This window comes from Streptomyces caeni (assembly GCF_042678285.1).
In the GTDB taxonomy this organism is placed as follows: Bacteria; Actinomycetota; Actinomycetes; order Streptomycetales; family Streptomycetaceae; genus Streptomyces; species Streptomyces caeni.
Genome location: NZ_JBHUDX010000084.1, coordinates 1 through 112447, shown reverse-complemented (window position 1 = coordinate 112447; position 112447 = coordinate 1). Strand labels below are relative to the sequence as shown.

Below are 112447 nucleotides of genomic sequence, written 5' to 3'. Positions count from 1 at the left end.
ACCGCCCAAGAGGCCAGCGCCACGGCTCCGGCCACCCCGAACACCGCGGGCCAGGCGCCCACCTTCTTGGCCAGCGGATGCGAGCCGGCGAAGGCGGCGACGTAGGCGGCGCTCAGTGCCCCGGCCGCCGTGCCCCCGGCCTGCCGCCGCCACCGCTGGGCGGCCGCGGCCCCCGCGACGGCCAGCACGGCCCCGCCGAGCTGCCGCTTCCTGGTCCAGCGGGCGACCGCGTACCCGCCGACGAGCCCGCTCGCGGCCACCACTGCCGTAGGAACCTTCGCCATCGCTGCCTGCCTCCCGCTCGTGGGTCTTCTGATCATTCCGCCGAAACGAGGCTAGCCGACACCACCTGCCACCTGGGAGGACACGCACAAGACCCGACAACCTTGAGTCCGGGCTTGTCAACTTTCTGTCTTCGCGCTATATAAGAAGTGTCAGGGCATCGCAACCAGCCACCTCACGAAGGGAAGTGACCCGTGATGCTCATGCGTACCGACCCGTTCCGCGAATTCGACCGCCTCGCGCAGCAGGTCTTCGGCTCCACCACGCGTCCCGCCGCGATGCAGATGGACGCCTACCGGTCCGGGGACGAACTCGTCGTCCACTTCGACCTCCCCGGCATCGACCCCGAGACGATCGAACTGGATGTCGAACGCCATGTGCTGAACGTCCGCGCCGAACGCCGCTCGCAGGCCCCCCACGACGCCGAGATGATCGCGGCCGAGCGTCCCACCGGAACCTTTACCCGACAGCTGTTCCTGGGTGACACCCTGGACACGGAGCGCATCGACGCCTCGTACGACGCGGGTGTCCTGACCCTCCGCATCCCCGTCGCCGAGGAGGCCAAGCCGCGCCGTATCCAGATCACGGGCGGCAAGAAGCAGCTCGGCAGCTGACCACTGCAGAGGCCCGGTCCGCCCCGCGTGCGCACACGCGGGGCGGACCTCGTGACCGGGGTACCCGGGAGGGGACCGGGTGGGGAAGGACAACGGAGGAGTACCCGCAGGATGAGTACGACCATGACGAACGCGGCGGCGAGCGTGCGCGGCAGAACCGCCGCGGCCACGACGAGCCCGACGACGGCCACGGCGAACACGACCACCGGGACGGACACGGCGCAGGCCCGCCCGCCCTGGTCCCGGCTGATCGAGGCGGTGAGGGAATCCGGCCAGTACACCACCACCGCCGAAGCGGAGCACATCACCCGCATCGTGCTCTCCGCCCTCGGCGGCCACGTCATCGGCGACGAGCGCGTGGAACTCGCCCGCCGGCTCCCCGAGGAGGCGGCACGCCTGATCGCGTCCCAGATCCCGGTGACGCGCCCGCTGACCGCGCCCGAGTTCGTGGACGCGGCCGCCACCCGCATCGAGGGCTCCACACCGGCGACGGCACGCTGGGACGTCAGTGCGGTCCTCGGCGCGCTGCCCGACTTCGCGGGCGACGACCTGACCGACCGCATCCTGCGACAACTCCCCTCCGGCTACGCGCTGTTGTTCGGAAAGGCGGAGCTGGCACCGGTGGCCTGACACCATGGGCCCACCCCGCGGGCCGACTCCGGTGCGGCCGTGGTGTCAGCCGTCCCGGCGGCCCGCGTCGGCACAGCGGGCGCCCGCGCGGGGAATGCGGGCGCCCGCGCGGGGAATGCGCCGCGCCACCAGGAACCCGGCGAGGACCGGTACGGCACCGGGAGCTGCACCGGTACGGCGGGCCCCAGGCTGCCGAGATGCGTCCCCGGTCGGGATGTGCTGCTCTGAGAAGAGCGTCACGACGCGTGAGCGGGATTCTTCGGCCACACCCGTCGCGGGTGCCCGGCCGCTCCCCCGAAGGGCATCGCGCCATGCCGAAAGCAGGCACCTTCCCGTCCCCCGCGTCCCCGGGCGGAACGGGGACGCCGCGTGCCCGTGCGGAGCCCGGCAGGATCCCGTCCGACGACCACGCGCTGCTGATGAGCCTTCTGCAGGAGGTCACCGGCGTCGAGTTCCTGCACGGCCTGGACATCCGTCGATCGTGGATCCGCAACGGCAAGGTGTACTGCGACGAGGTCTGCCTCAACGACCTCGACCTCTACATCTGGTACGCGGGGATGGCCCGGGACCCCGGCAGCTATGCCCTGGAGGCCCTGCGCACGCTCAGCCAGGACATACCGGTCGTCCCCGCCCCGGGGCGCTGCGTGACCGGCCTCGACATGTACCGGGCACACCTGTGCCCGTCGCGGGCCGGCCTTCCCGTCCCCGACACGGTTCTGCTCGACCGCCGCGACACGGCCGCCGCACCCGTGATCGCACAGTGGGGCCGCGCCCCGTTGAAACCCCGGCGCGGCTCCTTCGGGCACGGGGTGCTGCTGATCGAGGACTTCGCCACCCTGCGGGACCTGGCGGGCTACCTCGACAGCACACTCGCGGCCACCGCGGAGGGCACCTTCCTCCTCACCGACGGGGAGGACCCCGAAAGGCCGATCGGTGCTCGGCGGCATGCGTAGTCGCGTACCGCGGGCGTGCGCGGGCACCCTGCGGCACCCCGCTGATCACGCCCATCGGCATCCCGCGGAACGAGCGACGCACATCACACCCCCCCGCCCGTCCGGCTGTCACGTCTCCCCGAGTTGATCCGTCAGAGCTGTGTAACCGTCGGCGCACAGCAAGGAGATCATCATGGACGCCCGTCTCAACTACTACGGCAACTCCGTCGCAGCCAAGTTCGCGAAGTACATCAACTCGGCGGGCAAGGTCGTCTCGGACTCGCCGCTTCCTGCCGCGACACAGGAACTGGTGAAGATCCGCGCCAGCCAGATCAACGGCTGCGGCTTCTGCACCGACATGCACACCAAGGACGCCGCGCATGCCGGGGAGACCTCGTTGCGCCTCAACCTGGTGGCGGCCTGGCGGGAGGCGACGGTCTTCACCGAGGCCGAGCGGGCCGCCCTGGAGCTGACCGAGCAGGGCACCCGCATCGCCGACGCCGCGGGCGGCGTCACCGACGAGGCGTGGGCGAACGCCGCCAAGCACTACGACGAGGACCAGCTCGCCGCCCTGGTATCGCTCATCGCCCTCATCAACACCTACAACCGCATGAACGTCATCATCCGGCAGCCCGCGGGCGACTACCAGCCGGGCCAGTTCGGCTGACCACACCCGGCCGCCGCCGGCCGGCGGATCCCACGAACCGATGACGACCGGCCGACCACCGCCACCGACCCCGGGGGGCCGGTCCGTACCGCCCGCGAGGGTACGGACCGGTCCCCGGGCACCGCCGCTCCCGGAGCGACGACGGCCGGACGGCTGCCGCCCACCACGACCTCGGCGACACCTGGCACGAGGCATCGGCCCTCGATGGCCTGGGCTCGGCCCTGCTCGACGCGACCCCGGAGGCCGCCCGCCGCTGGACCGAGGCGCTGAGTCTCCTGGCCGACCACGACGGCCCACGAGCGGTGGCCGGGCGCACCAGCCTGAACGCCGTCCGGCGGAGGCCGGCTGAGCGACCTCGGCGCCAGTCAGCCGGTGCCCGACCGGCCGAGCACCGCCGACACCCGGCCTCAGACCCGTTGCGGGGCGACGAACAAAGCACCGGAGGATGTCGCTGTCCCCAACTTCTGCCGCTAGGTTGCCTCTTGACCGTTCACGGCCGTCTGAACTGGAGGACATCCCGTGACTGAGATTCCCGCCGCGTCGATCGAGGCGCGCAGGCGAATCAAGACCGACCAGCCGCACACGGCCCGGATCTGGAACTACTGGCTGGGCGGCAAGGACAACTACGAGGTCGACCAGGCGGCCGGGAACCAGATCCGCACGCTGCACCCAGGCATCGGCGATTACGCCCGCGCCGACCGGCTGTTCCTCGGGCGCGCCGTGCGGCACCTCGCGGGCGAGTGCGGGATACGGCAGTTCCTCGACATCGGCACCGGCCTGCCCACGGCCGACAACACGCACGAGGTCGCCCAGCGCGTCGCGCCGGAGTCCCGCATCGTCTACGTCGACAACGACCCCATCGTGCTGGCCCACGCCGAGGCCCTGCTGACCAGCACGCCGGAAGGGCGCACCGACTACCTCGACGAGGACCTGCGCAACGTCGAGGCGATCCTGGAACAGGCCGCGAAAACCCTGGACCTCAGCCGACCCGTGGCGCTGATGCTGCTCGGCGTCGTCATCTTCATCGAGGACAACGAGGAGGCGTACGGCATCGTGCGGCGCCTCATGGACGCGCTGCCCACGGGCAGCCACCTTGTCCTCTCGCACACCATCACCCGGCCGGACATGCCGGACGTGGACGCCGCGGTGGCCTTCTGGAACGAGCACGGCACGCCGAAGCTGACCCAGCGCACCCCCGCCGCCGTCACCCGCTTCTTCGACGGGCTGCAACTCCTCGAACCCGGCGTGGTGTCCTGCAACCGGTGGCGCCCGGACAACGGCGAGGCCGACCTGCCCGCCGAGGTCGCCATGTTCGGTGGCGTGGGACGCAAGGCCTGATCGCTTCGGCCGAGCAGGGGCGGGATGCCTGGCTCCGCCCTCCGTGGAGGACGCGGCCCGTCCCGCCACAGGAGAAGCCTGCTATCACGCGGACGATCACGACAGCCCCGGGCGTGTCCGCGCCCGGGCATCCGGGCGAGCTGACCCGGATCGCGACCCGGCAACCCGGCGACCCGCCTCGCCCACGGCCGTGGACCCTACGAAGTCACGCCACGCCTGCGCCCCCACGGCGACGACGGGCCCGCCCCTGTACTTGGAGTCGCGTACCAGAGCGCCTTCGCCCGTAACCGCGCACTCGACGCATTCACCGCCCGCGCCGTTGCTGTACGACGACGTGGACCATATCGGGCGGTCGCCCCCCTGGGTCTCTGCCATGCTCAGTTCGCGTATTCCTTCAGGATGGACTTGATTAGTCGGCTGGAGCGCTGAGGACTCAGGGCCGCGGCTCGGAGACCGTCGAAGGCTCTGGTGTATTCACGCACATGATGCTCGCCCTCCAGATAGATCGCATCCGTGATGCCGTCGCGGTACACGATGTCCGGATCTCCTTGATCGGGGAAGCCGAGCATGGTGAAGGAGCCTGTGGCCGGATAGGTACCCGAGTCGAAGGGGAGGAGTTGCAGTGTCACGCTGGGCAACTCGGCCGATTCTAGGACACGTTCGAGCTGCTCCCGCATCAGCGGCCGGTCCCCGATGACATTGCGGACAGCGCCCTCGTTGACGATGAACCAGGCGTCCGGGGCCGAGGGGCGAGTCAGCATGGTCTGGCGCTCCATGCGCACACGAACCGCACGGTCGATGTCCTCGGGAGACATGTGCGCACCCGTCCTGTGGAGTTCGGTGGCGTATGCGGCCGTCTGCATGAGCCCGGGGAGTAGCTCGCACTGATACTGGCGAAGCGTGGAAGCATCCTGCTCCAGGCCGATGTAGATGTTGAACCATTCGGGCACACCCGCGCCGTGGACTTGCCACCAGCCCCGCGTCTTCGCTTGCCGAGCCAGGGACTTCAAAAACTCACGCATCTCGTCGCCGGTGCCGTAGAACCGGCACAGGGCGTCGACGTCGGAGGGCTGGACCCTGCCGCTGCCCGTCTCCATCCTGTTGACCTTGGAACCGCTCCAGTCCAGCGCTTCACCAACCTGCGCGCAGGTCAACGCGCTCCTCTCGCGGAGCTTCTTCAGCTCAATGGAGAGACGGCGACGGCGCGCCGTCGGGGAACCTGCCATCTCAACTCACCTTCACTCAGCGAGCATTCAGTCTCGCGCCAGAGCTTGTTCCTGCCAATCACTCGGAAGTGGGAATCTCGTGCTGCACATTGCATGAAGGGATGTGCGCACCTCACTCTGATAGCAACACAACTCGCCGTGAGTACTCGTAACGCTTCGTGTCTCTGCCCGACCATCTGCGACGAGAGAGGTCTTCGTGAGCCAGGAACCCTGCATGCTACGAAAGCCGTGGGACGTGGCCTTTACTGCTGAGCCCGTGGAGGTGGCCGCCTTGCGCCGCATCATGCGGCTGCACCTGGGGACGTGGGGATTGCACGACCTCACCGACCCGGCCCAACTCTGCGTGAGCGAGCTGGTGTCCAACGTCATCACGCACGTCGGTCATGGCACGCCGGCCACCCTGGCGGTCTCCATGAACGGCAACCATCTGCGCATCGAGGTCCACGACCCGGACACACGTGCCCTCCCTACTCTCATCGACGCGGGCTCCGACGCCGAGGTAGGACGCGGCATGGCCCTCGTGGATACGGTCGCCGACCGCTGGGGTGTCCAGCTCCACCCTGACCGGAAAGTCACATGGTGCGAGCTGGCCACAGGGCTCACCTCGCCGAACGGCCATGTGGGAACCGCAGGTGTCACCCGTGCCGAGGCCCTTCTCGGTCTGTATGCGGCGACAAGGCTGCCGAGTAAGCCGATGTCGAGCAGGTTGAGCGCGGCGATGGCCCAAGAAGCGGTGATCGATGTTGTGACGGACTTTCTCCACTGGCTCCGGGCCCATGGCTGTGACGCGGACGAGGCCCTGGACCGTGCGCAAACGCGCTTCGAGGCGCAGATCGAGGAATCGAGGGCCTATCGTGTCGAACCATGCGGTAAGTAAGCAGTCGGGCAGCAGGGACCAGTACGGGTCCCTCGCCTCTCGTGGCGAGGGCCGAGTACGTCCATACATCGGTCGAAAGCTCGTGCTGGAGCTCCCGCGTGATCGTCCTTCTCGGCGTGACGCTGTGCACGACGGGCCTACCACCCTGGCCAACCGCGCATTCGCCTCCCTACTCTTGATCACTGCGTCCGGCGAGGCCCGATCGAGCCACCTCCAGCATTGCCACGGTGTTGACTAGGTCCCGGCTGAGCCGCGTCAGCCCTGTCGGACGGAAGCCGGCCCGGCAGACGAGCCGCCGCCTGCCGCCGTCCGGGAGCTTGATCTCGCTGCTTCTGCACTCGGTATGAGACAAAGCTCCGCGACAGAACCTAGCTTCCCTCCATGAAGGCTCGGTGGCGGTCGCGAGCTTCATCGAGGAGCCTCTGTTGCAATGGCCGCCGGTTCCTGCCTCGCGTCTTGAGTGCGTGGCAGTTCGGGCAAAGCGCGATCATGACTTCAGGGGTGTCCTGTCCCGTCTTGGCTAGGCCATTGACGTGGTCGACCTCGAGAATCGGTTCATCAGCGTCTGTGTGCTCGAGTGGGTGCCCCAGGCAGGAGGGGTTTTCGCAGCGGCCTCCGCTGCGGAGTACCACTGCTTCCCGGGCAGCGGGCGAGCGCAGGTATCGCTCCACTTGCGCGAGCTTGGATTGTCGGGTTCGGCCGACTGCTGTGCGATGGGCGGCTGCTGATAGCCGCTTGTACTTCTCGCGGGCACTGGTCGGCTGCCGCTCCGCGCTTGAGTTTAGTTCCAGGGGGATGACATCGAGTGAGTCGTCGTGAAGCTGCCCGTCATCCTGTTCGAGGGCTTCGAGCACTTCCGGAGACCACGTCTCTCTTAGCGGCGAGGGGACAGGGGCGAGGATCCAAACGAACTCTCTGCGCTGCTGACCGTCTTGTCCACGACCCCAACGTCTCCGACGCTGGACGATGACAGTCCAGGTCTCGAACGTCCAGTGGCCCTTGTAAGGCTTGTGCCAGTAGCGCAAAGCTTTCTGCTGCTCCTGGTACTCCGCCATCCTGCGGTTGCCCGCAGTCAAGGTTTGGTCGCCCGACAAACCATCGCCAGTGTAGGCAATCCAGTCCATCGCTGGGAGGCGTTGGTCAGCGTAAGGGCCCTTGTCGTCCGAGTAGACGGTGAGGATGCCATCTGCGAGAGGAGTGATTCCCAGGACGCGATTGCCGCCGTAGACATCGGCGATTGCATTGCGGTGTGCATACGGCTCTCCAGGAACTGGGCGCAAGGAGGTGGCAATCTGGCCGGCCACCAACTCCTTCACCCCCAATGCTTCTAGCATCATGGGGGGAGTGGGGGAGAAAAACCGTAGGAGCAACGTACTGACGGCCCATGCCGCCAACTCCGGGTCCTCTGACAGCCGGGTGTAGTCCTCCTCGCGCAGCCCAGCGAGAGGGTTCGCCTCATCCAGGGCCGACAGTTGTGGGGGCCGTCGCCCTTGACCTGTCAGAGCGAGGTCCTCGGACTCCGCTATCTCCCAGAGCTTGTCTCGTTGCAGCGCCCAGAAGGGATACAGCACATCCAGTTGGCCATCGGACGAGCCGGCGAACGCGACGAGCAGCGGCCCCACTGCCTCCTTGACCACCGACCAGGAGTGCTGCCGCGGACGCCCATGTACGGCTTGGGCGATGGCCCAGAGGAGCAGGAGCGCGCGGTGGACTGGTTGACCTGGTCGACGGTGGGCTGGTTGCAGCTTCCCCAGTCGCTCGATCAAGTCCCGTCTGTCGGCCACTTCCCCGCTCCAGTCAGATAGTCCTATTGATAGGACTATCTGACCAGACGGCACTGGCGTTGTGCGACATCGATGGGCTCTTCGCGGACGCACCTCGGTAGTGGAAGCCGCGGTGTCCGAACGAGGAGGACGCGAGGCCGTGAATCAGCCCCCGTGACACCCCTCATACGCCCGCCCCGACCCGCACCAGCAAGCCGCTCCCCGCTCCGGCGGCCAGGTCACCGCCCGCCCCCGGGCCGCCAGTGTCGTCGCGTACTGGGGCAGGAGCGCCACGTCCGCCGGTGACGTGCCCTCCGACGCCGCGAACGCCTCGTACGACGGGACCGTGCCCGTCACGATGCCCAGGTTCCACGTGCCCGAGGCGGACAGTTCCCGAAGTGAGGCCTCTATCGTCGCCAGGTGCTCCTCGTGTGAGGAGTACTCGGCGGCCAGCGTCGGGTACGCCGACACCAGCTCGTCCAGTTCGGGTGCCGGCCAGTGCAGGACCGCCACCGGGAACGGGCGGGACAGGGCCTCGCGGTAGGCGCCCAGCTCCGCGCGCAGGCGGCTGATCTCGGCCTCCAGTTCCGCCGGGTTGTCCGAGCCGAGGGACCAGATCCGTTTCGGGTCGTGGAGCTCGTCCAGCGAGACCCGGGAGGAGTGGAGGGAGTCGGCCACGGCGTCCCACTCGTCGTGGGGCGCACCCAGCATGCGGCGGACCCGGTGGCGGCCGTACAGGAGCGGGTGGGTGGACTGCGGGGGGTTCGCCGCGTCGGCGACCAGGAGCCGCAGGCCCGCCGTGAACGTCTCCTCCGCCGCCTCCAGCTCGTCGTGCGACTCCAGCGACTCCGCGACGATCACCCAGGGGGCCGGATGCCGGGGAGCGGCCGCGCGGACGCCTTCGATGATCGCCCGTGCCTCGGCCTCGTGGTCGTACTCCCACAGGTTCGACGCCTTCAGCGCGCGTACCAGGTGGGGGTCCTCCAGCGGGTCGGGAGAGGACAGCAGGCGGTCGTACAGCGCGGTCGCGGCCGGGCGGTCGCCGGCCAGCTCCCGGTGGGCCGCGGCCTGCAGCAGCAGGTGTTCCGCGTCCTCGGGATACAGGCCGGCGGCCCGCTCCAGGCGCGCTGCTTCGGCGTTGTGGTCGACGTTCTCGGCAGGCGTGTCGGGGCGCATGAGGGACACCGTACTGCCGCCGGCCGACACAGGAGAGAGATTCGCAGGCCAGGGGGCGGAGGGGCGGTGCGTACGGCACCCGCGCGCCGGGGCCGGTGCGGCCGCGGCGCGCGACGCGGCTACGCCGTCACACCGTCCACCTGCAGCGTCTGGACCGCCCCCGCCGCGAACGGCACGCTGACCGTCCTGCCGTCCAGGTAGGTGTCCGTGTGGGGCGTGTACAGGTCGCCGCCACCGCCCGTCAGCGTGTTCCAGCGCGGGACCACACCGCCCGTGCCGCCGGTGACCGTGGTGAAGCGGGAGAGGTCGAAGGTCAGGGTCTGGGCGGAGGACGCCTTGTTCGCCGCCACGATCACCAGGCGTTTCGCCGACCTGTCCAGGGCGGCGACCGCGTAGTCCACACCCGTGTCGACGATCGTCATACCGGGACGGATGTGGCGGCTGAACTGGGCCATCACGTAGTACTTCGTCTGCACCGAGCCCGGTTGCAGCGTGCCGGCGTCGTAGGCGATCATCGCCCAGCCCGCGCTCGGGTCCATCACCTGCCAGTAGACCCATGCCGTCGGGTGCAGCCACCGGAAGTCGAGGAGCAGGTTGGCCGCCAGGGTCAGCCCGGTGGCGTCGCCGTCGCCCGTCTCCGAGTTCCACAGGCCCTTGCCCGCCGTCGTCACCACGTCCGTGTACAGGAGGTCCCTGCGGCCGCCGGACCCCTGGTAGCCGTGGACGTTCACCCGGTCGACGCAGGACTTCGCCGTCGGGCTGAAGGAGTTCCAGGTGGTGCGCGCCAGGTCGTAGCTCGTCTCGTCCGATGCCGAGATGTGCGTGCCTTGCATGCCGCGCTTGTCCAACTCGCTGCGCAGGTACGGCAGTACGGCCGACTGCACGGACGCGTCGAGGTGGCAGCCCTCCTGGGTGCCGGTCGCGGTCCACCAACTGGAGGACGGCTCGTTGAACGCCTCGACCGTCGTGAAGGTCACGCCCCAGGTGTTCTCGGCGTAGAGGGCCACCGACGCCAGGTGCGAGGCGTGCTGGCGGTGGTTCCAGGACTGGAGGTTGTTGCCGCCGTCGGAGGCGCCGGACGGGTTGTGGTTGTTGCACATCCACCACATCGGGGAGTTGGCGAACAGCTCGCTGACCGCGCCTCGTCGCGTCGCCTTGACGAGCATCGCGCGCTGGGTCGCGTCCGCCGTCCAGTTCCAGGTCGAGGCGGTGGGGTCCTCGTTCGTCCAGTCCTGCCAGTAGCCCTCGATCTGCTTGAAGGACGGGATGTTGGGGGAGGCGACCATGCTCTCGCCGCCCACGCTGTTCCAGCTGCACGCGCCGAGGTTGTAGCGGGCGATGTTCAGGCCGAGGCCGGGGAGGGTCCGGCCGCCGTACGCCACCGACTTGGTGGTGAAGAAGATGTCGGCGAAGTCGTCCCGGGTCCCGAAGACGTTGGCCCACCAGGCGAGGGATGTACCCCAGCCCTCCCAGCTCCCGAATGTGGAGGCCGGGTTGACGGTGATGGCCGTAGCGGCCCGGGCGGTGCCGGTCGCCAGGGCGCTCGAGAGGAGCGTGCCGCCCGCGGCGGCCAGCAGAGTCCTGCGTCGGATCATGGCTTCTCCGCCTCTTCGTGCCGTAAGCGCCGGTCGTCCCCCCGGCGTCGACCGGCTCCGCTGATGCCATCACGAAGGATCGGGTGGGGCGCACGGGTTGTCGAGGGTTCTGACGGCCCTTTCTAAAACGGCTGTGTGAAGTGCCTCCAAGGGCCTCGAAGCACCCCGTCCCGTACCAGGCGGTGCATGGGGGTGGTGACTTGGACGGGTACCCCCTATCGTGCGGGCGGCCCCGGTGAAGGAGGCGTACGCATGCGGGCTCGCGTGGTCGCGCACACCGACCGGCGTCGTCGCGCCCTTCTCCGGCGTGGGCTGTGGAGCGGTGGTGAACTGCTCGTCACCGTCGGCGTCGTGCTGATGCTGCTCGTCGTCCATCAGCTGTGGTGGACCAACCGGGAGGCGCGGCAGGGAGCCGAGCGCAAGGTGCAGGCGCTGGAGCGGGAGTGGGGCGAGCCCGCCGGCCCCTCGGCCGCCGGCTCCTCCGGTGCGCAGGCCGCCGGTTCCTCCGGTGCGCAGGCTGCCGGCAGCCCTGCCAAGGGCACCGGGCGGGGGGAGTCGCGGGCGGTCGCCGTCGTCCGTCCCGCTCTCTCCCGTGCCTACGCCGTCCTCACCATTCCCCGGCTCTCCGTCCGTGTCCCCGTCGCCGAAGGCGTCAGCAAGTCCCGTGTGCTCAACCTGGGGTACGTCGGCCACTACCCGGGCACCGCCCAGCCCGGCGGGGCGGGCAACTTCGCGCTCGCGGGGCACCGCAACACGCACGGCGAGCCCTTCCGGCACCTCGACCGACTGCGTCACGGGGACACCGTCACCGTCGAGACGAAGGCCGCCGTCTACACGTACGTCGTCGACAGGACGCTCCCGCAGACCTCAGCCCGGGACGGGGGAGTCATCGCACCCGTCCCGCGCAGCACCGTGAGGCCGTCGTACGGGTACGACCGTCCCGGCTACTACCTCACGCTCACCACCTGCACCCCGGAGTTCACCTCGCGGTACCGGCTCGTGGTGTGGGGCAAGCTCGCCTCCATGCGGCCCCGGGCGTGAGCCTCAGGCCCGTTCGCGGGGCGCCAGCACCCCGAGCGCGCCCATGAGGGCCAGCCCCGCCGAGACGACCGCGGCGATGTCCGCGCCGTGGGCGAGCGAGCCGCCGCCCGAGGTGACCACGGCGATCGTGAGGGCCACGCCCGCGCAGGAGCCGATGTAGCGGAACGTCTGCTGGGCGCCCGAGCCCATCGCCGCGCGCTCGGCGGGCACCGACTCCACGGCGACCAGCGGGAGCGCGGCGTTCAGCAGGCCGCTGCCGATCCCCCCGATCACCAGTCCGGGCAGCAGCCGGGCCCAGGAGTGCGCGCCGATCGCACCCAGCATGGTCAGCACGCCGGCGGCGTGGAGCGCGAAGCCGAGGGCAAGCTGGTGGCGCGGCGAGACCCGGCCCGCGAGCCGCTTCGCCTGGAGCGCGACCGTGAAGGAGAGCCCGGACCACAGCAGGAGCAGCCATGCGGTGTCCATCGCCGTGAGACCCAGTGCCCGCTGGAGCAGCGCCGGAAGGAAGCTGAACAGGCCGATCACCGCGAGGCCCGTGAACAGTCCGCCCGCGGCCGAGCCGAGGAAGCGGGGCCGGCGCAGCAGGGCGAGGTCGATCATCGGTATGCGGGTGCGGCGCTCGATGACGGCGAAGGCGGCGAGCAGGAGCACGGCCGCCGAGAGGAGCAGGGCCACCGGCGTCCGCAGCCAGCCGTCGCGGCCCAGCGTCAGCGCGGCCACCAGGGACACGAGGGCGAGGCCGAACACGAATGCTCCGGCGAGGTCCGGACGGCCGCCCCGGGGCGCGCGGGACTCGGTCAGCGCCCGGACCGACAGGGCCGCCACGATCAGTGCCGCGGCGCCCAGGACCCCGTAGGCCACGCGCCATGTGGGCATCGCCCCCGCGATCAGCGGGCCCACCGCGATGCCGCCGCTGACGAACGCGCCCCACACGCCGGTGGCGTGCAGCCGGCCCCGCGGGGTCGGGAAGGCGTGCACCAGCAGGCCGAGGCTGCTCGCGAGGATCGCCGCGCTCGCTGCGCCCTGTGCGATACGGGCCAGGGTGAACAGCCAGGTCGACGTCGCGAACGCGCCGAGTGCGGTGGTGAGGCCGAGGGCGAGCGTCCCGGCCAGGAAGATCCGGCGGCGGCCGTAGTCGTCGGCGAGGCTGCCCGCCACCAGGAGCAGCGCGGCCAGCCCCAGCGGGGTGCCGTTGAGCAGCCACGCCTGCGCGGAGACGGAGGTGTGCAGGGCGGCGGCCGTGTCGGGGAGCGTGACCATCGGCGCGGTGTACGCCATCAGTGCCACGGCGGTGGCCGCGCTGGTCAGGGCGAGGGTGGGGGTTGCCCGGGGAGTGTCGTGGGGGGCATGGAGGGTGTGGGGTGCGTGGGTGACCTGAGCGGCTTCGGTGACGGAGGCGGCGACGGTGTGCTCGCCGTGTTCCGTGCGTTCCAGTGGTGACATGGCCTGCGCTTCCGGAGGCGGTTCGGGGGGCGAGTCCCAGGTTCGTTCTCGCAGGTTCGGTCATTGAACCTCGGGCGCGTACGACCGTAGCAGGAAAGGTTCGGTCATTGAACCAAGAGTCAGGAAAGTGGATTCGGTCACCGAACCCGTGTGCCGGAACCTGGCTACAGTGGACGCCATGGCTCTCGGCAAGGACTATGCGACGCAGGAGTGCGCCGTCGCTCGCGCGCTGGAGGTCATCGGCGAGCGCTGGACGCTGCTCATCGTGCGCGACGCCCTGTACGGCGTACGGCGCTACAACGACTTCCTCGTCCACCTCGGCATCCCGCGCGCCGTCCTCGCGGCCCGCCTCCAGAACCTGATCGCCGCGGGGATCCTGGAGAAGCGCCGCTACCAGGAGTCGCCCCCGCGGGACGAGTACGTCCTCACCGAGCGCGGCACGGCCCTGTGGCCCAGCCTGCGGGCGCTCGGCATGTGGGGGCGTGAGCACCTCAGCGGTGCCCGGCTGCGCGTCTTCCGGCACGCGACCTGCGGGACGGACCGGGAACTGGGGCCGTACGGCGAATGCCCCGCCTGCGGAACCGTCGTCCCCGTCCAGGACGTTCAGATGCTGCCGGGACCCGGCCTCGGCCGGAACCCGGCCGACCCGGTCAGCCGGGCACTGCTGCGGCCGAAGCGGCTGCTGCAGCCGATCGAGACCGATCCTGTATAAAGACTGCACGGGCCGCGGGAGTTCCACGGCCACGGTGGTCGCCACAGCGACAGCAGCCGACACCGGCAAGGGTGTTGCGCGAGGGGAGGGAGTCGCCGATGACCCGCTTCCGGGTGGATCTGCGCCCCGCCGCCGTGCTGCTGCTCCTGCTCGTCGAGGTCGCCGTCCTCGACGCCGGCAGCCTCTCGGCCGCCGCCGTCGCACTCGCCGCGACCGCCGCGGCTGGCTCCGCGTTCGCCGTCTGCGCGCTGATCGCCGCGCGCAGCGTGCCCGCCGTGCCGCCGGCCCGGGTGCGCACCGCCATCCGCGACCGCGAGCACCGCACCGCGTTCCTGCCGCAACGGGACCCCGATGCCCGGGGCCGCGCCCGGCCGCGGGCACCGGGGCGGGCCCTTCCGGCGACCGCCGCGTAGGGCACGTCCGCGTCGTGCGCGCGTGACCCCGCGCGGGTCGTCCTGCCGACACCTTCTCCACCCGGCACGACGAGACCCCGGAGGGCTCACCCATGTCCGCGTTCATATCCGTGTTCGGCGGCCTGGTCGAACGGCTGGCCGATCTGCTCCAGCCGCTCTTCCACGCCTCCGCGGCGGCCGCCGCGATCGTCCTGTTCACCGCGCTCGTACGACTCCTGCTCCACCCGCTGTCCCGGGCCGCCGCGCGCGGACAGCGGGCGCGCGCCCGACTGCAGCCGCAGATCGCCGAGTTGCGCACCCGGTACGCCAGGGATCCCGAGAGGTTGCAGCAGGCGGTCCTCGCCCTGCACGCGGAGGAGAAGGTCTCCCCGCTGTCCGGCTGCCTGCCCGGGCTCCTGCAACTGCCCGCGTTCTTCCTCCTCTACCACCTGTTCTCCGACACGACGGCCGGCGGCCGGAGCAACGGTCTGCTCAGCCACGCGTTGTTCACCGCGCCCCTCGGCGACCGGTGGGCCGACGCGCTCGGCCACGGCGGACCCTTCGGGGCGGCCGGGCTCGTCTACCTCGCGCTGTTCGCGCTCGTCGCGGCCGTCGCCACGGTCAACTACCGGCGTACGAAGCGGACGACGGCCGCCGGCCCGGTTCCGAAGCCGGTCCCGAAGCCGGTCCCGACGGTCCCGAAGCCGGTTCCGGCCGGTGGCGGCGAGCAGGTGCCCGGTCTGGGCGCGATCACCAGGGCCATGCCGTTCCTGTCCTTCTTCACGCTGGTCACCGTGGCGGTGGTGCCGCTCGCCGCCGCGCTGTACGTGGTGACCAGTACGACGTGGAGCGCGGTGGAGCGGGCCGTGCTGTACCGCTGAGCACGGTCCGGCGGTCCAGTCCGTGAACGGGGTGTTGCGGACCGGACGTCGGGCCCGGAGGATCGACCGGTCCTCCGACGGCGGCGCCCGGTCCGTGCTCCGGCCCCCGTCGGCAGGCCGTCCGCGACGACCGAGGGAGACTGTGACCTTGACATCCTCCCCCTCGTGAACGAGGGGGATTCCTACGGCTCGCGCCGTGGGGTTTTCTGCTTCGTCGCCGACTGCCCGCCCGGAGTTCTCCGTTGAGGTCTTACACCGGCTCCACAGACAGACACCGCCAGCCCGGCGGCCAGAAGATTCTTCGCTGCGTTCACGTCCCGGTCGTGGGTCGTCCCGCAGTCGCACGTCCAGGTGCGGACGTGCAGCGGCATCTTCTCCTGGAGGGTGCCGCAGGTGGAGCACAGCTTGGAGGAGGGGAAGAAGCGGTCGACCGCGATCACTTCCCGCCCGTACCAGGCCGCCTTGTACTCCAGCATGCTCCGCAACTCCGACCACGCCGCATCGCTGACGGCGCGGGCCAGACTCCGGTTCCTGACCATGTTCCGCACGGCCAGATCCTCGATCACGATCGTTTGGTTCTCACGAACGAGCCGAGTGGTCAGCTTGTGCAGGGCATCGCGCCTGCGGTCGGCGATCCGGGCGTGGACCTTGGCAACCCTCCGCCGGGCCTTGCGCCGGTTGGCTCCCTCGCCCCTGGCCTTCTTCGCCAGACGACGTTGGGCCAAGGCCAGGCGGGCGCGGTCACGCCGCTCGTGCCTCGGGTTGGCGATCTTCTCCCCGGTGGAGAGCGTCAGCAGGTGGTCCAGGCCGGCATCCACGCCCACGGCGTTGCCGTTGGCCGGCATCGGCCTGACGGTGGGGTCCTCGCACAGCAGGGAGACGAACCAGCGGCCGGCCGCGTCCTGGGACACGGTCACCGTGGACGGGTTCGCCCCCTCCGGGAGCGGGCGCGACCAGACGATGTCCAGCGGTGCGGACATCTTGGCGAGCGTCAGCTTCCCCTCACGAAAGCGGAAGCCGGAGGTGGTGTACTCGGCACTCTTGCGGGACTTCTTCTTCGACTTGAAGCGCGGGTACTTCGCCCGCTTGGCGAAGAAGTTGGTGAACGCCGTCTGCAGGTGCCGCAGACACTGCTGGAGCGGAACCGAGGACACGTCGTTGAGGAACGCCAGTTCCTCGGTCTGCTTCCATGCCGTCAGCATGGCCGATGTCTGGTTGTAGTTGACCCGCTCCTGACGCGCCTACGCCTCGGTCCGGGCGGCGAGCGCCATGTTGTAGACCTTCCGCACGCAGCCGAACGTGCGCGACAGCTCCGCTGCCTGCGCATCCGTCGGACAGAAGCGGTACTTGAACGCCCGCTTCACGTGGTTCGCGGTCACCCTTACAAACTAGTACGTCTACTGTTCAAGAACAAAACTGCGGGTCAGAGCACTGCGATCCGCCCTGGCGGCGAATCGCAGCTCCTTGCCCTGCTCCGCAGGAGTCCGTTTCCTCCCCCACCTGAAGGTGGGGGTACCCACGGAGGAATCCTGATGAAGCTGCTGCGAGTCGGTGCGGCGGGGGCGGAGCGGCCCGCGCTGCTCGACGCCGAGGGAACGCTGCGCGACCTGTCGGGTCTCGTCCCGGACATCGACGGAGCGCTGCTCGCCGACGACGCGGCGCTCGGCAGCATCCGCACCGCCGCCGAGTCGGGCGAACTGCCGCGGCTCGACGCCTCCAGGCTGCGCGTCGGTCCGCCGCTCGCCCGCATCGGCAAGATCGTCTGCATTGGCCTGAACTACCACGACCACGCCCGTGAGACCGGCGCCGAGCCGCCCGCCGAGCCGGTCGTCTTCTTCAAGGCGCCGGACACGGTGGTCGGGCCCGACGACACGGTCCTCGTGCCGCGCGGATCCACGAAGACCGACTGGGAGGTCGAGCTGGCGGTCGTCATCGGCCGTACCGCCCGCTACCTGGAGTCGCACGAGGAGGCGCTCGCACACGTCGCCGGGTACGCGGTGGCGCACGACGTCTCGGAGCGGGAGTTCCAGATGGAGCGGGGCGGCACCTGGGACAAGGGCAAGAACTGCGAGACGTTCAACCCGCTCGGGCCGTGGCTGGTGACCGCGGACGAGGTGCCCGACCCGCAGAACCTGTCCCTGAAGCTCTGGGTGAACGGCGAGCTGAAGCAGGACGGCACGACCGCCGAGCAGATCTTCCCGGTCGCCGAAGTCGTGCGGTACGTCAGCCGGTTCATGACCCTGTACCCGGGTGACGTCATCAACACCGGTACGCCGGCGGGGGTCGCGCTCGGGCGGCCCGAGCCGAAGCCGTTCCTCCGGGCCGGTGATGTGGTCGAGCTGGAGGTCGAGGGGCTGGGCCGGCAGCGGCAGGAGCTCAAGGACGCGTAGCGCCTCGGGCGCGCGGTGCGGTCGACGGTGCTCGGCGTTCCCGTCGTGACCGGAACGCCGAGCGACACGCAGGCGACCGAGGCACCTACAGCCTCACGGTGACACCCTCGCGGGCCGAGCGCCGGGCCGCCTCCAGGACGTCCAGGGCCGCGGCCGCCTCCAGTGCCGTCACCGGGGCCGGGCCGTCCTCGCGCAGGGCCTCCGCGATCGCCGCGTAGTACGCCGGGTAGTCGCCGCGGAGCGTCGGTTCGGGGCGGCCGCCGCCGGTCGGCGGGGACTCGCCGGAGCCCACGCGCCCCCACATGGACTCGGGTTCGACGCCCCAGCAGGGGCCCGGGCGCCTGCCCTCGCGCAGCGCCGCCTCCTGCGGGTCCAAGCCGTACTTCACATAGCCCGCGCGGGAGCCCAGCACCCGGAAACGGGGGCCGAGCTGGGCCGCCGTCGCGGAGACGTACAGGTGGGAGCGGACGCCGCCGGCGTGCGTGAGCGCGATGAACGTGTCGTCGTCCGCCTCCGCGCCCGGCCGGCGCACGTTCGACTCGGCGTACACGGAGGCGGCGGGGCCGAACAGGACGAGCGCCTGGTCGACGACATGGCTGCCGAGGTCGTAGAGCAGACCTCCGATCTCCGCCGGGTCGCCGGACTCGCGCCATCCGCCCTTGGGCTGCGGGCGCCATCGCTCGAAACGGGACTCGAAGCGCTGGATGTCGCCCAGCTCGCCCTCGGCCAGCAGTTTGCGGACGGTCAGGAAGTCGTTGTCCCAGCGGCGGTTCTGGAAGACGGACAGCAGCAGGCCCTGCTCCTCGGCCAGCGCCGCCAGCTCGCGCGCCTCGGCCGCCGTCCCCGCGATCGGCTTGTCGACCACGACCGGCAGGCCCGCCTTGAGGGCGGCCGTCGCGATCGGGACGTGCGTCCGGTTCGGGGAGGCGATCACGATCAGGTCCAGCTCACCGGCGCGGGGCCACAGTTCGTCGGACGCGGCGGCCAGACGCACGTCCGGGAACGCGGCGCGGGCCTGCTCCCGCCGCCGCGGGTCCGAGGTGACGACCGTGTCGAGGACGAGGCCGGCGGCGGCGTCGATCAGCGGGGCGTGGAAGACGGAGCCCGCGAGGCCGAAGCCGACGAGGCCCACGCGGAGAGGGGCGGCGGGACCACCCGGGGCTGTGCGCGTCATGGCCCCACTTTCGCAACGCTGTTGCTAAAGTGCAAGGGCAGGCCAGAATGGAGGGCGTGAACAGGATGTATACGGGTCGGCGGAAGGCCGGTGCCGGTTCGGGGGAACCGTGGCGAGCGGAGTGAACCTGCCGGCGCTGCGCAGCCACAACGCGGCCCTCGTGCTGGACCTGCTGCGCACGGCGGGGGAGACGGGGATCAGCCGCCTGGAGCTGGCCGAGCGGACCGGCCTGACCCCGCAGGCCGTCAGCAAGATCACGGCCCGGCTGCGCGCGGACGGCCTCGCGACGGAGGCGGGCCGCCGCGCCTCCACCGGCGGCAAGCCGCGGACGCTGCTGCGGCTGGTGCCCGCGGCCGGGCACGCGGTGGGGCTGCACCTGGACCGGGACGAGGTGCGGGCCGTGCTGTGCGACCTCACGGGCACCGTGGTCGCCGAACGCCGCTCCCCGCTCGACCTGGGCGCGGGCGCACGGAGCGTGGTGGAACGGGCGGCCCTGGAGGTCGAGGGGCTGCCGGGGCACGGGGGTGCGCCGGTGCTCGGCGTGGGTGTCGCTCTTCCGGGGCCGCTCGACCACCGGCACGGGGTGCTGCACCGCGTCACCGGGTTCCCCGAGTGGGACGGCTTTCCGTTGCGGGACGCGCTGGCGCGGCGGCTCGCGGCGCACGTGGTGGTCGACAAGGACACCAACGCCGCCGCGCTGGGACTCGCGCTGGGCGGGGCCGCCGAGGCCGCGGACGGGTCGTTCGCCTATCTGCACCTCGGGACCGGGCTCGGCGCCGGGCTCGTCCTCGGCGGGACCCTGCACCGGGGGCCGCGGACCGGAGCGGGGGAGTTCGGGCACCAGGTGATCCAGCTCGACGGGCCCCCCTGCGGCTGCGGCGACCGGGGCTGCATCGAGGCCCTGTGCCTTGCCGCCGTCGTGCGCGGTGACATGGACGGGGCGGCGCGCGTCCTGGGCACGGGCGCCGCGAACCTGGCGCAGCTGCTCGACATCGACCTGGTGCTGCTCGGCGGCCGTACCGTCGCCGCGCACCCGGAGCCCTTCGTACGGGGAGTGGGCGCCGTCCTCGACGAACGCGCCCGGCGCGAGGGTTCGGGCACCGCCGTCCCGGTGCGGATCGCGCCGGGCGGGGAGCGCGGGGTCGCGGAGGGCGCGGCGCAGCTGCTGCTCGCACCGCTGTTCGGGCGGGCAGGGGGGTGACTCCCGGCGGGCGGCGGTCGGCGCCGGGGACGTCCCCGCCCCGCCGCGGCGCGGCGGGGCGGGCGCGGCCACTGCGCTGATCGAGGGGACTTGGACCGTCGGCTCCGGCTCTCCGGGCGTGGCGTGCCCCGGAGGCCCGCGCTGATGGCCGGTCATAATGTCATGCGACTGTTTCGACTGTTCCTGGTCCTGCCCTTCGCACTCGCCGCCACCGCCCTCCTTCCACAGACCGTCGCCGGTGCGGCCCCGCCCGGTGCGGCCCTCGCCGGTCGGCAGCCCGCCTGCGTCACGCCAACAAACCGTGCCTTCCCCCTGACCACCCGCATCCACGGCGGTCCCGACACCTATGAGCCCGGCGGCGCCGGCCAGACGTGGTTCATCGACCTCAAGAACACGACCGCGCAATCCTGTGGGGGCATCCATCCGGTGGTCGTCCTCGTCGACTTCAAGCGCACGCTGACGGTCGCCCAGCCCAAGCTCGAGTTCTTCGACGGGGGCCGCTCGCACCCGGTCACCTTCGAACACACCGCCCGGGACGAACTGGTCGGCGCGTTCGACGACGGCTTCCCCGGGTTCACGGTCGCGCCGGGGCAGACGCTCGCCGTGAAGGTGCGGCTGGCGCTCGCGCCCGGCACCAAGCCGAACGAGGTCATGGCGAAGGCCGCGATCGTGCAGCGCCAGGGCGGCGACGGGGACTGGGTCGGCGAGTCGAACTACTACCGGTTCCGGATCGGAAGCGGGGACGGCCATGCCGGCGTCCGAGGGGAGACGCCACCGGCGTCCGGCTCGCCGTCACCCTCACACGCGCCCTCGTCCCCCTCGTCCCCCTCATCCCCCTCGTCCCCTTCATCCCCCTCGTCCTCCTCCTCATCCCCCCTCTCGGCCCCACCCCCGTCCTCACTCGCGCCCACCGCCCTGCACAGCCCCGTGGGCAAGGAACTGGCCAACACCGGGCCGCAGCCGCCGCACGGCATCAGTCCGACGACCGTCGGCCTGCTCCTGGTGGCGGGCGGTGGCCTCGTCGCGGCCTGCCCCTTCCTGCTGCGCCGTCGCTGAGACCGCCCGCCGGCCCGGTGTGTGCCGGCGAAGCCGGGGCAGGCCCGCAAACCGGTGCCTGCCCGTCGGGATCGCGGCGGACCGGCCCTGATTACGCTGGGGTCCTGGGCACCCGCCGCCATGCGGGCGTCCCCGGTTCCCCGTTGCGTACGGCAGGAGATCGCGCATGGCAGAGCGCAGGCCCATCGCCTCATGGCTCACTGACATGGACGGTGTGCTCATCCACGAGGGCGTCCCGATCCCCGGTGCCGACTCCTTCCTCAAGAAGCTGCGCGAATCCGGCAAGCCGTTCCTGGTGCTCACCAACAATTCCATCTACACCCCGCGCGACCTGCACGCCCGGCTGCGCCGCATGGGGCTGGACGTGCCGGCCGAGAGCATCTGGACCTCGGCGCTGGCCACCGCCCAGTTCCTGGACGACCAGCGGCCCGGCGGCACGGCGTACGTCATCGGCGAGGCCGGCCTGACCACGGCGCTGCACGACATCGGCTACGTCCTGACCGACTACGAGCCCGACTACGTGGTCCTCGGCGAGACCCGCACCTACTCCTTCGAGGCCATGACCAAGGCGGTCCGGCTGATCAAGGCAGGGGCCCGCTTCATCTGCACCAACCCCGACGAGACCGGCCCGTCCACCGAGGGTCCGCTGCCCGCCGCCGGCGCGGTCGCGGCGCTGATCACCAAGGCGACCGGCAAGCAGCCGTACTTCGCGGGCAAGCCGAACCCGTTGATGATGCGGACCGGGCTGAACACGATCGGGGCGCACTCCGAGAGCAGTGCGATGATCGGTGACCGGATGGACACCGACGTCCTGGCCGGAATGGAGGCCGGGATGCAGACGTTCCTGGTGCTCACCGGGCTGACCACGCCGGAGGAGATCGACCGGTACCCCTACCGCCCCTCCCACGTCGTGTCCTCGATCGCGGACCTCGTCGACCTCGTCTGACGGCTCCCGGCGGCCACCCGCCCGGTGAGGACCGCACGGCGCACAGGGCGGACGCCATCCGGCGCAGCGTGCGGTCCCGTACGGAGTAGCCGAGGGTTCCGTCCGGATGCGCCGGAGTGTCCGGAGGGGGAGTCTCCTGGTATCGGGAGGTTCACGATGCGTTCAGTACGTCTCACTCTGTGTGCGGGGGTCGTCATCGCGGTCGCCCTCGCGCCCGCCGCGTACGCGGTCGGTGCGCGGGGCGTCTTCCTGACCCCGGCGGCCCCCGCACCCGCCACCGATGCCCGGCCGGCCGTGCGCGGGTGCTCCGGCACGACGGGCACGACGGGCACGACGGGCACGACAGCTACGACGGGCACGACAGCTACGACGGGCACGACAGCTACGACGGGCACGACGGCTACGACGGGCAGGGTCCCGTCGGCGGCGTTCGAGTACGCTCTCGCGGCCGGCTGCGACGGTCGGCAGGTGAGGGGCCTGCTCACCGTCAGCGGGGCCGAGGCCGCCGCCCCGACCGGCCCGGTCCTCCCGCCCGCCCCGGCGTCCCCGACGCCCCAGACGTCGCGGACCCCTCCGAGGCCCCCGCTGGCCCCGCCGACCCCGCCCCCCGCCGGCCGGGAGTCGGGCAGTGTGCCGCGCTCGCCGTCCGCCCTCTCCTCACCGGTCGCGCCGGTGCCCGCGGGCGGTGGCGGTACGGCGCGCGTCACGTCCTCGGGGGCCCGGGACAGCGGGCCCGGTGTCCGGCAGGCGGTCTTCGGCCTTGTGCTGGTGGGCGCCGCCGCGGTCGCGGTCGCAGTCCGGGGGACCCGCCGGGACCCCCGCGCGGAGTGAACCGTGTCCGAGCACGAGAGTTCCTCCGGTACCGGGCGGCTGCTCATGGGCGTCGCCTGGGTGGTCCTGCTGCTCGGGCTGTGGATGTGGGGCCGGGAGGTGACCGACGTACGCCAGGGGATCTCCGCGCCGACGACCGGTGACATGGCCGCCGCCGGCCGGCCGCCCGACGCCGGACTGCCGCCCGCGGCCGAGCCGTTGGGGCGGGCCGTGCCGCTGCGGGTCGACATCCCCGCGATACGGGTGCAGGCGCCCGTCGTGGCGCGCGGCCTGGACCGGAACGGCGCGATCGAGCCGCCGCCCTTCGACCAGCCCGGCGTGGTCGGGTGGTACGCGGGCGGAGTGAAACCCGGGGCCGCCGGGACCGCGCTGTTCGTCGGGCACGTCGACACCGAGACCAAGCCCGCCGTCTTCTACAAGCTGAGCACGCTGCGTTCCGGGGCGAAGGTGCGGGTGGTCCGCGACGACGGCCGCGTCGCCGAGTTCACGGTGGAGGACGTCAAGGTCCTCGACCGCGAGCGCTTCGATGCCCGTCAGGCGTACGGGACGCGGCAGCCGGGCCGGGCCGAGCTGCGGCTCATCACCTGCGGCGGCAGGTTCGACCGGGTGAGCCGTTCGTACACCGCGAACGTGGTGGTGTCCGCGTATCTGACGGGCGGTGGGCGCTGACGTCTCCGACGGGCGACGGGCGACGGGCGACGGGCGACGGGCGACGGGCGACGGGCGGCGGACGGCGGACGGCGGGCGGCGGGGCGGCGGGGAGGCGGCGACCGGGAGGCCGGCTGCAACTAACAGGTCCCCGACAAGGCCCCGACGACGTCGTGAGGACGCGGAGGTATGTCACGATTGGGGGTAAGACGGTACACCCAAGGGGGAGTTGGATGTACGGGACGAAGGGTGCGGGGGTATGGGCCGCGGCGGCGGTGGGGGCCGCCGTGCTGCTGGCCGGGTGTTCATCCGGGGGCGGGGACACGAAGGACGACGGGGGCGCCGGGATCAGCCAGCGGCCGAAGTCCGTGGACCCGTTCTGGGTCAACCCGGACGGGAACGCGGCCCGGCAGGTCGCCGCGTACGAGAAGGCCGGTAGGACGGCCGAGGCGGACCGGATCAGGAGGATCGCCGAGCAGCCGACGGGGGAGTGGATCGGGCCGGAGAACCCCGCGGCGGAGGCACGGGGGTTCACCGAGGCCGCGGAGAAGGCGGACCGGACCGCGATCCTGGTCCTCTACAACGTCCCGCACCGCGACTGCGGGCAGTTCTCGCAGGGCGGCGCGGCGGACGGCGACGCGTACCGGACGTGGATCGACGGTGTGGCCCGGGGGATCGGCGACCGGAACGCCACGGTGATCCTCGAGCCGGACGCGGTGCTGCACATGGTGGACGGCTGCACGCCGGGCCAGTTCCACGAGGAGCGCTACGACCTGCTCAAGGGCGCGATCACCACCCTCAAGGCGCTGAAGAACACGTCGGTGTACCTGGACGCGGGCAACGCGGGCTGGCAGCACCCCGACCAGATCTTCCAGCCGCTCCAGCGGGCCGGCGTCGACCGGGCCGACGGCTTCGCGGTGAACGTCTCCAACTTCTACTCGACCGGGGACTCGATCGCGTACGGCGAGCAGCTGTCGGCGAAGACCGGCGGCAAGCACTTCGTGATCGACACGAGCCGCAACGGCAACGGGCCCTACACACAAGGCGATCCGCGGCAGCGCTGGTGCAATCCGCCGGGCCGGGCCCTGGGCGAGGCCCCGACGACCAGGACGGCGGACCCGCTGGTGGACGCGTACCTGTGGGTCAAGCGCCCCGGGGAGTCGGACGGCACCTGCAAGGGGGGACCGAAGGCCGGGGACTGGTGGGCGGACTACGCGCTCGCTCTGGCCGGGGACGGCACCTGGTCTCCCCCGGCGTGACAGGGGGCGCCCTCCGCCGCGGAGGGCGTCCACCGTGTGCCGGCGTCCGGTGCCCCGGCAGGCGGTGTTTACCCGTCGAGGAGCGGCGTCGTGGGGGGCACCGCCCGCGCGAGCGGAGCCGGGAGCGGGGGAGCGTGCTCCCGGCGTGCCGGACACCGCGGGCACCGCACCGGACTTTCGAAACACCCCCTAGGGAACCCTGACCCACTGCGCCGTGCTGGGCGTTCCCTGGTCGTCGTCCACGAACAGCATGTACCAGCCCGACGGGACCAGATTGCGGTTCTTCGGGACGGTCACCGTGATCCTGGTCCCCGACGTCGTGAAGTCCAGCGCGATCGAGCGCTGGTCGACGTCCGTGACGTGTGTCGACACGCTCGGGCGGATCAGCCGGGCCTTCTTGATCGTCGCCGCGTGCCGGGAGGTGAACGTGCCCGACGCGCCGCGCGCGATGGTCCGCGGGCCGCCCGACAGGGAGGGCCGCGCGTCCCGGTACAGATACGGCGGCGTGTAGATCTCGATGCGCTGCTCGAACGTGCCCGGCCTGGTGTTGGCCTTGTCGCCGTACAGCGAGTCGGAGCCGAAGAACATCACGCGGCCGTCGGGCAGCAGGATCGAGCCCGAGTGGTAGTTGCGGCCGACCAGGGGGTCGGCGACCCGCTGGAACGTGCTGGTGTCGGGGTGGTAGATGCGCGCCTGGCGGATGTTGGAGTCGCTTCGCCCGCGGTAGTCCTCGGAGCCGCCGGAGACCAGCACCGTGTCGTCGGGCAGGACCGAGGACTGCGGGTAGCGGGTGCCCTTCTCCAGGGAGGGCCCGTCGACGAAGCGCGGGTTCTTCGCCTTGAGGTCGATCAGCCGCGTCCTCTTGCTGGACAGCTTCGACTCGCCCACCCCGCCGCCGCCGATCACCAGGAACCTCTCGTCCTGCGCGGGCGGCAGCAGCACGGTGCCGGAGGTCTCCATCATGGTGGGGTCGCCGAGCCCGGGCACCTTGGTGAACGTGTTGGTGTCCACGTTCCAGACGCCGGGGTCGCGGCCCACGTCGTCCGGTCCGTAGCCCGCGTTGGAACCCGAGTAGAAGATCTTGCCGTTCTGCATGAGGAACAGCGCCGGGTACGTCGGGAACTGCCGGATCTTCTTGGTGTACGTCCACGTGCGGGTCTCGGGGTCGAAGACCTCGTTCTTTCCCGGGACCAGCTGCCCGATGTCGTCGAGCCCGGAGACGCTGAGGATCCTGCCGTCGCCGAGGGTGGTGAGCGTCGGGTACCAGCGGGCCTCGTGCATCGGGTCGACCTTGACGTACCTCTCGGCGACCGGGTCGAACTCGTAGGAGTCGCGGATGCCCTGGAAGTCCTTCTTGTCGAGCGCGAGCTTCTGTGCGATGCCGTAGGTGTTGCGGGCGTCGACGCCGGTCAGGCCCTGGATGCGGTAGTTGTCCTGTGTGCCGGTCTCGTACCGGGAGCCGCTCTTCTGCGCCTCGACGTAGATGCGGCCGAGACCGGGGTCGTTGCGCAGGAACCTGCCGGTCCTGTCGAAGACCTTTTTCGCACGCGGCACCAGGACGGGGTCCTTGGAGACGAAGGTCCTGTGGTTCGCCCTGCCGGTGAACCGGGTGCCCGCGGGCAGCGTGACCGGCTTGTCGGGGTTCTCGTTGTGGACGATCATCAGGCCGCCGGCCTTGGTGACGTCACCCTTCAGCTTCTCGTACCGCTTGGTGCCGCCCGCGATCAGCAGCTTGCCGTCGGCCAGTTGGGTGTGACCCGTGCAGAACAGGTCCTTGGGCGTGGGGATCTTCTCGATCGTGTTCTTGACGGGATCCCAGACGCGGGTGTCGAACTTCTTCTTGTCGAAGTTCTCCTGGTTGTTGCCCGAGCCCGCGATCAGCAGCACCTTGCCGGTGTGCAGGAGCGCCGCGTGAATGGTGTCCTGCCGGTACTGCTCCGGGAACTCGACGATCTGCCAGTGACCGTTCTCGGCCTTGTACTCGGGCTTGTTGATCGTGTACTCGTGGTAGCGCTCCGTCCCGAAGCGGTACAGCCACGGCCCGTTCATCCCGGCCAGTGCGAGGACGACAGCCGTGCCGATCACAAGACGACGTGCACGGCGACGGCCGGCCTGGTCTGTCATTTCTCGCGCCCCCCGAGAGCGAACCGCACGGTCTGCTCAGGGCCCTCGCGTCCGGCCCACGCCGGTCGCTGCCCCGGTGCGTGCGCGCCGGTGGCCCGCTGCGCCGTCACCGCCGCGTCCCCGGGTTCGTCCGCGACGGCCGCGTTCCTCCTGTCCTGCCGCAGCGCCCAGCGCCATACGGCGATGGGCGAAGCCGTGATCAGCAGGGCGATCGAGGCCCAGGTGATCATCGCGGGGTGGGCGTGGCCGAAGAGGAAGCCCGCGACGATGGAGCCGCCGAAGACCAGAAGGAAGAACAGGTGGATCCGGAAGGTCCCCAGCAGCGTGTCGGGGCTCGCCGAATCGCCCTTGGGCGTGACCACGAACCTGCTCTTGCGGCGCAGTACGGCGTCCATGAGCGAGCGGGCGTAGACCGGTGCGGACAGCGCCGACATCACCATGCCGGCCACACCGCCGGAGCCCTCCGGCTCGTGCGGCGAGACGTTGTGCCGGCGGTTCCAGACGTACAGGCCGATCTGCAGCGCCGAGGCGTTGCCGTACAGCATCAGCCAGACCGTGGGGTCGATGTTCACGCCCGAGGCGCCCAGGCCGAGGAACAGCGCACAACTCAACGCCGCGAGGATCCAGTTGACCGCCGACATCGGATAGAAGACGATCATCATGGTGTAGTTGAAGAGCTTGCCCGGCGGCAGCGAGAAGAAGCCCTTCCAGTACTGCTTGAGGATCGTCTCGTAGGTGCCCCGGGACCAGCGCAGCTGCTGGGTGAAGAAGTCCGTCCAGGCGCCGGGGCCCTCGCCTACCGCCAGCACGTCCGGGGTGTAGACCGACTTCCACTTCTTCCCGGTGGCCGGATTGCGGTGGCGATGCATCTCGAAGCCGGTCGCCATGTCCTCGGTGATCGAGTCGTACAGACCGCCGATCTGCTGGAGCGCCGATATCCGTACGGCGTTGGAGGTGCCGACGAACATCGGCGCGCCGTAGCGGTTGCCGGCGCGCTGGACCAGCGCGTGGAAGAGGAACTGCTGCGACTCGGCGGCCTTGGTGACGAAGGCGTCGTAGTTGCCGTACACCTGCGGGCCGATGACGAAGCCGATGTCCGGGTCGCGGAAGAAGCCCAGCATCCGTTCCAGGTAGTTGGGCAGCGGCACGTGGTCGGTGTCCACGGAGGCGAAGTAGTCGTAGGCGTCGCCGTGCGCCTCCAGCCAGGCGTTGTAGTTGCCGTGCTTGGTCCTGGCGCGGTGCGGGCCCTTGGGCCGGTTCCAGCGTTCGACGCCTTTGCGGGTGAAGTGGTGCACGCCCAGGCGCTCGCAGACCGCCTTGGCCTCCGGGGCGTCGCCCTCGTCGAGGAGCCAGACGTGCAGCAGGCCCCGGTGCCGCAGCCGTACGGCCGCCTCCAGGGTCCTGGTCACCATCGACAGCGGTTCCTTGCCGGGGACGTACGTGGTGAGGAAGGCCACTCTCGTACCGGTCTCGGGTACCACCGGGACCGGGTCGCGGGCGACCAGCGTCGCGTGCGCGTTCGAGAGCACGTTCATACAGCGGAAGAACTCGATCAGACCGATCGAGACGAGCATGGCGATGTCGAGGGCCGGCAGGAAGGCGTACTGGGGATAGGCGCGTGCGGTCCAGTGCTCCGGCTGGAGCAGCCAGCCGAGCAGGACCAGCGACAGCAGCGGCGCGGCGCCCAGCATGAGGGCGGCGCGGATGCGATGCGGCTCCTGCGAGAGCAGTGAGCGGTACCGGACCCGGTACGGCCTGTCCGGATCCGGCTGGGTGAGCGGTCCCGCCAGCCGGCTGTAGTGCTCGTAGTCGTATCTCGGCAGGGTCTTCCTGATCCGGCGGAAGCTGCCGGTGTGGCCGGTCCGATACGACGGCACCCTGAGCTGGGTGGTCTGTGACGGGTCGACGTTCTGCCGGGCACTCGTGGACGTCATGAGTCATCCCCCCCCGCACGCACCCCGTGCGTGTGTTCCTCGTTCGTGTCGTCCGGGTGGCCCCCCACGGCCGTGACGGACGGATCAGTGACAGGTCGGCGCCATACCGTCACTCACAGTCATCGAGACGTGGATGCGCCACCTCCCGGTTGCAGGGACGCCCCCCTCGGCATCCGTCCAGGCGAGGCCCCCATCCCCGCGCAGGCAACCGGTCCAGCCCCCGACTGCCGTCGTGCGGCAGCCCTGACACCTCAGGGTTCTACGGCGTCCGGCGTGATCGCAAGACAGGAAACGCGGTGTTTACCGGTCATACCCGCCCATTCGGACGCTTGTCGGAGCCTTCTGGGGTAGTTGATGTCGGTCGGGTACGGATGTTGAGGAAGTGCCCCCTCGCGGCCTCCTCCGCTCGAACGGAGTCCCCGGGCCGCACCGCGTGGAGGATCTCCCGGTGCTGCCGGCGGGCGACCTTCGGGTCCTGTGACGCATCGGCCGGATGGAGGGTGGCGTGAAAGGCGTGGCCGGTCTCGGCGGGGCCGGGTTTCCGGCCGATCGTGTGACCCTCCGGTGTGCGGACACGAAAAGGCCCCCCGCTCGCGCGAGGGGTCTTTCGGTGGTGCGCCGCCAGGGACTCGAACCCCGGACCCGCTGATTAAGAGTCAGCTGCTCTAACCAACTGAGCTAGCGGCGCCCGCTGACCCGCGGAACTCTACCCGACGCCGACGGGTGCCCCCGAACCGCGGGGGCGGCGGCGTCCGGCCGGGGGGTCGGAGGGCCGGGCGGCGGGGCCGATGGGGTGGGTGTGGTGTACATCGTTCGGCCCGTCAGTATGCGGTTCGGGTGGACAGTTGGAAAACTGACGGACATACAGAATTGAGGACATATCATCCGAATGTGGACAGAATGTGTAAGGGGTATCGCATGGAGACTCCGGTGTTCGAGGAATCCGATCCCACGAGCGGCCGCGGTCGAGGGGGCCATGGCCCCTGGCGGCCCGTCAGCCCTTCGCGCTCCCGGGCCGACGGGCGCTGGGGCCCGCGCGGTCGCCCGGCGGTCCGCAAGGCCGCTCTGCTGGCCGCCGCGGCGGGCACGGTCCTCGGCGTGAGCCCCGTCATGCCTGCCCTCGCCGCCGCCTACGCGCCGCTGAAGCCGGGCGTGCCCGCGGACGGCGGGCTGCCCGACACCCCGCAGGGCCAGGCCGCACCGCTGCGAGGCCCGAGCGGGGCGCCGGCCTCGGCCGCCCTGCCCAGCACCACCCGGGCGCAGATCATCAGGCGGGCCAAGGCGTGGGTCGCGGCCGCGGTTCCGTACGACATGAACAAGTACTGGTCGGACGGTTACCGGCAGGACTGCTCGGGCTTCGTCTCGATGGCCTGGAACCTCGGCAGCAACGAATGGACGGGCAGCCTCAACAAGTTCGGTGTCCGGATCTCCAAGGAGGAACTGCAGCCCGGCGACATCCTCCTCTTCCACAACAAGAGCAACCCCGAGAAGGGGTCACACGTCGTCATCTTCGGCGGCTGGACGGACTACACCCACACGTCCTACATCGCCTACGAGGAGACCCCGCCGGTGGCCCGGCGGCAGGCCACCCCGTACGCCTACTGGTCCAATTCCAGCCGCTATGTGCCCTACCGCTACAAGGGTGTCAGCGACAGTGTGACCGGTGCCAAGGGCGCCCTGGCCACGGTCGCCGCCGCCACGTCCCCCGTCCTGCCGGTCCCCTTCCCGTCCGCCGCCTTCGGCCCGGGCGCCGACAACGGGAACGTCACCCGGCTCGGCAGTCTCCTCGTCGCGCGTGGCGGCGCCCGGTTCTACCTTGAGGGCCCCGGCTCGCGCTGGTCCGAGGCGGACCGTCGCGCCGTCGCGGCGTTCCAGCGGGCCCAGGGCTGGACGGGAGCGGCCGCGGACGGGCTGCCGGGGCCGGTGACCTGGAGATATCTGCTGCAGAGGGTGGGCGTCGACATTCCCGCGACGAGCGCCCCCGGGACCTCCGTCGTGCACCCACCGGGCGTGAACCCGGCCGGGACTCCTGCGGGGGCACCCGCCGGGACTCCTGCGGCGGCGCCCGCTGGAACCCCTGCGGGGGCGTCCGCCGGGACTCCCGCGGGGGCGTCCGCCGGGCCCCCCGCCGCCGCGTCCGTGGTGCCCGGCTATCCGGGCCCGGACATGTTCCGGCCCGGTGCGAACAACCAGTACGTCACCCGGCTGGGCCAGCAGCTGATCAAGAAGGGGTTCGGCTCCTACTACCCGCAGGGGCCGGGGCCGGGCTGGGGCGAGGCGGACCGGCGTGCCGTCGAGGCGTTCCAGCGGGTCCAGGGCTTCGACGGAGACTCGGCCGACGGCTATCCGGGACCGGAGACCTGGCGCCGGCTGTTCTCCTGATCCGGAGGCACAGGTGAACACGACGGCATCGCACACGCCGGAGTCCGAGGGGGCACCGGACGGCGCCGACACCCGGCCCGCCCGGCTCATCCAGAGCGAGGCGACCACTGAGATCCCGGTGCACCTGCTGTTCCGGGACGACCCCGAGTCGGTCGCCGTGCCGCTCGCTCCGGCCGTCGTGGGGCGGCGGCTGGGCACCGGCGAGCAGCCGCGGGTGCGTCGGCCCGGCCCGCCGCCGGCGCGCCGGGCGCCCGTCGTCGACCCCGACCTGGCCGAGCAGCCCGCGCGGGTGCTGCCCGGGGCGGCGGGGGTGATCGCGGGTCTGTGCGGACTGGGCGGCTGCGCGGCCGTCTCGTGGTGGGCGGGCCTGCTGTCGCCGGCCGCCGTGTACACCCTGGAGCTTCCGGCGGGCGCCGGGGCGGGGCTCGGCCCCGCACAACTGGCCGCGTACGCGGGGGCGGGCGCGCTCGGCCTCCTCGGGTTCGGCGGGCTCGCGCGCGGGCGCACGGGCCGTGCCTGGGTGCTCGATCTGTTCGGGCGCTACCGCGGCACGGTCCGCCGTACCGGGCTGATGTGGATCAACCCGCTGGTGCTGCGCCGCCGGGTCGACGTGCGGCTGCGGCACTGGCACAGCGAGCCGATGGCCGCGGTCGACGCCAACGGTGTCGCGCTGCGCGTGACCGTGCTGGTGACCTGGCGGGTCAAGGACAGCGCGCGAGCCGTGCTCGGGGTCGAGGACCACCCGGCCTATCTGCGGGACTGCGTCGCGTCGGCGCTCGCGCGCATGCTGCCGCAGGTACCGGTGGAGCCGTTCGTGATACGGGAGGTGCCGAGCCTGGGCAACGCCGAGGCGGTCGGCGACCTGCTGACCCGGAAAGTGGTGGCGGATGTGGCGCCGGCCGGCCTGGAGGTGTTCGCGGTGCAGCCGACCCGGATCGAGTACGGGCCCGAGGCCGCCGCGCGGATACAGCACCGCAGCCTCGCCGCGCTCGACGCGCGCCACCGCGACGCCGTGCTCGGCTCGGTGGCCGACGCGGTCGAGGACATGGTGGCCCTGCTGACCGTGCGTGGTCTGATCGACGTCGGCGACCCCGAACGCAAGGCGCTGGTGAAGGACCTGACGGTGGCGCTCTGTGCCCGGCACACGGCCGACGGGGCCTGAAGACCGTGCGCGATTGGTATGGACATGTTCAATACACGGCAATAATCTGACACTTGGTCTAGACCTGCACGGCTCAGGAATCTCCCCCACGTTCTCCAGGAGCGGCAGCATGCGCACAAGGACCAAGTTGTACGCCGCCGTGCTGGGCCTCACGACCGCCGGGGCCTTCGTGCTCTCCACCGGCGGCGCCGACGCCCACGGCTACACCGACCAGCCCCTCAGCCGGCAGAAGATGTGCGCGGCCAACGGCGGCATCGTCTCGGGGTGCGGTGACATCCAGTGGGAGCCGCAGAGCGTCGAGGGCCCCAAGGGCTTCCCGGCGGCCGGCCCGGACGACGGTCGGATCTGCTCGGCGAACCACACCAACTTCGGCGCACTCGACCAGCCGAAGACGCCCTCGGGTGCGGACTGGCCGACGACCAGGGTGACCGGCGGACAGAGCTACACCTTCCGCTGGCAGTTCACCGCCATGCACGCCACGACCGACTTCACGTACTACGTCACAAAGCAGGGCTGGAACCAGAACCACGCCCTGACCAGGGCGGACCTCAACACCACCCCGTTCCTGACGGTGCCCTACAACGGCCAGCGCCCGCCGTCGACGCTCACCCACACCGGTGTCCTGCCGACCGGGCTGAGCGGGCACCACATCATCCTCGGGGTGTGGACGATCGCGGACACGGGCAACGCGTTCTACTCGTGCGCGGACGTCACCTTCTGAGCGGCGTCCCGTCCCGCTTCCGTCCCGCGGCTGCTCTCCGAGCCTCCCTTGGGGGGGCGGCACCCGGGGCGGGTACGTCCACGCACGCCGACATCGCCGACACGACCATGACGGCGTGCGTGGAGTCGTGCCGGCAACGGGCGGAACCGTGGACCTTATCTTCTGCGCGGTGCCCGGCGTCATCATCGCCGGGGCACCGGCCATGGCGGCCGTGACGGTCCGCCGCACCCGGTTTCCACCGCGTGGGGCTCCGGGGGAGGGTTTCCGCTGCCCGGACCCGGCGTGGTGGTGTCTCCCGGGGGGCAGGGATACCACCGCCTGACGGAGACGGACGTCGTGCACTCGGTCGCGCAGTACCGGGCCCGGGGCCCCGCGAGAACCTGCCCGAGCGCCGGCCGCCGGACGGCACCGGTGGGCCGACGCGTACGGGGTGTGGGCGGCCAAGCGCCCACAACGCGCGGCGAAGCCGTGCGAGAACGACGATGGCGACCCCGTTCGCGCTGTCCGCGAACATGGGTCGCCATCGTCACCGTGCGCCGCCAGGGACTCGAACCCCGGACCCGCTGATTAAGAGTCAGCTGCTCTAACCAACTGAGCTAGCGGCGCAGACTCCGTCGCTGTTCGCTCTCGCGTCCGGCGACAAAAGAAATACTACCTGGTCCGGAGGTGTGCTCCGGACCGCCTCAGATCGCCAGGGAGAGCAGGACGGGGGCCGCCCCCCGGTTCAGCCGCTCCGCCGCCTGCCGCAGGCGGTGCGCGTGCTCCACCGGCAGGGACAGCGCGAGGCAGCCGACCGAGGAACCGGCCGTGATCGGGACGGCCGCGCAGACCGTGCCCACCGCGTACTCCTGCAGGTCGAGCACCGGGACCGTCGGGGGATGCGCGTCGAGGCGGGACAGCAGCACCTTCTCGCTGGTGATCGTCCGCGAGGTGAGCCGGGCCATCTTGTGACGGGCCAGGTGGTCCCGGCGGCCGTTGAGGTCGAGCTGGCCGAGCAGGCTCTTGCCGACCGCGCTGGCGTGGGCCGAGGAGCGGAAGTCCACCCATTCGTGCACGGCGGGGGCCGCCGGGCTCTCGGCGTGCCGGGTGACCTGGACCTCGCCGTCGATGTAGCGGCTCATGTAGATCGCGGCACCCACCGAGTCCCGCAGCCGGTCGAGGGACTGCTGGAGCTTCTCGCCCAGCGCCTGCTCGCGGCCGTGGGCGGAGCCGAGGCGGCCGAGGGCCGCCCCGGCGACATACGCGCCGTCGCCGGCCTGCTCGACATAGCCCTCCCTGCGCAGCATCCGCAGGAGCGAGGTCAGCCGCTGGGTGCCCAAGCCGGTCTCGCGGGCGAGCTCGGCGTCGGTGACGCCGGCGGGGCGCCCGGCCACCGTCTCCAGGAGGCGCAGGGCGTCTTGGGCCGAGTGATACGGGGCGGTCGGCTCATGGGTCAGCGCCACGGTCTCCCCCTGTGCTTTTCGGACCATTCACGGGACAGCTCGGCTCCCCCCACGATACGGCCCGAGCGGCTTCCCGGGAGGGGGTGTTGACGAAGTCCGCGGCGGCTTCCGGCCTTCTCAGCAGGACCGCGCCACTCTGGAAAATGCCAGAGTCATGACCCGTCGAGTGGCTCCAGACCGGACCGCCGCGTTCACCCCTCGTAGTCAGAGCACTGCGCTGAGGAATTCCCGCGTGCGTGCGTGCTCGGGGGAACCGAAGATCTTCTCCGCGGTTCCCGACTCGACGACATGGCCGGAATCGAACATGAGGATCTGGTCCGAGATGTCCCGGGCGAAGCCCATCTCGTGCGTCACGGTCAGCATGGTGATGTCCGTGGTGCGGGCGATGTCACGGAGGACGTCGAGGACACCGGCGACCAGCTCCGGGTCGAGCGCGGACGTCACCTCGTCCAGCAGCAGGACCTGCGGGCGCATCGCCAGTGCCCGGGCGATCGCGACGCGCTGCTGCTGGCCGCCGGAGAGCTGGCTCGGATACTTGTCGAGGTGGTCGCTGAGCCCCACCAGTTCGAGCAGCTCGCGTGCCCGCTGCTCCGCCTCGTCCGCGGACAGGCCGAGGACGGCGACCGGCGCCTCGGTGATGTTCCGCAGCACCTTCATGTTGGGGAACAGATTGAACTGCTGGAAGACCATGCCGATGTTCTTCCGGATCTCCCGGACCTGCTTCTCGGCGGCCGGGAAGAGCCGCTGCCCGCCCACCGTGATCGTGCCCTCGTCGGGCTTGTCCAGCGTCATCAGCAGCCGCAGGATCGTCGTCTTGCCGGATCCCGACGGGCCGATCAGCGTGACATGTCTGCCGGCCTCGACCGAGAAGTCGAGCCGGTCGAGGACCGTGTGGTCGCCGAAGCGCTTGGTGACCTTCTCGAAGCGGATCAGCTCGCCGGCGGCCGCCGACGGGTTGGCATGGCCGTCGGGTTCCTTCATCAGAGGGGTGTCAGCGGACAAGACGTCGCTCCAGGGCTCGCAGGAGGAGGGAGGCGGGGTAGGAGATCAGGACGAAGGCCACTCCGATGACGGTGAGCGGCTCGGTGAACTGGAAGTGCTGCTGGGCGAACAGCCGCGCCTCGCCGAGCATGTCGAGGACGGTGATCACCATCAGCATCGGCGTGTCCTTCAGCATCGCGATCACGTAGTTGCCGAGTGCGGGGACGACCCGGCGCAGTGCCTGCGGAAGGATCACCGCGCTCCAGGTGCGCAGCGGCGGCAGGCTCAGCGCGGTGGCCGCCTCCCACTGTCCGGCGGGCACGGCCTCGATCCCGGCGCGGTAGACCTGCATCGTGTACGTCGAGTAGTGCAGGCCGATCGCGACGACGCCGGTGGTCAGCGCGGAGAAGGCGAGCCCCCACTCGGGCAGCACGTAGAAGAGGAAGAACAGCTGCACCAGCAGCGGGGTGTCGCGGATGAACTCGGTCACGATCCCCACCGGCCAGCGCACCCACCGCGTCGGCGCACGCATCAGCAGCGCCCACACCAGCCCCACGGCGAACGAGATCAGCGAGCCGAGGGCCAGCGCCTGGAGGGTGACGAGCAGGCCGTCCCAGAAGTGCGGCATGAAGTCGCGGACGGCACCCCAGTCCCAGGTCATGACAGACCACCTCCGACCGTGGTGGTGCCGGTTCGGCGCAGGGAGAGGGCGGCGGGCCCGGACGCCGCCCTCCCGGCCCCGGCCTTGAGGCGGTGTTCGAGACCTCGCATCAGCCGGGTCAGGAGGAAGGCGATCACAAAGTAGATGAGCAGGACGTACGTGTAGATCCGCGCGCTCTCCTGCAGCGCGAGCCGCACCAGGTTGCCGCTGAACGCCAGGTCGCCCATGCCCATGACGGAGACCAGCGCGGTGCCCTTGAGCAGTTCGACCAGCAGGTTGGAGAACGGGGGGATCATCTCCGGCACCGCCTGCGGCAGCAGGATCTTCCGCATCCGCTGCCACGGCGTGAAGCTCAGCGCGATGCCGCCCTCGCGCTGCGCCGGATCGACGGCGTTCAGGGCGCCGCGAACGATCTCGGCGCCGTACGCGCCGTAGGTCAGGCCCAGCGCGAGCGTGCCCGCCCACATCGGCACCAGCTGCCAGCCGAAGGCGAGCGGCAGCACGAAGAACACCCAGAAGATCATGATCAGGGCCGAGGTGCCGCGGAACACCTCCGTGTAGAAACCGGCGAGGAAGCGCACGATCCACAGCCGGTGGGTGCGCGCCATGCCGACGGCGAAGGAGACGGCCGTCGCGAGCAGCGCGCTGAGCACGAGGAGCTGGACGGTGGTCCAGATCCCCGTCAGTACGAGTTCCCACAGTCCCGAGGTCATCCGCGGCACAGCTCCTTCGCGGTCATGTCGGTCATCTCGGCCTCGGTGAAGCCGAACGGACGCAGGATGCGGAAGAGTTCGCCGCTCGCCTTCATCTTCTTCAGCTCGGCGTTGAAGGCGTCCCGCAGCCTCGTCTCGGCGGACCGGAAGGCGAAGCCGCCGCCGTCGACGTGGGGCCGGCCCTTCACGAGGGGTGTGAAGGGTTTCGTCGCCTCCGCCTTGCGGGACTTCTTGACGACTTCGCGGGTGGTGAGCGCGGTCCCGGCGAACACGTCCGCGCGTCCGGCCTCGACCGCGTTCAGCCCGGCGACCTGGTCGGGGACGATCAGGATGTCGTGCTCCTTGTAGCCGGCGTCGACGGCGTACTGGATCTCGGCGTATCCGGTGCCGGTGGCGAATTTCGCCTTCTTCTCGACGACGTCCCGGTAGTCGTGCAGGCCCTTCGGATTGCCCTTGCGCACGATGAAGGAGTCGAGCATCTGGTAGTCGGGGTCGGCGAAGATGACCTGCTGGCAGCGCTCCGGGTTGATGTACATCCCGGCGGAGACGACGTCGAACTGCTGTGAGTTCAGCCCGGGGATGAGCGAGCCGAACTCGGTCGGCACGGGCTGGACGCGGTCGACGCCGAGGCGTTTGAAGACCACCTTCGCCAACTCCGGGGCCTCGCCGGTGAGCTTGCCGTTCTTGTCGATGTAGCCGAAGGGGATCTCGCCGGCGATGCCGAGCCGGACGACGCCCTGGGCCTTGAGCCGGCTGAGCAGATCGCCGCCGGGCGTGTTCGACGCCGTGGCGACGCGGCTGCAGCCGGCGGCACCCAGCGTGCCGAGGGCGGCGACGCCGGCGAGCAGTTTTCGACGGGTGGTTCCGGGTATTCCTGAGTCCTTCGTCCGTGGTGGAGCCATGGGCGCGCGTCTACCCGGGAGCATGCGATGTATTCCGGCCGGTTCCGGCCCCGTCGCAACCGGTGCGGCCCGGCTCCGGTCACCCCCCGGCCACCCCCGGCGCGCGCGGCGGGCCGGGCCTCTCGGCCGGCCAGGTGACACGAGGCGCGGCATCGTCCCGGCTGGGTACCCGGGCGACGGGGCCCCCTTCGGGCTCTGCCGGAGAAGGCGGCAGAGCGGGGACCCGCACCGCCGGAACGACGGAAAGGCTGGGCATGACGGCACTCGGATTCCTCTACCCGGGTCACTTCGCCGAGGACGACTATCCGCGCATCGAGCAGTTGCTGGGCAGCGACATCCGGTTGGACCTCGTCCACACCGAGACCCGGGAGGACGCCTGCCGCGCCGACATCCTTCGGGAGAGGGGCGCGCCGCAGCGGCTGGCGGCGGGCGTCGAGGGCCTGCGGCTCACGGGCGCCGAGGCGGTGCTGTGGGCGTCCACGGGCGGCAGCTTCGCGTACGGCTGGGAGGGCGCCCACGCGCAGGTGCGCGCCCTCGCCCGCACGGCCGGGACGCCGGCCTCCTCCACCTCCTTCGCCTTCGTCCACGCGGTACGGGAGATCGGCGCCCGGCGGCCGGCGGTCGCGGCGTTCTACCCGGACGACATCGCCGGTCTGTTCGCCGGATTCCTGCGGTCGGCGGGCGCGGACGTGGTCTCGGTCCACGGCGCGGGCGTCACCACGGCGGCGGAGGCCGGCGGCTGGGGCGCGGACGAGGTGCTGGCGCTGGCACGCGAGGGCGACCGCGCCGACGCCGACGCCGTGCTGCTGCCCGGTACCGCGCTCCACACGGCCGCGCACCTGATCGCCCTGGAGCAGGAGCTGGCCAAGCCGGTCCTCACGGCGAACCAGGTCACGGTGTGGGAGGCGCTGCGCCTGGTGGACCGCCGGGTGAACGCGCCGGCCCTGGGGACCCTCTTCCGCAGGGAGCCCATCGTCCAGGTGTGACCGACCGGTGCGGCGTCCGGCCCGGGAATAACCGGGGACTGCCTCCTGTTTGGGCGCCAGGAGACGCGACGCACACAGGAGGCAACCCGGTGGACGAGATCCGAGGCACGGCACAGGGCACCGCCCCCGTCCCCCTGTCCGTACTTGACCTGGTCACCGTCGGCGCCGGGCGCACCGCCACCGACGCCCTGCGCACCAGCGTCGCCCTCGCCCGCCTGGCTCAGGCGCGCGGCTACCACCGCTACTGGGTCGCCGAGCACCACTCCATGCCGGGCGTGGCCTCCTCCTCACCCGCCGTGATCCTCGCCCATCTCGCCGCCCACACGGACCGCATCCGTCTCGGCTCGGGCGGAGTGATGCTCCCCAACCACGCCCCGCTGGTCATCGCGGAGCAGTTCGGCACGCTGGAGGCCATGGCCCCGGGGCGCATCGACCTGGGCCTGGGCCGCGCCCCCGGCACCGACGGCGCCACGGCCGCCGCCCTGCGCCGCACGGACGGGCTGAACGAGGGCGCCGACGACTTCCCCCAGCAACTGGCCGAACTGACCCGTTTCCTCGACGACGACTTCCCGGCCGGCCATCCGTACTCCCGTATCCACGCGGTCCCCGGCCCCGTCCAGGCCACCTCCCCGGGCGGCGTCCAGTCCCCGCACCGCCCCCCGATCTGGCTGCTGGGCTCCTCCGGCTTCAGCGCCCGCCTGGCCGCCATGCTCGGCCTGCCCTTCGCCTTCGCCCACCACTTCTCGGCGCAGAACACCATTCCGGCGCTCGACCTCTACCGCGAGTCCTTCCGCCCGTCCGAGGTCCTCGACGCCCCGTACGCCCTCATCGGTGTCGCCGCGCTCGCCACCGACGACGAGAAGGAGGCCCGCCGCCAAGTGCGGGCCGCCGCCCTGAACATGATCCGGCTGCGCATGGGCCGCCCCGGCCTCGTCCCCACCCCCGAGGAGGCGGAGGCGCACGAGTTCAGCCCCCTGGAGGAGGAGTTCGCCGAGTCCTGGACCGCCAACGTGGTGCACGGCACGCCGGACGAGGTCCGCTCCGGCCTCGACGCCCTCCACAAGCGCACCGGCGCGGACGAGTTGATGCTCACCTCCAACGCCCACAGCGGCGAGGTGCGGCTGCGCTCCTACGAACTGGTCGCGGACGCCTACGGGTTGCCGGCCATGTGACTCCGGGAGGGTGCCGTCGCACGGGGGGACGGCACCCTCCCGGCCCTTCCGGCCCTTCCGGCCCTTCCGGCCCTTCCGGCCCTCCTCGTCACCGGCCTCCCCGTCATCGTGCTTCCGTCACCGGCCTTCCCGTCACCGGCCTTCCGGTCAGGAGCGCGGGCAGGTCTCCGACCCCACCAGCTCGGAGATGCGGTCCGGCGGCACCGGCCGTGAGTACAGCCACCCCTGGCCCGTGTCGCAGCCGATCCGGCGCAGACGGGTGGCCTGCGCGGAGGTCTCCACGCACTCCGCGGTGACCGTCAGGCCGAGCCGGTGGGCGAGCTGGATCATCGCCTCCACGATGACCTCGTCCGCGGGGTTCGGCCGGCCGTCCGTGCCCTCGTACTGGAAGCCGCGGACGAACGAGCCGTCCAGCTTCAGCGCCGACACCGGCAGCCGGCTGAGATAGGCGAGGTTCGAGTAACCGGTGCCGAAGTCGTCGATGGCGATGCGCACCCCCATGTCGCTGAGGGCCTGGAGCGCCTGGATCGGCCGCCCGGCCGATCCCATGACCGCCGACTCGGTCAGCTCCAACTGCAGTAGGTGCGGGGCCAGTCCGGTGCGCGCGAGGGTCTCCGCCACGTCCGCCACCAGGTCGGAGTCCCAGACCTGGCGCACCGCCACGTTCACGCTGACGAAGATCGGCGGATCGTCCGGGCGTTCCAGCTGCCAGCGGCGCGCCTGACGGCAGGCGCTCGCCAGCGCCCAGCGCCCCAGCTGCACGATCGAACCGTCCTCCTCGGCCAGTCCGATGAACCGATTCGGCGTCAGCGTGCCGAACTGGGGGTGGTGCCAGCGCACCAGCGCCTCCACCCCCCGTACCCGCCCGTCCTCCAGCCCCACCAACGGCTGGTACTCCAGGGCGAACTCGCCGCGCTCGACGGCCGGGCGCAGAGCGGAGGACAGAGCCTGGCGGGTCATACGGTGGGCGTTGCGCTCCGGATCGAAGAGGGTCCAGCGCGCTTTGCCGTCGGCCTTCGCCCAGTACAGCGTCGTATCGGCCGCCTGCATCAGCCCTGTCGCCGTCGTCCCCGCCGCGTGCCGTTCCACGACGCCGATGGACGCCGAGAGGGACAGCCGCTGCCCGGACAGGTCGAAGGGTTCCTGGAGCGCCTTGAGTACCGACTCGGCCAGGTCGGCGAGTTGCTCGGTGCCCGTGGAGTCCTCGACGAGCAGGGCGAACTCGTCGCCGCCGAGTCTCGCCACCAGGGGAGTGGACGCCCGTGCGTGTCCCGCCTCGTCCGCACAGCGCGTCAGGCGTTGCGCGACGGCCGCGAGCAGCCGGTCGCCGATGCAGTGGCCCAGCGTGTCGTTGACCGCCTTGAAGCCGTCGAGGTCCAGGTAGCACAGTCCGATCCGGCCGGTGCCGCTCTCCTCGTACGCCTCCGCCTCCAGCGCGGCCGACAGCCGTTCGAAGAACAGCGTGCGGTTGGGCAGCCGGGTCACCGGGTCGTGCATCTGCAAGTGCCTCAGCCGTGCCTGGAGTTCACGGCGGGCGCTGATGTCGGCGACCGACAGGAGGACGGCCTCCTCCGCCTCCGGCAGCGGTGCGACGGTCACCTGGACCCAGAGCGAGCGCCCGTCGGGGTGCTTGAGGCGTCGTGTGCAGCGCAGCCGCGCCTGACGGCCGCGCAGCACTTCCCGGTAGGCGTGCCAGGTGCGGGTGTCCGAGGACAGGTCCACCACATCGGCGGCGGCCTTCCCGTCCAGTGCGTCCGTACCGGTGCCGAGCAGTGAGCCCATCATCTCGTTGGCGGTGACGATCAGGCCCTCCCGGTCGACGAGTGCCATGCCGAGCGGGGCGACGGAGAACGCGGCGCCGAAGGAGGCGGGCCGCAGCCCGGCGGCGCCGGAGCGCGGCGGCGCGTCGGTGGGTGGTGCGTCGGTGGGTGGTGCGAGCGCGTGCTCCCCGGTCGGGGGCGGGGGGCCGGTCGTACCGGTCGAGGCATTAGCCTTACTCTGCGTGACGGCCGGACCGAGGAGGTCTGCCGCGGGCGCCGGCCCTTCGGACGTTCCGCTCACCGCTCGCTCCCGCAGTGCACTCGTTCGTCGTACAGATCTCGTGGGTCTTGTCGGGGTCGACGGCCGCGCTCCGGGCGACCGTACAAGCCGTGTCCGTGCAGGAAAGTGTGCCGATCATAGAGGCTGTCCCAGGGGCCTTCCAGCCGCCGGGCGGTCGCCCGGAGCGCGCTGATGCCCTGACAGATCGTTTCTGCTGGCTCCCGGCCTTGCTCTATCAGGCCTCCAGCGGTTGTGACGTTCCGTGAGTATTCGAGGTGTCGGCCCATGCCGGCCGCCCCCTCGGTGCTTGTGCGCCGTCCTGCGCTCCTGTCCCGCACCGCCCCTCCCCTCGGCTGTCACGGTTCCCAACTGGCCTTTCCCCCGACTGGTGGTGTCTCACCCTTCCGGTGCAGACAAACAGGGCGCAGTCATACAAGTAAGACAAGGCTGGATGCGGAATCACGGAACCGCATCCGGAGGTCGACGTGCCGCGTCCGCTCTTTGGCAACGGGCTCGCCCGCAGGGTCCTGAAGGGCTTCCTGCGGGGCGGGGCGCCCGTCCTGCGCAGCACGGCGGCCGTGGTCACGACGATGACGGCGCTGATCGCGACCTCGCTGGGCGCGGGCCCCGCCCTCGCCGGACCCCAGGCGGTGGCCTGCCGGCTGACCCGTGGCCAGGCCCACCACTCGGAGGGCGACGACACCTGGAACTCCGCCTACGTACGCCCCACTCATCCGCTCGACGCGGTCATGGTCTTCCTGTCCTTCCCGGACGCGACGCCCGTGACCACGCCGGCCGAGCTGACCGCGGACTACTTCCCGGCCACCAGCCGCTTCTTCGAACGCGCCTCCTACGGCAGGTTCACACTGCGTCCGCATCCGGTGGGTCACTGGATCCGGATGCCGCACCCGTCCACCTCGTACGCCATACAGCGCGACTGGAAGGCCGAGCGCCGGACCGCGTACCTGCGCGACGCGGTCGCCGCGGCGGACAAGGACGTCGACTTCTCGCGCTACGACATCGTGTACCTCGTGGCCGACCCCAACGCGCCCGGCGTCGACTCGGACGCCACGAAGGTGGTCAACCTCGACACCCCGCTGCGGGCCGACGGGAAGGATCTGCGCCGGGTGGTCACGGTCTTCGAGAAGCATCCGCCGGACCGTCTCGTCCTCGCGCACGAGACGGGACACGTCTTCGACCTGCCCGATCTCTACCACCGCCCCGTCGACGGCAAGGGCGACTGGGACACGTACGTCGGTGACTGGGATCTCATGGGCAGCCAGTTCGGGCTGGCGCCGGACCTGTTCGCCTGGCACAAGTGGAAGCTGGGGTGGCTGGACACCCGCCAGATGGTGTGCGTACGGGGAACCGGGAGCACGCGGCTGACGCTGGAAGCGGTGGAGGCGGGCCCGACCGGGGCGCCGCAGGTGCCGGTGAACGCGCGCGGGCTTTGGGGATCCGGGGTGACGGGCGCGGCGGGTATGGGCGCGGCGGGCCTCCGGCGCGGTGTGCAGGCGTTCGGTTCGGGGCGCGGCACCAAGCTGGCGGTGGTGCGGACGGGGCCGGACAAGGTGCTCGTCATGGAGGCGCGCGGGGCGGTCGGGAACGACGGCTCGGTCTGCACGCAGGGTGTTCTCGTCTACCGCGTCCGCAGCGAGACGGCGTCCGGCGGCGGCCCGATCGAGGTCCTTGACGCCCACCCGCACTCCACGGCGTGCCGCGACAACTCTGTCTACCCGCCCCTCGCGGACGCCCCGGTGGGTGTGGGGGAGAGCTTCACCGCACCGGGGGACGGGGTCAGGGTGGCAGTGGAGGACCGAACGGCCACGGGCGCATGGACGGTACGCATCACCCGGACCTGACCCCACCCCGAGTGCCTGCCGCACGGGCGGCACCCTGCCCCGGGGCTCGGACCGCACGGCTGGGCGGGAGGCTCACTCCCGGCTACCTCGTACCGGGCGGCGTCCCCGGTTGAGGGGGTGTGGGTGGCGAAGCCCCCGCGCGGCGAAGCCGTGCGGGAACGACGATGGCGACCCCGTTCGCGCTGTCCGCGAACATGGATCGCCATCGTCATCGTGCGCCGCCAGGGACTCGAACCCCGGACCCGCTGATTAAGAGTCAGCTGCTCTAACCAACTGAGCTAGCGGCGCCTGCTGACGTCGTAGACCTTAGCACCCTGGTCGGCGGGAGGAAAAATCGATATCCGTACGGCGGCGGAGGCCGCGGCACGGGCAGCCCGCACGGCCGCCCAGAGCAGGACCTCGGGGCCCGGCAGCCAGGGGTGGCGGGTGTCCGGTGCCACGAGCCACCGGGATGCGCGCCGGGTGGCGGGGGTGCCGGTGGGCACGGACACGGCGTCCCCGGGACCGTGGCACAGCAGCGGTGGAACGGTGCGGGCGCGGCCGCCCCACTCCTCCCAGGCGAGCAGCGCCGGAAGCCGCGGGGCCGTGCCGGGCGCCGCGAACAGCAGCATCCGGCCGCGGTGCACGGCGACGGGCCCGGAGCCCGGCCCCTCGTCCCAGAGCCGGTCGAGCATGTGCCGCCCGAAGATCGCGGGGGCGTTGACGACGTCGAACGCGGTGCCGCAGCGCAGGACCACCGGGGCGTCGGGGTGCCGGGCCGAGGAGGCGAGGGCGCCTTGCGGATACGTTCCTGCGGAGGCGAGCCAGTCCGCGCCCTCCGCGGTGACGCCCGAGACGTCGCACCGGTCGGGGAGCGGGGCGTGGAAAGGGTCGGCGAACGGTGCTCGACTGCTCATAACCGCCAGATCTACCGGCCGTGAGCGAGTGGTCGCCGAGGGTCGCGGAAAACGGGGACAGGAGGGGGAGCGGCGGAGTATCGTGCCGCCCGGCATATGCCCGAAGATCATTTGCCCGGGGCAAAGGCCCGGCGTGGGCACGGGAGCCGCCGGGTCCGCCGGCTCAGCCCAGATTCTCCGGCCCGCTCGCGTCGGCGCCGCGCAGCAGGTCCCGCCCGAACTCCACCATCTTCTTCGTGTAGTCCTCGGTCCACTCCGCCTGCTCGGCGATCGCCGCCGGCGTCAGCCGGTCGAAGCGGCGCGGATCGGCGAGCTGGGCCGCGGCGATGGCCTGGAACTCCACCGCCCGGTCCGCCGCCGCGCGAAACGCCTGGGTCAGCTCGGTCGCCCGCGCCAGCAGCTCCCGCGGGTCGTCGATCGACTCCAGGTCGAAGAAGTGCTCCGGGTCGGAGGCCGCATCCGCGGGCTCGAAGAGCAGGGGCGCGGGGCGTAGCCGCGGCTCGTTCCGACGCGGCGTGGGCTCCGCCATGTCTTCTCCTCCTCGTACGGTCCGGGTGGCGCCGCCCTTCGGGTGGGCCACCGTCCATTGTCGCGCGCCTGGGCAAGAGGGCCGGAGCGGGCGGTGCGGACCGGCCCCGGAAGTTTGTCCCGGGCCTGCGGCACCCGGCTCCCGCGGTCTCCGGGCCGCCGGCCCGTGCGCTGTTCCCGGAGCACGGGCCGGGACGCCGCCGGTCAGGGCCGCCACGGCACGCGGTGCTCCGCCAGGTGTGCCAGCACCGCGTGGTTGGCTTCCCACCCGTCGGGGAACTTCACCGTCACCCCCAGCTGCACCGGATCCGTCGACGGATGGTCGTCCAGCAGCTCCGTCACGCCCGCCCGGCACACCACGATGCACGCGTGCCGGTGCCGGGACGCCAGCACGCACAGCCGTCCGGTCTCAAGGTGGAAGGCCGTCGCGTCCGGGCGCCCGGACAGCGGATGCAGCACCACCGTCACATCGAACTCGCGGCCCTGGAGCCGGTTCGCCGTGTCCACCGTCACATCGGGCACCCCGAGGTCCGCCAGCGCGGAGCGCACCGCCGCCGCCTGGTCCCGGTGCGCCGTCCCGACGGCGATCCGGTCCGCGGTCAGCGGCACCGGCTCCTCGCTCCGCTCCGAGACCGCCGCCCCGCCCCGGTCCAGCAGCCGGCGTACCACCCGGGCGAGGGCCCGTACCGCCTCGGGATCCGTCCGCGGCGTGTGCCGTGCGGGCAGCTCCAGCAGCCCCCAGCCCGTCTGTGCCGCCTCGTCGATCACCCGGTCGGGCCCCGAGCCGTCCGAGGCCACCCCGAACGTCAGCCGCCGGTCCCCGTGCCCCGTGCCGCTGCGGAAAGGCGTGTACGGATAGAACGCGTCCGACACCAGCGGCGCCGCCGACGCCGGCAGCCGCCACGACACCGGCAGCCGGTGCTGCGGCAGCTGCGGATTGTGTGCCAGGAGCGTCGTCACGGCGGACGCGGACGGGTCGTACGACAGCCCCGCCCACTGCTCGGCGCCCACGATCGCGAACGGGTCCAGCTGCCCCGGATCCCCCACGAACAGCGCCCGCTCGAACAGACCCGCCACGGCCAGCAGTGCGTCCGAGCGCATCTGGTACGCCTCGTCGACGATCGCGTGCCGCCACGGCTCGACGCCCTTGACGTGCGCCCACTTGGCGGCCGTCGAGATCACCACGTCAAGGCCGGCCAGATCCCCCGCCTTCGCCGACTTCCTGACGTTCGGCAGATCGTCGAGCGCGGTGTCGTACGGATCCGGGTCGTTGCTGTGCAACCGGCCGACCGGCAGCCCGGAGTCCTTCTCCGCCAGCCGCAGCACCAGGTCGTCCACCTGCGCGTTGGTCTGCGCGATCACCATCAGCGGCCGGCCGGCGGCGGCGAGTTCGAGCGCGGCCCGCACGACCAGCGTCGACTTCCCGGCGCCCGGCGGCGAGTCGACGACGACCCCGCGGTGCGTGCCGTGCAGCGTGTCGCGCAGGATCGCCTCGGTGGCCCGGGCGGCCGCGGCGCCTGGATCGAGGGCTGCTCCCCGGGCGTGTGTGATCACCAAGAGTGCCGTCCTCGTGACAGGTGGTAGTGCGGTGATGTGCTGAGCGAGAACCAAGCCAGCACAGCAGCCTCCAATCTCTGGCGGAGCCGGGCTGGTTCCAACCCGGCTGGTGCTGATCGCGTGAGACTCGGTCGGCTGAGCGGCCGAGCGGTGTGAGCCGGGAAATCCCCTCGTTCGCGAGGGGGAGGGTTCAAAGCGTGTCCTCCTCGGTCACGGGGTCGGCTGTTTCAGGCACGGCGGCCGCATCGCCCGGCGGCCCGCCGTGCGTCCACGGCGTCTCCTCAGGGTCGGGCAGCTTCGCCCCGCCGCGCTGTTCGTGCTCGAACAGCGTGAAGCAGACGCGGTCGCCCTTCTCGGGTACGGAACCTGCCTCCGGCTCCCTGCCGCGGCCCATCTTGTCGAGGATGCGCAGCACCATGAGGCCGTCCGACCCGTCATGGCCCTCGTATCCGACGAACTCGGCCGTCTGCGGCTTGCCGCCCAGCGACCGGTACACCTTGGTGCGCTCCCCGAGGTGCGGCCGGTCCTCGGTCCGCAGCGTGACCAGGGGGCGCGGGCTGGGGCGCCTGCCCTCGCCGTACGCCATCACCACATCCGTGACCTCGCCCGCGAACGCCTCCCCGGCGAGCCGCCGCCCGGCCATCACGAGCGGGTCGTCGAGCGCTTCCTGGGCCTCCAGACGGGCCTGTTCGCGCTCGCGTGTGGCGAGCTTGTTCGCCGCGGTGACCGCGTCGTCGCGGCGTGGCTGCGGCGGCTCCCCGGCGGCCACCCGGTCCCGGTGGCCGGTGAACGACCAGCGGTCGCGCGTCCAGCGGTCCGCCACGTGCGCACCTTCCGGCAGCGCCCGCAGCAGATCGAGTCCGCGCCACACCGCGTCCCAGACCGGACGCGTACGGCTCTCCACCAGCGCGCGGATCTCCCGTTGCGCGGCGGTGAGTTCACCGAAGCGGTCGTCCGCCTCCAGGCCGTCCTCGGCGGCGGCGAGCCGGGTCCGCGCGCGGTCGTAGCGCTCGATGGCCGGGGCGAGCAGCCTGTTGTCGAAGGCCGGGTCGGTGGCGGGTCCGGCCGGCGGGCACAGCAGCTGGCCGTCCTCGTCCCGCCCGACCTCGGCCCGCAGCGCGGCGTGCGCGCCCGGGACGCCGTCCGGCGGGTCGATCCAGGCGAGCAGCGCGCCCAGATGCTGGTCCTCCAGACCGGACTGCCCGCTCGCCCAGTGCCGCGCCAGCACCTCGGTGAGGGCGAGCAGCAGCGAGGAGCCGGGGACCCGGGCGCGCTCCCCGAAGTGGGTGAGCCAGCGGCCGAGGAGCGGCACCCGCGGGGGCGCCGGGTACGGGGTCTCCGGGTCCTGCTCGGCGGTGCGGCGGAACCGCATGGAGCGCCCCAGGAGGCGGACGAAGTCGATGCCCGCCCGGCTCGGCACGATCAGCTGCGGGGCGTCGGCGCACAGGTCGACCTCCACCTTGACCCGCTTGCCGGTCTCCGGGTCGGTCTCGGAGCGCTCGGCGGGCTCGACTTCGCCGGCGTACGCGTCGATGTACGGCAGCACGACGTCCGCGAGCTCGGCGAGGAACCCGAACCGGAGGTCGCGGTCGCGCGGCTGCTCCACTACGAGCAGCCGGGGTGCGTCCCGCTCGGTGCCGACGAGGGCCCCGAGCGGTGCCCCGGCCTCGCCCGCGGTGGTGAGCGGCACAAAGACCAGAGGCCGCTCGGACAGGTGCCGGTGCAGGACGGTGGCGGCGGGCTGGGCGCGCCCGGAGCGCACGGCCTCCAGCCGGGCGAGCGTGGCGATCAGCGACATGCGGCGCCTTCCGGGCCGGCGAGTGCCTCCGCCCGCAGTCGTGCCGCCCTGCGCAGGGCCGCGACCGCCGGGTCGTCCGGGTCCCCGGCCGTGCCGTGGGCGGCGGCCAGGACGTCGTCCACCGTCGTCAGGCCGCCCAGCTCGGCCCGCAGCGACCGTCCGTAGGAGGTCACGGCGCCTTCGGCGCGGGAGCGGTCGCGGCAGTGGAAGGCCAGTTCACAGGCGGCGAGGCACTCGGGCGCGTACGCCGCCGGGACCGACTCGACGGCGGCCGCCAGCTCCCCCCGGGGCAGGTCGGGGGCGAAGCAGGTGCCCTCGGGGAGGTCGCCCGCGATCTCCTCGATGCGGGTGAGCCGGGCCAGCTGGCGCCGGGTGACCGCGCGCTGCTTGCGGATGTCGACGGGGGAGGCGGTCGGCAGGTTGGAGAAGTCCTTCGGGCACACCAGCAGGATCCGGTGGCGCACCACAGGCGCGCCGGCGCTCTCCCGAATCCGCCCTTCCGGCTCCCCGCCGAGACGCGCGGCGACCTCCTCCAGCGCCAGCACGTACACCGCGGACTGCCGGGCGGCGGCCCCCACCTTCGCCGGATCCGCCGAACCGTCCAGCATCGGGAAGGACTTGATCTCCACGACCGTCCAGCTGCCGTCAGGGTGCACCACCACCGCGTCCGGCTCCAGGAACGCGGGGGAGCCCGCCACGTCGAGGGCGAGCATGGGGTGGTCGAGCAGCGCCCAGGCCCGCGCCCCGGTGGCCTCGCGCAGTGCCATCGCCGTGCGGGCCGCGCGCCCCTCGGGTCCGACGGCGGCGAGGTCGGGAACCAGGGCGTCCTGCGGTGCCCCGGCGGACGGGTCCAGCTTCTCGTGCACCAGCCGCAGCAGTTCGGCACCGCCGTCCGCCTTGACGCGGGCCTCGAAGGCGTTGCCGCGCATGAAGGCGAACTGCGACTGCCCGAACGCCGACGGTGCCCCCAACGAGCCCGCGAGCGCCGCCTTGTCCACCCCCGCCCCGTCCAGGAGCGCGCGCCGCCGGCACCCCGGGTTCGCGGCGAGCGCGGCCAGGGCGCGCGCGTCGAGGGCCTTGGGCGGTAGGGACGGCCCGCGCAGCTCAGCGAGCCGCTGCCGCAGCGCCGTCCCCCGCGTCCGCGGGAGAGGCACCCGGCTCGGCTCCCGGCTCGGGTCGGGAGGTGCGCTGTCGGGGAATTCGCTCACCCGCGGAAGTCTGGCATCCGGCACTGACAATCGGGGAACCCGCGGCCCGCGGGACGCCGGTGACGGCCGTGGAGCGTGGCCGCAGCCGGGTCCTGACCGCGTCCGCGGCCCGCGTCACGGGCCGGGTCAGCAGGAAGCCGGAGCCCATCACGGCGACGCCCGCGACCGCGTCGAGGAAGTAGTGGTTCGCGGTGCCCATGACCACGATCGCCGTCAGCAGCGGATACGCGACGCCCGCCACCTTGGCCCAGCGCGTGCCGCCGAAGGCCCACAGCATCACTCCGCACCACAGCGCCCAGCCGACGTGCAGGCTCGGCATCGCCGCGTACTGGTTCGTCATACCGCCCAGGCCGCGCGGGGCGCTCGCCTGGTGGCCCCACCAGCCGTAGGAGCTGTACTGGGCCATCGTGTCGACGAATCCGTGGCCCGCGGAGAGCAGGCGGGGCGGGCAGGTGGGCAGCAGCGTGAAGCCGATCAGGCCGATGAACGTGGACGTCATCAGCCAGGTGCGGGCCGCCCGGAAGTGTTCCCCTCGGCGCTGGAAGAGCCACACCAGGATCGCCGGCGTCACCAGGTAGTGCAGCGACGCGTACCAGAAGTCGGCCGGTATGCCGAGCCACGCCTCGCGGGTGAAGAGCCGGTTCAGCGGGTGCTCGGCGTTGATGTGCAGCAGTTTCTCCAGCCGCAGGATCGCCAGGCCGTGGTCGACGGCGCCCGTGACATCGCCCCGGGCCAGCAGCCGGCCGGCCGAGTAGGCGCCGTACACCAGCAGGATCAACGGCAGTTCCGTCCACCAGCGCAGCCGGGGCAGCGGGCTCACCCCGGTGCCTGGTGTCTCGGCCTGCGGCATCCGATTCGCCCTCCCCCTTCTGACTGATCTGCTGCGGCTCCCGGCGGTCCGGTCGTGCCACCTTACGGCGTACGCGACCGTTCCGTGCGGGGTGCCCCCGCCCACAAGACGCGGAGACCGCTCCCCGGGTTGCCCGGGGAGCGGTGCGGAGGGCATGACGGCGGACGTGATCCAGGAGCCCGCCTCGGGGCAATTCATCCTGCGCGACGCGGTTCCGCGGGGCGCGGCAGCGAGGCATGGCGGTCGAGGAACGCCGACACCCCCGACGCCCGCCGGTGCGGGAGCAGCACCCTCGCCGTGCCCGCCAGCATCGTCTGGACCCTGGACGACTGGACCTCGTCCAGGAGGTCCAGGACGCGCCGGCCGGCCACGGCGGCCTCGTCGGGACGGCCACCGCGGGCCAGGTCGTCGGCGAGTTCCGCGGTGTACAGCGCGGTGTTCCGGGTGAAGTGCGGGTCCTGGAGCTGCGTCGCGCGCCGGGCGTGCCGGGCGGCACGCGGCCAGTCGCCCAGCGTCGCCCAGCACTGCGCCTCCAGCCCCTCGAATTCGGCCTCTCCGTAGAAGGTCATCCACTCGGGGTCGGCGTCCGAGGGCCCCCGGTCGAAGAGGGCCTGTGCCCGGGCCAGCGCCCGCTCGCAGTCCGGACGGTCCGCGAGCCCCGCCCAGCCGCCCGCCTCCCGCAGGGCGAGCAGCGACATCAGGCGGTGCGAGCCGAGCGGGCGCGCGGCGCGCTGGGCCGCCTGCGCCGCCCGGACCGCTTCCCGCGGCCGGCCCGCGTCGCGCGCGAGGAACGCCGTGTTGCAGAACGCGTGCGCCTCCAGGGCCGGGTCCCCGGACATCCGGGCTGTGGCCAGCGCCTCGGCGTAGTGCGAGCGCGCGTCGTCGAAGCGCCCCGAGTCGTGCGCCAGCCATCCCACGGAGATGGCCAGTTCACCGGCGCCCGCGTACAGCCGGTCGGCGACCGCCTGCCGGGTCGTGCCCGCGTCGAGCAGTGCGTACGCGGTGCGCAGGGGCCCGGCGGCGCGCCGGTAGAGGCCGTCCGCGCCGTGCCGGTCGTCGAGGACGCGGATCCTGCGGACGGCCTCTTCGAGCGAGCCCGCCTCGGACGGGCCCGGACGGCGGGCAGGTTGTTCGGCGGCCGCTGCCCGGCCGCCGAAGGCGAGCCCCAGGGGGCCCAGGGAGGCGGCTGCCATCGTGGCGGTTCCGCCGGTCATGAATGCGCGACGCCGCACGTCGCTCTCCTCGGTGTGCTGGTCGTCGTACGGGTGCGTGCCGTACGACTCGTGGGTCTCGTGGGTCTCGGTCTCGTGGGTCTCGTGGGTCTCGTGGGTTTCAGGGTCGTGGGTCTCGTGGAGCGTTGCGGTCTCATACGTCTCACACGTATCGCCGCTCTCACTCGAAGCGGGAGGACGGCTGCCGGTGTGCGCGCAGGGCGCGTCGTCGGCGGTGCGCGCCCCCCGGCCGCGTACCGCAGAGCGGGGCGCGAACCCCAGGTCGGCGAGCGTGCGACCGGGGAACATATGCAGGAACACCCGTTCGTAGGCGTAGTTGGGGCAGCGGATCTCGCCCGCCTCGACCCGTCCGACGTACCGCGCGTCACAGCTGACCCGCTCGCCGATCTCGCGTGCGGCGCGCCGCACCGCCGCGGCGAACTCACCAGGTGAACGCTGTCCGCGCAACTCCCGGAAGACCGGGTTCGGCCGCGGTGGGCGGGGGGACTGGGACGAGGTCATGGCCGGGCCCTCTCGTGCGAACCGTCGAACCATGCCGGGTTCGGGGTGAGTTGTCTGCGCGGTGGCAGTTGGTTCCCTTGCGTCCGGCGGTGCAAGAACGTACCTGCCCGCTGGGCGTCGGCAGGCGAAGTTTGGCCGCAAACCGGATATCTCCTCCGCGATCTGCCATGAACTGCCATCCTTTGCGGCAGTGTTGCGCCGTAGCCGTTGACGCCCCTCGCGCGTTGTACCCCGTGGACCGGGAGCCCCCCCCGAGCTCCCGACCCAACTCACTCGCCGAGGAGGGGTTCCGTCGTGGAGGCCGGGATGCAGACCAGCCAGACCAGCCAGAGCACCGAGTTCCGTACGCAGACGCCGACGGCACGGCGGGTGCCGGCCGCGGAGTGCGGCGCACCCCCGCAGCAGGCTCCCGACCTCGTGACCGTTCCCGCCCGGCAGGGCCTGGAGGCGGTCGACATCCTCCGCCGGGGCGCCGGCGACTGCGTCGGGCCGGTGTTCCACGACGACGGAGGCGACACGCTCGGCTTTCTGGTGCCCCCCGGCACGGCGGACGCGTGGGACGTTCCGGGCAGCACCTGCACGCAGACGAACGGGCGCGGCATGAGCCTCGTCACCCCGGAACCCCCGGCCGGGGGCACGGGCTGGCTGCTCCCGCCCGGCGACGCGGAACTGGCCACGGATCCTGCGGTGCTGCGCGCGGCCCTCGGGGAGGCGGCCCGGCTGATCGAGGCGGCGGACAACTGCCGGTGAGCCGGCCGGCACGTGCCTGGCGGGGCAACCTCCCGCGGGGCCACGTTCCCGCGGGGCCGTGTGCCGGCGGGGCCACGTGCCGGCGGGGCCGTGTTCCGGCGGGGCGCGCCGACTCCGATGCCCGCCGACCTGTGCGGTCGCCCCCGGAGGCCGCCGGGGCGGCCCCCGCTGCCGCAGGGGGCCGCCTCCTCCGGTTCGCACCTGATAATGGCGGGATGGGCAGGTCACGGAACACGCGGCGCAGGGACGCCGCCGAGGCCGTCGTCGAGGAGGTCGACGGCGGGCTCGCCCAGCTGATACCCGACCGGGACCGGGCACGCGCCTGGACCCTCCTGATCGACGGCGCCCCGCAGTCGTACGTCGACCTCGACGACCCCGCCCACCTCGGCTTCGAGTACCAGCGCCGCCTCGGCCACATCATCGACCTGGCCGCCCCGCCCGGGCGACCCGTGCACGCCGTGCACCTCGGCGGCGGCGCGTTCACCCTCGCCCGCTACACCGCCGCCACCCGCCCCCGCTCCACCCAGCAGATCGTCGAGCGGGACGCGGCCCTGGTCCATCTCGTGCGGCGGGCACTCCCCCTGGACGCGAACGCGCGTATCCGGGTGCGCTCCACAGACGCCCGCGAGGGACTCGCCAAGGTGCCGGACGGCTGGGCGGACCTGGTCATCGTGGACGTGTTCAGCGGGGCACGCACCCCGGCGCACCTGACGTCGGTGGAGTTCCTCGCCGACATCCGCCGGGCACTGAAGAGCGGTGGGGTGTACGCGGCCAACGTCGCCGACGGCCCGCCGCTTGCCCATCTGCGCGCCCAGATCTCCACCGCGGCGGCCGTCTTCCCCGAACTCGCCCTGCTCGCCGACGCCGCCGTGCTGCGCGGCAGGCGCTTCGGAAACGCCGTCCTGGCCGCCTCGGACCACCCGCTCCCGGTCGCCGAACTGACCCGCCGTGCCGCCTCGGACCCGCATCCCGCACGCGTGGAGCACGGCACGGTACTGACCGACTTCACGGGCGGCGCGAAGGCGGTCACGGACGCGGCGGCCGTGGCGTCACCGGCCCCGCCACCCTCGGTGTTCCGCTGACCGCCGTGCCGGCAGCGCCCGAGGGGGGCCCGGCGAAGTCCGGTGCGGTTCGGCAGCGCCCGAGGGGGGCGGGGGGACTGTGTCGGTATGCGGCTTTGCCGCGTGGGCGCGGCCAGCCTCCCCAAGCGCTCGACTGCGTTCGAGCGGGGGCGCCCCCATCACACCCGCAGGTGATGGACCGGGCTTCCCGCGGAGCGCTCAGTACGTGCCGACGTCCACGTGCGGCGGCCCGTCGTGCCAGGTGCAGAAGACCGACACCCGGTCCGCGCCCGAGCTGAACTCCACCCGGATCCACGTCTCGGTCTTCCTCACCTGCATCGACCAGCCGGGACCGGGCGTGTTCGGCGCGTACAAGTGACCGGCGTCCGCGCGTGGCACCGGGCCACCGGGCAACGGGGGACGCGCGCCCCGGCCGGCCTGCCCCCATCCGGCCGGGACGCGCGCCGTACTGACCGCGTGCCGGAGTCCACAGAGGACGGCACGCCGCTGCTCAACCCGGCAACGGGCCGAGAACCGGCTGGACATCGAGGCGGCCCCCCCCGGCCTGCGCCCGGTCGGGGCCGGGGCGCGGGGAGCGGCGCAGGGCGGGCCGCCGGCCGGGACGGGTCCGTCGCCGCCGGGCGGACCCGTCCCGGGGCGCGGCACTCCCCTCTTGTGCGCCGAGCCCCGGGACGGCTCAGTCCTCCAGCGGCGGAAGTGCCCCCGTGCGTGCCGCGCGCCCGTACCAGCGCGCGCTCGACTTGGGGGTCCGCGCCAGCGTCGCGTAGTCCACGTACACCGCCCCGAACCGCTTGCCGTAGCCGTACGCCCACTCGAAGTTGTCCATCAGCGACCAGAGGAAGTAGCCGCGGACGTCCGCACCGTCCGCGATGGCCCGGCGGACCGCCGACAGATGGCCGTGCAGGTAGGCGATCCGCTCCGGGTCGTGGACGCGGCCGTCCGGGTCCGGCTTGTCGTCGTAGGCCGCGCCGTTCTCCGTCACGTACAGGGGCAGGCCCGGTGCCTCCCGGGTGTACCGCATGATCAGCTCGTGCAGGCCCGTGGGGTCGATGGACCAGCCCATCTCCGTGCGCTCACCCGATGTGTGGTGGAACGCCACGTCGTCCGCGCCCGGCCAGGGCGAGTGGTCGCTCAGGCCGTGACCGTCCGCGCGGCGGGTGCTCGCGTCCGCCGAGGAGGCCGCCGACACGAGGGTCGGCGTGTAGTAGTTGAGGCCCAGTGCGTCCAGCGGCTGGTGGATCGCCTCCAGGTCGCCGTCCCGGAGGTGCGACCAGTCGGTGATCGGCGAGGTCGCCTCCAGCAGCGTCCGGGGGTAGGACCCGCGCAGCATCGGGCCGTGGAAGACTCCGTTGGCCAGGTCGTCGATCTTCCGGCCAGCCGCCAGGTCGGCCGGGTCCTGAGACACCGTGCGCACTACGGCCGAGTTGAGGCTCACCGCCACCGAGTTGCGGGCCGGCATCACGGACCGCAGCGCGGAGGTGCCGAGGCCGTGGGCCAGGTTCAGATGGTGGGCCGCGCGCAGCGACGCCGCCGCGTCCGTGCGGCCCGGGGCGTGCACCCCGGAGCCGTAGCCCAGGAAGGCGCTGCACCACGGCTCGTTCAGGGTGATCCACTGTTCCACGCGGTCGCCCAGCGCCTCGCCCACGAGCCGGGCGTACTCGGCGAACCGGAACGCAGTGTCCCGCTCCGGCCAGCCGCCCGCGTCCTCCAGTTCCTGCGGCAGGTCCCAGTGGTAGAGGGTGATCGCCGGTTTGATGCCGTGGGCGAGGAGTTCGTCCACCAGCCGGCGGTAGAAGTCCAGGCCCCGCTGCACCGCCGGCCCCCGGCCGGTCGGCTGCACACGCGACCAGGAGATCGAGAACCGGTACGCCGTCAGGCCCAGCTCGGCCATCAGCGCCACGTCCTCGCGGTAGCGGTGGTAGTGGTCGACAGCGATGTCACCGGTCTCACCGGCGGCGGTCTTGCCCGGTGTATGGCTGAAGGTGTCCCAGATGGAGGGGGTACGGCCGTCCTCCCGTACCGCCCCCTCGATCTGGTACGCGGAGGTCGCCGCGCCCCAGAGGAAGGCGGGAGGAAACGTCACGGACGGAACGGGCTCAGACATGGAAGCGCTCCCAATGATGGTCGTGGAGACCGACGGTGGTAGGGGAGGAACAGGGCGAAGGGGCCGGGGCGGTGGTGACCCGGCCCCAGGGGCTGTGGGCGGTGGCGACGGGGACTCCCCCGCGCCGACGAGGTCGGACGTCGGGGAGGATCAGCCCTTGATCGCACCCGCCATGATCCCGCCCACGATCTGCTTGCCGAACAGCAGGAAGGCGATCAGCAGCGGCAGCGTGCCGAGCAGGGCCCCCGCCATGATCACCGCCTGGTCGGGAACGTAGCCGGTGCCGAGGGAGTTGAGCGCGACCTGCACGGTCGGGTTCTGCTGGTTGAGGGCGATGATCGGCCACAGGAAGTCGTTCCAGGCGAAGACGAAGGTCAACAGCCCGAGTACGGCCATCGCGGGCCGTGCCGCGGGGAAGACCACGTGCCACACGACCCGCAGACTGCTCGCGCCGTCCACACGCGCCGCCTCGATCAGTTCGGTGGGCAGCGCCTGTACCAGGTACTGCCGCATGAAGAACGTGCCGAAGGCGGTCACCAGGGTCGGCAGGACGACGGTCTGCAACTGGTTGGACCAGCCGAGGTCGGACATCCACAGGTACAGCGGTACGACGGCCAGCTGAGGCGGGATCATCATCGTGCCGATGGTCAGCAGCAGCAGGGCGCTGGAGAACCGGAACCGCAGCTTGGCGAAGGCGAACCCGGCGAGCGTGGAGAACAGGACCGTGCTCACGGTGATGGTGCCCGCGACGAGTGTGGAGTTGACCATCGCGGTGCCGAGCCCGGCCTGCTCCCAGGCGGCCTGCAGGTTCTTGAACAGGTTCCCGCCGAACCACAGGGGCGGTGGCGTCTCGGCGAGCCGCCGGTCGGTGCGCGAGGCGGCGATCGCCGTCCACACCAGCGGCGCCAGGGAGACCAGCGCGAAGACGGTCAGCACGACATAGGTGACCGGGCCCGCGTCCAGCTGCTTGCCGGCGCCCATCACCCGGGGGCGCCGCAGGCCCCGGCCGCCCTTCGCCCTGCCACTCGGCTGGGCCTGAGGGAGGGTCAGGTCGCTTGTCGTCATAGGGACTTCCTCAGCCGTCGGGTGAACAGCATGTTGATCACGGCCACCATCAGCAGGATCAGGAACATCGACCAGGCGATCGCCGACGCCTTGCCGAGGTTGCCGATGATCCAGCCCTGGTCGTACATGTACAGGCCGAGCGTCTGGTACTGGTGCTCGGAGCCGCCCTTTGAGCCGCTGACGCCGCCGAACAGCAGGGGCTCGCCGAACAGCTGGGTGGCGCCGATGGTGGAGACGATCACCGTGAACAGGATCGTCGGCCGCAGCATCGGGATCGTCACGTGGCGGAACTGCTGCCAGCGTCCCGCGCCGTCGAGGGCCGCCGACTCGTACAGGTCGGGGGGGATCGCCTGCATCGCCGCGAGGTAGATCAGCGCGTTGTAGCCGGTCCAGCGCCAGATCACGATCGACGAGACGGCGAACTGCGAACCCCAGTCGGACTCACGCCAGTTGACGGGGTCGACACCGACGAAGTGCAGCAGCCAGTTGATCATGCCGCCGTCCCAGGAGTACAGCAGCGTGAAGACCAGTGTCGCCGCCGCCACCGAGGTGGCGTACGGGGTGAGCATCACGACCCGCCAGACGGTCGATCCGCGCAGCCGGTAGTTGAGCAGATGGGCGAGCCAGATCGCCGCCATGAGCTGCGGCACGGTCGAGATCACACCGATGGTGAACGTGTTCTTCAGGGCGTTCCAGAAGAAGTCCGAGGACAACAGGTTGCGGTAGTTGTCCAGGCCCGCCCAGGTCTGGTGGTCCAGCGCGGACAACTGCACGTGGTGCAGCGAGTACCAGGCCGTGTACAGCAGCGGGACCAGTGAGAAGGCCCCGAAGACGACGAAGAAGGGGGCGATGAACACGTACGGTGACGCCTTCATGTCCCAGCGGTACAGCCGGCTGCGCCGGGAGCCGGGGCCGGCCGGCGGCGTACCGCGAACCTGAGCGCCCCGGACCGCGCCCGGCTGCCTGCCGGACGCGGTCTCGGCGCTCGACGCGGGGTGCGCGAGAGCCTCTTTGGAGCTGGTCACTGGCCGAGCACGTCCTTGATCTCCTTGGTGGCCGCGCTCCATCCCTGGGCCGGGGTCTTGCCCTTCTGCTCGACCTGGAGGATGCCGACGTCGGTGATCGCGGAGCCGATCGGCTGGTCCTTGACACCGAAGTACTGGGTCGGGATGGTCTTCGCCGAGTCGGAGAAGATCTGCGTGATCGGCGCGTTCGAGAAGTACGCCGTGGTGTCGGCCTGCGGCTTCAGGTTCGCGTACGCCGACGGGGTCGACGGGAAGCTGGCCTGCTTGGCGAAGACCTTCGCCTGCTGCTCGGGCGCGGTCAGCCACTTCGCCAGGGCGATGGCCTCCTTCTGGTGCTTGCCCGCCGTCGGCACACCGAGGAAGGAGCCGCCCCAGTTGGCCGCGGTCGGCGCAGCCGCCACCTCCCACTTGCCCTTGCCGGATTCACCGGACTTCTGCTCGATGTAGCCGATCATCCACGCCGGGCAGGCCACCGTCGCGAAGGTGCCGTTGGCGAAGCCCTGGTCCCACGTGGGGTCGAACTGCTTCAGCTTGGCCGACATGGTACTGGTCGCCACGTCCATGGCGACGTTCCAGGAGGTCTTCACACCCGAGGACTTGTCCCAGATGACGTTGCCGTCCTTGTCGTAGTACCGCTCGGTCGCGCCGCCGAGGGCCGCGTTGTAGACGGAGGACGCGGAGTCCACGAACTTGGTGCCCTTCGGCGCCTTCTTCATGTACTGCTTGCCGAGGTCGACGTACTTGGCCCAGTCGCCCTTCCACTGCGCGGCGAGCTTGGTGCGGTCCGTCTCCAGGCCGGCCTTCTGGAAGAGGTCCTTGCGGTAGCAGATGGCCATCGGGCCGATGTCGGTGCCGAGCCCGATCGTCTTGCCGTCCTTGGTGGTGGCCTGCGCCGTCTTCCACGGCAGCCACTGGGAGGTGTCGACCTCCTTGCCGAGGTCGACGAACTTCGCGGCCTGCGTCTGCACGGCCTCGGTGATGTTGCCGACCTCGATCGCCTGGATGTCGTCGGTGCCGGAGCCGGCCTGCAGGCGGGTGAGGACCTTGGGCCAGTACACGTCGGTGCGGGTGGTGACGTTCTCCTTGATGGTGATGTCCGGGTGGAGCTTCATGTACTCGTCATACAGGCCGGCCTGCTTGTAGCCGAAGACGCCGAAGGTGCCTATCGTCAGCGTCGTCTTGCCCTTGCCGCCTCCACCACCGTTCGAGTCCGACGAGCTGTCGCCCGAGTCATTGGCGCAGCCGGCCAGCAGCCCCGTGGCCAGCGCGGCGACGGCCGCGAAGGCCGCCAGCCTGTGGGACCGGCGGGTACTCGTGCGCATGTGTCCTCCTGTTGCCTGACGTGCCGACCCCCCGGCCAACTGCATCGGTTGGGCCCGTTCGTACTCGCTGCGGCTCGGGCGGGGAACGTGCGGGACGTGTATGTGTCAGGTACTGTGGGAGCGCTCCCACAAGTGATGTGTTGAAGAGTCGCGGGTTCGTGCGGGGGTGTCAAGGGAGCGGACGGGGCTAGATGTGTTCAGTTATCGGGACGTTAACTGGGTCGGCGGGTGACCGTCTCGGCCGGGTGACCGCCTCGGCCGGGCCCGGGGTGATCGGCAGTGCCGGACGGGGCTGTTACATTCCAGGCCGGGGTGGTGACGACGGGAGGTGGGGTCAATGGCAAGCCATGGAGTGCGGGGCCGCAGCGGGGGCCGGCCGACCCTCGAAGAGGTGGCCGCGCGTGCAGGCGTCGGCCGCGGCACGGTCTCCCGGGTGATCAACGGCTCGCCGCGGGTGAGCGATGCGACGCGCGCGGCCGTCGAAGCCGCCGTCGCGGAGCTGGGCTATGTGCCCAACACCGCGGCGCGGGCGCTGGCCGCCAACCGTACCGACGCGATCGCCCTCGTCGTCCCCGAGTCGGAGACCCGATTCTTCGCAGAACCGTACTTCTCGGACATGTTGCGCGGTGTGGGCGCCGAGTTGTCCGACACGGAGATGCAGCTGCTGCTGATCTTCGCGGGCAACGACCGGGAACGCCGCAGGCTGGCCCAGTACCTGGCGGCCCACCGGGTCGACGGCGTCCTGCTGGTCTCGGTGCACGCCGACGACCCGCTGCCCGACCTCCTCGCCCAGCTGGAGATCCCGGCGGTGATCAGCGGTCCGCGTTCGCAGGACGAGCCCCTGCCGTCGGTGGACTCCGACAACCACGGCGGCGGCCGCTCGGCCGTCGAGCACCTGATCGCCCGGGGTCGTTCGCGCATCGCCACGATCGCGGGCCGGCTCGACGTGTACGGCGCGCAGCGGCGCGTGGAGGGCTACCGGGACGCGCTGCGGGACGCCGGCCGCGAGGTGGACGAGGCCCTGATCGCGCCCGGTGACTTCACGGAGGAGGGCGGCCGCCGCGCCATGACCGAACTCCTGGCCCGCCGCCCGGACCTGGACGCGGTGTTCGCGGAGTCGGACGTGATGGCGGCGGGCGCGCGCCAGGTGCTGCGCGAGGCGGGCCGCCGCATTCCCGACGATGTGGCGCTGGTCGGCTACGACGACTCGGCGATAGCCCGCCACATGGACCCTCCCCTGACGAGCGTGCGCCAGCCGATCGAGGAGATGGGCCGCGCGATGATCGACCTGCTCCTCGACGAGATAGCCGACCGCCGCCCGGCGGCCTCACGGAGCCTGGAGCGGCGTCAGGTGGTCCTGCCCACGCGGCTGGTGCAGCGCGACTCGTCCTGAAAGGAGCGCCGAACCGGACGCGGCGCGGGGAGTTGCGGCTTGCGTCCGCGCCCGGCTGCTGCGGCGGGGGCACATCGCGGCGCCGGAGCCGGTGCGCACGCCGGTGCGCGGCGAGGCGCGTGCGGGGACCCGGTGCCCCGCCGGCCCCGCCCGAGGCGGTGGGGCCTCTCCGGTGTCCGCATCACCTGTGCCCGACGTGACGTGACGCCATGCCGGCCCGGCATGGGCAGCCGGGCCGGTGCCAGTGGCGAGTGCCGGTCACCGGTCAGGAGCGCCCGAATCCGCAGTAGACCCGGTGGCCGTAGCGGTAGGCCGCGATGATGCCGGCGACGTAGCCGCGGTTGTACTCGGCGGACGCCCCGGGCTTGCCGGCCCGTCCACGGGAGTCGCCGCGGACACAGTCCCGGGCATATGCCAGGCCGTCCCGGTATCCGTCCTTGTAGCCCTGGTCGTAGGGGGGGATCCTCGGGGAGCCGGGCTGCGCGACCGCCGGTGGGGCAGACGGTGCCGCGAATGCCCGCGCGTTCGCGGACAGCGGGAACAGGAGCGCGGTGGCGGCCACCGGGATTGCGAGGAGGGCACTGAGCCGCTTCGCCTGCATGGCTTCCTCCCTGACTGGGACGCAGGCCACCGGTCGGTCGAGTGACCCCGTTCCCGTTGCTTGACTGGGCCCATGCGGTGGAGGGGCGGGCTTCTGCCCGCGTGTGAGGCACTGCCGAGGTCGGCAGCATCGTCAGCCGTCTCATGGCGCACGAAAGCCTCTTTGCCAGACTAGGCCGGGTGGTTCCGGGCCGCGACCTGAGGCTGGCTTGAGGGCTCGCAGGGAAATCCGCCGCAGGGGTTCGGTCTTCCTCGGGGCCGACTGCCGTACGTGTCGGGGCGGGCGGCCATGTGCACCGAGACGGGCGGCCGCGCCTGCCGGGTGCGACAGCCGAGGTACCGGCGCGGGCCGCGACCGCGGGCGGCTGTCAGATCGTCAAGTTCCCCAACGCCGATGTGCCCAACTTCCAGCGGCGGACCGTCCGGCGTGGAGCCGAGCCTTCGGCGGGCGGTCACCGCGCCGTCTCGGAGCAGCCGTCCGATGCCCGTCGTGTGGAAGGCGTGCAGAGTTCTCGCCCCGCCGGTCGGAGTGCCCCGAGTGAGCTGCGAGTTCCGGTCCGTTGACCGGCTACACCACCCGGCGGGACGCCATCGTGGGACGCCCGCCCGGGCAACGGTTCGGCGCCGTGGGCGAGTTCGCGGACGCGTGGCGGGCCGTGGCCGGGGCGGACACCATCGGGGGATGCTGGGTATCGGGTCCGTCGTGCTGGGTGTGTCCGACGTGGGGCGGGCCGCCGCCTTCTGGACGGAGACGCTGGGCTGTGTGCCGCGAGACGGGATCGAGGACGACTGGGCCGTGCTGGTGCCGCCGGGCGGGACCGCCGGGCCGCGGCTGTCGCTGGGGCTGAGCCGGACGCCCGTCCAGGAGCACCCGCGGGTGCATCTCGATCTGTACGCGGGCGACGCGGCCGACCAGGCCGCCGAGGTGGAGCGGCTGCTGGGGCTCGGCGCGCGGCGGGTCGACTGGGACCTGTACCCCGAGGGCGCCGACTTCGTCGTGCTGGCCGATCCGGACGGCAACCGGTTCTGCGTCATCGACACCGGGGGCGCCTGAGAAGCACTCGGCCGGTGATCCGCTGAAGAGGGTCTCCTGCAGGTTGCCGGGAGTTGCCTCAAGTCGCTGTGGGCTTCCGGGCGCTGACGGTACGCTGACCGCTCCCGTCGAGCCTGTGTGACCTGGAGGTCTGTATGGCTGATCAGCCCGTCAAGGCGCACTTCGCCCAAACCGTCGATCTTCCTGACGGGCGGAGGGTCCGCGTCAGTGCGTATCCCGACGGGAGCATCAGGTTCCGGGTGGACGGCCTGCCCTACGTCCTGACCGAGGCGTACCTCAGTGGGAACCCCGAGAAGGACCACGCCATCGTGAAGCTCTCGCCCGGCAAGCAGGGCAGCAGCGCGTCCAGGAGCTACGTGGAATGGCTGGAGGGCAAGAACAACAGCCGGACGGCCACGTCAGCCTGACTCAGGACCGGGCCCGGGCCATGAGCCGGACGCAAGAGGCCGATGACCCCGTCACTGCAGGTCATCGGCCTCTCTACAGAGGGTGAGTGACGGGACTCGAACCCGCGACATCCTGGACCACAACCAGGTGCTCTACCAGCTGAGCTACACCCACCATGACCGGCGTTCTCGCAATGGTTTCCCCTACCGGCCGAGAAAAAGTGTACAGGGTCCGAAGGGGTGCTCGCGCCAGGCTTTCCCGGGGGCCCGGTGGGCCCCGCCGGGGCCGCTACCGCGCCGGCAGCACGTGCCTGGCCGCGATCGCGCGCGCCGTGTCCGAGTCGGGGCCCGGCTGCGGGACGAAGATCGCTTCCCGGTAGTAGCGCAACTCCGCGATCGACTCGCGGATGTCGGCCAGTGCCCGGTGGTTGCCGTTCTTCTCGGGGCTGTTGAAGTACGCCCGCGGATACCAGCGCCGGGCCAGTTCCTTGATCGAACTGACGTCCACGATCCGGTAGTGGAGGTAGTCCTCCAGGGTCGGCATGTCGCGGCTCAGGAAGCCGCGGTCGGTACCGACCGAGTTGCCGCACAGCGGGGCCTTGCCCGGCTCCTTGACGTGCTCCCGCACATATGCCAGGACCTGCTCCTCGGCGTCGGCGAGCGTCGTGCCGGCCGCCAGCTCGTCGAGCAGTCCCGAGGCGGTGTGCATCTGACGCACCACCTCCGGCATCGTCTCCAGCGCCGCGTCCGGCGGCCGGATCACGATGTCCACCCCTTCGCCGAGTACGTTCAGCTCGGAGTCGGTGACCAGCGCGGCCACCTCGATGAGCGCGTCGTCGGACAGCGAGAGACCGGTCATCTCGCAGTCGATCCACACCATGCGATCGTTCATGTGTCCCACCTTATGGCCCCCCGGGGCCGGGCGGACCGCCCCTGCACACCGGGAGGACGGCCGGGGCGCGCGACGCTCTCCCGGGGACACGAAGGACGGGCGGGCTCCGCCGCGCGTACGACCTGCGTACGGCCTCGCGGATCCCGCCCGTCCTCAGCGGTGCGGCGGCGCTACGGCGCGCTGCGCTGGCCGGGCACGCTCGGTCGGCCGGCCACGTACAGCTCCGGAACGTGTCTGCCGTGGTCCGTGGACAGGGACGCCGCGGGGCCGAGCGCGCTCGCGGCGGCTGTGCGGCGGGTCTGCAGCGGGACGGGGGCGGCCTCCTGTGCGACCTGCGGCGCCGACGGGCCCGAGGGGCCGTCGGCGGGCCGGTCACCCTGCGGTCGGCGTGCCCGGTAGGCGGCCCGGTACGCGGCCGGCGACGAGCCGAGCTGGCGCCGGAAGTGCCCGCGCAGCGCGACCGGTGAGCGGAAGCCGCAGCGCCCGGCGACCTCGTCGACCGAGTAGTCGGAGGTCTCCAGCAGCCGCTGGGCCTGCAGCACCCGCTGGGTGATCAGCCACTGCAGCGGTGCGCTCCCGGTGAGAGAGCGGAAGCGCCGGTCGAACGTCCGCCGGCTCATGTACGCGCGGGCGGCCAGCGTCTCCACGTCGAACTGCTCGTGAAGGTGCTCCAGCGCCCAGGCGACGACCTCCGCGAGCGGGTCGGCGCCGATCTCCTCGGGTAAAGACCTGTCGAGGTAGCGCTCCTGGCCGCCGCTGCGGCGCGGCGGGACCACCAGGCGCCGGGCGAGCGCGCCCGCCGCCTCGTTGCCGTGGTCCGTACGCACGATGTGGAGGCAGAGGTCGATGCCGGCCGCCGTGCCGGCCGACGTCAGGACGTCTCCGTCGTCCACGAACAGCTCGCGTGGATCGACGTGCACCGACGGGTAGCGCTTGGCCAGCGTCGGCGCGTACATCCAGTGGGTGGTGGCCGGCCGTCCGTCCAGCAGTCCGGCGGCGGCCAGTACGAAGGCGCCGGTGCACAACCCGACGATCCGGGCGCCCTCTTCGTGCGCCCGGCGCAGCGCGTCGAGCGCCTCCTCCGGCGGCGGCGAGGTGATCGACCGCCAGGCCGGCACCACGACGGTGCCCGCCCGCGAGATCGCCTCCAGCCCGTACGGTGCGGTGAGTTCCAGGCCCCCCGTGGTCCGCAGCGGGCCTTCCTCGCCACCGGCCACCAGCAGCCGGTAGCGCGGCACTCCGGCGTCCTGGCGGTCAATTCCGAACACCGAAAGCGGTATGGAACTCTCGAAGATGGGGCCGCCGCTGAACAGCAGCACCGCGACGATCTCCTTGCGGCGTCGCCCGGAAAGCTTCCGGGCCGCGGCGTCCGGCGCGGCAGTGGAGTCGTGGCTCATCCTGCTAAGCCCCCCTCGGTGGTCGCGGCTCCTCGGTTGTGTCGCTCCTGCACGTTTCCCCTCGGTCCTGCACGAGTCCCCCGCCGTAAGACAGTCATGATCGAATCTACTGTGTCCCGTGGTGCCGGGGTGACCAGTTCACCATCCGGCACATTGTCGACATGGCAACTTGGCGTGAAGCATTCGATCACGAAGCGTTGCACTCGCGGGCCGTGCAGGGAAGTCCGCCTCGCCCCGGTGGCCAATCCCCATAGGGTGCGTACGCCCTCCAGGACCCTTTCGGTGCAGGTCGAACGGGGGGTGAGGGGGTGTTCGAGCGGGTGATGCACAGGGGTCAGAAGTTGGCTGAAAAGAAGCGGGGGCGTGCGCGGAAACCGGTCAGTCGACCGGAGTGTTTCCCCCGTTGCGCCGACCGCCCCTGTGCGCCCCCGTTCCGGTCCTGCCGTGCCGTCCGCGGTGGGGCGCGCGCTCCTCGGCGGCCAGCCGAGCGGCATGCCGTTCGGATTCCCGCAGCAGCAGCCGGCACACCCAGGTGATGGTCGCCAGGCCCAGCGCGGTGCTGATGGCACCGGCGGGCGAGGTGCCGTACCAGACGAGGACCACGGGCACGAGCACGCAACTGAAGGCGGCCCAGCGGACCACGTCGCTCGCGGTGTCCGGTGCGGGGCGCTGCGGAGGGGTGGTGCGGGGTCCGGACACGGCGTGCTCCCTGGGGCTGTGGTCACCGGATTCAACGCGTGCCCGACCGCCCGGTCACTGCCGGATGGGCCCCGGCGGTGGTTGAACCCTGTGCGAACCGGCTGTACGGGGCAGCAACCGTTGCGTTACGGGCGTCCCCTCGTGCATGCTCCCTGGAACCCCCGTGCAGGGTGCGCGGGATCTGGGCTAAGGAGGCGTGCCGCCGTACCCTTGGGGGTATGGGGTTGGGAAGATGTTTCCCGGACACAGCTCCGCCGTACAGTGTCGTCCCACCCAGAGGATCACAACGCCGAGACACCCATGGCCGGTCACGAATTCTTCGATCCCGCGGACCGCAAGCGCCGCGTCGCCGATCCCACGGCGGCCGGGCCCGAGGCGGCGGAAGAGCCACGCCCGTCCTGCGACCCCGCCTTCAAGCACGGCGTGGTGGTCGGCTTCGACGGCTCCACCTCCAGCGAGCGCGCCCTCGCGTACGCGATCGGCATGGCCCACCGTTCCCGCTCGGGGCTGATCATCGTCCATGTCGCCAACCGGCTGCCCACCACGGTGTGGGCGGGCTGTGAACCCCCGGTCTTCGTCGACGTGCCGGACCACCGCACCGAGGTCCTCGGGCTCGAACTCGCCTGTGCCGACCATCTCGCCGAGGTGCCGTGGATCCTGGTCGAGCGCGGTGGCGACATCTGCCACGAACTCGAAGAGGTGGGCCGGGAGTACGAGGCGGACGCCATCGTGGTCGGCTCCACGCACGGCATCGTCGGCCGCATCTTCGGCTCGGTCGCCGGCCGGCTCGCCAAGCGCGCGCAGCGGCCCGTGATCGTCATTCCCTGAGCCCTCCGGGCCGCCGTCCCGCCGCATGATTACGGTCACCGCGCCGTCCCGCACGCGCGCCCGGCAGCGCCCCGCTGTGTCGTTTTGGCATCGCCGTTCTGCAACTCCCCGTTGTCCCAGGTGAGATGAGCCACGGTTAGCGGCCGCCTTCTGATGGCATCGCGGGGACTCTTTCGCAACCTACTTGCGCGTAGAGGTGTTTGTGCCTTTGTGAAGGGCATATATCGGTCACCGCACAACCGTGCATGCAGGACAAGAAGGGAGCCCGCCGTGGACAACGACGTCTCTGCGGGAAGCACCACCTCGACCGTCGGACGGCTCGCACTCGGCATCACATTGCTGGCCTTCGGCCTCGGAACCACCAGGGTGATCGACGGCGTGACGACGGCCGACGCCGTGTCACTGGCCCACTATCTCGGCGGCGTGGCCCTGTTCCTCGCCGGCCTGTTCGCCCTCCGTGACCGTGACACCGTCACGGGGACGGCCTTCTGCGCGCTCGGCGCCCTCTGGTTCACCTGGGCCGTCACGGCAGGCGGCCAGATGTCCGACAATGCCGCCGGACTCTTCCTCCTGCTGTTCGCCCTGGTGGCGCTGAGCCTGACGCTCGGAGCCGCCGGCGGTGTCCTCGACCAGGGCACCTACGGCCTGTTGTTCGTCTCGCTGCTGCTGCTCGCCGTCGCGCGGTTCGCGGGCAGCGACTCGCTGGGCAAGGCCGGCGGCTGGTTCGCGGTCGCCGCGGGCGTGGTCGCCTGGTACGCGGCGACGGCGACGCTGGCCAAGTGGCCCACGGCCCTTCCCCGACGCGCTGCCGGCCGCGGAGTGACGGCCGCCGGCTGACGCAGCGCCGGGCCGGGACGTGGGTTCCCGGCCCCCGAAAAGAGCGACCCCCTGTGCGGGTGGCACACAGGGGGTCGCCTCTTCGCGGACGTGCTTATTCCACCGTCACCGACTTGGCGAGGTTCCGCGGCTTGTCGATGTCCCGGCCCAGGGCCAACGCCGTGTGGTAGGCGAGGAGTTGCAGCGGGATGCCCATCAGGATCGGGTCCAGCTCGTCCTCGTTCTTCGGCACCAGGACCGTGTGGTCGGCCTTTTCCTGCTCCCGGTGGGCGACCGCGAGGATCCTGCCGCTGCGCGCCTTGATCTCCTCCATGGCCGCGCGGTTCTTCTCCAGCAGGTCGTCGTCCGGCACGATCGCGACCGTCGGCAGGGCGGGCTCGATCAGTGCCAGCGGGCCGTGCTTGAGCTCGGAGGCCGGGTACGCCTCGGCGTGGATGTAGGAGACCTCCTTCAGCTTCAGGGAGGCTTCACGGGCCACCGGGTAGCCGCGCACTCGCCCGATGAAGAGCATCGAGCGGGCCTCGGCGAGCTGGTGCGCCAGCTCCTTGATCTCCTCCTCCTGCTTGAGGATCTCGGCGATCTGCCCGGGCAGCCTGCGCAGGCCCTCGATGATCCGCTTGCCGTCGCGCACCGACAGGTCCCGGGTGCGGCCGAGGTGCAGGGCGAGCAGCGCGAAGGCGACGGTGGTGTTGGTGAAGCACTTGGTGGACACCACGCACACCTCGGGGCCGGCGTGGACGTACATGCCGCCGTCGGCCTCGCGCGCGATCGCCGAGCCGACCACGTTGACGATGCCCAGCACTCGGGCGCCCTTGCGCTTGAGCTCCTGCACGGCGGCCAGGACGTCGTAGGTCTCACCGGACTGCGAGACCGCGACGTAGAGCGTGTCCGGGTCGACCACCGCGTTGCGGTAGCGGAACTCGGAGGCCGGCTCGGCGTCGGCGGGGATGCGCGCCAGCTCCTCGATCATCTGGGCGCCGATCATGCCCGCGTGGTACGAGGTGCCGCAGCCGAGGATCTTCACCCGGCGCACGGCGCGCGCCTCACGGGCGTCCAGGTTGAGGCCGCCCAGGTGCACGGTGGAGAACCGGTCGTCGATGCGGCCGCGCAGCACGCGGTCCACGGCCTCGGCCTGCTCGTGGATCTCCTTGTGCATGTAGGTGTCGTGGCCGCCCATGTCGTAGGACTCGGCCTCCCACTCGACGGTGGTCGGCTCGGCTGTCGTACGGGTGCCCTCGGTGGTGTACGTGCGGAAGTCGTCGGCCTTGAGGGTGGCCATCTCGCCGTCGTCGAGGGTCACTATCTGACGGGTGTGGGCGACCAGCGCGGCGACGTCGGAGGCGACGAACATCTCCTTCTCGCCGATACCGAGGACGACGGGGGAGCCGTTGCGGGCCACCACGATCCGGTCGGCGAAGTCCGCGTGCATCACGGCGATGCCGTAGGTGCCCTCCACCGAACGCAGCGCCTGGCGGACCTTCTCCTCCAGGGTCTCGGCCGGGGAGCGGGCGATGAGGTGGGTGAGGACCTCGGTGTCGGTCTCGGACAGGAACTCGACGCCGTCGGCCTCCAGTTTCCTCCTGAGGTCGGCGGCGTTGTCGATGATCCCGTTGTGGACGACGGCCACCGTGCCGTCGGCCGACAGGTGCGGGTGGGCATTGACGTCGGAGGGGGCGCCGTGGGTGGCCCAGCGGGTGTGGGCGATGCCGGTGGTGCCCTTGAAGCGCGCGGGGACCTTCGCCTCCAGGTCGCGGACCCGGCCCTTGGCCTTGACCATCTTCAGACCGGCCGACTTGGGGGATGTGACGACGATGCCCGCCGAGTCGTAGCCGCGGTACTCCAGCCGCTGCAGCCCCTCCAGCAGCAGCGGGGCCACATCGCGCTTACCGATGTATCCGACGATTCCGCACATATGAGTCCTTGGGTCCCTTTTGTCCTGCGCTCGGTGACGTGATGTCGTCCGGCGGCTCAGCCATAGACGATGCGGCGCAGCTGCCGGAGGGTGAGCTCGGGCGGCGCGACCGCGCGGTACTTGAGATCCGCCTCGATCCGGTCGAAGATCGTCGCGTTCACCAGGCCCTGGGCCTGCAGCTCGCGATGGCGGCGGCGGACGAATTCCTCGGTCGTCTCGTCGAAGTAGGCGAGCACGTCCTGGATCACGCGCAGAGCCTCGCCCCGGCTGAGGGGTGTGGACCGCTCCAGATGATCAACGAGTTCGTCGTGCACCCGCTAGATCATGGTGTACGGGTGCCGGGAGTGCAAGAATTCTGCCCGATTCCGGGCAGGAGGTGGCTCACATCCGTTTGAGGACCGCCTGCTTGGTCATGGTGAACTCCTCCTCGGTCGGCACGCCCGTCCCGTGCGACTCGCCCAGTCAGCGCAACCGGCGCAGCGGCGCGTCGTGGTGTGCTCGGCGGGGGTGGGTCGAGGGGCGGGCGCGGTGAGCTCGTCGGCGGGCGGCGCGCCGGCCACCGCGGCTGCCGCGGGAGCCGACGGGTGCGGCGGCCGGGCCTGCACGGCCGCCGCGACGAGCGCCATCAGCGGGTCCTTCTTGAAGCCCCACAGCGCGACGGAGTGGGGGTCGTACTTCGGTGGCACCGCGGTCTGGGCGCCGTGCACGGCGAAGCGGAGAGTGCCGTTCTCCAGGCCCACCGCCGGCTGCCGGTCCACGGCGGTGACGGTGGCCACGGGCAGCGTGCGGACGCCCGCGGACGCCTTCGAGTCCTCGGTCTTCCAGTTCCACTCCAGGCGTATGCGCTCACCGCCGAAGCTCGCCGAGCCGTCCCCGGCGGACGCGGACGCGGACGGCGGCACCGCGGGGCCGGGCGGCATGGCGGCCGACCGGGCCGGACGGCACCTGCTCCAGCAGGAGCGCGTGGCGGACCTCGTCGGCCAGGTACTCGGCGACGCCGTGGCGGTCGGGCTCGACGACCGGCCGGTAGGGGGTGTCGGACTCGCCGAGCCTGCCGCCGGCCGCCTGGGGCTGGGGGTCCCCACGCCGTTCAGGCGGTGGGGGAGGGCCGGCGCCGTCGCGCAGCCGCAGCCGCAGCCGCAGCCGCAGCCGCAGTCTCAGCCGTCCGGCCTTCTTGCCCTGCTTCAGGGAAATGCCCGCCAATGCACTGAGCGGGACGGAGAGTTCACCCAGTGTCCTGCGGAGCAGGCCGACGTTCTTGTCGCGCCCCGGAGTCAGCCGCAGCGTGCCGCCGTCGAAGGTCCACGTACCGTCCTTCTGGATGATTTCCGCCACGAGGGGGATTGTTCCCCCCGCCGTGCGAGAGAGTGGTCTATACCCATCGGCGCCGCACCGGACAGGCCCGTGGGACCTCATGGAAGGGAGCGCATGTGACACGGCACCACAGAACGCCCCGCCTCCTCGGAACGCTGCTGCTGGCCGCGGCAGCCGGACTCACCCTGGGCTCCGGCGCCGCGCCCGCCGCGACCGCGCCCCCCGCCATCCCCCTGACCCAGGTGATCCCGGCGCCGGCCTCGGTCGAGGCGGGCGGTTCCCCGTACCGGATCACCCCCGGCACACGGATCCGTGTCGAAGGATCGGGCGAGGCCCGCCGGGTCGGCGAGTACCTCGCGCGCATCCTGCGTCCCTCGACCGGCTACCGCCTGCCGGTCACCACGCACGGCACCGGCGGCATCCGGCTCCGCCTGGGCGGCGGCCCGCCCGGCGGCGAGGGCTACCGCCTGGAGAGCGGCGCCCGGGGCGTCACCATCACCGCCCGCGGGCCGGCGGGACTCTTCCACGGTGTGCAGACCCTGCGCCAGCTCCTGCCCGCCGCGGTCGAGCGGAAGACCGTGCAGCCCGGGCCCTGGGTGGTCGCGGGCGGCACCATCGAGGACCTTCCGCGCTACGCCTACCGCGGCGCGATGCTCGACGTCTCCCGTCACTTCTTCACCGTCGCCCAGGTCAAGCGCTACATCGACGAGTTGGCGCTCTACAAGATCAACACCCTGCATCTGCACCTGAGCGACGACCAGGGCTGGCGCATCGCGATCGACTCCTGGCCGCGCCTGGCGGCCCACGGCGGCTCGACCCAGGTCGGCGGCGGCAGCGGCGGCTTCTACACCAAGGCGCAGTACCAGGACATCGTGCGCCACGCGGCCTCCCGCTATCTGGAGGTCGTCCCCGAGATCGACATGCCGGGCCACACCAACGCCGCCCTCGCCTCGTACGCCGGACTCAACTGCGACGGCGTCGCACCCCCGCTCTACACCGGCACGAACGTCGGCTTCAGCTCGCTGTGTGTGCCCAAGCCGGTGACGTACGACTTCGTGGACGACGTCATCCGCGAACTGGCCGCGCTCACACCGGGCCGCTACCTCCACATCGGCGGCGACGAGGCGCACTCCACGAGCCACGACGACTACGTGACGTTCATGGACCGGGTGCAGCCCGTCGTGGGCCGGTACGGCAAGACCGTGATCGGCTGGCACCAGCTCACCGGCGCGCACCCGGTGAAGGGCGCCCTGGCCCAGTACTGGGGGCTGGACGGCACCAGCGCCGCGGAGAAGGCCCGGGTCGCCCGCGCGGCGCAGAACGGCACCCGGCTGATCCTGTCCCCGGCCGACCGGGTCTACCTCGACATGAAGTACACCGGGGACACACCGCTCGGACAGGACTGGGCGGGGCTGGTGGAGGTGCGCCGCTCCTACGACTGGGATCCGGGCACCTACCTTCCGGGCGCGCCGGGTTCGGCGATCGCCGGTGTCGAGGCGCCCCTGTGGTCGGAGACGATCGTCACGGACGCCGACATCGACTACATGACCTTCCCGAGGCTGCCGGGCGTGGCCGAGCTGGGCTGGTCACCGGCCGCCACGCACGACTGGGACGCCTACCGGACGCGGCTCGCCGCGCAGGGGCCGCGCTGGCAGGCACTGGGGATCGGGTTCTACCGGTCGCCGCAGGTGCCCTGGCCGGCGGACTGAACACCGCTCGCGGGCACCCCGGAGGACCGTACTCCGGGGTGCCCGCCCCCACCCCGGGCCTGGAGCCCGGCGATCGGGTTCCTCAGGGTCCCGGCCAGCTGAAGCGCCCCCGACGGGTCCGCCAGGTCCACCATCTGCCGGTTGTCTCGCAACTGGAGCCGGTTGAGGCACGACAGCGGGAACCGAGGGGCGAACAGGTCGTACTGCCGGAACCTGCCGCCCAGTTCGGGGTGCTCGTCCTGATAGGTGTGGGCGACCTCGGCGACCGTCCGCCAGAAGTCCTCCTCCTGCAGAACCCCTTCGGCGGCGAGGTGGGCGGCCAGGAAGCGCAGGAAGCAGTCGAAGACGTCCGTGAAGACCGACAGGAGCCGCTTCTCCTCCGGCACCTCGGCACGGATCCGCGCGGCCTGCGGGGGCAGCGCCGTACGCGGGTCCAGGACCGCGACCTCCTCCGCGATGTCCTTGAAGACCGCGCGCCGCACGACCCCGTCCGCCAGGACGAGGATGACGTTCTCGCCGTGCGGCATGAAGACCAGGCCGTGGGCGTAGAAGCTGTGCAGCACCGGGACGAGGTACGCCCGCAGATAGCGGCGCAGCCACTGCGCCGGCGCGAGGCCCGACCGTTCGATCAGCGCACCGGCGAAGGAGGCGCCCGCCTGGTCCACATGGAGGAGGGAGGCCATGGTGGCCAGGCTCTCGCCCTCCCGGAGCGACGGCACCGGGCTCTCCCGCCACAGCGCGGCGAGCATCTTCCGGTAGGGCGAGTGGTGGTCCGTGGCCGCCTCGTACTCCAGGTGGCGGTAACCGACCGCCGCACGCTCCCGGATGATCGTCAGACCCGTCTCCGTCAGCACCGGGTCGTTCTCGATGAGCCCCGCCAGCCAGTCGTTGATCGCCGGGGTCGCCTCCATCCAGGCGGCCGACAGCCCCCGCATGAAGCCCATGTTGAGGACGGACAGGGCCGTCTTCACATAGTGCTTTTCGGGGTTGCTCCGGTTGAAGAAGGTCCGCACGGACTGCTGGGCCAGGTACTCGTCGTCGCCCTCGCCCAGGCACACGAGGTGCCGCCGGGCGATGTCGGCGGCGAAGGCGACGGTGAGCTTGTTGCGCCACTGCCAGGGGTGGACGGGTATGAGGAGGTAGTCGGCGGGGTCCAGGTGCTGTCCGGTCAGCTGACGGTGGAAGCGCTCGACCGCCTCCTCGCCCAGTTCCTCCCGGACGAACGACGGGTACGCGATCCCGGCCCCCGCCGTGAACACCGCCCGCGAACGGTGCGCGGCCAGCCACACCAGCCGGACGGGGCTCGCGCTCTCGGGGGCGTACGCGTGGTGGTCGTGGATGCCGAAGCCCAGCCGTCCGTTGTTGGCGACGAAGCAGGGGTGGCCCTCGGTCATGCCGGTCTCGATGTCCTGGAACCCGCTCCCGGCCAGTTCGGCGGCGGTGACCTTCGGCTTGGCGAGCTTGTAGCAGGTGCCGGAGAGGGTGGCGGAGATCTCCTCCAGATAGACCGGGAGCACCTCGTCGCTCAGCCCCAGCGACGTCCGCAGCTCGGTGATGAGGTCCAGGGCCGAGAGGGGGAGCGCACGGCCGTCGCGGTGCCGGGTGAGGGAACCGGGGTCCACCTGCCAGTGGTCGAGGGCGCGGCGGGTGGCGGCGAACCGGTAGACGGTGTGGCCGTCGTCGCTGCGGACGACGTACCGGCCCTTCCCATCCCGTCCGGGCGTGACCAGCCGCTCGTGGGCGAACTCGGCGAGGGCCTTGCGGACGAGGAGGCGGTTGGCGTGCTCCCAGCGTCCGGGGGACAGATGGGAGACTGCGTCGGCGAGGTTCATGCCGCCATCGCCTGCTCGAACCGCTCGCGGGTGCAGAAACCCAGCAGTGCCCTCTTCTCCGGCTTCTGGATCTCACGTTCGGGCAGGAACCCGACCGCCGCGTTCAGGGCGTGCACGGCGGTGTTGCGCACATCGGGTTCGACGACCACGCGGGCGGTCGCCGGGTCGTCGAACAGGTGCCGCATCACCGCGGTGAGGACGGCGCGGGTGAAGCCGTGCACGGGTGTCTCGGCCGGCGCGACGAGGAAGTGCATGCCGACGTCACCGGGCTCGGGCCGGTACAGGCCGGCCAGTTCGCGGTGGGCGGGATCGTACCTCTCCATCAGGAAGACGGGTGTGCCGTCGTGCAGTCCGAGGAGGGCGTGGTGGTGCTCGTCGGCCTCGATCGCCCGATAGGCGCGCTCGACGTCGGCCGGCCGGGCGTCCTGCATCATCCAGAAGGCCGCCTTGGGGTGGGTGACCCAGGTGTGCAGCAGTCCGGCGTCCTCGGCCGGGTCGAGGCGGCGGAAGGCGAAGGCGCCGGGGGCGCCGGTGGTGGTGCTCATGCGGCGAACTCCTGGAAGGCGATGGACTTCTCGACGGGGTAGTACTCGCTGCCGAGCAGTTCCCGGATGATGTACGCGTTGCGGTAGGGGCCCATGCCCAGGTCGGGGCTGGTGACGCTGTGCGTGTGGAGGCCGCCGTTCTGCAGGAAGACGCCCCGGCCCGTGGTGTCGACGGCGTAGTTGCGGGCCACGTCGAAGTTGCCGTGCGCGTCGTAGCGCAGACGGTCGCGGACCGGCCGCAGGAAGCCCGGTTCGGTGTACCGGTAGCCGGTGGCGAGGACCAGGCCCTGGGTGCGCAGCTCGTAGTCCTTCTCCTGCTCCTCCTGGCGCAGGTCCAGCCGGTAGCCGCCGTCCTCGCGGTGTACGCCGTTCAGTGAGGAGTTGGCGAGCAGACGCGTGGACGGGGGGCCGTCGAGGTTCTTCTGGTACAGCAGGTCGAAGATCTCGTTGACGAGGGCCCCGTCGATGCCCTTGAACAGGGGCTTCTGCTGCCGTGCGAGACGGTAGCGGGTGGGCTCGGGCAGGGCGTGGAAGTAGTCGATGTACTCCGGGGAGGTCATCTCCAGGGTGAGCTTGGTGTACTCCAGCGGGAAGAAGCGCGGTGAGCGCGTGACCCAGTTCAACTGGTAGCCGTGGACGTCGATCCCGCCGAGCAGGTCCCGGTAGATCTCGGCGGCGGACTGGCCGCTGCCGACCACGGTGATCGACTCCAGGGTCTGCAGCCGGTGCTTGTGGTCCAGGTAGCGGGAGGAGTGGACGGCGTCGCCGTCGAGGCCGCGGCAGGGCTCCGGGACATACGGGGCGGTTCCGGTGCCGAGGACCAGATGGCGCGCCCGGTAGGCGTCCCCTTCCCGTGTCCGTACGACATACAGCTCGTCCTCGTACGTCACGTCCGTGACCGTGGTTTTGAAGCGGACGCTGCCGAGCCGGGAGGCGGCCCAGCGGCAGTAGTCGTCGTACTCGACGCGCAGCGGGTAGAAGTTCTCGCGGATGTAGAAGGAGTACAGCCTGCCCCGCTCCTTCAGATAGGCCAGGAAGGAGTACGGGGACGTCGGGTCGGCCAGGGTGACCAGGTCCGACAGGAACGGCGTCTGGAGGTGGGCGCCGTCCAGGAACATCCCGGAGTGCCATTCGAAGGCGGGCTTCGACTCCAGGAAGACGCCGTCGAGCGCGGCGATGGGTTCGATGAGGCAGGCGAGGCCGAGGTTGAAGGGGCCGAGCCCGATCCCCACGACGTCGTACGTCCGGGTGGGGGTTTCAGGAAGCGCGGTCAAGGGACTCTCCCGGGTACTGCCCGGCGTGGCGGGCGATCAGTTCGAGCACGGCGGCGATGTCGTCCGTCGTGGTCTCGGGATTGAGCAGGGTGAACTTCAGGTAGTGGCGGCCGTCGACCTCGGTGCTCGCGACCACGGCGTCGCCGGAGGCGAACAGGGCGTTGCGGGCGTGCAGGTTGGCGCGGTCGATCCCGGCCGGGTCGGCGGCGGACGAGGGGACGCAGCGGAAGACGAGGGTGGACAGCTGCGGCTCGACCACCACGTCGAAGCGCGGGTCGGCGGCCAGCAGCTTCCAGCCCTCCCCGGCCAGGTCGCACACCTCGTCGAAGAGGGCGCCGATGCCGTCGGCACCCATCATGCGCAGGGTCGTCCACAGCTTGAGGGCGTCGAAGCGGCGGGTGGTCTGGAGGGACTTGTCGACCTGGTTGGGGATGCGTTCCCGCGCCATCCGGCGTGGGTTGAGGTACTCCGCGTGGTAGGTGGCGTGGCGCAGGGTGGCGCCGTCCCGTACCAGCACGGCGGACGAACTCACGGGCTGGAAGAAGGACTTGTGGTAGTCGACGGTGACGGAGTCGGCGCGTTCGATGCCGTCGAGCAGGCCGCGGCGGCGGGGCGAGAGGAGCAGCCCGCAGCCGTAGGCGGCGTCGACGTGCAGCCAGGTGCCGAACCGCGTGCACAGCTCGGCGATCCCGGGCAGCGGGTCGATGGACCCGAAGTCGGTCGTGCCGGCGGTGGCGACGACGGCCATGGGGACCAGGTCGTCCCGCCTGCAGCGCTCCAGTTCGTGGGCGAGGGCGAGGGTCTGCATGCGCTTGTCGTGGCCGACGGGGACCGGGATGACGGCGTCGGCGCCCAGACCGAGGAGTTTCGCCGACTTCCGCACACTGAAGTGGCTCGCCTCGGAGGCGAGGATCCGCAGCCTGGCGAGGCTGCCGGTGCCGGCCTCCTCACGGGCCAGCAGCAGCGCCTGGAGGTTGGACTGGGTGCCGCCGCTGGTGAACACGCCGTCGGCGGCGGGGCCGAGGCCGATGCGCTGGGCGGTCCAGTCGATGAGTCTGCGCTCGATGAGGGTGCCTCCGGCCGACTGGTCCCAGGTGTCGAGGGAGGAGTTGACGGCGGACAGCACTGCCTCGCCGAGCACGGCGGGGATGACGACGGGGCAGTTGAGGTGGGCGAGGTAGCGGGGGTGGTGGAAGTAGACGGCGTCGCGGAGGTAGACGTCCTCCAGTTCGTCCAGGACCGCGGTGGTGTCGTGCAGCGGGCGGTCCAGGTCGATCCGCTCGACGCGGGATGCGAGGGAGTCGACCGTGGCTCCGGTGAACGGGCGGTCGGTGGCGGCGAGTTGGGCGGCCACCCGCTCGACTCCTTCGACCACGGAGCGGCGGTAGTGCTCCGTGGTCAGGTCATTGAGCAGGTGCTGGCGCATGCGGGACCTCCGATGAGGGCGGTAAACTTAGGTTAGCCTAACCTAAGTTTCCGGGTGTGGTGCCGCCCCCTGACCCTCGTCACCCGTGCGCGCGCATCTGCTCCTCGCTCAGTCCGCGCCGCCAGTAACCGACGAAGGTGACGCGCCGGCGGTCGATGCCGCGCTCCCCGACGAAGTGCCGGCGCACCTCCTTGACCTGCCCGGCCTCGCCCGCGATCCAGACGTACGGGGCGCGCGCCTCGGGGAGCCGGGCGGCGCGCAGCGCGGCCGGCGCCGGGGAGGCGGGGGTACCCCCGGCGCCGTGGGGGGCTTCGCCGCGCACCAGCCAGGTGATCCCGGCGTCGGCCTCGGTCACCGGGTCCTGGATGTCACCGGCGTGCCCGACCTCCAGCCAGACGCGGACGCGGGTGTCCGCGGGCAGCCGTTCGAGGATCGCGCAGGCGGCGGGCACGGCGGTCGTATCGGCCCAGAGAACCACCAGGTCGGTGTCCCCGGGCGGCCGGAAGCGGATCGCCCGGTTGTCCGCGACCGCCGGTCCGAGCACTACGACCCGGTCGCCGGTGGCGGCCCGGGAGGCCCAGTGCGAGGCAGGGCCCGCGGGGGCGGTCGCGCCCGGTTGAACGCCGTGCAGCACGAAGTCGATGTCGATCTCGGCGGGATCCCGCCGCAGCGCCCGGAGCGTGTATGAACGCATCACCGCCCGTACGTCGTCGGGGAGTTCGCGCCATCCCCGCCACCACCGGTCGCCCAGGTGGACCGGGACGGCGGGCTCGCTTTGGCCCGGCTGCGGCAGGAAGAGGGAGAGGCTCTGGTCGTGTCCGTCGGAGCGGAACGCACGCAGGTCGTCGCCCGTGAAGGTGACGCGGACGAGGGAGGGGCCGAGCCGCCTCGTCCGTACGACCTGGAGGGAGAAGAAACGGAACGGGGCGGCCACGGCCGTCGTCATGTCAGCTCACCTGCTTCGCCGACTCGATCGCCTGCGCGAGGTCGTCGAGCAGCGGGGCGCACTTGTCGTACGACAGGATGGGCTCGGGGTTGCGGGCGATGACCTGGCCCGCCCTGACCGCGGGCAGCTTCTTCCAGGTCGCCTCGGTGATGGCGGCGGGCTGGATGGCCGAGGTGCGGTTGTCCATCATGATGATGTCGGCCGGGTACCTGTCGGCGTTCTCCCAGCTCAGGTTCTCGTACCAGCCGCCGCTCGCCTCCAGGGCGGAGGCGGGCGGCTCCACGAAGTTCACTCCGAGCGCCTTGAAGTACTCCAGGTCGACGGAGAGGTTCGTGCCGGAGACGTAGAAGACGTCCTGGCTCGCGGAGCCCGCCAGCACCTTGATGCCCGGCTTGGCCCTGGCGGCCGCGCGCAGCCGGGCGGCCGCGTCCTCGAACCGCTTCTTCGCCCGGGTGATCCCGGTGGAGCCGGTGTCCGCGCCGAGCGACTTCGCGAGTTCCAGCATGCGCCGCAGCGGCTCGGTCAACTGCCGGTCGTAGACGGAGATCCCGACGCTCGGGGCGCCGACCGCGAGGATCTTCTCGCGGGACTCCTCGGGCACGTACCAGAGCGTGCCCGCGTCGTCGAACAGGGTCGTGACGAGCAGGTCGGGGGCGAGCGCCGCGTACTTCTCGACGTTGAACTGGCCCCATGCGTTGCCGAGGACCGCGACCTTGCCGACGTCGAGGTCGCCGGCCTGCACGTCCGCCGCGCCGTCGTCGGTCTCCGTCGGCCCGAAGACGCCCTTCACCTCGATGCCGTAGTCGTGCAGCGCGGCGGCGGCACCGACGAACGCGACGACGGCGGACGGGGTCCGGTCGGACTTCGCGGTCCGGCCGCGGTCGTCCTTGAAGGACCAGGGGCCGGAGCCCTTGCCCGCGGTCGGGCCGCCGCCCGGGCCGCCGTTCCCGGGGTCTTCGCCGTCGCCGCAGGCGGTCAGCAGGGCGCCGAGTCCCAGGGCGCCGCCGGCGGTGAGGATGCCACGGCGGGAGGGGAGGGCGGGGCGCGGCTTGGGCATGGGTGTGCCTGCTTTCGTGCGAAGGGACCACCGACTTCGATGGAATTTAGGTTAGCCTAACCTAATAAATCGCACGCTCCCGGTCGGCGGCGGGCGGCCGGAAGTTGTGCCCATGGCGACCGGTGGGCTACAGTCGATCTTGAGGTTGCGGCCGGTTCCACCGGCCGGCTCCGCGTTGGTGGTCCAAGGAAAGACGTCCCGCTTCCTGCGGGAAGATGCAGGTGCAAGGCCTGCCCGGCGCTCAAATGGCCCTCCTCCCCGAGGTGTTCGGGGAGGAGGGCTCTCGCGTGTTTCCCCCGGCGTGCCCAACCTGCCGGAATCGGCACCGCCCCTACGGGCTGTGCCCGGCCTCACGGGCGGGCACAGCCGAGACCCTTCGGACGAGGCGTCAGCCCACCAGGCCCAGTTCCCTCGCGATCAGCATCCGCTGCACCTCGCTGGTGCCCTCGCCGATCTCCAGGATCTTGGAGTCGCGCCACATGCGGGCCACCGGGTACTCGTTCATGAAGCCGTAGCCGCCGTGGATCTGGGTGGCCTCGCGGGCGTTGTCGACCGCGACCGTGGAGGAGTACAGCTTCGCCAGCGCCGCCTCCTTCTTGAAGGGCTCGCCGGAGACCAGACGGGACGCGGCGTCGCGCCAGGCCAGGCGGGCCGTGTGGGCCTTCATCTCCATGTCCGCGATCTTGAACTGGATCGCCTGGTACGCGCCGATGTTCCGGCCGAAGGCGTGTCGTTCCTTCGCGTACTTCACCGACTCGTCCACGCAGCCCTGGGCCAGGCCCGTGGCAAGGGCCGAGATCGCGATGCGGCCCTCGTCCAGGATGCGGAGGAACTGCGCGTAGCCGCGGCCCTCCTCGCCGAGCAGGTTCGCCGCCGGGACACGCACGTCCGAGAAGGACAGTTCACGGGTGTCCGAGGCGTTCCAGCCGACCTTCGAGTACGGGGCCGCCACCGTGAAGCCCGGCGTGCCCGACGGGACGATGATCGAGGAGATCAGCGGACGGCCGGACTCCGTGCGGCCGGTGACCGCCGTGACCGTCACCAGGCCCGTGATGTCCGTGCCCGAGTTGGTGATGAAGCACTTCGTGCCGTTGATCACCCACTCGTTCGTCGAGTCGTCCAGCCGGGCCGTCGTGCGCGTCGCACCGGCGTCCGAGCCGCCGTCCGGCTCGGTGAGGCCGAACGCGCCCAGTATCTCCCCGGAGCACAGGCGCGGCAGCCACTCCTGTTTCTGCTCCTGGGTGCCGAAGCGGTAGACCGGCATCGCTCCCAGGGAGACGCCCGCCTCCAGGGTGATGGCGATCGACGAGTCGACGCGGGCCAGTTCCTCCAGCACGATGCCCAGCGCCATGTAGTCGCCGCCCATGCCGCCGTACTCCTCCGGGAACGGCAGCCCGAACAGGCCCATGCGGCCCATCTCGCGGACGATCTCGTAGGGGAACTCGTGGCGCTCGTAGAAGTCGCCGATCTTGGGCGCCACGACGTCGTGGGCGAACTCCTCGACCGTGCGGCGGAGTTCCTCGAGTTCGGGGGAGAGGTGGTGGTCCATGGGGATCATTCCTTGTGGGAGAGGGCTCGGACGGTTCGGGACGGACTGGGCCGGTCCAGGTGCGCGGCCATCCACACGCTCGTGGCGGTGAGCCGGCCGAGGTCGACCCCGGTGTCGATGCCGAGGCCCTGAAGCATCCACACGAGGTCTTCGGTGGCGAGGTTTCCGGTGGCGGACTTGGCGTACGGGCAGCCGCCGAGGCCGCCCGCGGAGGCGTCGACGGTCGTCACACCGTGCTGGAGCGCGGCCAGCGTGTTGGCGAGGGCCTGGCCGTAGGTGTCGTGGAAGTGCACGCCGATCGCGCCCGTCGGCACGCCCTGCGCGTTCAGCTCGGCCAGCAGGTTGTGGACGTGACCCGGCGTCGCCACCCCGATGGTGTCGCCCAGGCTCAGCTCGTCGCAGCCCATGTCCATGAGCGACTTGCTGACCCGGACGACCTGGTGGATGGGCACCGGGCCCTCCCAGGGGTCGCCGAAGCACATCGACAGATAACCGCGGACGTGCACCCCCTGGGACTTCGCGCGCTCGACCACCGGCTCGAACATCCCCAGGGCCTCGTCCACCGTGCGGTTGAGGTTGGCCTTGGCGAAGGACTCGGTGGCGCTGGCGAAGACGGCGACCCGGCGGGCGCCCAGCGCGAGGGCGCGGTCCAGGCCGCGTTCGTTCGGCACGAGCACCGGAAGCTCCACCGGCAGCTCGCCGACGAGCGGGAACAGCTCCTCGGCGTCGGCGAGCTGGGGCACCCACTTGGGGTGGACGAAGCTGGTGGCCTCGATGGTGGTCAGACCCGCGTCGGCGAGCCGGCGGATGAACTCCGCCTTCACCTCCGTCGGGACGGCCGCCTTCTCGTTCTGCAGGCCGTCGCGCGCGCCGACCTCGTGGATCCTGACCCGTGCGGGCAGTCCCGGGGCCGGTACGACCATGGGCAGCCGACGATCCGTCATTCCTCCGCCTCCGTGTGCTCCTCGTGGGCCGCGATCACGGCCAGCACCTGGTCCATGGCGACCGTCGTGCCGGGTGTGACGTCCAGCTCGGCGACGGTCCCGGCGTGCGGGGCGGAGATGACGTGCTCCATCTTCATCGCCTCGACCACCAGCAGGCTCTGCCCGGCGCTCACCTCGTCCCCGACGGCCACCTTCACCACCGTCACCGTGCCGGGCATGGGCGCGGTCAGCGAGTCGGTGCCCGCGCGGGCGGCACCGGTCAGCGACGCGGCGACCGGGTCGTGGTCGCGCACGTGCCAGGCATCGCCGTCGCGCCCGAGCCAGGTGCCGTCCGGCAGCGCGGCGACGGTGTGGGTGACGCCGTCCAGGCGGAAGGCGAAACGGGACGCCTCCCCCGTGCCCGGCGGCGGGCCCCAGGCCGCGCGCACCGGCCGGTCCGCGCCCGGCAGCAGCAGCTCCGCCGCACCGTCCGCGGTGCCCCGCACGTGGACGGTCACCGGGTCGTGCCCCGGCACCCGCAGGTGGAACGCCGTCCAGGCGTGCTCACCTCCCAGCCGCCAGCCGCTGGGCACCGAGAACGGATCGACCCAGCCCGGAGCCGGGGCGGCGAGGGCGGCTTGGCGCAGCAGCGCCGCCGCGGCCCAGATCTCCTCCGGGACCTCGTCCCGTACGAGGCCGTCCACCTCCCGCTCCACCAGGCCCGTGTCCAACTCGCCTGCCACGACGGGCGGATGGGCCAGCAGGCGGCGCAGGAAGCCGGCGTTGGTCCGCACGCCAAGGGTGACGGTCCCGGCGAGGGCGGCCCGCAGCTTCCGCAGCGCGGTCGCGCGGTCGGGGCCGTGCGCGATGACCTTGGACAGCATCGGGTCGTACAGGCTGCCGACCTCGGTGCCCTCGGACAGCCCCGAATCGGTGCGCACTCCGTCGCCCTGGGGTTCGCGCAACGACAGCACCGTGCCGCCGGAGGGCAGGAACCCGCGGGAGGGGTCCTCGGCGCAGACGCGGGCCTCCACCGCGTGCCCGGTGAGCGTGACGTCGTCCTGTGCGAAGGACAGCGGCTCGCCCGCCGCGACCCGCAGCTGCCACTCGACCAGGTCCAGGCCGGTGACCAGCTCGGTCACCGGGTGCTCCACCTGGAGGCGGGTGTTCATCTCCATGAAGTAGTACGCGGAAGGGTCGCCGCCCGGGACGATGAACTCCACCGTGCCCGCGCCCCGGTAGCCGCAGGAGCGGGCCGCCTGGACCGCCGCCTCGCCCATCGCCGCGCGGGTGGCCCCGTCGAGGAGCACGCTCGGCGCCTCCTCGATGATCTTCTGGTGGCGGCGCTGGAGCGAGCACTCGCGCTCGCCCAGGTGCACCACGTTGCCGTGGCCGTCCGCCAGGACCTGGATCTCGATGTGCCGGGGGCGCTCGACCCAGCGCTCCACGAGGAGCGTGTCGTCGCCGAAGGAGGCGCGGGCCTCACGGCGGGCGGCGGCGATCTCGTCGGCCAGCGCGGACGCGTCCCGCACCAGCCGCATGCCCTTGCCGCCGCCGCCCGCCGACGGCTTGAGCAGCACCGGCATGCCGATGGCGTGGGCGGCGGCGGCCAGCTCCGCGTCCGACAGCCCGCTCCCGTCCGACCCGGGCACGACCGGCACCCCGGCCGCCCGGACCGTCTCCTTGGCCCGGATCTTGTCGCCCATGAGGGCGATGGCGTCCGCCGGCGGGCCGATGAACACCAGCCCGGCGTCCGCGCAGGCGCGTGCGAACGCGGCGTTCTCCGCGAGGAAGCCGTACCCCGGGTGCACCGCCTCGGCACCGGTCTCGGCCGCCGCCCGAAGGATCCGGTCGGCGGACAGATAGCTCTCAGCCGCGGGCGCCGGCCCGATCCGTACCGCGGTGTCGGCCTCCCGGACGTGCCGTGCGTCGGCGTCCGCGTCGGAGAACACGGCCACCGAGCGCACCCCGAGCGCGCGCAGCGTGCGGATGACCCGGACGGCGATCTCGCCCCGGTTGGCGACAAGGACTGTCTCGAACATTCCCACCCTCACATCCGGAAGACGCCGAAGCCGGGCGCCGTGCGGTCCCGCTGGGGGAGCGGCGCGTTGGCGCACGCGGTCAGGGCCAGGCCCAGCACCTGCCGGGTCTCCAGCGGGTCGATCACACCGTCGTCCCACAGGCGGGCCGTCGCGTAGTAGGCATTCCCCTGGCGCTCGTACTGGGCGCGGATCGGGGCCTTGAACGCGTCCTCGTCCTCGGCCGGCCAGGACTCCCCGCGCGCCTGAAGCTGGTCGCGCTTGACGGTCGCGAGGACCGAGGCGGCCTGCTCGCCGCCCATCACCGAGATCTTGGCGTTCGGCCACATCCACAGGAACCGCGGCGAATAGGCCCGGCCGCACATCGAGTAGTTGCCCGCGCCGAAGGAGCCGCCGATGACGACCGTGAGCTTGGGCACCCGCGTGCAGGCCACGGCGGTCACCATCTTGGCGCCGTGCTTGGCGATGCCGCCCGCCTCGTAGTCGCGCCCCACCATGAAGCCGGAGATGTTCTGCAGGAACACCAGTGGAATGCCGCGCTGGTCGCACAGCTCGATGAAGTGGGCGCCCTTCTGGGCGGACTCGGAGAACAGGATGCCGTTGTTCGCCACGATGCCGACCGGGTGGCCGTGGATGCGGGCGAACCCGGTGACCAGGGTCTGCCCGAACTCCGCCTTGAACTCCGCGAACCGCGACCCGTCCACCACGCGCGCGATGACCTCGCGCACGTCGTAGGGCGTACGGGAGTCGGCCGGCACCGCGCCGTACAGCCCGGAGGGGTCCGCCTTGGGCTCCACCGACGGCACGACCTCCCAGGGCAGCGGTCCGCGCGCGGGGAGCGTGGAGACGATGGTCCGCACGATCCGCAGCGCGTGCGCGTCGTCCTCGGCCAGGTGGTCCGTCACGCCGGACACACGCGCGTGGACCTCGCCGCCGCCCAGCTCCTCCGCGGTCACCACCTCGCCGGTGGCCGCCTTCACCAGGGGCGGGCCGCCCAGGAAGATCGTGCCCTGGTTGCGCACGATCACGGCCTCGTCGCTCATCGCCGGGACGTACGCCCCGCCCGCCGTGCAGGAGCCGAGCACCGCCGCGATCTGGGGGATGCCGGCCCCGGACATCCGCGCCTGGTTGTAGAAGATCCGCCCGAAGTGCTCGCGGTCGGGGAAGACCTCGTCCTGCATGGGCAGGAAGGCGCCCCCGGAGTCGACGAGGTAGACGCACGGGAGGCGGTTCTCCAGGGCGACCTCCTGGGCGCGCAGGTGCTTCTTCACGGTCATCGGGTAGTAGGTGCCGCCCTTGACGGTGGCGTCGTTGGCGACGACCACGCACTCGCGGCCGCTGATCCGCCCGATACCGGCGATCACCCCGGCGGCCGGCGCCTGCCCGTCATACATCCCGTCGGCCGCCAGGGGCGCCAGCTCCAGGAACGGCGAGCCCGCGTCCAGCAGGGTGTCCACGCGGTCGCGGGGCAGCAGCTTGCCGCGCGCGGTGTGGCGCGCGCGGGCCCTCTCGCCGCCGCCCAGCCGGGCCGCGGCCAGCTTGGCGCGCAGCTCCTCGGCCAGTGCGCGGTGCGCCGCCTCGTTGGCCCGCCAGGCCTCCGACGCGGGGTCTTCCGCGCTCGTCAGCTCCGGTGCCTCCTGCATCCCGCGGTCCCCTCACCTTGTTAATGAGCGTTAACGCATTTCCTTCAGGTTAACGAGCGCTAACCTCCCTGTCTAGAATTGCCTCCATGGCCCCCAGAACCGACGCCGTCACCCGTCGCGAGCAGATCCTCAAGGAGGCCGCGCGGCTGTTCGCCGAGCGCGGCTTCCACGGCGTCGGGGTCGACGAGATAGGGGCGGCGGTCGGCATCAGCGGACCCGGCCTGTACCGGCACTTCGCGGGCAAGGACGCGATGCTCGCCGAGCTGCTCGTGGGGATCAGCGGGCAGCTGCTGACCGGGGCCAGGCGGCGGGTCGCCGAGGCCGACGGGAACCCCGCGGGGCGGGATCCGGAGGCGGTCCTCGACTCGCTGATCGAGGGGCACATCGACTTCGCGCTCGACGACCGTCCCCTGATCACCCTGCACGACCGGGAGCTGGACCGCCTCCGGGACAGCGACCGCAAGCTCGTACGGCAGCTGCAGCGGCAGTATGTCGAGCTGTGGGTGGAGGTCGTCCGCGAGGTGTATCCGGGCCTGACCGAGCCGACCGCCCGCTCGGCGGTGCACTCGGTGTTCGGACTGCTCAACTCGACACCGCACCTGGGGCGGCCGGGCTCGCTGCCCGGGCGGGCCGCGACGGCGGCGCTGCTGCACCGGATGGCCAGGGGCGCGTTCGCCGCCGCCCGGGCGTGACCTGACCCCCGCCGGGGGTGGGCCCCACGTGACGAGCGTTACGGGCCGGCGGCTCTGGACGACTCTCGCTACCCGCCGGTACGGTGCTCTCTGAGCAAGCGCTTAGACATAGCCCAGGTGGAGGTGGCGCGGTGCGCCGTACGGTGTTCAACGAGGATCACGAGGCGTTCCGGGAGACCCTGCGCGCCTTCATCGAGGCCGAGGTCGTGCCGGTCTACGACGAGTGGTTCGCCGCGGGCCAGGCGCCGCGCGACTTCTACTACAAGCTCGCCGAGCTGGGCGTCTTCGGCATCCGCGTCGACGAGGAGTACGGCGGCGCCGGCATCGACTCGTACAAGTTCGAGGCGATCATCTACGAGGAGACCGCCCGCGCGGGCGTCCACTTCGGCGGCTCCGGGGTGCACGTCCTGCTCGGCCTGCCGTACATCAAGATGCTCGCCACCGACGAGCAGAAGAAGCGCTACCTGCCGAAGTTCGTCACCGGCGAGGAGATGTGGGCCCTCGCGATGACCGAGCCGGGCACCGGCTCCGACCTCGCGGGCATGAAGACCACCGCCAAGCTCTCCGAGGACGGCACGCACTACGTCCTCAACGGCGCCAAGACCTTCATCACCGGCGGTGTGCACGCCGACCGGGTCATCGTGTGCGCCCGTACCTCCGCGCCCACCGCCGAGGACCGCCGCCACGGCATCTCCCTGTTCGCCGTCGACACCAAGTCCGAGGGCTACTCCGTCGGCCGCAAGCTCGACAAGCTCGGCCTGAAGACCTCCGACACCGCCGAGCTGGCGTTCGTCGACGTCAAGGTCCCGGCCGAGGACCTGCTCGGCGAGGAGAACAAGGGCTTCTCCTACCTCGGCCACAACCTGGCCTCCGAGCGCTGGGGGATCGCGTTCGGCGCCTACGCCCAGGCCAAGGCGGCCGTCCGGTTCGCCAAGCAGTACGTCCAGGAGCGCACCGTCTTCGGCAAGCCGGTCGCGCACTTCCAGAACACCAAGTTCGAACTGGCCGCCTGCCAGGCCGAGGTGGACGCCGCCGAGGCGGTCGCCGACCGTGCCCTGGAGGCCCTGGACGCGGGCGAGCTGACCCCCGCCGAGGCCGCCAGCGCCAAGCTGTTCTGCACCGAGGTCGCCCACCGCGTGATCGACCGCTGCCTCCAGCTGCACGGCGGCTACGGCTTCATGAACGAGTACCCGATCGCCCGCCTGTACGCCGACAACCGCGTCAACCGCATCTACGGCGGCACCAACGAGATCATGAAGACGATCATCGCCAAGGACATGGGCCTGTAGACCGGGCGACAGCACCGGCCGACACGACCGACCCATGAGCCAGGCACTACAGGAGCTCCTCGATCTGCTCGACCTGGAGCAGATCGAGGAGAACATCTACCGCGGCCAGTCCCGGTCCGCCGTCGTCCCGCGCGTCTTCGGCGGGCAGGTGGCGGCCCAGGCGCTGGTCGCCGCCGGGCGCACGGTCCCCGTGGACCGGCACGCCCACTCCCTGCACGCGTACTTCCTGCGGATGGGCGACCCGGGCGCGCCCATCGTCTACGAGGTCGACCGCATCCGCGACGGCCGCTCCTTCACCACGCGCAGGGTGGTCGCAGTCCAGCACGGCAAGCCGATCTTCGGCCTGTCGGCGTCCTTCCAGACGGACGAGGAGGGCCTCGACCACCAGGCCCCCATGCCGCCCGCGCCCGACCCCGCCACCCTGCCCACCTCGCAGGAGCGGCTGCGCGGCTACGACCACCTCGCCCCCGACGTGGTGGAACGGTTCCTCCAGGCGCGCGAGGCGATCGACCTGCGCTATGTCGACGAGCCTCCCTACGGGAGGTTCGGCGAGCCGCGGGAGCCGCACTCCCAGGTGTGGTTCCGCACCAACGGCAAGCTGGAGGGCGCCATCGACGAGCCGCTGCTGCACGTCGTCCTCGCCACCTATGTCTCCGACATGACGCTCCTCGACTCCGTCCTGCTCGCGCACGGGCGCGGCGGCTGGGCCGTCGGCGACGTCGTCGGGGCCTCCCTGGACCACGCGATGTGGTTCCACCGCCCGTTCCGGGCCGACGAGTGGCTGCTGTACGACCAGGAGTCGCCGTCCGCCTACGGCGGGCGCGGGCTCGGCCAGGCCCGCATCTACACGCCGGACGGGCGGCTGGCCGTATCGGTGATCCAGGAGGGCGTGGTCCGCGTTCCCCGCTGACGCTTGTCGGCCTGCGGCCTGCGGCCTGCGGCCTGCGGCCTGCGGCCCCGCCGCGTTCGGCTGACGCCTGTCAGCCTGCGGCTCGGGCCCGCGGTCCCGGCCCCGCCGCCCGTCAGCCCGCGGCCCCCAGCCCCGCCGCGTTCAGCAGGTACGCCGTCAGCGGGTCGTAGTGGCGGGGACTCACGACGTGGTCGTCGAGGGGCACCGCCACCTGGACGGTCCCCTCGGCCTCTCCGAGGAACAGCGCCGGGTCGTTGCAGTCGGCGTACCCGACGGAGTCGATGCCGAGCCGGCCCGCGCAGCCCGTCCAGCCGTGGTCGGCGACCACCAGGTCGGGCAGCGGGCGGCCCTCGCGCTCCAGGCCGGTCAGGACCGCGCGCATCGGCTCGGGCGAGTGGGTGTGCCACAGGCTCGCCCCGTGCTCCAGCACGGCGACGTCCGCGAACTGCATCACGTACCCCTCGTCCGTGTGCAGTCCGTCCGGGATGACCACGATCTCGCAGCCGGCCGCGCGCAGGGCCGCGGCGGTGGCGCGGTGGACGTCCAGGAGACCGCCGGGGTGACCGGTGGCGAACAGGACGCGCTGTTCGCCCTCGGCGGCCTTGCGCAGGCGGGCCGCCAGCCGTTCCAGGGCGCCGACCGTCAGCTCCGGGTCGATGGTGTCGCGGCCATAGCGGTACTCGGGATCGTCGTTGACGCCGCAGCGCTCCGCCATCACCGCGAGGACGTCCTGCTCGTCGCTCCACCGGTCGCCGAAGTCCAGGCCGAGCCAGAAGGCGCGGTCGCCGTTCGCGAGCTTGCGGTAGTGGGAGAGGTTGTTCTCGCGCGGCGTGGCGACATCGCCCGCGATACGGGTCCGTACGAGGTGGTCGACGAGCTCGGCGCGGCTGGGCGTCCCGGGTATCGGCATGGCTCCATTCTGCCGTCGCACCGAGCCGGAGCAGCCGATGTTCCGCGGCGTGGGACGCGCGTCACTCGGCGGAAGCAGCACGCCGGGGCGTGTCCCGCCGTCAGCCCCGCCCCGCCCGTCTCAGTGCGAACCACAGCTCCATGCGTACGTCCGGGTCGTCCAGGTCCGTCCCCAGCAACGCCGCGCAGCGGCCGATGCGTTGACGGACCGTGTTGCGGTGGACGGAGAGCGCCACGGCCGTACGGTCCCAACTGCCGTGCAGCGAGAGCCAGGTACGCAGCGTCTCGGTCAGCGCGGGCGACGCGGCGAGCGGTGCGAGCAGCGTCCGGGCGTGCAGTTCCGCCTGCGCGGGCGGCACCAGGTCGGCCAGCACCGTGCGCTCCCCGTGGCGCACCAGCGGTGTGCGGGTCGCGCGGGCACGGGCCAGCGCGCGGGACGCCTGCGCGTCGGCCGAGGGCCACTCCCGCGGCCCCGCCGCGGTGCTGACGCCGAGGATCCAGCCCGGCTGCGCGGCGGGTTCCCGGTCGGCGGGCACCAGGATCCGTACCACGTCACCGGCCGTGTCCACGAGCGTCGAGCCCAGCGCCGCGCCGAGCGTCGAGGCGGCGATCGCGTCCGGCGCCGGCCCCTCCCCGGCGGGCCGCGCGTGCACCACGACCCACCGCTCCGCGCCGAGCAGCGGTGCGACCGCCGTCGCCGGGGCCCCGAGCAGCAGCCGGACGAGCGCCGACGCCTGGGCCGCGCCGCCGGCGCCCTGGTGCTCGCCGGTGAGCAGCGACAGCAGCACCGCGGCGACCGAGGAGATGGTGTGGTCGCCCGGATCGCGCCGCGGGGAGGCCACCCCGAGCACGAAGCCCCGGCCGGTGCCGAGGGCGTAGGCGGCGAGATGGGTGCCCTCGACGGTGTCGGTGGCGGAAGAGGGGGTGTGCGCATGCCCGGCCGGACCCTTCGGCCACGGCCCCCGGCCCTGCGGCCGCACCACGCCCGCCAGCTCGCCCAGTGCCCGGACCGCCGTCCGCGGAGCCCGCCCCGCTCCCGCCGCTTCGGCGCCGTCCGGCCCGTACAGGACGGCCCGGCCGCCCACCCACCGGGCCAGTCGGCGCAGCACTGCCGGGACCGGGGCGGGGCGGGCCGCCGCCGCGGCGAGGCTCTGCTGGGCCTCGCTGACGCGACGCAGCTCCGCCACGCGCGCCTGGGCCATCAGCTGCCCCACGGCCCGGGCCACGCCCGAGAACGTCGTCTGCGGCGGGACCTCAAGGAGCGGCAGCCCATGGCGGTCGCAGGCCGCGGCCAGTGCCTCCGGCACCGTGTCGTGCACCGGCGCCACCCCGAAACCCAGTGCCGCGCCGCCCACCGCCACGATCCGCGAGACGTACGCGTCGAAATGGTCCCCAGGCCCAGGCCCAGGCCCAGGCCCAGGCCCAGGCCCAGGCCCAGGCCCAGGCCCAGGCCCAGGCCCAGGCCCAGGCCCTGGCCCCGGCCCTGGCCCCGGCCCAGACTCTGGGCCAGGCTTCGGTCCGGGCCCCGCCTCATGCCTTGCTCCAGGCCCCGCTCCCGCTTCGGGCCCGGCGGCCTCCGGGATGTGCGCGCCCGCCGACAGCAGCAGCTCGCCGCCCAGCAGATACGGGGTCGGGTCCGCCATCTCCGAGGCGTGCGCCCAGTGGATCACGATGCCGGGGTCCTTCGGTCCGGCGATCTGCCGCAGGGCCAGGTCCTCCCGGGCGAGCAGGGCCGACAGCGGTACCGGCGGGTTGGGCGGCACCGCGGGCGCGGACGTCTGCGGCGACGGGTCCGGCATGATGGACGTTTCCTCCATCTCATGGGGTCGCGATGGATGAAACGTACACTTCCGCGGCGTCTTGCGGACACCTAGGGTCGACCCTCGAACGCCCGCCGAGAGGTCGTGCCGGACGCCGGGTGCGAGCCGCTCGCGGGCCGCGGCGCGACGTCCGCGCAGGAGCCCGCGACCGGGGCGTCCGACCCCGATGCCCCGGCCCCCGCACGTCGGCCGCGCCCGGGGCCCCGGCCGCGGGTCCGCGAACACACACACTGGAGGAGACACCCTTGACCGGAGGAGCCCGACGATGAGCAGCACCGAGAACTCCGCAGCAGACGGCAGCCGGCCCCGCGGCCCCGTCGACTCCTCACGCGTCCCGCGGTACGCGGGACCGGCGACCTTCGCCCGGCTGCCCCGCCTCGACGAGGTCGGCACCGCGGACGTCGCCGTCGTCGGCGTGCCCTTCGACGCGGGCGTCTCCTACCGCCCCGGTGCCCGTTTCGGCGGCAACGCGATCCGTGAGGCGTCCCGTCTGCTGCGGCCGTACAACCCCGCGCAGGACGCCTCCCCCTTCGCCCTGGCGCAGGTCGCGGACGGCGGCGACATCGCCGTCAACCCGTTCGACATCCACGAGGCCGTGGAGACCGTCGAGGCCGCGGCCGACGAACTGCTCGGCACGGGCGCCCGCCTGATGACGCTCGGCGGTGACCACACCATCGCCCTGCCGCTGCTGCGCTCGGTGGCGAAGAAGCACGGCCCGGTGGCACTCCTGCACTTCGACGCCCACCTCGACACCTGGGACACGTACTTCGGCGCCGAGTACACGCACGGCACCCCCTTCCGCCGCGCCGTCGAGGAGGGCATCCTCGACACCTCCGCGCTCTCCCACGTCGGCACCCGCGGCCCGCTGTACGGCAAGCAGGACCTCACCGACGACGAGAAGATGGGCTTCGGCATCGTCACGTCCTCCGATGTCTACCGGCGCGGCGCCGACGAGGTCGCCGACCAGCTGCGGCAGCGCATCGGCGACCGCCCGCTCTACATCTCCATCGACATCGACGTGCTGGACCCGGCGCACGCCCCCGGCACCGGCACGCCCGAGGCCGGCGGCATGACCTCGCGCGAACTCCTGGAGATACTGCGCGGCCTCGCGTCCTGCGATCTGGTCTCCGCTGACGTCGTCGAAGTGGCGCCCGCCTACGACCACGCGGAGATCACCTCGATCGCCGCGTCCCACACGGCCTACGAGCTGACGACCCTCATGTCCCGCCGCATCGCCGCGGCCCGCGCCGGAGGGGAGGCCGGGACGAAGTGACCCACGCGGCGCGGCGTGCCGGAACTCCGGCCGGACCGGCGCCGCCAGAACTGGCTGACGGGCCGTCAATTTCCGGCCAAGAGTCGGCCGGCAGCCGCCACGGTGAAGCGGCGGTCCGTCCTCCCCCCGTGAAGGACGGACCGCCGCGCGGTGCGGCAGCTCCGGGCGGGCTACTTCAACCGGAACTCCTTCCAGGTCTTCGGGCCGACGATGCCGTCGTAGGGCTTGACGTGGTACTTCGTCTGGAACCAGACCACGGCCTTCTCGGTCTTCGAGCCGAACTGGCCGTCGACGGCCAGCTTGGGCTTGTAGGCGGTCGTCTGGTTGATCAGCGCCTGGACCTCCCTGACGGCCGCGCCGCTGCTGCCCAGGCGGACCGTCGCGTGGCCCTTGTAGTAGCCGCAGTAGAAGCCGAAGCCGCTCTTGTAGGTGCAGGTCTTCGCCGCGGCGGACACTGCGCCGGTGCTCTGCTGTGCCGCGGCGCGGGCGTGGACGGTGCCCGTCGCGGAGCCGGAGGACGCGGTGGCGACGCCGGTCGCGGCGCCGCCCAGCAGGGCGAGCGTGGCGACGCCGATACCGAGGGACTTGCGCGCTGTGCCGATGACCATGAGGTGCTCCCCGTTGTTCAGGTCGTTGCGGTGGGTGGGGCGGCGCGGGGTGGGCCGCGCCGCCCGTCGTGCACCACCGACGGTGCGCCCCGGCACCACCTGTGCGCCAGGATCACCCGCGAGATGCCCCGCAAGCGGGACGTCCCCCCGTCCGACCTGCGGGGACGTCTCGTGCGGTGAGGCACCGGCGGGACGCCGGGAGGCCGGCGAGGCGGCCGAAAGTGTGGCTCGCGCGGTCGGGCCCCGCAACCGGCTCGGCATTCCGGGGCATCCTTCTTGAGACGTGGCGAGCAGGCAGACATGGGGTGGGACATGTCTCGTTGGAAACACCTACCGGCCTCGATGGATCCGCGGGTGCGGCAACTCGTCGTGCAGCTCCGTAGGGTCAAGGACCACAGCGGGCTCAGCCTGGAGGCGCTGGCCGCCAAGACCGGCTACAGCCGCTCCTCCTGGGACCGCTACCTCAACGGCAGGGCGATACCGCCGCAGCAGGCGGTGGCCGCGCTCGCCCGGGCCTGCGACGCCGACCCGGCCCGGCTGCTGGCGCTGCACGAGGTGGCCGTGGAAGCGGGCGACGACGCCGGGACCGGTCCGCGGCAGGCGCCCGCCGAGGAGACGCCGGGGCGGGCGGAGGACGGCGGCGGCGACCGCGGTCTGCCGGGGCGCGGCCGGGGCCGCTGGGCCCTCGCGTCCGTCGCGGCCGCGGCCGCGATCGCGGCGGGCCTCACCGCACTGGTGGTGGCCGCGCCGTGGGACGACGGCGGGGCGCGCGACGGCCGGGCGGTCCCGGTGGGCGCCTCGTCAGCGGCGGCCCCGGGGAAGGGGGCGTTCGTGTTCCGGGCAGGCAAGGACTACCCGTGCACGGTGCGCCGCGACAAGGACGGCCTGCTGTACGCGGGGTACAGCAGGACCCGTACCGACCTGATCGGCAGTGGATCCGCCCAGTGGGCCGTCGTCGAGGCCCAGTGCCTGCTGCGCCACCACGGCCTCTCGCCCGGCATCGCGGACGGGGCGTACGGCACCCACACCGAACGGGCGGTGAAACGGCTGCAGGAGAGGTCGCACCTCTCCGTCGACGGCGTGATCGGCGAGGACACCTGGGGAGTACTGCGGAAATGACGACCAATGACCGGCCGGTGGAGTGCGACCGGTTGGCGGAGGCCCTGCGGGGCCTGCGCGCACGGACCGGGCTGAGCCTGGCCGCGCTGTCGGCGAAGACCCCGTACAGCAAGTCCTCCTGGGAGCGCTACCTCAACGGCAAGACCGTCCCGCCCCGGCAGGCCGTCATGGAACTGTGCGAGCTGGCCGACGAGCGGTCCGGCCGGCCGCTCGCCCTGTGGGAGCTGGCCGAGGCGGCGTGGAGCGGACGCGCGGCCGGTGGCCGGCCCCCCGGGACCGTGACGGAGGCGGACCCGGGGACGGCGACGGCGGCCGCGCCTGCACCGGTCTGGGAGGCCGCGCCCGGTGACGAAGACGGCGGGGGACGGCGCCTTCGCCCGGGGACGCTCGCCGCGGTCCTGGGCGCTGCGGCCGTCGTCGCGCTCGGTGTGTCACTGGCGGCCGCCGGCGTCTTCGGCGCGGGTGGCGGCACACACGCAGAAGCCGCGCCCTCGACACCCGCCGCCGCGGCGAAGGGGTGCCACGGCAGCAGTTGCACCGGCAAGGACCCGGAGGCATACGGGTGCGGCGTCGCGCCCCCGCCGGTGACGCTGCGCAAGGAGCGCTTCCCCGGCGGCACCGTTGTCAAGATCCGGCGCGGCGTGGTCTGCGGGGCGGTGTGGGCACGCATCGATCTGGGCAGGGTCGGGGACCGGGTCGAGATCCTCGTACCGCGCCACGCCCCGCTGCGGACGCTGGTGAAGGACAAGTACGACGCCCAGGCCGCCATCTCCACCCCCATGGCGGACGCCACCCAGGACGACCTGTCCCAGGTGCGGGCCTGCCTCGTACGCAACGGCGAGCGGCACTGCTTCGGCACGGGGGCGGGTGCGGTGCGGTAGCGGCTACCGGGTGCCGTCCTTCACGGCCGCGACGAACGACGCCCAACCGGCCGCCGAGAAGACGAGCGCGGGGCCGTGCGGGACTTTGGAGTCCCGTACGGGGACGCCCGACGGGTACCCATCGAGGACTTCCAGACAACTGCCGCCGTTCGGATCGCTGTAGGACGACTTGCGCCAGCCGCTCAGCACGGCAGTGTTCGGGATGGCTCGGTCAGTCATGATGTCCGTAGTCCTCCGCAGTGGCTCTCAGCAGGGCCAGTGACTCCTTGAGCGGCAGCGCGTCGCTGAGCGCGAGATCGTATCGGGTCTGCAACTCGCGGACCACGGTTGGGGAATCGTGCAACTTCCCCATCCGCAGGCCCTCACCGTATGCCAGAGGCGGCTGGTCCTCGAACCACATCAGGGTGAGCATGCTTTCCATCAGCGGATGAAGGCCCAATCCAAACGGCATCACGTGTACGCGGATACGTCCAGTCTCGGCGAGACGGACGACGTGCATGATCTGCTCGGCCATGATGTCCCGGCTGGCCACGGGACGTCGCAGCACGGTCTCGTCCAGCAGCGCCCACACCACGGGCGTCACCGGATCTCCGAGAATCTTCGCTCGCTCAAGGCGTGTGACCACTCGCCTGTCACGCTCCTCCTCACTCACCGGAGGGAACGCCGAACCCAGAACAGCACGTGCGTACTTCTCCGTCTGGAGGATGCCCGGGAAGTACGCCAGGGCGAACTCGCGGATCATCACCGCCTGTTGTTCGAGAACGCGCACCGCCTCGAAGTAGTCGGCGACGGCCGCATCGTCCTGCGGCAGGAAACTGCTCAGCACGTTCCCCGTGTTCAAGGCGGCATCCAGGCGCCGTGCGTCCTCCTTGGACGGGATGCGGCGGCCCGCCTCGATGTGGGCGATGTGCGAACGCGTCATGATCGCCATGTCCGCCAGTTGCTGCTGTGTCAGCCCGGCCGTCTCCCGCTGTTCCTTGAGCCAGTCGCCGTAGATGCTGCCCACCGCGTCAACTCCTCTGTGACCAGTGCTTCGTCACCCGTTGCCCCCTGGCGAGCCTAGCCCCGTCCGTCTCACGCTGTGAGTGGATCGCTACAGAAAGCGAGACCCCCGCGACCGTGCGACCGGTCCGGGGGCATGGCCACCAACTACAGCGGAGTTGACGACATGAGTCACCGTATCGCCCGCTTCTTCGAGCCGCTGCTGCGGCTGCTGCTTCCGTCGGCGGGGCGCCACCGCCTCGTTACCGCCCCTGCGGAACCTGGGCCGCCCACCTCGCCGACCGCGGGTCGGGCCGTTCGTAGCGCATCCCCTCCCCTGCGGGGCGAGGACAACGCTCTGGTTCGCCCTTACCTCCTCGCCCACGAGCAGCACCGCGAGGCACCGCGGCGGCGGGCTCGGCGGCGTGTGCTGTGGCTCGCGGTTCAGGGCGTGGACCTCGGGCCTGGCGCGATCCGCAACCTGGGAGTGGCGCGATGACGGACCGGACCCACGGCGCGCGCCTGCTGCCCTGGGCGGGCCCGGACGGCAAGCGCTGCTACCTGGTGACGGACGGAACCGGCTACCTTTCGCGCCTGGCCGACGACATCGAGTCGGTGCAGCTCGGCATGGCGGCCGAGCTCCTGGGACACGCCGCGGACATGCTGGCCGACCGCCGGGTGACGACCGGGCAACTCCGTTACCTGCTGGCGAGGATGAGCGAGGCGCTCACCGATGTGCACCGCATCGCCGAGAGCCGTGGCGCCCGCCTTCCCGCGACCGACGGGGCCCACCTTGGAACGGGCAGCAACTTGAGCAGGAGCACACGGCCGTCACATGGTACGTGCGGCGCAACTCCGCTCAGTGGGCCAGTGCGATGCCGAAGGCGTCGCCGTCGGCGCCCGCTGCCCCGCCGAGGTCGGACTGCGCGTACGCGGTGGCGGACTCCAGGGTGCCGGGCTTGACCTTGAGGACGGTGACGGTGCCGGCCGCGTTGCCGGGGGCGCCGATGAGGGGCTCGACGCGGCCGTTGCCGTCGGTGTCCAGGGCGCCGACGGTCCAGCCGAAGTGGTCGGCCACGGCGACGGTCCCGGGTACTCCCGTGGTGTCCTGGTCGATCCACAGCGCGCCCTTGGTGGTGATGCCGCCGGTGGCGTTGCCGAAGAGGATCATCGAGGCGCCGGAGCCGGTGGCGGAGCCGATGGCCTCGCTGCGCATGCCGATGACGAGGTCGTCCACGCCGTCGCCGTCGAAGTCGCCCGTGGCGAGGGAGGAGGCAAAGTAGTCCTCGGTCTCGGGGGAGCCGGAGATGCCGGGTGAGTCCTGGTCGAAGAGTTTGACGCGGCTGGCGGCGGACAGGCCCTGCGCGCTGCCGTAGAAGACGGCGAACCGCCCGGCGGCGCCCTTGGTGCCGACCTCCTGGTCGGAGACGCCGACGGCGACGTCCGCGTACGTGTCGTCGTTGAAGTGGCCGACGGCCAGTGCGCTGCCCGCGAACTCGCCGATGCCGGTGACGTTGCCGGCGTCGATGTAGCTGCCGGCGGCCGGGGCGCCGTTCTCGATGGGCCCGTAGAGGATGTGCAGCGAGCCGCGGTCCGAACTGCCGGAGATCTGTTCGCCGATGGTGGCGGAGATCAGGTCGCCGACGCCGTCGCCGTCGACGTCCGCGATGGCGAGCTGCTCGCCGAAGCGGTCCTCGGCCTCCGGGACGCCGGGGACGTTGGCCGTGTTCTGGTCGATCTGGATGGTGTCGGCGGCGTTGAGGCCGGTGGACGTGCCGAACATCAGCTTGATGGTACCGGCGTTGGACCGGCCGCCCGCGTTGTCGAGGGGCTGGCCGATGGCGAGGTCGCAGTAGCCGTCGCCGTTGACATCCCCGGCGGCCAGGGAGTAGGCGAAGACCTCGTCCCAGGCGACGGTGCCGGGGTAGCCGGCGGTGTCCTCGGTGAAGGCCTCGGTCGTCGAGCCGTTGATCCCGCTCGAGCCGCCGTAGTGCACGGTGAGCATGCCCGCGCCCTGGGTGGTGTCGATGGCCTCCAGCGGTGAGGAGACCGCCAGGTCGGCGTAGCCGTTGCTGTCGAAGTCGCAGCTGGCCACCGACTGCCCGAAGCTGTCGTCGTCCTCGGCGGACCCGGGGACGCCTGTGGAGTCCTGGTTGACGAGGAGCGAGGTGCCGGCCGGGCCGGTGGAGGTGCCGTTGGCGACGAGGACCGACCCGGCGCGCGGGTGGCCGTTGACCGTGTCGCCGGGTATGCCGATGGTGAGGTCGGGGTAGCCGTCGCCGTTGAAGTCGTACGGCTTGGCGGCGGTGGAGCCGGCGGTGAGAACGACGGCGGTGACCACGCCCGTGCAGGCGAGCAGGGCGGCCAGCACCTGCCAGGTCTTGGGCCGGTACCTGCGGCGCGCCGGGCTTGCGGCGCCGTCGTCGGCCACCTCGTCGGCCTGGTCCAGGGTCTTGCTCCCGTCCTCGTTCTCGGCCATGACCGTCCCTCACTCATCCGCTCCCAGGCGGCCGTTGCGTTGCGTTCCGGCGCAGCGCCGAGGGGCACCGCCGCGATGGCCGCGGGTCGCATACCGCGACCGGGGCGCAGAGTATCCCCGGGCCGATCTCGACTTGATCACGGCCGCCGATGGGTGCCGGGGCATCAGGGAGCGGCGCGCCTCGCTTCAAGTCATCAGCAATACCGGCGAGTTGGAGTGATTGAGGCAGAGTGCCCCAGCTGCCAAAAGTGAGATGTTCGTGTGATCTTGTTATGAATCTGTTGTGGTGATCGGACTTTCGTGGCGGTACTGATCATTTAACGTGTACGCCGCCCGGGTGTGCCCGCCGTTGAGCAACGGTTCGCCCGCCATGCCAGCTTCCGGCCGGTCGTCCGCACACGTGTGTCCGCGTGGGCGGGCGATCGGCCTTGTGGTTTGAAGGAGTTCCGTGGCCAGCAACCCTCGCCGGCGTTCGCTCGTGGGTCTTCGGCGTCGTGGCGCCGGGCGCGTGCGGCGTCCCGCGCGTGCCGCCGCTCTGACATCCGGCAGTGTGCTGCTGGCGCTGTGTACGACCCTGCTGCCCGCTCCCGCGCTGACGCCGTTCGCCCAGGCCGCCGCGCCTTGGGCCGACACGAAGTCGCCCGAGCAGCGCACCGGTACCGCGGCGGGCAGGAAGCACGAGGTCGGCGCGGCGCGGACCGATGCCACCGGCCGCAACAAGCTCGACCCCGGCGAGCTGAAGGCGGGCAAGCACGCCCTGCCGTTGTACGACTCCGGCACCGGCTTCACCCCCGTGGAGCCGGAGCTGAAGAACGCGGAACTGAGTCCGAGCACCACGGGCGGCGACCGGAACGGTCCGAGCCGATACGACCCCGAGCGCAGCGTCGAGCTCCTGGGCGAACGCAGCACGACGTCCAAGGAGTTCCGCAACCCGGACGGCACCCGCACCACGCACTTCTACACCGAGCCGGTGCACTATCGGGACACCTCCGGCGCCTGGCGCGAGATCGACACCTCGCTGGTCCCGGCCGGGCAGGCCAAGGGCGCGCCGCCAGCGGTGACGGCCGAAGGTGACCGGCTGGCCGCCGCCTCCGATGACACCGGCCTGTCACTCGCCCCGCGCGGCGACGACACTCAACTGGCCTCGCTGACCGTCGACCACGGCCGGCACCGCGTCGGCTTCCGCCTCACCGGGGCGTCCGGCGCCGCGGTGAAGGTGCACGGCGACACCGCCCGCTACCCGGACATCCGGCGCGACGCCGACCTGACGCTCGAAGCGGTCCATGGCAGCGTCAAGGAGACCATCGTCCTGAACTCGGCGGACGCGCCGCGCGAGTGGACGTTCCCGCTCGACCTCGGGGGGCTCACCCCGTCACTCGGCGCACACGGCGCGGTCCTGCTGAAGGACGCCGTGGGTACGGTCCAGGCCGTCATCCCCAAGGGATGGATGGAGGACTCCTCCCGTGATCCGAAGACCGGCGGCCCGGCCCTCTCCGGCGGCGTCGACTACCGCCTGGTCGAGCGTGACGGCCGTTGGTCGCTGAGGGTCGAACTGGACGACGCCTGGCTGGACTCGCCCGGCCGGAAGTTCCCGGTGCGGGTCGACCCGAGCGTCGCCGACGTCGACACCAACGGAGACTCCTTCGTCCAGAACACCTGGCCGGACAGCAACTTCGCCGGTGACGACGAGCTGAAGATCGGCAGCTACGACGCCGGCACCAACAAGGCCATCAGCTACATGCGGTTCGACAACGTCGGCAGCCAGCTGAAGAACCGTTACATCCTCAACGCCGACCTCGGCCTGTACAACGTCTGGTCGTCCAGCTGCACCGCCCAGCAGATGACGGTCCGCCAGGTCACCGGCTCGTGGACATCCACCACGGTCACCTGGAACAACCGGCCGCCGAGCTACAACAACCTGATCGCCGCCGACTCCTTCGCCTACGGCACCGGCTGCACCAGCGGCGCCAAGTGGCGCGTCATCGACCTGGGTCAGACGGGCACCGACCTGGTCGAGAACTGGGTCAACGGCTCGGTCGCCAACTACGGCCTCGCCATCTGGGCCGACTTCACCACCTCCGGTCCCTGGAAGCGGTTCGGGAGCGCCAACTCCGCCAACAAGCCATACCTGGCGGTCACGCACAGCGGCTACGGCGCGCAGTACACGGTCGGTTCGCAGACCGCCCCGCTGACCGGCGGCCAGAGCGGCGAGGTGACGGTCAACGTCAAGAACCTCGGCGACTTCACCTGGGAGCCGCTCGGCTGGAACGAGGTGCGCCTGGGCGCCCGGGTGCGCGACTACAGCACCGGCGCACTGATGAGCCAGGAGGCTTTCACCCGTCTCAACGAGCGCCTCACCCCCGGCGACGATGCCACCCTCAACGCCCGCATACCCCCGCTGTCACCCGGCACATACAAGATCAATTTCGATGTGCAGCGGTTGCGGGACCAGAAGTGGTTCTCCAGCGAGTCCGTGCCCGTCGCCACGGTCACCATGACCTCGCAGGACGTCGGTCCGCGCATCACGGACGTCTACCCGCACCCGGGCGGCCAGGTCGGCAGCCTGACCCCGGCGCTGTACATGTCCGCCGAGTCCATCGACGACTACCCGGCGGGCGCCGCCCTCGACTACTACTTCGAGGTCTGCGAAGGCACCGCCGACGCGCCCGTGAACTGCGTGAACTCCGGCTGGCTGACCAAGCGCACCTGGAACGTCCCCGCGAACAAGCTCACCTGGGGCAAGCAGTACATCTGGCGGGTCAAGGCGCGTGAGAACGGCCTGGCGACCCCGCTCAGCCCCTTCTACACCTTCACCACCGCGGTCGAGCAGCCCGCCATCACCTCCCACCTGGGCGGTCAGGGCGTGGACGGTTCCGGGCGCGAGGTCGACCCCGGCATCGGCAACTACACCACCACCGCCACCGACGCGCAGGTCGCCACGGCCGGCCCCGGCCTGACCGTCACGCGCACCTACAACAGCCGCGACCCGCGCACCGACAACGCCTTCGGCGCCGGCTGGACCACCCGCTACGACATGCGGATCGAGCCGGACGACGACGGCACCGGCAATGTGGTGGCCACCCTGCCGTCGGGCCGCCAGGTCCGCTTCGGCAGGAACCCCGACGGCACCTACGCACCCCCGTACGGCAGCTTCTCCACCCTCACCGCCGTCACCGGCGGAGGCTGGAAGCTGACCGACAAGGAGCAGACGACCTACGTCTTCGACGCCGACGGCCGGATCACCTCCGTCACCGACTTCCGGGGCCGCGTCCAGACCCTGGCCTACGACGCCACCTCCGGCGACCTGACCACGGTCACCGCCACCGGCGGCCGCGCCCTGCACCTGACTTGGTCGGCAGGCCACGTCTCGACCGTCACCACGGACGCCCCCGAGACCGGTGCCAACCCGCTGACCTGGACGTACACCTACGACGGCGACAAGCTGACCTCGGTCTGCGGTCCGGAGGACTCCCTCGGCACCTGCACCGCGTACACCTACGGCGCCGGCTCGCACTACCGCACCGTCGTCCGGGACGCCGGCCCGTTCTCCTACTGGCGCCTGGGCGAGACGGACGGCGCCACCGACGCGGCCAGCGACCTGCCGCTCGACCGCGACGACCACGCCGGCGGCTACCGCGACGTCCAGCTCGGCTCCGCGGGTGCCCTGGCGGGCAGCATGGACACGGCGGCGACGTTCGACGGGACTACGTCGTACCTCGAACTGCCCGACCAACTGCTGACCGACAGTCCGTTCCTCACCGTCGAGATGTGGTTCAGAACGACCGTCCCCGGGGTCCTGGCCACGCTGCAGAACGCCACTGTGGGAACCCAGCCGTCCCAGTACAGCCCGTTCTTGAACGTGGATGCGGACGGCAGACTGCGCGGCCAGTTCTACACGTCCGACTACGCGGGCACGCAGCCCATCGTGTCCGCCCAGTCCGTCACGGACGGCGCCTGGCATCACATCGCCCTGACCGGGGCGGGCAACACCCAGACGCTGTACTTGGACGGCGCCGCAGTCGGCAGTCTCGCCGGAGAGATCGTCATGCGGGACGGCCAGTACGCGTTCCTCGGCGCGGGCTGGGGCAACCAGGGGTGGATGGGCGTCGCCTCAGGCACCCACTACTTCGCCGGTGACATCGACGAGGTGGCCGTCTACGCCCGGCCGCTGGGCGCCCGGACCATCGCCGAGCACCACGCAGCCGGCACCGCCGCGCAGCAGCTCACCAAGGTGACCCTGCCCAGCGGACGCGCGCACGCCGAAGTCGACTACGACACGGTGCGCGACCGGGTCTCCTCCTACACCGACGCCGACGGCGGCACCTACCAGCTCTCCGCGCACCAGCTGACGGGCACGCAGGACCAGCCCGCCGGCGATGGCCAGCCGGCGGTGGCCGGGCGGCCGACGCTCACCGTGACGGTCACCGACCCGGACAACCGGCGGTCGAACTGGACCTACGACCCGCTCCAGGGCAACCGGCTGGTCGGCCAGACCGACGCGCTGGGCAACACCTCCGGCTACGCCTACGACACCGGTGGCTACCTGGCGGCCACCACCGGCCCCGACGGCACGGTGACCCGCCTGGGCAACGACACACGCGGCAACAAGGTCTCCCAGACCACCTGCCGCGACGCCGCCGACAGCAGCACCTGCCACACCTCGTACTACGACTACTACCTGAATGCGGCCGACCCGCTCGACCCGCGCAACGACCAGCTGACCGCCGTGCGTGACGCCCGCTCGTCCAGCGCGAGCGACGACGCCTACAAGACGACGTACGCCTACGACACGTACGGCGACCGGACCTCCACCACGACCCCGGCCACCGCGGACTTCCCCTCGGGCCGCACGGTCAGCCACACCTACACCGACGGCACCGAGGCAGCGGTCGGCGGCGGCACGGTCCCGGCGGGGCTGCCGGCCACCACCGTCGACGCGCGCGGCGGGGTGACGACCCGCCGGTACACCACGGCCGGCGACCTGGCCCAGGTCACCGACCCGGCGGGCGTGGTCACCGGGTACACCTACGACGCACTGGGCCGCGAGACCGGCGACAAGCTCATCTCGGACGCGTATCCAGACGGCGTCACCACGAGCACCGCCTACGACGGCGAGTCCCGCCCGGTCACGGTCACCGGCCCGGTCACCACCAACCGGATCACCGGCATCCAGCACCAGGCGAAGACCACATACACCTACGACCCGGACGGCAACACGCTGACGGAGTCGGTGGCCGATGTGGTGGGCGGCGACGCCACCCGCACCACCCTGCGTGGCTACGACACGCACGGCCGCCTGGCCGCCCTCACCGACGCCGAGGGTGGGATCGAGAACTACACCTACGACGTCTACGGCAACCAGGTCACCCGCAGCAGGACGGGTTCGTACACCTACCGCTACACGTACACGGCCCTCGGCAAGCTCGCCACGGCCACGTTGGCGGACTACACCGGCGACCCGAACAACCCGTCCCCCGCCCAGGACGTGGTGCTGGACTCCTACGCGTACGACCCGGCGGGCCGCTTGGCCGAGCACACCGACGCGATGGGCCGCACCACCCGCTCCACCTACTACGACGACGGCCTGCGGGCGCAGCAGATCCTGGTCGGCTTCCACAACCCCGACGGCACCACGCGCGACTTGGTCCTCAGCGACCGCACCTATGACCCGGCCGGGCACCTGGCCGGTGAGACCACCGGCAACGGCAAGGTCACCACCGCCTACGAGACCGACGCCGCGGGCCGCACCACGGCGACCGTCCTGGACCCGGTCGGCCTGGCACGCCGCACCGCCTACACCTACGACGCGGGCGACGCGGTGCTCACCGCGATCCGTACCGGCGCGGGCGGCACCCGCACCGAGAAGGTCACCTACCAGCGCGACACCATCGGCGCGATCATCCGTGCGACGGTCGAGAACGGCACCGACGACCTGGTCACCACACGCACCGTCTCCGACCTCGGCCAGACCCTGACCGAGACCTCACCGCGCGGCAACGCGACGGGCGCCGACCCGGCCGCGTACACGAGCGACTACACCTACGACGAGCTCGGCCGCCTGGTCGAGACCCAGTCCCCGCCCGTCACGGTCGAGGCCGAGGGCCAGACCGCGGCCACCGCCCGCCCGACCGCCACCGCCGGCTACAACACCTTCGACGACCTCACGGACGTCCGGGACCCGAACGGCGACGTCACGCACACCGCGTACGACCGCCTGGGCCGTACCACCAGCACCACGCTGCCCGACTACACCCCGCCGGGTGCCACCATCCCGCTGACGTCCCAGGTCACCCAGACCTACGACACCCAGGGCAACCTGGCGAGCGAGACCGACGCGCTCGGCAACACCACCACCTACACCCACGACCAGCTCGGCAACCTGGCCAAGGCCACGCAGCCGGCCCCGGCGTCGGGCGCGCCGGCCCCGGTGTCGACCTTCACCTACGACCTGCTGGGCGAGCAGCTGTCGGCCACCGGTCCCACGGGCGCCCGCACCGAGGCCACCTACGACGACCTGGGCCGCCAGGTCTCGGCCACCGAGATCGAGCGGTATCCGGCGCAGGGCGCGTTCACGACGACGCTGGCCTACGACGACGCCGGCAACCCGCTGTCGACGTCGAGCCCGACCGGTCTGACCACCTCCAGCACCTACACCCCGGCGGGCGACCCGCTCACGGTCACCGACACCGCGGGCGGTGTGACGACGTATACCTACGGCCCGACGGGCCTGCCGGCGTCGGTGACGGCCCCGCAGGGCCGCACCACCCGCACCACGTTCGACCTGGCGGGCCGGGCCGTACAGGTCGCGGACGAGGACTCCACGGGCACTGTCGTGCGCTCCAGGTCCTCCTCCTACGACGAGGACGGCAACCCGGTCGCGGTGACGGACGCGCTGGACCACACGGTCACGCAGTCGTTCGACGCGCTCGGCCGCCTGACCCGGCTGGTGGAACCGGTCGACGCGTCGACGTCGATCACGACGACGTACGGCTACGACGCAGCGGGCAACCGCACCCGCCTGACCGACGGCCGCTCCCTGATCACCTGGTACACGTTCACCAGCCACGGCATGCCGGAGTCGGTGGTGGAGCCGTCCACCACGGCCTACCCGAACGCCGCGGACCGCACCTGGACGATGGTGTACGACAAGGCCGACCAGCCGGTGCAGGAGCTGAAGCCGGGTGGCGTGGGCGTGCAGCGCACGTTCGACGCGCTGGGCCGCCTCACCGGGGTGACGGGCTCGGGTGCGGAGGCGTCGACCACGGCCGACACCTTCGGCTACGACGAGGCCGATCGCCTGACCTCGGCGAGCGCGCCGGGTGGCACGGACACCTTCGCCTACGACGACCGCGGCGACCTGCTGTCCTCCGGCGGCCCGGCGGGCACCGCGACCTTCTCGTACGACGAGGAGGGCCGGCTGACCGCCCGCACGGACGCGGCGGGCCAGGCCACCTTCGCCTACGACGGTGCGGGCCGGCTGGCCTCGGCGGCGGACCCGCTGACGCAGACGACGCAGACGTACGGCTACGACACGGCCTCCCGTCTGTCCTCGATCGCCTACGGCTCCACGGGCGCGACCCGCACCCTGGGCCACGACGTCCTGGACCGCCTGACCTCGGATGTTCTGAAGGCGCCGGGCGGTACGAGTACGGCGTCGGTGGCCTACGGCTACGACGCGGCCTCCCACCTGACGTCCAAGACGTCGACGGGGACGGCGGGTTCGGGCGGCCAGTCCTACGGCTACGACTGGGCGGGCCGCCTGACGAGCTGGACCGGTGTGGGTGGCACGGTCACCGCCTACACGTGGGACGCGGCGGGCAACCGCACCAGCGCGGGCGGAGTGACGGCGACCTACGACGAGCGCAACCGTCTGCTCTCCTCCGGCGCGACGACGTACACGTACTCGGCGCGCGGCACCCGCACGGGCACTACGGATGCGGGCGGTTCGCACTCGGCGGCGTTCGATGCGCTGGAGCGGATGGCGTCGGCGGACGGCACCGTGTACGCCTACGACGCGCTGGGCCGCCTGGTGAAGCGGGGCACGGCATCGCTGACGTACGCCGGCCAGTCGAACAACCTGGTGGCGGGCGGCGGCCGGTTGATCGCCCGGGGCCCGTCCGGCGGCGCTCTGTCCACGGCGAACGCGGACGGCACGGGCGCGGCCTCGGTCCTGGCGGATCTGCTGCACGGCGATGTGACGGGTTCGTTCGACCCGGCCACGGGCACGCTGGACGCATCCACCGGCTACGACCCGTTCGGCCAGGTCACGGCCCGGTCCGGCACGCAGGGTGCGCTGGGCTACCAGGGCGGCTACACCGACCCGGACACCGGTCAGGTGGACATGGCCGCCCGCTGGTACGACCCGGCCACCGGCGGCTTCTCCTCCCGCGACACGTGGACGCTGAACCCGGTCCCGTCGATCAACGCCAACCGGTACGGCTACGGCAACGGCGACCCGCTGACGACCACCGACCCCAGCGGGCACTTCAGCCTCAAAGATCTCGAAAGGACCGTGGAGAGGACGGTCAGGCACGTCAATACCTCCACTGTCAAGCGGGGCCTGTGGTCGGCCGGACGCTGGGTGGTCAAGCACCCGGGCAAGGTGCTGCGCTTCACCGGGAGGAAGCTGCTCGGCCCGGTCGGCTGGGCCATGGACGGCTACGACCTGTACAAGCAGCTGACGAACAAGCCCAAGACCCGCTGGGGCCAGGTCACACACCCCAACAAGAACCCCGGCCGTGACTCGGGGACCGCCCCCGGTCCTGGCCGCGGTCCTGGCGGTGGCGGTGGCGCTGGCGGTGGCGGCAGCGGGACCGGTGTCGGCGGCGGCGGGGGCTGCGCCCGGGGTTGCAGCGTCAGTTACAAGAATCCGCACCACGCGAAGAAACTTCCCCCGCCCCCGCCGGACTGGCCAAAGATCATCGCGGACATCCTGTCCACACCGCAAGCCCGGCCCACCAACAAAGGCCAGGTGGACGACGAGTACCAGAAGTTCGTCGACGACTCCTTCGAGCGGGCGCAGAAGGACCTGGAGTTGTCGGAAGAGAAGCTGCGCGGCTACTTCAAGATGTTCCCGCGTCCGGAGGAGGGCTCGTCCTACCGGGAGGAGTTCGCTCAGTTCGTCGAGAGCTGGGAGGACCAAGAGGAGAACTGCACGTCGAACAACACGAGCTGGATCTACTACCATCCGCTCGACAACCTGAATCGGGCCACGGGCGCTGTCGGGTGCCTGCAGCAGGACGCCATCAAGTTGACGGGACGGGGCGCCCGGCCTGACGACAAGGACACCGACCTCGTCGGCAGTGACACCCGTCGCGATGGCAAGCACGACCCGGTGGGTTACACGAAGGGCAAGGGACTCGCCAGAGGCCACCTGATCGGTCGGCAGCTCGGCGGCAGCGGGACGGAGATGCGCAATCTCGTACCCCAGTACACCATCCCGAACTCCGTTATTCAGAAGAACTTTGAGGATGGCATTGCCGGACACATCAGCGGCGGCGAACGGATCTACTACCTCGCTGTTCCTCAATACGACGGCGATTCACTGATCCCGTACGAGACCAGGCTGTACGCGATCGGGAACGGGGGCACAGACGAGTCGATCGTCGTGAAGAACACCCCGACGGGGACGTAGCGGACTGGGGGAGGGGCGCTCGTGCTCCCTCCCCCCTCCTCACCGCACCAGGGGGAACCGGTTCCTGATCTCCGTGAGAAGTCGACGGTGACGGCCGATCCAGTCGGGCGGGGTCACGATGGGTACGGTGACGAAGACCTGCGAGCCGGTGACGTCGTAGACGCTGACCTCAGTGCACCCGCTCTCGCTTTCCTCGTCAGGAGCGACCATGACGCGGGGAGAACGGCCGCTCTCCAGCCAGGTTGCCTTGCGGCCGGCGTCCACGGAGTCCAGCACATCGGCCCAGCTGTCGAGGTCGTGAGCGTTGAGGTACAACTCGACGCGGCCACTGACGAATTCGGTGCTGACCAGGATCTCGGCACGGAGGGCGTCGTACCGGTCAGACCCGGAGAGACTCATCCCTTCAATGATGTGCAGGGTGATGCCCTGCTCCTCATCCGAGAGCTGAATCAACTCAGAGATGCTGGAATCGGGCATGGTGGTACTACCTCTTTCGATGCGATGGGCGCAGCCTTGGCACGCCACGATGCCATGAGCGAGCCCTTTGAGCACTGTCCGGCCCCCAGGGCTCCGTCGTTCTCGCGATCGGCCGGGAACGATCACGTGAGTCCGAGGGGTCGCCAGCGGCCGAGTCATGTCCCGCCCGTGATGGCGCAAGCTTTCGGTGATGTTGTCCCGCCCCGCCAGGCGGAGCGTACCGATGGCCAGGCTCCGCAGGGAGGCCATCGCCCGGGGTGCACTGCCGGTCCGCACGCGCGAGGCGAGCGTCCCGGTAGTCCGCCAGCAGTTGCTCCACCTGGCACTGGCCAGTGCTGTGCGGGATCAGCAGCACACCGACCGGCGAGCGGTCCGGTCGGCCGCTCGCCCTGTGGGAGCTGGCCGAGGCGGCGTGGAACGGACGCGCGGACAGCGGCCGACCGGGACGGCGACGGTGAGGGTATCGGCGAGGGCCGGGGATCGGGTGGAGATCCTCGTGCCGCGCCACGCCCCGCTGCGGACGCTGGTGAAGGACAAGTACGACGCCCAGGCCGCCATCTCCACCCCCATGGCGGACGCCACCCAGGACGACCTGTCCCAGGTGCGGTTCGGCACGGGGGCGGGTGCGGTGCGGTAGCGGCTACCGGGTGCCGTCCTTCACGGCCGCGACGAACGACGCCCAACCGGCCGCCGAGAAGACGAGCGCGGGGCCGTGGGGGACCTTGGAGTCCCGTACGGGGACGCCGCGGGCATGGCCATCGATGATCTCCAGGCAGCTGCCGGCTTCGGGGCCGCTGTACGTCGACCTGCGCCAGCCGTACAGCGAAGCGCCGTCCGGGATGGTGGGTTCAGTGACGGCGTCCATAGTCCTTCGCAATCGCCTTCAGCATGGCGAGCGACTCCTTCAACGACAGCGCGTCGCTCAGCGCCAAATGGTAGGCGCCCTGGAGTCGCGTGACTACGCCGGGGGAGTCGTGCACCTTGCCCACGTGGACACCTTCTGAGTACGCCAGCGGCGGCTGGTCCTCGAACCACATGAGCGTGAGCATGCCTTGAAGCAATTGGTACGCGCCGACGCCGAATGGCAGTACATGCACGCGCACCCGGTTGCTTTCCACCAGCTGGGCAAGGTGCGTGATCTGTTCGGCCATCACCTCCTGGCCACCCACGATGCGTCGTAGCACCGCTTCGTCCAGCAGCGCCCATACGACGGGTGTCACCGGGTCGTCGAGGATCTTGGCGCGCTCAAGGCGTGTGACGACGCGCCTGTCACGCTCCTCGTCACTCACCGGAGGGAACGACGTGCTCAGAACCGCACGCGCGTACCGTTCCGTCTGGAGGATGCCCGGGACGAAGGACAGCGCGAACTCCGCAATCCTCACGGTCTGTTGTTCGAGCGGCCGTACCACCTCGAAGTAGTCGGCGACGGCCGCATCGTCCTGCGGCAGGAAACTGCTCAGCACGTTCCCCGTGTTCAAGGCGGCATCCAGGCGCCGTGCGTCCTCCTTGGACGGGATGCGGCGGCCCGCCTCGATGTGGGCGATGTGCGAACGCGTCATGATCGCCATGTCCGCCAGTTGCTGCTGTGTCAGCCCGGCCGTCTCCCGCTGTTCCTTGAGCCAGTCGCCGTAGATGCTGCCCACCGCGTCAACTCCTCTGTGACCAGTGCTTCGTCACCCGTTGCCCCCTGGCGAGCCTAGCCCCGTCCGTCTCACGCTGTGAGTGGATCGCTACAGAAAGCGAGACCCCCGCGACCGTGCGACCGGTCCGGGGGCATGGCCACCAACTACAGCGGAGTTGACGACATGAGTCACCGTATCGCCCGCTTCTTCGAGCCGCTGCTGCGGTTCCTGCTTCCCTCCACGGGGCGCCACCGTCTCGTCGCGGGCCCGGCGGAATCGAGCCCCGCGGCACCGTCGACCGAGGGTCCGGCCGTTCACCGCCACGTATTCCGCCCGCTGTGCGGCGAGGACAACGCCCTGGTCCGCCCTTACCTCCTCGCCCACGAGCAGCACCGCGAGGCACCGCGGCGGCGGGCCCGGAGACGGGTGCTGCGGCTCGCGGTCCATGGCATCGACCTCGGGCCTGGCGCGATCCGCAACCTGGGAGTGGCGCGATGACGGACCGGACCCACGGCGCGCGCCTGCTGCCCTGGGCGGGCCCGGACGGCAAGCGCTGCTACCTGGTGACGGACGGAACCGGCTACCTTTCGCGCCTGGCCGACGACATCGAGTCGGTGCAGCTCGGCATGGCGGCCGAGCTCCTGGGACACGCCGCGGACATGCTGGCCGACCGCCGGGTGACGACCGGGCAACTCCGTTACCTGCTGGCGAGGATGAGCGAGGCGCTCACCGATGTGCACCGCATCGCCGAGAGCCGTGGCGCCCGCCTTCCCGCGACCGACGGGGCCCACCTTGGAACTGCTGGGGACGCAGTGCTGTGACCGCGAACGTTCGCCGGGCGGGTGTTCACGGCTCTTGAGCCGGTTGGCGGTCCACGTCGAGCCCATTGCCTCTTGACGCGATCGAGGTACTGGTCGGCGTAGGGCGGGCAGCAACTTGAGCAGGAGCACACGGCCGTCACATGGTACGTGCGGCGCAACTCCGCTCAGTGGGCCAGTGCGATGCCGAAGGCGTCGCCGTCGGCGCCCGCTGCCCCGCCGAGGTCGGACTGCGCGTACGCGGTGGCGGACTCCAGGGTGCCGGACTTGACAGGAGCTGAAGCCGGGTGGCGTGGGCGTGCAGCGCACGTTCGACGCGCTGGGCCGCCTCACCGAGGTGACGGGCTCGGGTGCGGAGGCCTCCCGCTGGTACGACCCGTCCACCGGCGGGTTCTCCTCCCGCGACACGTGGACGCTGAACCCGGTCCCGTCGATCAACGCCAACCGGTACGGCTACGGCAACGGCGACCCGCTGACCAACACCGACCCCAGCGGGCACTTCAGCCTCAAAGATCTCGAAAGGACCGTGGAGAGGACGGTCAGGCACGTCAACCTCATGTATTCAGCTGAACTCGTGAGCTGACGCCCCGATAGAAGAAGGGTGCC

The 112447-nt window shown here is 71.6% G+C and carries 95 protein-coding genes, 4 tRNA genes and 3 pseudogenes (1 of these 102 cut by a window edge); 44 read left to right on the top strand and 58 right to left on the bottom strand.

All coding sequences use genetic code 11. The annotated features are described in order from the left end of the window. Positions 1–284, bottom strand: partial view of a hypothetical protein gene (locus ACFSL4_RS28090; protein ID WP_381088700.1) — the 5' portion only. Its footprint begins 19 nt before the window's first position; the window shows 284 of its 303 coding nt (coding positions 1–284); its start codon is at positions 282–284; its stop codon lies off the left edge, out of view. 195 nt (positions 285–479) lie between these two features. On the opposite strand from ACFSL4_RS28090, the gene ACFSL4_RS28085 reads away from it, so the two are divergent. The 5 genes from ACFSL4_RS28085 to ACFSL4_RS28065 all read left to right on the top strand — a co-directional run bounded on the left by ACFSL4_RS28085 (position 480) and on the right by ACFSL4_RS28065 (position 4463). Then, positions 480–896: an Hsp20/alpha crystallin family protein gene (locus tag ACFSL4_RS28085; RefSeq protein ID WP_381088833.1), complete on the top strand. Its 417-nt coding sequence runs from the start codon at positions 480–482 to the stop codon at positions 894–896. Between the two features lie 111 nt (positions 897–1007). Further along, a complete protein-coding gene (locus tag ACFSL4_RS28080; RefSeq protein ID WP_381088697.1) occupies positions 1008–1526 on the top strand; it encodes a DUF2267 domain-containing protein in 519 nt (172 codons plus the stop codon). Between the two features lie 311 nt (positions 1527–1837). After that, the gene (locus tag ACFSL4_RS28075) at positions 1838–2479 is read left to right on the top strand and encodes an ATP-grasp domain-containing protein (RefSeq protein ID WP_381088694.1); all 642 of its coding nucleotides are present in this window, start codon (positions 1838–1840) and stop codon (positions 2477–2479) included. Positions 2480–2651: 172 nt separating this feature from the next. Beyond that, a complete protein-coding gene (locus ACFSL4_RS28070; RefSeq protein WP_381088691.1) occupies positions 2652–3125 on the top strand; it encodes a carboxymuconolactone decarboxylase family protein in 474 nt (157 codons plus the stop codon). A 519-nt stretch (positions 3126–3644) separates the two neighbouring features. Beyond that, complete coding sequence (locus ACFSL4_RS28065) at positions 3645–4463, top strand: SAM-dependent methyltransferase (protein WP_381088689.1); 819 nt, start codon at positions 3645–3647, stop codon at positions 4461–4463. A 96-nt stretch (positions 4464–4559) separates the two neighbouring features. Here ACFSL4_RS28065 and ACFSL4_RS28060 read toward each other — a convergent pair whose 3' ends face one another. Both ACFSL4_RS28060 and ACFSL4_RS28055 read right to left on the bottom strand, forming a co-directional pair. After that, positions 4560–4838: a DUF397 domain-containing protein gene (locus tag ACFSL4_RS28060; protein WP_381088686.1), complete on the bottom strand. Its 279-nt coding sequence runs from the start codon at positions 4836–4838 to the stop codon at positions 4560–4562. Between the two features lie 2 nt (positions 4839–4840). After that, the gene (locus ACFSL4_RS28055) at positions 4841–5689 is read right to left on the bottom strand and encodes a helix-turn-helix domain-containing protein (protein ID WP_381088683.1); all 849 of its coding nucleotides are present in this window, start codon (positions 5687–5689) and stop codon (positions 4841–4843) included. A 196-nt stretch (positions 5690–5885) separates the two neighbouring features. Here ACFSL4_RS28055 and ACFSL4_RS28050 point away from each other — a divergent pair, with 196 nt between their 5' ends. Continuing rightward, on the top strand, positions 5886–6566 hold the full coding sequence (locus ACFSL4_RS28050; RefSeq protein WP_381088681.1) for an ATP-binding protein: 681 nt from the start codon (positions 5886–5888) through the stop codon (positions 6564–6566). A gap of 368 nt (positions 6567–6934) precedes the next feature. On the opposite strand, the gene ACFSL4_RS28045 is transcribed toward ACFSL4_RS28050, so the two are convergent. The 3 genes from ACFSL4_RS28045 to ACFSL4_RS28035 all read right to left on the bottom strand — a co-directional run bounded on the left by ACFSL4_RS28045 (position 6935) and on the right by ACFSL4_RS28035 (position 11100). Further along, positions 6935–8350 carry an SRA domain-containing endonuclease gene (locus ACFSL4_RS28045; RefSeq protein WP_465269769.1) on the bottom strand — a complete coding sequence of 472 codons (1416 nt, stop codon included), beginning with the start codon at positions 8348–8350 and terminating at the stop codon, positions 6935–6937. Positions 8351–8494: 144 nt separating this feature from the next. Next, positions 8495–9505, bottom strand: coding sequence for a hypothetical protein (locus tag ACFSL4_RS28040; protein ID WP_381088674.1), 1011 nt, complete (start codon positions 9503–9505; stop codon positions 8495–8497). Between the two features lie 119 nt (positions 9506–9624). Then, positions 9625–11100 carry a glycoside hydrolase gene (locus tag ACFSL4_RS28035; protein WP_381088671.1) on the bottom strand — a complete coding sequence of 492 codons (1476 nt, stop codon included), beginning with the start codon at positions 11098–11100 and terminating at the stop codon, positions 9625–9627. Positions 11101–11352: 252 nt separating this feature from the next. On the opposite strand from ACFSL4_RS28035, the gene ACFSL4_RS28030 reads away from it, so the two are divergent. Next, the gene (locus ACFSL4_RS28030; RefSeq protein WP_381088668.1) at positions 11353–12141 is read left to right on the top strand and encodes a class E sortase; all 789 of its coding nucleotides are present in this window, start codon (positions 11353–11355) and stop codon (positions 12139–12141) included. Positions 12142–12144: 3 nt separating this feature from the next. Here ACFSL4_RS28030 and ACFSL4_RS28025 read toward each other — a convergent pair whose 3' ends face one another. Beyond that, positions 12145–13584: an MFS transporter gene (locus tag ACFSL4_RS28025; RefSeq protein ID WP_381088665.1), complete on the bottom strand. Its 1440-nt coding sequence runs from the start codon at positions 13582–13584 to the stop codon at positions 12145–12147. 169 nt (positions 13585–13753) lie between these two features. On the opposite strand from ACFSL4_RS28025, the gene ACFSL4_RS28020 reads away from it, so the two are divergent. From ACFSL4_RS28020 to ACFSL4_RS28010, 3 genes are all read left to right on the top strand, one after another. Beyond that, positions 13754–14296 carry a winged helix-turn-helix transcriptional regulator gene (locus ACFSL4_RS28020; protein ID WP_381088662.1) on the top strand — a complete coding sequence of 181 codons (543 nt, stop codon included), beginning with the start codon at positions 13754–13756 and terminating at the stop codon, positions 14294–14296. 98 nt (positions 14297–14394) lie between these two features. Beyond that, the gene (locus ACFSL4_RS28015; protein ID WP_381088659.1) at positions 14395–14709 is read left to right on the top strand and encodes a DUF6412 domain-containing protein; all 315 of its coding nucleotides are present in this window, start codon (positions 14395–14397) and stop codon (positions 14707–14709) included. A gap of 104 nt (positions 14710–14813) precedes the next feature. Then, positions 14814–15569, top strand: coding sequence for a YidC/Oxa1 family membrane protein insertase (locus tag ACFSL4_RS28010; protein WP_381088830.1), 756 nt, complete (start codon positions 14814–14816; stop codon positions 15567–15569). A 182-nt stretch (positions 15570–15751) separates the two neighbouring features. Here the strand turns inward: ACFSL4_RS28010 and ACFSL4_RS28005 are convergent. Further along, positions 15752–16948: pseudogene (locus ACFSL4_RS28005) on the bottom strand (RNA-guided endonuclease InsQ/TnpB family protein). 153 nt (positions 16949–17101) lie between these two features. Here ACFSL4_RS28005 and ACFSL4_RS28000 point away from each other — a divergent pair. Continuing rightward, entirely contained in the window at positions 17102–17959 is an 858-nt protein-coding gene (locus ACFSL4_RS28000; RefSeq protein ID WP_381088656.1) for a fumarylacetoacetate hydrolase family protein, read from the top strand. Between the two features lie 85 nt (positions 17960–18044). Here the strand turns inward: ACFSL4_RS28000 and ACFSL4_RS27995 are convergent, their stop codons facing one another. Further along, positions 18045–19133 carry a Gfo/Idh/MocA family protein gene (locus tag ACFSL4_RS27995; RefSeq protein ID WP_381088653.1) on the bottom strand — a complete coding sequence of 363 codons (1089 nt, stop codon included), beginning with the start codon at positions 19131–19133 and terminating at the stop codon, positions 18045–18047. A gap of 109 nt (positions 19134–19242) precedes the next feature. Between ACFSL4_RS27995 and ACFSL4_RS27990 the strand changes: the two genes are divergently transcribed. The 6 genes from ACFSL4_RS27990 to ACFSL4_RS27965 all read left to right on the top strand — a co-directional run bounded on the left by ACFSL4_RS27990 (position 19243) and on the right by ACFSL4_RS27965 (position 25074). Then, on the top strand, positions 19243–20334 hold the full coding sequence (locus ACFSL4_RS27990) for an ROK family transcriptional regulator (RefSeq protein ID WP_381088651.1): 1092 nt from the start codon (positions 19243–19245) through the stop codon (positions 20332–20334). A gap of 162 nt (positions 20335–20496) precedes the next feature. Continuing rightward, positions 20497–21390, top strand: a complete 894-nt coding sequence (locus ACFSL4_RS27985; protein WP_381088648.1) for a hypothetical protein — start codon at positions 20497–20499, stop codon at positions 21388–21390. A 166-nt stretch (positions 21391–21556) separates the two neighbouring features. Beyond that, positions 21557–22336, top strand: a complete 780-nt coding sequence (locus tag ACFSL4_RS27980) for an HAD-IIA family hydrolase (protein ID WP_381088645.1) — start codon at positions 21557–21559, stop codon at positions 22334–22336. Positions 22337–22492: 156 nt separating this feature from the next. Next, positions 22493–23167 carry a hypothetical protein gene (locus tag ACFSL4_RS27975; RefSeq protein ID WP_381088642.1) on the top strand — a complete coding sequence of 225 codons (675 nt, stop codon included), beginning with the start codon at positions 22493–22495 and terminating at the stop codon, positions 23165–23167. A 3-nt stretch (positions 23168–23170) separates the two neighbouring features. Then, complete coding sequence (locus ACFSL4_RS27970; protein WP_381088639.1) at positions 23171–23836, top strand: class F sortase; 666 nt, start codon at positions 23171–23173, stop codon at positions 23834–23836. Between the two features lie 212 nt (positions 23837–24048). Beyond that, positions 24049–25074: a glycoside hydrolase family 6 protein gene (locus ACFSL4_RS27965; RefSeq protein WP_381088636.1), complete on the top strand. Its 1026-nt coding sequence runs from the start codon at positions 24049–24051 to the stop codon at positions 25072–25074. A 189-nt stretch (positions 25075–25263) separates the two neighbouring features. On the opposite strand, the gene glxA is transcribed toward ACFSL4_RS27965, so the two are convergent. The 3 genes from glxA to ACFSL4_RS27950 form a co-directional block, all read right to left on the bottom strand. Then, positions 25264–27198, bottom strand: coding sequence for a radical copper oxidase GlxA (glxA, locus tag ACFSL4_RS27960; protein ID WP_381088633.1), 1935 nt, complete (start codon positions 27196–27198; stop codon positions 25264–25266). Then, entirely contained in the window at positions 27195–29132 is a 1938-nt protein-coding gene (locus ACFSL4_RS27955; protein WP_381088631.1) for a glycosyltransferase family 2 protein, read from the bottom strand. Before ACFSL4_RS27955 ends, glxA begins: the two co-directional genes overlap by 4 nt. 611 nt (positions 29133–29743) lie before the next feature. Then, positions 29744–29820: transfer RNA gene (locus ACFSL4_RS27950), tRNA-Lys, on the bottom strand. 230 nt (positions 29821–30050) lie between these two features. Between ACFSL4_RS27950 and ACFSL4_RS27945 the strand changes: the two genes are divergently transcribed. The 3 genes from ACFSL4_RS27945 (at position 30051) to ACFSL4_RS27935 (ending at position 33397) form a co-directional block, all read left to right on the top strand. Next, the gene (locus tag ACFSL4_RS27945; protein ID WP_381088628.1) at positions 30051–31514 is read left to right on the top strand and encodes a peptidoglycan-binding protein; all 1464 of its coding nucleotides are present in this window, start codon (positions 30051–30053) and stop codon (positions 31512–31514) included. Between the two features lie 13 nt (positions 31515–31527). Beyond that, complete coding sequence (locus ACFSL4_RS27940; protein ID WP_381088626.1) at positions 31528–32676, top strand: SPFH domain-containing protein; 1149 nt, start codon at positions 31528–31530, stop codon at positions 32674–32676. Between the two features lie 109 nt (positions 32677–32785). Then, positions 32786–33397, top strand: coding sequence for a lytic polysaccharide monooxygenase auxiliary activity family 9 protein (locus ACFSL4_RS27935; protein ID WP_381088623.1), 612 nt, complete (start codon positions 32786–32788; stop codon positions 33395–33397). A 532-nt stretch (positions 33398–33929) separates the two neighbouring features. Here ACFSL4_RS27935 and ACFSL4_RS27930 read toward each other — a convergent pair. The 6 genes from ACFSL4_RS27930 to ehuB all read right to left on the bottom strand — a co-directional run bounded on the left by ACFSL4_RS27930 (position 33930) and on the right by ehuB (position 38096). Then, positions 33930–34003: transfer RNA gene (locus ACFSL4_RS27930), tRNA-Lys, on the bottom strand. Between the two features lie 77 nt (positions 34004–34080). Continuing rightward, entirely contained in the window at positions 34081–34839 is a 759-nt protein-coding gene (locus tag ACFSL4_RS27925) for an IclR family transcriptional regulator (RefSeq protein ID WP_381088620.1), read from the bottom strand. 204 nt (positions 34840–35043) lie between these two features. After that, complete coding sequence (locus tag ACFSL4_RS27920; protein WP_381088616.1) at positions 35044–35820, bottom strand: amino acid ABC transporter ATP-binding protein; 777 nt, start codon at positions 35818–35820, stop codon at positions 35044–35046. A gap of 10 nt (positions 35821–35830) precedes the next feature. Then, positions 35831–36481 carry an ectoine/hydroxyectoine ABC transporter permease subunit EhuD gene (ehuD, locus tag ACFSL4_RS27915; RefSeq protein ID WP_381088613.1) on the bottom strand — a complete coding sequence of 217 codons (651 nt, stop codon included), beginning with the start codon at positions 36479–36481 and terminating at the stop codon, positions 35831–35833. Continuing rightward, positions 36478–37194, bottom strand: a complete 717-nt coding sequence (gene ehuC, locus ACFSL4_RS27910) for an ectoine/hydroxyectoine ABC transporter permease subunit EhuC (protein WP_381088610.1) — start codon at positions 37192–37194, stop codon at positions 36478–36480. Before ehuC ends, ehuD begins: the two co-directional genes overlap by 4 nt. Further along, the gene (gene ehuB / locus ACFSL4_RS27905) at positions 37191–38096 is read right to left on the bottom strand and encodes an ectoine/hydroxyectoine ABC transporter substrate-binding protein EhuB (RefSeq protein WP_381088607.1); all 906 of its coding nucleotides are present in this window, start codon (positions 38094–38096) and stop codon (positions 37191–37193) included. The genes ehuC and ehuB overlap by 4 nt, the downstream gene beginning before the upstream one ends. Positions 38097–38350: 254 nt before the next feature. Between ehuB and ACFSL4_RS27900 the strand changes: the two genes are divergently transcribed. Next, positions 38351–39082 (top strand): maleate cis-trans isomerase family protein, encoded by a 732-nt coding sequence (locus tag ACFSL4_RS27900; RefSeq protein WP_381088604.1) that lies wholly within the window; start codon positions 38351–38353, stop codon positions 39080–39082. A gap of 89 nt (positions 39083–39171) precedes the next feature. Beyond that, positions 39172–40254 carry an LLM class flavin-dependent oxidoreductase gene (locus ACFSL4_RS27895; RefSeq protein ID WP_381088601.1) on the top strand — a complete coding sequence of 361 codons (1083 nt, stop codon included), beginning with the start codon at positions 39172–39174 and terminating at the stop codon, positions 40252–40254. Between the two features lie 147 nt (positions 40255–40401). On the opposite strand, the gene ACFSL4_RS27890 is transcribed toward ACFSL4_RS27895, so the two are convergent. Then, a complete protein-coding gene (locus ACFSL4_RS27890; protein WP_381088598.1) occupies positions 40402–42315 on the bottom strand; it encodes a putative bifunctional diguanylate cyclase/phosphodiesterase in 1914 nt (637 codons plus the stop codon). Between the two features lie 464 nt (positions 42316–42779). Between ACFSL4_RS27890 and ACFSL4_RS27885 the strand changes: the two genes are divergently transcribed. Continuing rightward, positions 42780–44156, top strand: a complete 1377-nt coding sequence (locus ACFSL4_RS27885) for a M6 family metalloprotease domain-containing protein (RefSeq protein WP_381088596.1) — start codon at positions 42780–42782, stop codon at positions 44154–44156. Positions 44157–44370: 214 nt separating this feature from the next. On the opposite strand, the gene ACFSL4_RS27880 is transcribed toward ACFSL4_RS27885, so the two are convergent. The 8 genes from ACFSL4_RS27880 to ACFSL4_RS27845 form a co-directional block, all read right to left on the bottom strand. Then, positions 44371–44444 (bottom strand) — tRNA-Lys (locus ACFSL4_RS27880). Continuing rightward, entirely contained in the window at positions 44435–45052 is a 618-nt protein-coding gene (locus ACFSL4_RS27875; protein WP_381088593.1) for a bifunctional DNA primase/polymerase, read from the bottom strand. Before ACFSL4_RS27875 ends, ACFSL4_RS27880 begins: the two co-directional genes overlap by 10 nt. 163 nt (positions 45053–45215) lie before the next feature. After that, the gene (locus tag ACFSL4_RS27870; RefSeq protein WP_381088590.1) at positions 45216–45581 is read right to left on the bottom strand and encodes a hypothetical protein; all 366 of its coding nucleotides are present in this window, start codon (positions 45579–45581) and stop codon (positions 45216–45218) included. A 203-nt stretch (positions 45582–45784) separates the two neighbouring features. Further along, positions 45785–47134: an AAA domain-containing protein gene (locus ACFSL4_RS27865; RefSeq protein WP_381088827.1), complete on the bottom strand. Its 1350-nt coding sequence runs from the start codon at positions 47132–47134 to the stop codon at positions 45785–45787. Positions 47135–47327: 193 nt separating this feature from the next. Next, complete coding sequence (locus ACFSL4_RS27860) at positions 47328–48935, bottom strand: hypothetical protein (protein ID WP_381088587.1); 1608 nt, start codon at positions 48933–48935, stop codon at positions 47328–47330. Then, complete coding sequence (locus ACFSL4_RS27855) at positions 48926–50089, bottom strand: hypothetical protein (RefSeq protein ID WP_381088584.1); 1164 nt, start codon at positions 50087–50089, stop codon at positions 48926–48928. Before ACFSL4_RS27855 ends, ACFSL4_RS27860 begins: the two co-directional genes overlap by 10 nt. Beyond that, positions 50040–50993, bottom strand: coding sequence for a phosphatase PAP2 family protein (locus ACFSL4_RS27850; protein WP_381088582.1), 954 nt, complete (start codon positions 50991–50993; stop codon positions 50040–50042). Before ACFSL4_RS27850 ends, ACFSL4_RS27855 begins: the two co-directional genes overlap by 50 nt. Before the next feature lie 194 nt (positions 50994–51187). Beyond that, the gene (locus tag ACFSL4_RS27845; protein WP_381088579.1) at positions 51188–52726 is read right to left on the bottom strand and encodes a hypothetical protein; all 1539 of its coding nucleotides are present in this window, start codon (positions 52724–52726) and stop codon (positions 51188–51190) included. Positions 52727–53032: 306 nt separating this feature from the next. On the opposite strand from ACFSL4_RS27845, the gene ACFSL4_RS27840 reads away from it, so the two are divergent. The 3 genes from ACFSL4_RS27840 to ACFSL4_RS27830 all read left to right on the top strand — a co-directional run bounded on the left by ACFSL4_RS27840 (position 53033) and on the right by ACFSL4_RS27830 (position 54916). Then, the gene (locus ACFSL4_RS27840) at positions 53033–53476 is read left to right on the top strand and encodes a hypothetical protein (protein WP_381088576.1); all 444 of its coding nucleotides are present in this window, start codon (positions 53033–53035) and stop codon (positions 53474–53476) included. A gap of 215 nt (positions 53477–53691) precedes the next feature. Then, complete coding sequence (locus tag ACFSL4_RS27835) at positions 53692–54558, top strand: spermidine synthase (RefSeq protein ID WP_381088574.1); 867 nt, start codon at positions 53692–53694, stop codon at positions 54556–54558. 205 nt (positions 54559–54763) lie between these two features. After that, positions 54764–54916 (top strand): hypothetical protein, encoded by a 153-nt coding sequence (locus ACFSL4_RS27830; RefSeq protein WP_381088571.1) that lies wholly within the window; start codon positions 54764–54766, stop codon positions 54914–54916. A gap of 318 nt (positions 54917–55234) precedes the next feature. On the opposite strand, the gene ACFSL4_RS27825 is transcribed toward ACFSL4_RS27830, so the two are convergent. The 4 genes from ACFSL4_RS27825 to ACFSL4_RS27810 all read right to left on the bottom strand — a co-directional run bounded on the left by ACFSL4_RS27825 (position 55235) and on the right by ACFSL4_RS27810 (position 60074). After that, positions 55235–56662: a GH1 family beta-glucosidase gene (locus tag ACFSL4_RS27825; protein WP_381088568.1), complete on the bottom strand. Its 1428-nt coding sequence runs from the start codon at positions 56660–56662 to the stop codon at positions 55235–55237. A gap of 150 nt (positions 56663–56812) precedes the next feature. Continuing rightward, complete coding sequence (locus tag ACFSL4_RS27820; RefSeq protein WP_381088566.1) at positions 56813–57727, bottom strand: carbohydrate ABC transporter permease; 915 nt, start codon at positions 57725–57727, stop codon at positions 56813–56815. Then, positions 57724–58752 (bottom strand): carbohydrate ABC transporter permease, encoded by a 1029-nt coding sequence (locus ACFSL4_RS27815; RefSeq protein ID WP_381088563.1) that lies wholly within the window; start codon positions 58750–58752, stop codon positions 57724–57726. Before ACFSL4_RS27815 ends, ACFSL4_RS27820 begins: the two co-directional genes overlap by 4 nt. After that, positions 58749–60074: an ABC transporter substrate-binding protein gene (locus ACFSL4_RS27810; protein WP_381088560.1), complete on the bottom strand. Its 1326-nt coding sequence runs from the start codon at positions 60072–60074 to the stop codon at positions 58749–58751. The genes ACFSL4_RS27815 and ACFSL4_RS27810 overlap by 4 nt, the downstream gene beginning before the upstream one ends. 337 nt (positions 60075–60411) lie before the next feature. Between ACFSL4_RS27810 and ACFSL4_RS27805 the strand changes: the two genes are divergently transcribed. Continuing rightward, positions 60412–61467: a LacI family DNA-binding transcriptional regulator gene (locus ACFSL4_RS27805; protein ID WP_381088557.1), complete on the top strand. Its 1056-nt coding sequence runs from the start codon at positions 60412–60414 to the stop codon at positions 61465–61467. A 265-nt stretch (positions 61468–61732) separates the two neighbouring features. Here the strand turns inward: ACFSL4_RS27805 and ACFSL4_RS27800 are convergent, their stop codons facing one another. Further along, positions 61733–62068 (bottom strand): hypothetical protein, encoded by a 336-nt coding sequence (locus ACFSL4_RS27800; protein ID WP_381088554.1) that lies wholly within the window; start codon positions 62066–62068, stop codon positions 61733–61735. A 681-nt stretch (positions 62069–62749) separates the two neighbouring features. Between ACFSL4_RS27800 and ACFSL4_RS27795 the strand changes: the two genes are divergently transcribed. Next, positions 62750–63121: a VOC family protein gene (locus tag ACFSL4_RS27795; protein ID WP_381088551.1), complete on the top strand. Its 372-nt coding sequence runs from the start codon at positions 62750–62752 to the stop codon at positions 63119–63121. Between the two features lie 134 nt (positions 63122–63255). Then, positions 63256–63528 (top strand): hypothetical protein, encoded by a 273-nt coding sequence (locus ACFSL4_RS27790; RefSeq protein ID WP_381088548.1) that lies wholly within the window; start codon positions 63256–63258, stop codon positions 63526–63528. A gap of 81 nt (positions 63529–63609) precedes the next feature. Here ACFSL4_RS27790 and ACFSL4_RS27785 read toward each other — a convergent pair. The 4 genes from ACFSL4_RS27785 to ACFSL4_RS27770 all read right to left on the bottom strand — a co-directional run bounded on the left by ACFSL4_RS27785 (position 63610) and on the right by ACFSL4_RS27770 (position 66495). Beyond that, positions 63610–63682 (bottom strand) — tRNA-His (locus tag ACFSL4_RS27785). A 114-nt stretch (positions 63683–63796) separates the two neighbouring features. Continuing rightward, the gene (gene orn / locus ACFSL4_RS27780) at positions 63797–64399 is read right to left on the bottom strand and encodes an oligoribonuclease (protein WP_381088545.1); all 603 of its coding nucleotides are present in this window, start codon (positions 64397–64399) and stop codon (positions 63797–63799) included. Between the two features lie 170 nt (positions 64400–64569). Continuing rightward, positions 64570–65796 carry a helix-turn-helix domain-containing protein gene (locus ACFSL4_RS27775; RefSeq protein WP_381088542.1) on the bottom strand — a complete coding sequence of 409 codons (1227 nt, stop codon included), beginning with the start codon at positions 65794–65796 and terminating at the stop codon, positions 64570–64572. Between the two features lie 378 nt (positions 65797–66174). After that, positions 66175–66495, bottom strand: a complete 321-nt coding sequence (locus ACFSL4_RS27770) for a hypothetical protein (protein ID WP_381088540.1) — start codon at positions 66493–66495, stop codon at positions 66175–66177. Between the two features lie 300 nt (positions 66496–66795). On the opposite strand from ACFSL4_RS27770, the gene ACFSL4_RS27765 reads away from it, so the two are divergent. Both ACFSL4_RS27765 and ACFSL4_RS27760 read left to right on the top strand, forming a co-directional pair. Continuing rightward, positions 66796–67323 carry a universal stress protein gene (locus ACFSL4_RS27765; protein ID WP_381088537.1) on the top strand — a complete coding sequence of 176 codons (528 nt, stop codon included), beginning with the start codon at positions 66796–66798 and terminating at the stop codon, positions 67321–67323. A 270-nt stretch (positions 67324–67593) separates the two neighbouring features. Then, positions 67594–68160: a GPR1/FUN34/YaaH family transporter gene (locus ACFSL4_RS27760; protein WP_381088534.1), complete on the top strand. Its 567-nt coding sequence runs from the start codon at positions 67594–67596 to the stop codon at positions 68158–68160. A gap of 94 nt (positions 68161–68254) precedes the next feature. On the opposite strand, the gene glmS is transcribed toward ACFSL4_RS27760, so the two are convergent. The 3 genes and pseudogenes from glmS to ACFSL4_RS27745 all read right to left on the bottom strand — a co-directional run bounded on the left by glmS (position 68255) and on the right by ACFSL4_RS27745 (position 71407). Then, positions 68255–70072: a glutamine--fructose-6-phosphate transaminase (isomerizing) gene (gene glmS, locus ACFSL4_RS27755; protein WP_381088531.1), complete on the bottom strand. Its 1818-nt coding sequence runs from the start codon at positions 70070–70072 to the stop codon at positions 68255–68257. Positions 70073–70128: 56 nt separating this feature from the next. Continuing rightward, positions 70129–70386, bottom strand: coding sequence for a hypothetical protein (locus ACFSL4_RS27750; protein ID WP_381088528.1), 258 nt, complete (start codon positions 70384–70386; stop codon positions 70129–70131). A gap of 67 nt (positions 70387–70453) precedes the next feature. After that, a pseudogene (locus tag ACFSL4_RS27745) lies at positions 70454–71407 on the bottom strand (DUF4429 domain-containing protein). 95 nt (positions 71408–71502) lie between these two features. On the opposite strand from ACFSL4_RS27745, the gene ACFSL4_RS27740 reads away from it, so the two are divergent. Then, positions 71503–73095 (top strand): beta-N-acetylhexosaminidase, encoded by a 1593-nt coding sequence (locus ACFSL4_RS27740; RefSeq protein WP_381088525.1) that lies wholly within the window; start codon positions 71503–71505, stop codon positions 73093–73095. Here the strand turns inward: ACFSL4_RS27740 and ACFSL4_RS27735 are convergent. The 10 genes from ACFSL4_RS27735 to ACFSL4_RS27690 form a co-directional block, all read right to left on the bottom strand. Then, entirely contained in the window at positions 73059–74927 is a 1869-nt protein-coding gene (locus ACFSL4_RS27735) for an IucA/IucC family protein (protein WP_381088522.1), read from the bottom strand. The two genes, ACFSL4_RS27740 and ACFSL4_RS27735, sit on opposite strands and share 37 nt — an antisense overlap. Next, the gene (locus ACFSL4_RS27730; protein ID WP_381088519.1) at positions 74924–75472 is read right to left on the bottom strand and encodes a GNAT family N-acetyltransferase; all 549 of its coding nucleotides are present in this window, start codon (positions 75470–75472) and stop codon (positions 74924–74926) included. Before ACFSL4_RS27730 ends, ACFSL4_RS27735 begins: the two co-directional genes overlap by 4 nt. After that, on the bottom strand, positions 75469–76746 hold the full coding sequence (locus ACFSL4_RS27725; RefSeq protein WP_381088516.1) for a lysine N(6)-hydroxylase/L-ornithine N(5)-oxygenase family protein: 1278 nt from the start codon (positions 76744–76746) through the stop codon (positions 75469–75471). Before ACFSL4_RS27725 ends, ACFSL4_RS27730 begins: the two co-directional genes overlap by 4 nt. Continuing rightward, on the bottom strand, positions 76730–78172 hold the full coding sequence (locus tag ACFSL4_RS27720) for a pyridoxal phosphate-dependent decarboxylase family protein (protein WP_381088514.1): 1443 nt from the start codon (positions 78170–78172) through the stop codon (positions 76730–76732). The genes ACFSL4_RS27725 and ACFSL4_RS27720 overlap by 17 nt, the downstream gene beginning before the upstream one ends. Positions 78173–78251: 79 nt before the next feature. Further along, positions 78252–79118: a siderophore-interacting protein gene (locus ACFSL4_RS27715; protein ID WP_381088511.1), complete on the bottom strand. Its 867-nt coding sequence runs from the start codon at positions 79116–79118 to the stop codon at positions 78252–78254. 1 nt (position 79119) lies between these two features. Further along, complete coding sequence (locus tag ACFSL4_RS27710) at positions 79120–80175, bottom strand: ABC transporter substrate-binding protein (protein ID WP_381088508.1); 1056 nt, start codon at positions 80173–80175, stop codon at positions 79120–79122. Positions 80176–80563: 388 nt separating this feature from the next. Then, entirely contained in the window at positions 80564–81724 is a 1161-nt protein-coding gene (locus tag ACFSL4_RS27705; protein ID WP_381088505.1) for an acyl-CoA dehydrogenase family protein, read from the bottom strand. A gap of 5 nt (positions 81725–81729) precedes the next feature. Next, positions 81730–82668, bottom strand: a complete 939-nt coding sequence (locus ACFSL4_RS27700; RefSeq protein ID WP_381088502.1) for a hydroxymethylglutaryl-CoA lyase — start codon at positions 82666–82668, stop codon at positions 81730–81732. Then, on the bottom strand, positions 82665–84689 hold the full coding sequence (locus tag ACFSL4_RS27695; protein ID WP_381088499.1) for an ATP-binding protein: 2025 nt from the start codon (positions 84687–84689) through the stop codon (positions 82665–82667). The genes ACFSL4_RS27700 and ACFSL4_RS27695 overlap by 4 nt, the downstream gene beginning before the upstream one ends. A gap of 8 nt (positions 84690–84697) precedes the next feature. Next, positions 84698–86329 (bottom strand): carboxyl transferase domain-containing protein, encoded by a 1632-nt coding sequence (locus ACFSL4_RS27690; protein ID WP_381088496.1) that lies wholly within the window; start codon positions 86327–86329, stop codon positions 84698–84700. Positions 86330–86415: 86 nt separating this feature from the next. Between ACFSL4_RS27690 and ACFSL4_RS27685 the strand changes: the two genes are divergently transcribed. From ACFSL4_RS27685 to ACFSL4_RS27675, 3 genes are all read left to right on the top strand, one after another. Further along, a complete protein-coding gene (locus ACFSL4_RS27685) occupies positions 86416–87021 on the top strand; it encodes an SACE_7040 family transcriptional regulator (protein WP_381088494.1) in 606 nt (201 codons plus the stop codon). Positions 87022–87152: 131 nt separating this feature from the next. Then, entirely contained in the window at positions 87153–88310 is a 1158-nt protein-coding gene (locus ACFSL4_RS27680) for an acyl-CoA dehydrogenase family protein (RefSeq protein WP_381088491.1), read from the top strand. 34 nt (positions 88311–88344) lie between these two features. Further along, on the top strand, positions 88345–89220 hold the full coding sequence (locus tag ACFSL4_RS27675; RefSeq protein WP_381088488.1) for an acyl-CoA thioesterase: 876 nt from the start codon (positions 88345–88347) through the stop codon (positions 89218–89220). Between the two features lie 112 nt (positions 89221–89332). On the opposite strand, the gene ACFSL4_RS27670 is transcribed toward ACFSL4_RS27675, so the two are convergent. Together ACFSL4_RS27670 and ACFSL4_RS27665 are read right to left on the bottom strand one after the other, a co-directional pair. Then, positions 89333–90130: a phosphatase gene (locus tag ACFSL4_RS27670; protein ID WP_381088485.1), complete on the bottom strand. Its 798-nt coding sequence runs from the start codon at positions 90128–90130 to the stop codon at positions 89333–89335. A gap of 100 nt (positions 90131–90230) precedes the next feature. Next, on the bottom strand, positions 90231–91946 hold the full coding sequence (locus ACFSL4_RS27665; protein WP_381088482.1) for a helix-turn-helix domain-containing protein: 1716 nt from the start codon (positions 91944–91946) through the stop codon (positions 90231–90233). 268 nt (positions 91947–92214) lie between these two features. Between ACFSL4_RS27665 and speB the strand changes: the two genes are divergently transcribed. Next, a complete protein-coding gene (gene speB / locus ACFSL4_RS27660; RefSeq protein WP_381088479.1) occupies positions 92215–93222 on the top strand; it encodes an agmatinase in 1008 nt (335 codons plus the stop codon). A 170-nt stretch (positions 93223–93392) separates the two neighbouring features. On the opposite strand, the gene ACFSL4_RS27655 is transcribed toward speB, so the two are convergent. Continuing rightward, positions 93393–93830: a peptidoglycan-binding domain-containing protein gene (locus tag ACFSL4_RS27655; protein WP_381088476.1), complete on the bottom strand. Its 438-nt coding sequence runs from the start codon at positions 93828–93830 to the stop codon at positions 93393–93395. A gap of 354 nt (positions 93831–94184) precedes the next feature. Between ACFSL4_RS27655 and ACFSL4_RS27650 the strand changes: the two genes are divergently transcribed. Together ACFSL4_RS27650 and ACFSL4_RS27645 are read left to right on the top strand one after the other, a co-directional pair. Next, positions 94185–94949, top strand: coding sequence for a helix-turn-helix domain-containing protein (locus tag ACFSL4_RS27650; protein WP_381088473.1), 765 nt, complete (start codon positions 94185–94187; stop codon positions 94947–94949). Beyond that, positions 94946–95830, top strand: a complete 885-nt coding sequence (locus ACFSL4_RS27645; RefSeq protein WP_381088470.1) for a helix-turn-helix domain-containing protein — start codon at positions 94946–94948, stop codon at positions 95828–95830. The genes ACFSL4_RS27650 and ACFSL4_RS27645 overlap by 4 nt, the downstream gene beginning before the upstream one ends. 3 nt (positions 95831–95833) lie before the next feature. Here the strand turns inward: ACFSL4_RS27645 and ACFSL4_RS27640 are convergent, their stop codons facing one another. Both ACFSL4_RS27640 and ACFSL4_RS27635 read right to left on the bottom strand, forming a co-directional pair. After that, on the bottom strand, positions 95834–96049 hold the full coding sequence (locus ACFSL4_RS27640; protein WP_381088467.1) for a DUF397 domain-containing protein: 216 nt from the start codon (positions 96047–96049) through the stop codon (positions 95834–95836). Beyond that, complete coding sequence (locus ACFSL4_RS27635; RefSeq protein ID WP_381088464.1) at positions 96042–96836, bottom strand: helix-turn-helix domain-containing protein; 795 nt, start codon at positions 96834–96836, stop codon at positions 96042–96044. Before ACFSL4_RS27635 ends, ACFSL4_RS27640 begins: the two co-directional genes overlap by 8 nt. Before the next feature lie 470 nt (positions 96837–97306). Between ACFSL4_RS27635 and ACFSL4_RS27630 the strand changes: the two are divergent. Continuing rightward, positions 97307–97588, top strand: a pseudogene (locus ACFSL4_RS27630) (hypothetical protein); the annotation flags it as partial. A gap of 82 nt (positions 97589–97670) precedes the next feature. Here the strand turns inward: ACFSL4_RS27630 and ACFSL4_RS27625 are convergent. Next, the gene (locus ACFSL4_RS27625) at positions 97671–99290 is read right to left on the bottom strand and encodes an FG-GAP repeat protein (protein ID WP_381088461.1); all 1620 of its coding nucleotides are present in this window, start codon (positions 99288–99290) and stop codon (positions 97671–97673) included. A gap of 448 nt (positions 99291–99738) precedes the next feature. On the opposite strand from ACFSL4_RS27625, the gene ACFSL4_RS27620 reads away from it, so the two are divergent. Then, a complete protein-coding gene (locus tag ACFSL4_RS27620; RefSeq protein WP_381088458.1) occupies positions 99739–108924 on the top strand; it encodes a DNRLRE domain-containing protein in 9186 nt (3061 codons plus the stop codon). A gap of 39 nt (positions 108925–108963) precedes the next feature. On the opposite strand, the gene ACFSL4_RS27615 is transcribed toward ACFSL4_RS27620, so the two are convergent. Next, positions 108964–109401 (bottom strand): DUF5959 family protein, encoded by a 438-nt coding sequence (locus ACFSL4_RS27615; RefSeq protein ID WP_381088455.1) that lies wholly within the window; start codon positions 109399–109401, stop codon positions 108964–108966. 496 nt (positions 109402–109897) lie between these two features. Between ACFSL4_RS27615 and ACFSL4_RS27610 the strand changes: the two genes are divergently transcribed. Beyond that, positions 109898–110038, top strand: coding sequence for a hypothetical protein (locus ACFSL4_RS27610; protein WP_381088452.1), 141 nt, complete (start codon positions 109898–109900; stop codon positions 110036–110038). 3 nt (positions 110039–110041) lie between these two features. Here the strand turns inward: ACFSL4_RS27610 and ACFSL4_RS27605 are convergent, their stop codons facing one another. Together ACFSL4_RS27605 and ACFSL4_RS27600 are read right to left on the bottom strand one after the other, a co-directional pair. Continuing rightward, positions 110042–110266 carry a DUF397 domain-containing protein gene (locus ACFSL4_RS27605; protein ID WP_381088450.1) on the bottom strand — a complete coding sequence of 75 codons (225 nt, stop codon included), beginning with the start codon at positions 110264–110266 and terminating at the stop codon, positions 110042–110044. Then, positions 110250–111044 carry a helix-turn-helix domain-containing protein gene (locus ACFSL4_RS27600; RefSeq protein ID WP_381088448.1) on the bottom strand — a complete coding sequence of 265 codons (795 nt, stop codon included), beginning with the start codon at positions 111042–111044 and terminating at the stop codon, positions 110250–110252. The genes ACFSL4_RS27605 and ACFSL4_RS27600 overlap by 17 nt, the downstream gene beginning before the upstream one ends. Positions 111045–111206: 162 nt before the next feature. Here ACFSL4_RS27600 and ACFSL4_RS27595 point away from each other — a divergent pair, with 162 nt between their 5' ends. The 3 genes from ACFSL4_RS27595 to ACFSL4_RS27585 all read left to right on the top strand — a co-directional run bounded on the left by ACFSL4_RS27595 (position 111207) and on the right by ACFSL4_RS27585 (position 112424). After that, positions 111207–111521, top strand: a complete 315-nt coding sequence (locus ACFSL4_RS27595; RefSeq protein WP_381088445.1) for a hypothetical protein — start codon at positions 111207–111209, stop codon at positions 111519–111521. Next, positions 111518–111844, top strand: coding sequence for a hypothetical protein (locus tag ACFSL4_RS27590; protein WP_381088442.1), 327 nt, complete (start codon positions 111518–111520; stop codon positions 111842–111844). Before ACFSL4_RS27595 ends, ACFSL4_RS27590 begins: the two co-directional genes overlap by 4 nt. A 295-nt stretch (positions 111845–112139) precedes the next feature. After that, positions 112140–112424 (top strand): RHS repeat-associated core domain-containing protein, encoded by a 285-nt coding sequence (locus tag ACFSL4_RS27585; protein WP_381088439.1) that lies wholly within the window; start codon positions 112140–112142, stop codon positions 112422–112424. Positions 112425–112447: the final 23 nt, after the last annotated feature.

Excerpts from the sequence above, each read along its gene's own strand:
- ACFSL4_RS28085 (WP_381088833.1), top strand. The coding sequence starts at position 480 with ATGCTCATGCGTACCGACCCGTTCCGCGAATTCGACCGCCTCGCGCAG.
- ACFSL4_RS28080 (WP_381088697.1), top strand. The coding sequence starts at position 1,008 with ATGAGTACGACCATGACGAACGCGGCGGCGAGCGTGCGCGGCAGAACC.
- ACFSL4_RS28075 (WP_381088694.1), top strand. The coding sequence starts at position 1,838 with ATGCCGAAAGCAGGCACCTTCCCGTCCCCCGCGTCCCCGGGCGGAACG.
- ACFSL4_RS28070 (WP_381088691.1), top strand. The coding sequence starts at position 2,652 with ATGGACGCCCGTCTCAACTACTACGGCAACTCCGTCGCAGCCAAGTTC.
- ACFSL4_RS28060 (WP_381088686.1), bottom strand. The coding sequence starts at position 4,838 with ATGGCAGAGACCCAGGGGGGCGACCGCCCGATATGGTCCACGTCGTCG.
- ACFSL4_RS28055 (WP_381088683.1), bottom strand. The coding sequence starts at position 5,689 with ATGGCAGGTTCCCCGACGGCGCGCCGTCGCCGTCTCTCCATTGAGCTG.
- ACFSL4_RS28040 (WP_381088674.1), bottom strand. The coding sequence starts at position 9,505 with ATGCGCCCCGACACGCCTGCCGAGAACGTCGACCACAACGCCGAAGCA.
- ACFSL4_RS28035 (WP_381088671.1), bottom strand. The coding sequence starts at position 11,100 with ATGATCCGACGCAGGACTCTGCTGGCCGCCGCGGGCGGCACGCTCCTC.
- ACFSL4_RS28030 (WP_381088668.1), top strand. The coding sequence starts at position 11,353 with ATGCGGGCTCGCGTGGTCGCGCACACCGACCGGCGTCGTCGCGCCCTT.
- ACFSL4_RS28025 (WP_381088665.1), bottom strand. The coding sequence starts at position 13,584 with ATGTCACCACTGGAACGCACGGAACACGGCGAGCACACCGTCGCCGCC.
- ACFSL4_RS28015 (WP_381088659.1), top strand. The coding sequence starts at position 14,395 with ATGACCCGCTTCCGGGTGGATCTGCGCCCCGCCGCCGTGCTGCTGCTC.
- ACFSL4_RS28000 (WP_381088656.1), top strand. The coding sequence starts at position 17,102 with ATGAAGCTGCTGCGAGTCGGTGCGGCGGGGGCGGAGCGGCCCGCGCTG.
- ACFSL4_RS27995 (WP_381088653.1), bottom strand. The coding sequence starts at position 19,133 with ATGACGCGCACAGCCCCGGGTGGTCCCGCCGCCCCTCTCCGCGTGGGC.
- ACFSL4_RS27985 (WP_381088648.1), top strand. The coding sequence starts at position 20,497 with ATGCGACTGTTTCGACTGTTCCTGGTCCTGCCCTTCGCACTCGCCGCC.
- ACFSL4_RS27980 (WP_381088645.1), top strand. The coding sequence starts at position 21,557 with ATGGCAGAGCGCAGGCCCATCGCCTCATGGCTCACTGACATGGACGGT.
- ACFSL4_RS27975 (WP_381088642.1), top strand. The coding sequence starts at position 22,493 with ATGCGTTCAGTACGTCTCACTCTGTGTGCGGGGGTCGTCATCGCGGTC.
- ACFSL4_RS27965 (WP_381088636.1), top strand. The coding sequence starts at position 24,049 with ATGTACGGGACGAAGGGTGCGGGGGTATGGGCCGCGGCGGCGGTGGGG.
- glxA (WP_381088633.1), bottom strand. The coding sequence starts at position 27,198 with ATGACAGACCAGGCCGGCCGTCGCCGTGCACGTCGTCTTGTGATCGGC.
- ACFSL4_RS27955 (WP_381088631.1), bottom strand. The coding sequence starts at position 29,132 with ATGACGTCCACGAGTGCCCGGCAGAACGTCGACCCGTCACAGACCACC.
- ACFSL4_RS27945 (WP_381088628.1), top strand. The coding sequence starts at position 30,051 with ATGGAGACTCCGGTGTTCGAGGAATCCGATCCCACGAGCGGCCGCGGT.
- ACFSL4_RS27935 (WP_381088623.1), top strand. The coding sequence starts at position 32,786 with ATGCGCACAAGGACCAAGTTGTACGCCGCCGTGCTGGGCCTCACGACC.
- ACFSL4_RS27920 (WP_381088616.1), bottom strand. The coding sequence starts at position 35,820 with ATGAAGGAACCCGACGGCCATGCCAACCCGTCGGCGGCCGCCGGCGAG.
- ehuD (WP_381088613.1), bottom strand. The coding sequence starts at position 36,481 with ATGACCTGGGACTGGGGTGCCGTCCGCGACTTCATGCCGCACTTCTGG.
- ehuC (WP_381088610.1), bottom strand. The coding sequence starts at position 37,194 with ATGACCTCGGGACTGTGGGAACTCGTACTGACGGGGATCTGGACCACC.
- ehuB (WP_381088607.1), bottom strand. The coding sequence starts at position 38,096 with ATGGCTCCACCACGGACGAAGGACTCAGGAATACCCGGAACCACCCGT.
- ACFSL4_RS27900 (WP_381088604.1), top strand. The coding sequence starts at position 38,351 with ATGACGGCACTCGGATTCCTCTACCCGGGTCACTTCGCCGAGGACGAC.
- ACFSL4_RS27875 (WP_381088593.1), bottom strand. The coding sequence starts at position 45,052 with ATGAGCAGTCGAGCACCGTTCGCCGACCCTTTCCACGCCCCGCTCCCC.
- ACFSL4_RS27870 (WP_381088590.1), bottom strand. The coding sequence starts at position 45,581 with ATGGCGGAGCCCACGCCGCGTCGGAACGAGCCGCGGCTACGCCCCGCG.
- ACFSL4_RS27860 (WP_381088587.1), bottom strand. The coding sequence starts at position 48,935 with ATGTCGCTGATCGCCACGCTCGCCCGGCTGGAGGCCGTGCGCTCCGGG.
- ACFSL4_RS27850 (WP_381088582.1), bottom strand. The coding sequence starts at position 50,993 with ATGCCGCAGGCCGAGACACCAGGCACCGGGGTGAGCCCGCTGCCCCGG.
- ACFSL4_RS27845 (WP_381088579.1), bottom strand. The coding sequence starts at position 52,726 with ATGACCTCGTCCCAGTCCCCCCGCCCACCGCGGCCGAACCCGGTCTTC.
- ACFSL4_RS27840 (WP_381088576.1), top strand. The coding sequence starts at position 53,033 with ATGCAGACCAGCCAGACCAGCCAGAGCACCGAGTTCCGTACGCAGACG.
- ACFSL4_RS27835 (WP_381088574.1), top strand. The coding sequence starts at position 53,692 with ATGGGCAGGTCACGGAACACGCGGCGCAGGGACGCCGCCGAGGCCGTC.
- ACFSL4_RS27825 (WP_381088568.1), bottom strand. The coding sequence starts at position 56,662 with ATGTCTGAGCCCGTTCCGTCCGTGACGTTTCCTCCCGCCTTCCTCTGG.
- ACFSL4_RS27820 (WP_381088566.1), bottom strand. The coding sequence starts at position 57,727 with ATGACGACAAGCGACCTGACCCTCCCTCAGGCCCAGCCGAGTGGCAGG.
- ACFSL4_RS27810 (WP_381088560.1), bottom strand. The coding sequence starts at position 60,074 with ATGCGCACGAGTACCCGCCGGTCCCACAGGCTGGCGGCCTTCGCGGCC.
- ACFSL4_RS27805 (WP_381088557.1), top strand. The coding sequence starts at position 60,412 with ATGGCAAGCCATGGAGTGCGGGGCCGCAGCGGGGGCCGGCCGACCCTC.
- ACFSL4_RS27800 (WP_381088554.1), bottom strand. The coding sequence starts at position 62,068 with ATGCAGGCGAAGCGGCTCAGTGCCCTCCTCGCAATCCCGGTGGCCGCC.
- ACFSL4_RS27795 (WP_381088551.1), top strand. The coding sequence starts at position 62,750 with ATGCTGGGTATCGGGTCCGTCGTGCTGGGTGTGTCCGACGTGGGGCGG.
- ACFSL4_RS27790 (WP_381088548.1), top strand. The coding sequence starts at position 63,256 with ATGGCTGATCAGCCCGTCAAGGCGCACTTCGCCCAAACCGTCGATCTT.
- orn (WP_381088545.1), bottom strand. The coding sequence starts at position 64,399 with ATGAACGATCGCATGGTGTGGATCGACTGCGAGATGACCGGTCTCTCG.
- ACFSL4_RS27775 (WP_381088542.1), bottom strand. The coding sequence starts at position 65,796 with ATGAGCCACGACTCCACTGCCGCGCCGGACGCCGCGGCCCGGAAGCTT.
- ACFSL4_RS27765 (WP_381088537.1), top strand. The coding sequence starts at position 66,796 with ATGGCCGGTCACGAATTCTTCGATCCCGCGGACCGCAAGCGCCGCGTC.
- glmS (WP_381088531.1), bottom strand. The coding sequence starts at position 70,072 with ATGTGCGGAATCGTCGGATACATCGGTAAGCGCGATGTGGCCCCGCTG.
- ACFSL4_RS27735 (WP_381088522.1), bottom strand. The coding sequence starts at position 74,927 with ATGAACCTCGCCGACGCAGTCTCCCATCTGTCCCCCGGACGCTGGGAG.
- ACFSL4_RS27730 (WP_381088519.1), bottom strand. The coding sequence starts at position 75,472 with ATGAGCACCACCACCGGCGCCCCCGGCGCCTTCGCCTTCCGCCGCCTC.
- ACFSL4_RS27720 (WP_381088514.1), bottom strand. The coding sequence starts at position 78,172 with ATGCGCCAGCACCTGCTCAATGACCTGACCACGGAGCACTACCGCCGC.
- ACFSL4_RS27715 (WP_381088511.1), bottom strand. The coding sequence starts at position 79,118 with ATGACGACGGCCGTGGCCGCCCCGTTCCGTTTCTTCTCCCTCCAGGTC.
- ACFSL4_RS27710 (WP_381088508.1), bottom strand. The coding sequence starts at position 80,175 with ATGCCCAAGCCGCGCCCCGCCCTCCCCTCCCGCCGTGGCATCCTCACC.
- ACFSL4_RS27705 (WP_381088505.1), bottom strand. The coding sequence starts at position 81,724 with ATGGACCACCACCTCTCCCCCGAACTCGAGGAACTCCGCCGCACGGTC.
- ACFSL4_RS27700 (WP_381088502.1), bottom strand. The coding sequence starts at position 82,668 with ATGACGGATCGTCGGCTGCCCATGGTCGTACCGGCCCCGGGACTGCCC.
- ACFSL4_RS27695 (WP_381088499.1), bottom strand. The coding sequence starts at position 84,689 with ATGTTCGAGACAGTCCTTGTCGCCAACCGGGGCGAGATCGCCGTCCGG.
- ACFSL4_RS27690 (WP_381088496.1), bottom strand. The coding sequence starts at position 86,329 with ATGCAGGAGGCACCGGAGCTGACGAGCGCGGAAGACCCCGCGTCGGAG.
- ACFSL4_RS27685 (WP_381088494.1), top strand. The coding sequence starts at position 86,416 with ATGGCCCCCAGAACCGACGCCGTCACCCGTCGCGAGCAGATCCTCAAG.
- ACFSL4_RS27675 (WP_381088488.1), top strand. The coding sequence starts at position 88,345 with ATGAGCCAGGCACTACAGGAGCTCCTCGATCTGCTCGACCTGGAGCAG.
- ACFSL4_RS27670 (WP_381088485.1), bottom strand. The coding sequence starts at position 90,130 with ATGCCGATACCCGGGACGCCCAGCCGCGCCGAGCTCGTCGACCACCTC.
- ACFSL4_RS27665 (WP_381088482.1), bottom strand. The coding sequence starts at position 91,946 with ATGGAGGAAACGTCCATCATGCCGGACCCGTCGCCGCAGACGTCCGCG.
- speB (WP_381088479.1), top strand. The coding sequence starts at position 92,215 with ATGAGCAGCACCGAGAACTCCGCAGCAGACGGCAGCCGGCCCCGCGGC.
- ACFSL4_RS27655 (WP_381088476.1), bottom strand. The coding sequence starts at position 93,830 with ATGGTCATCGGCACAGCGCGCAAGTCCCTCGGTATCGGCGTCGCCACG.
- ACFSL4_RS27645 (WP_381088470.1), top strand. The coding sequence starts at position 94,946 with ATGACGACCAATGACCGGCCGGTGGAGTGCGACCGGTTGGCGGAGGCC.
- ACFSL4_RS27640 (WP_381088467.1), bottom strand. The coding sequence starts at position 96,049 with ATGACTGACCGAGCCATCCCGAACACTGCCGTGCTGAGCGGCTGGCGC.
- ACFSL4_RS27625 (WP_381088461.1), bottom strand. The coding sequence starts at position 99,290 with ATGGCCGAGAACGAGGACGGGAGCAAGACCCTGGACCAGGCCGACGAG.
- ACFSL4_RS27615 (WP_381088455.1), bottom strand. The coding sequence starts at position 109,401 with ATGCCCGATTCCAGCATCTCTGAGTTGATTCAGCTCTCGGATGAGGAG.
- ACFSL4_RS27605 (WP_381088450.1), bottom strand. The coding sequence starts at position 110,266 with ATGGACGCCGTCACTGAACCCACCATCCCGGACGGCGCTTCGCTGTAC.
- ACFSL4_RS27595 (WP_381088445.1), top strand. The coding sequence starts at position 111,207 with ATGAGTCACCGTATCGCCCGCTTCTTCGAGCCGCTGCTGCGGTTCCTG.
- ACFSL4_RS27590 (WP_381088442.1), top strand. The coding sequence starts at position 111,518 with ATGACGGACCGGACCCACGGCGCGCGCCTGCTGCCCTGGGCGGGCCCG.